The organism is Pseudomonas sp. S09G 359 (assembly GCF_002843605.1).
Taxonomy (GTDB): domain Bacteria; phylum Pseudomonadota; class Gammaproteobacteria; order Pseudomonadales; family Pseudomonadaceae; genus Aquipseudomonas.
In genome coordinates this window covers 6,183,816-6,298,668 of the sequence record NZ_CP025263.1, presented here as the reverse complement: position 1 = coordinate 6,298,668, position 114,853 = coordinate 6,183,816, and the positions used below count along the sequence as shown (strand labels likewise).

The window sequence follows — 114,853 nt, the reverse complement described above, 5'->3', positions numbered from 1 at the left end:
TGTGTCAGCACACCCATGTGCTGGCTGATCCACTGGCATCGGGGGCGAGCCCCCTCCCACATTAAATTCGGTTCCAAAGTGGCATAGGTGGTGGGCCGGACACTGCAATAACGATTCAGCAGGCCAGGCATGCAAAGCCTGACCTGCAATAACTTGAATAGCAGCCGCCGCTACGGCAGGCTTGCACGATTAACGACCCTCGACCGGGAGAGACAACACAATGGCACTTATCAGCATGCGTCAAATGCTGGACCACGCAGCCGAGTTCGGCTACGGCGTCCCAGCCTTTAACGTCAACAACCTTGAGCAGATGCGCGCCATCATGGAAGCCGCTGACAAGACCGACTCCCCAGTGATCGTCCAGGCTTCGGCCGGTGCCCGGAAATACGCCGGTGCGCCGTTCCTGCGTCACCTGATCCTCGCCGCGATCGAAGAATTCCCGCACATCCCGGTGTGCATGCACCAGGACCACGGCACCAGCCCTGACGTGTGCCAGCGTTCCATCCAACTGGGCTTCAGCTCGGTGATGATGGATGGCTCCCTCGGCGAAGACGGCAAGACCCCTACCGACTACGAGTACAACGTACGCGTTACCCAACAAACGGTAGCCATGGCTCATGCCTGTGGCGTTTCGGTTGAAGGCGAGCTGGGCTGCCTGGGTTCCCTGGAAACCGGTATGGCCGGCGAAGAAGACGGCATCGGCGCTGAAGGCGTGCTGGATCACAGCCAGATGCTGACCGACCCGGAAGAGGCCGCGGACTTCGTCAAGAAGACCCAGGTCGACGCCCTGGCCATCGCCATCGGCACCAGCCACGGCGCCTACAAGTTCACCAAGCCGCCTACCGGCGACGTGCTGGCCATCGACCGCATCAAGGAAATCCACAAGCGCATCCCTAACACCCACCTGGTGATGCACGGTTCTTCCTCGGTACCGCAAGAGTGGCTGGCGATCATCAACCAGTACGGCGGCGACATCAAAGAAACCTACGGCGTACCGGTTGAAGAAATCGTCGAAGGCATCAAGTACGGCGTGCGCAAGGTCAACATCGACACCGACCTGCGCCTGGCATCCACCGGTGCGATGCGTCGCCTGATGGCCACCAACCCGAGCGAATTTGACCCACGTAAATTCTTCGGTGCTACCGTGACTGCGATGCGTGACGTATGTATCGCGCGTTACGAAGCCTTCGGTACCGCTGGCAACGCTTCGAAGATCAAGCCGATCTCGTTGGAAGCGATGTACCAGCGTTACTTGAAAGGTGAGTTGAACGCCAAGGTCAACTAAGCCCTACGCGCTAATGAAAAAGCCCGCAGCGATGCGGGCTTTTTTGTGGCTGGAAATGTAGGACCAACACCGAATCCTCAGGCAGCCTAGGAACCAATGTGGGAGGGGGCTTGCCCCCGATTGCGGTGGGTCAGTTAAAGCTGTACTAGCTGACAGTCCACCCTCGGGGACGAGCCACCTCCCAGCATTTAGCAAGCCCTACATAAAACACCGCCACACTCAGTCGTGATCAATATCCAGCTTGGCAAACGTCACCCGCGCGCCTTCCTTGCTGTCGCCACTGTTGTCCTGCACATACGCGCCGGCCTTGAAGTACAGGGGCTTGGCACCCCACGCCGCGCCAATGCGCTCGTTCCACTCACCGTCGGCGGCGTACACGCTGAGCAGGCCGGCCTTATTGAGGTTGATCACGTAGGTAAAGCTCTTCTCCAGCGGCACATTGGCCGCGACGATGATCACCCGGCCTTCGTCTTCATCCGGGCGCATGCGCACTTTGGCGACGATGTTGCCGGTCTGGGTTTTTTCCTTGAACTGGTATTCCAGCTTGATCAACGGTTTCTGGCTGTCGTAGGCGTGAATCTGCCCGATGACGATCTTGCCGCTGGAGGGCACCTGGTTGACGGCCAGGGTGGCGCGCAGGAAGTTGTCGGCGTCGGGGTAGGTCCAGTTGCGCAGGCGGCCGTCAGCGTAGGTTTCGCGCAGTTCGCTGCGCGGGTACACCGCGTTTTCGGTGCGCGTGCCGGTCACCGGTGTCCAGAATTGCACGTTACTGCCTTCGGCCTGGAAGTACTGGTCCTTGAACCCGCTAAGCAGTTTGGGGGTGTCGATGGTCGCGGGGGGCGAGCCGACGGGAATGCTCAGGTTCCAAGTGGAGAGGTCGATCATGGCGTAGGCCTTTTTACAGAGGGGTGTAGGCTATGGCCCTTGGGCCAGACAGGTTCTTTATAGGCGGTAGTCACCCGCTTGTTAATTATTGGATGGCAAATGTTTGGCGCCAAAATAGTGCCAAAAAGCCACATTTCCCATGAAACGTGGCCTGCAGGCACTTACCGTTAGTCGGCTTCCTGAACTTTGGCGCAATGATGGCACTGAGGTTACTTCTGATTTTTCGGAACCGGGGATAGAGTGAGGCCTCAATGTTTGTCCGGGTTTTCTCCCAGAAGTGACCGGAGTGGCTCCTAAGGAAGAGAAGCAGCATGGAATGCGCTCCACACTACGGCGATGGCGGTTCGGTTCTTCTGGTGGTCGATGACTACCCGGAAAACCTGCTCAGCATGCACGCACTTTTGCAGCGCGAAGACTGGCAGGTGATCACCGCTGGCTCCGGCGTGGAAGCCCTCGAATTGTTATTGGTGCACGACGTCGACCTGGTGCTGCTGGACGTGAAGATGCCCGGCATGGACGGCTTCGAAGTGGCCCGCCTGATGCGCGGCAGCCAGCGTACGCGCATGACGCCGATCATCTTCCTGAGTGCCAATGAACAATCCCCAGCCGCCGTGCTGGAAGGCTATGCCAGTGGCGCCATCGACTACCTGTTCAAACCCTTTGACCCGCACATCCTCAAGCCCAAGGTCCAGGCATTGCTGGAGCACCAGCGCAACCGCCGGGCCTTGCAGCGCCTGAGCCATGACCTGGAGTCTGCCCGCGCTTTCAACGCCTCGGTGCTGGATAACGCCGCCGAAGGCATTCTGGTGGTGAGCGAGGACGGTGTGATCGAATACGCCAACCCAGCGATCTCGCGCCTGCTCAATGCCACGATCCAAGAGCTGCAAGGCCAGGAGTTCCTCGGCTTTCTGCAAAAGCCCCATGTGCCGGCCTGGCTGGATTCGCAGATGTACGCGGGTTATCGCAAGGGCGAAACCTGGCGCCTGCATGACGCCCTCTTGCGCACCGGGCGTGGCCAGCAGGTACCGGTGGCCTTGTCGTGCGCGCCGTTGCCGGCCGAGCAGAAGGCCATGGTGGTGACCGTGCTGGACATGTCCGAAGTGCGCCACCTGCATCAACAGCTGGAGTTCCAGGCCGTCACCGACCCGTTGACCGGGCTGCTGAACCGCCGTGGTTTCTACCAGGCGGTTGAGCACACTTTGCTGCGCAGCGAGCGCGGCGACCCGGCTCTGGTATTGCTGTACCTGGACCTGGATGGTTTCAAGCGGGTCAACGATTCACTCGGCCATGATGCCGGCGACCGGGTGCTGCGCTGGGTCTCGGAGCAGTTGCAGGGTTGCCTGGGCTCCGCCGACATTCTCGGGCGCATGGGTGGGGATGAATTTACCGCGCTGCTGGAGGTGGAATTCCCGGAGCAGGCGGCGAAGGTTGCAGAAAAATTGATTGAGCGCGTGTCTGTGTGCCAGCAGGTGGAAGGCCTGGATGTGATGCTCGGCGTCAGCATCGGCATTGCTACTTTCCCCGATTGTGGTTCGGACTTGAATGGCCTGCTGCGTGCCGCCGACATCGCCATGTACGAAGCCAAGCGCGCGGGGCGTCAGCAATATCGCTATTACGACCAGGAAATGAATGGCCGCGCCCGTTCGCGGCTGATGCTGGAAGACAGCGTGCGCACGGCGATTCAAAACAAGGAATTCACCCTGGTGTATCAGCCGCAGGTGGCGCTGGATGACGGACGTCTGCGCGGTGTCGAAGCGCTGCTACGCTGGCAGCACCCCAGTGTTGGCGACGTGCCGCCCGGGTTGTTTTTGCCGTTGCTGGAAGAGGCGCGGCTGATCAGCCAATTGAGCGCGTGGATCTACCAGCAGGTCGCCGCTCAACGCCAGGCCTGGCAAACCACCTTTGATGATGAGTTGGTGTTGAGCGTGAGCCTGAGCAGCAGCCAGTTCAATATGCCCAACCTGGCCAACCAGTTGACCCAGGTGCTTGAACGCCACGGCCTGCAGCCACGCCAGTTGGAAGTGGAAATCGGCGAAGACTGCCTGATGATTAACCTGGACGAGTCGGCCAAGCAGCTCAAGTTGCTGCGTCGGATCGGGGTGCGTATCGCCCTGGATGACTTTGGCATGGGCCAGTGTTCCCTGGCGCATCTGCGTGACTTGGCGTTTGACACGCTCAAGCTTGACCCGCGTTTGGTCGCGCGCCTGCCAGGCTCGGCACGGGATGCGGTCATGGCGCGGAGCATTATCGAGCTGTGCGGGCATTTTGATGTGCTGGTAGTGGCCGAGGGCGTGGAAACCCATGAGCAAGCCCAGTGGCTCAAGGCTAATGGCTGCCCGTTTATCCAGGGTCCTTGGGCGGCCCCGCCATTGATGGCTGAAGCCGTCGCCGATTGGTCACGCGCCCGCGTGCGCTGAATTCGCTACACTGGCGCCTATCCGAACCCTGTTGCAGACCCCATGACCGCGCTGAAATACCTCCAGGCCTACCCCGCAGCCCTTCAAGAGCAAGTGCGCCAGCTGATTGCCAAGGATCAGTTGGGCGCCTACCTGGAACAACGTTACCCCGAGCGCCATGCCGTGCAGAGTGACAAGGCGCTGTACGCCTACGCGCTGGCGTTGAAACAGGAACACCTGCGCAACGCGCCGTCCATCGACAAAGTGCTGTTCGATAACCGCCTGGACCTGACCCACCGCGCCCTGGGCCTGCACACCACGATTTCGCGGGTGCAGGGCGGCAATCTCAAATCCAAAAAGGAGATTCGGATTGCCGCGCTGTTCAAGGAGGCCGCGCCGGAGTTCCTGCGCATGATTGTGGTGCATGAGCTGGCGCACTTCAAGGAATCGGACCACAACAAGGCGTTCTATAAACTCTGCGAATACATGATGCCCGGCTACCATCAGGTGGAATTCGACCTGCGGGTGTACCTCACGTATCGCGACCTGCAGGGCAAGCCCTGACCGCACAAGGCGACCGACCATGGATGTGAGCAAGACCAAGAGCAGCTTCTACCGCCGCCTGTATGTGGCCTACCTGATCGACAGCGGCCAGGCCAGCAGCGTGCCGGCGCTGACCGACGCCACGGGCATGCCCCGGCGCACAGCGCAGGACACCATCGCGGCATTGGCCGACCTGGATATCGTGTGTGAGTTTGAGCAGGAAGACGGTGCGCGTAACCATGCCGGGCGCTATCGGATTCACAGTTGGGGGGCGATTGATCGGCGGTGGATCGAGGCGAATCTGGTGTCGATCAAGCAGGTGTTGGGGTATCCGTAACCCCGTTGTGAGCGAGCTTGTTGTGGCGAGCGGGCTTGCCCGCGTTGGGCGGCGCAGCAGCCCCGAAACCAAGCAACTCAACCCCCCTGACACACCGCGGCGGCCTTAATGGGGCTGCTGCGCAGCCCAACGCGGGCAAGCCCGCTCGCCACAGTAAAGCGGTGCTTCCTAAGCCTTGCGCATGCCGATGTGCCAGGTATTCCTCACCCGCCACCACAAACCCGTACCGCCCATGTGTTGGGGTATCCGTAACCCCGTTGTGAACGAGCTTGTTGTGGCGAGCGGGCTTGCCCGCGTTGGGCGGCGCAGCAGCCCCGAAACCAGGCAACTCAACCCTCCCTGACACACCGCGGCGGCCTTAATGGGGCTGCTGCGCAGCCCAACGCGGGCAAGCCCGCTCGCCACAGTAAAGCGCTGCTTCCTAAGCCTTGCGCATGCCGATGTGCCAGGTATTCCTCACCCGCCACCACAAACCCGTATCGCCCAGGTGTTGGGGTATCCGTAACCCCGTGGTGAGCGAGCTTGTTGTGGCGAGCGGGCTTGCCCGCGTTGGGCGGCGAAGCAGCCCCGAAACCAGGCAACTCAACCCCCCTGACACACCGCGGCGGCCTTAATGGGGCTGCTGCGCAGCCCAACGCGGGCAAGCCCGCTCGCCACAGTAAAGCGCTGCTTCCTAAGCCTTGCGCATGCCGATGTGTGGAATGTCATCCTCCAGGTATTCCTCACCTGCCACCACAAACCCGTACCGCCCGTAATACCCTTGCAGGTGCGCCTGGGCTGACAGGAATATCGGTGTCTGCGGCCAGATGTCGTCAATCTGCTTGAGCGCCTCGCTCATCATCTGGTGCCCCAGCCCGGTGCCGCGCGCGACGGGCGCCACGATTACCCGACCGACCACCACGTCACCGCCCTGGGACTCCGGGTCCAGCAGGCGCAGGTAGGCCACCAACTGGTCGTCCTGCCAGGCCATCAGGTGGTGGGTGTCGCCGTCCAGATCCTGCCCGTCGAGATCCTGATAAACGCATTTCTGCTCGACAACAAACACCTCGTTGCGCAGGCGCAGGATGGCGTACAGCTGCTCCTTGCCGAGGTCATCGTGATGTTTGCAGACCCATTCAACTGTCATGGCGTGTTCTCTTATAAATGTCTGTGCCGGATAGTAAGCGCAGCAGGCGATACTGTCTAAATCAGCTATTTTTGTGAGTGAAATCAATTTGCCATCATTGAGTGCATGCGCCCGCCGTTGGTTTGTGTAATCTGAGCTACTGTTACAGCCTCAGGTACCGCCTGATTTAGTGCCAACGCCTGCCTGCCAAGGACTTTGAGCATGCCGCGATTCTCTCGTGCCGTTGCTTTGATTGGAGTGTTGTTGCTGGCCCAGCCGGCATTCGCACAGCGTCTGCGCCTGGTCGCGGATGCCTGGCCACCCTTTACCGATTCCACCTTGATCAATGGCGGGTTGGCCACCGACATCGTCAGCACGGCCTTGGCCCGTGCGGGTTATGCCAGTGATTTCGAGCAAGTACCCTGGGCCCGGGCGCTGATGGGCGTGGGCGACGGCCGTTATGACGTGCTGGTCAACGCCTGGTACGACGATGCGCGTACGCGGTTGGGCGAGTTCTCCGGCGAATACCTGCTTAACCGCGTGCGTTTCATCAAGCGCCGCGACGATCCCATTGAGTTCCAGAATCTCGAGCAACTGCACGACTACCCCATCGCCGTGGTGCGCGGCTATGCGTATTCGGCGGCGTTCGATGGGGATGCGCAGTTGCAGAAAGTGCCTGTGCATAACTTCGCCATGGCCGTGCGCATGCTGGCGGCGGAGCGCGTGCGGCTGACGGTGGAAGATGAATATGTGGCGCGTTATTACCTGTCGCGCGAATCGGCGCGGGTGCGCAATGCGGTGGAGTTTCTGCCCAAGCCGTTGAGTGAAAACAGCCTGCATATCCTGGTCAGCTTGAAGAACCCTGACCATGCGCAGATCGTGGCCGGGTTTGACCGGGAGATTGCGAAGATGAAGGCGGATGGTAGTTATGCGCGGTTGATGAAGCAGCACGGTATGTGATGCTTTCTGTGGCGAGCGAGCTTGCTCGCGTTGGGGCGCGAAGCGGCCCCAAAACCACGCAACTCAATGTGCCTGAAACACTGTGGTGGTCTTGGTGGGGCTGCTTCGCAGCCCAACGCGAGCAAGCTCGCTCGCCACAATTTTAAGCCGCGCTGGTATCTTTGATCAGATGCGCCGCCAACGTGCGCAACGGCCCCAACTGCCGACAAATCAACGCCAACTGCGTCTGCACCAACCGCTGCCCTTCATCAATCTCATCCGGCATCTGCTCCAGGTCCGCCGCCAGGGCTTCCTCGGCGTCGCTCTGAATCGCAATCGGCTGCTTGTTGGCCAGCCCCGTGGCGATTTCATCGATGCTGGCGGCGAGGGTATTGCCCGCGCCGCCGATCAGGTGTTCGCGCACCTCGGCCGGCAGTTGGGTTTCGCGGTGTGCGCCCAGGCCGGACAAGTAGCTGAGTAACGTATGCGACAGCACCAGGAAGCGAAAGCCCACGTCGGCTTCCTTACGGAAATGCCCCGGTTCCATCAGCATGTTCGCCAGCGTGGTGGACAGCGCCGCGTCGGCGTTGTGGGCATTGCGCCGGGCCAGGCGATACGCCAGGTCGTCGCTCTTGCCGGCGGCGTACTGCTGCATGATCTGGCGCAGGTAGATGCTGTTGCAGGTCAGGGTGTTGGCCAGCACTTTGTTCAGGCGCCGGCCTTGCCAGTCCGGCAGGAACAGGAACACCGCCAGGCCCGCGATCAGGCTGCCGAGCAAGGTATCGAGCAGGCGCGGCAGGAACAGCCCATAGCCATCGCCGACCTGGTTGAAGCAGAACAGCACCATCAGCGTGATGGCCGCTGTGGCCAAGGTGTAGCGGGTGGTGCGGTTGATAAAGAACACCAAGCCGGCGGCGATGGCGAACATCGATTGCACCAGCGGGCTTGGGAACAGGTCGAACAGCGCCCACGCCACGGTCAGGCCGATGGCGGTGCCGATAATCCGCTGGCCGAGTTTGCGCCGGGTGGCGCCGTAGTTCGGCTGGCACACAAAGAGGGTGGTGAGGATGATCCAGTAACCCTGGGACGCGTGGATCGCGTGCAGGGTGCCGTAGCCGATGGTCAGCGCCAGGGCCAGGCGCAGGGCATGGCGGAACAGCAGCGATGTCGGTGTGAGCTGGGTGCGTAGGCGTGTCCACATTTCCCTCAGGTTGCGCGGGGCACGGTCCAGCAGGTTGCTGTCGGTGGCGTCGGCCAGGGCGTCAGGGTTGCTGGCGTCGCCGAGCAAACGGTCGAGGGTCGACAGGTTGGCCGCCAAGGCCCGCAACGAACGCAGCAGGCCGCGCCAGGCCGGGTTGCTCTGGATGCGCAGGTGTTCGAGGGAGGCGTTCAGGTCGCCCAAGGCTTCGGCGAAGCTGTCGTCATAGATGAATGGTTGGCGCAGCTGGATCGATTCGCCCAGGGTCTGGCACGCCTTGCCTTGCTGGCGCAGCAGGCGCTGACAGCGGAACAGTACGTCACTGTGGAAGAACGCGTCGGCCAGGGCGTTGTAGGGGTAATGGGAGGAGCTGGCGCGCTCGTGGATGTCCTGGGCCAGGAAGTACAGCTTCAGGTAGCGGCTGACCTTCGACCCCGGCCGCCCATTGCCCACGCGGTGCAGGATGATTTCCTTCGCCGCATTCAGTGCCGCCACCACCCGGCCATTTTGCTGGGCCAGTTCCAGGCGGCGCGCTTCCACATCCAGCTGGCGGATGGGTTCGAACAGCGATGACTTGAGCTTGAGGTAACGCCCCAATTCGCGGAACAACCGCGCCAGGCTCTGCTGCACCGGCTGGTTGGAAAACAGCGCCTGCCACAGCACCGAGAGCGCGCCATACCAGGCGGCGCCGGCCACCAGCAGCAGCGGTTCGTGCCAGAAATCGGAGACCGCGCCACCGCGCTGGTCCACGCCGATCATGGTGTAGACCGACAGAATCAAGGTCGCCGACGCAATGGCGCCATAACGTTCGCCCAGCGCGCCGAGCATGGTCAGGCAGAAACTGGCCAGGGCCAGGGCGATGGCAAAGATCCAGGGATAAGGGAACAGCAGCTCCACCGACAGCGCGGCGATGCTGAAACACACCAGTGTGACCGCCAGGGCATTCAGGCGGCCTTGCCAGCTGTCATCGGTCTCGGCCAATGCGCTGGCGATAATCCCCAGGAACAGCGGGATCAGCAGTGTCATTTCATCCTGATACCAGCACAGCGCCATGCTGCCGGTGAGGGCGATGAATACCCGTACGCTGTAACTGAATTTATCCAGCGCCCACAGGCGCCGCATGGACTGCTTGAACGAGGTCGATGACATGAAGGCTGGAGTCTTCCGGGACGATGCCGCTAAATTGAGGCATCAATGACGTCACGGCAAGGGTGGTGAGCACATTGGCGGATAAAATTTATTGCAGGCGCGGCAAATCAAATGTGGGAGGGGCGGTGCGACGATTCGACTTGCCCCCGATAGCGGTGTACCAGCAACAGATGCGCTAGCTGAAACACTGCCATCGGGGGCAAGTCGAATCGTCGCACCGCCCCTCCCACATTTTTTACCGTGTTGTGTCAGGCAAATTGCGCGGCGGCGTAGCCCGAAGCCCAGGCCCACTGAAAGTTGAACCCGCCCAAGTGGCCGGTCACATCCAGCACTTCACCGATAAAGTACAGGCCAGGGCTTTTCAGCGATTCCATGGTCTTGGACGACACTTCCCGCGTATCCACGCCGCCCAGCGTCACCTCTGCGGTGCGATAGCCCTCGGTGCCCGCCGGTATCAGCTGCCAGCTGGACAACTTGCCGGCGATGTCGGCGATTTCAGCGTGGGTGTACTGCTTCATCGGCTTGGACACGAACCAGGTTTCCGCCAGCAGGTTGGCCATCTTCTTGGTGAAGATCTCGCCCAGCAGGGTTTTCAACTCGCTGTTGGGACGCTCGACCTGTTGCTCCTGCAGCCAGCTGTGGGCGTCATGGTCGGGCAGCAGGTTGATTTCCACCGTGTCGCCGGATTCCCAGTACGAGGAAATCTGCAGGATCGCCGGCCCGCTGAGGCCGCGATGGGTAAACAAGATGTTCTCGCGAAAGCTCTGGTCATTGCAGCTGACCAGGCAGTCCACCGAAGTGCCCGACAACTCGCCGCACAGCTCCTTGAGCTGGTCGGTGATGGTGAACGGCACCAGTCCTGCGCGAGTCGGCAGCAGTTCATGGCCGAACTGTTTGGCCACTTGGTAACCGAAACCGGTGGCGCCCAGGGTCGGAATCGACAGGCCGCCGGTGGCGATTACCAGCGACTCGCAGCGCAGCTCACCGAGGGTGGTTTGCAACTGATAACCGCTGTCGAGCTTGGCGATTTCCTCGATCGACGTGTCCAGGTGCAGGCTCACGCCAGTCTGGATGCACTCGTCGAGCAGCATGCCGAGGATGTCGCTGGACTTGTTGTCGCAGAACAGTTGGCCGAGCTTCTTCTCGTGATACGGCACGCCGTGCTTGGCCACCAGCGCAATGAAATCCCATTGGGTGTAGCGCGCCAGGGCCGACTTGCAGAAGTGCGCGTTGTGCGAGAGGAAGTTGGCCGGCTCGGTGTACATATTGGTGAAGTTGCAGCGGCCACCGCCGGACATCAGGATCTTTTTGCCGGCCTTGTTCGCGTGGTCGATCAGCATCACCTTGCGCCCACGCCCGGCGGCGGTCAGTGCGCACATCAAGCCTGCGGCGCCGGCGCCAATGATCACAACTTCGGTCGAGCGCACAGCGATGTCCTCATACAAATTCTGAATTGGAATGCAGTTGAATGTGGGAGCGGGCTTGCTCGCGAATGCAGTGTGTCAGCCACCGAATAAGTTGACTGATCCACCGCCTTCGCGAGCAAGCCCGCTCCCACATTTAGATCTCTGTATAGCTTGAGATCTTTACAGGATCCGCACGCGCAACGAGCGGCCTTTGATCTTGCCGTCATTCAAGCGCTGCAAGGCCTGCTTGGCGATCCCGCGTTCCACGGCCACGAAGGCCTGGAAATCAAAGATCGCGATCTTGCCGACCTGGGCACCCGGGATGCCGGCGTCGCCGGTCAGTGCGCCGAGGATGTCGCCCGGGCGAACCTTGTCTTTACGGCCGGCAGCGATGCACAAGGTGCTCATCTGTGGCAGCAGCGGGCCACCGCTTTGCGGCTTGAGGTTGTCCAGTTGGTCCCAGTTCAGCGGCGACTTCTGCAGTTGCTCGATGGCCTGGGCGCGATGCGCTTCGGACGGCGCCACCAGGCTGATCGCGATACCAGTCTCACCGGCACGGCCGGTACGGCCTACACGGTGGATGTGGATTTCCGAATCGCGGGCCAGTTCGACGTTGATCACCATGTCCAGCGAGTCAATGTCCAAACCCCGGGCCGCCACGTCGGTGGCAACCAGCACCGAGGTGCTGCGGTTGGCGAACATCGCCAGTACCTGGTCACGGTCACGCTGTTCCAGGTCGCCATGCAGGCCGACCGCGGAAATGCCCTTGGCGGTCAGGTGATCCACGGTTTCCTGCACTTGCTGCTTGGTAAAGCAGAACGCCACGCAGGAGGCCGGACGGAAGTGCGCGAGCACCTTGGTCACGGCGTCCATGCGTTCTTCCGGGGAAATTTCGAAGAAACGCTGTTCGATCTGGTCGTCGGAGTGGAAGGCCTCGGCTTTAACCTGCTGCGGCGCGCGCATGAACTTGGACGCCAGTTGCTTGATGCTCACCGGGTAGGTGGCCGAGAACAACAGGGTCTGGCGACGGGCCGGGGTCTTGCTGATGATGTCTTCGATCGCGTCGTAGAAGCCCATGTCGAGCATGCGGTCGGCTTCGTCGAGGATCAGCGTGTTCAAGCCATCGAGTACCAGCGAGCCCTTGCGCAGGTGCTGCTGGATACGGCCCGGGGTGCCGACGATGACGTGGGCGCCGTGTTCAAGGGAGGCGATTTGCGGGCCGAGGGACACGCCGCCGCACAGGGTCAGCACCTTGATGTTGTCTTCGGCGCGGGCCAGGCGGCGGATTTCCTTGGCCACCTGGTCGGCCAGTTCGCGCGTTGGGCACATCACCAGGGCCTGGCAGCCGAAGTAGCGCGGGTTGATCGGGTTCAACAGGCCGATACCGAAGGCGGCGGTCTTGCCGCTGCCGGTCTTGGCCTGGGCAATCAGGTCCAGCCCCTTGAGGATCACCGGCAAGCTTTGCGCCTGGATCTGCGTCATCTCGACATAACCCAGCGAGTCGAGGTTAGCCAGCATGGCGGCGGAGAGCGGCAAAGTATTAAAAGCGGTGGCGATGGTAGTCACGGGACTGGCTCTGCAAAACAAAATGTCGCGCAGTGTACCAGCCCTGTGGGAATTTCCCCGCAAGTTCTAGACGAGAAGCCCGTTAATGCTCGATATGTTGCTCCGGGCTGGCCACGCGTTTGCCGTCTTTTGGCGACAATTGCAGGAAGATCGCCGCTGCCAGCATCGCCATGATGCCCACGGTAAGGAAGGTCAGCTGGAACGCGCCGAGCACCGTGCTGACACCGTCGTTGCCGGTTTCTGCGGTAAACCCGCCCAGCAGCGCACCGGCGCAGGCCACCCCCAGGCTCAAGGACAACTGCGCCACCACCGAGAGCAAGCTGTTGCCGCTGCTGGCCTGGGCGTCGTCGAGGTCGATCAGGGTCACGGTGTTCATCGCGGTAAATTGCAGCGAGTTAATTGCGCCGAGCACGGCCAGCATCGCCAGCAGCAGCGGGTAGGGCGTGTGTTCGGTGACCAGGCCCATGCTCGCCAGCATGATCCCCAGCGCCAGGGTGTTGCCGGTGAGCACGATGCGGTAACCCACGCGCTCGATCAGCGGGCGGGCGATGGACTTGGCAAACATTGCCGCCGCCGCCAGCGGCAGCATGCTCATGCCGGCCTCCGACGGCGAATAGCCCAACGCCACCTGCAACAGCAGCGGCACCAGGAACGGCAGCGCGCCGCTGCCCAGGCGCGCAAACAGGTTGCCGAGGATGCCCACGGCGAAGGTGCGCGTCTTGAACAGCACCGGCGAAAACAGCGGGTTATCGATATGCCCGGCTCGCAGCCAGTACGCCGCCAGGCACGCCAGCCCGCCGAACAGCAGCAACATCACCCGCAGGTGCGGCAGGTGCAGTTCGCCCAAGCCTTCCATGGCGATGGTGATCAACACCATCGCCGCGCCAAACAGCAGGAAGCCGATGCCATCAAAGCGCGTGCGTTCGCTGCCCCGCAGGTCGGGGATGAACTTCCACACGGCGTAGCAACCGATCATGCCCACCGGCAGGTTGATCAGGAAGATCCAGTGCCAGGTCAGGTATTGCACCATCCAGCCGCCCATGGTCGGGCCGAGCAGCGGGCCGAGCAGGCCGGGGATGGTGATGAAGCCCATGATCCGCACCAGTTCGGAGCGGGGGTAGGCGCGCAGCACCACCAGGCGGCCAACGGGCAGCATCAGCGCGCCACCCAAGCCCTGGATCACCCGCGCGCCCACCAGCATGCTCAAGCTGCTGGACAAGGCGCACAGCAGCGAGCCGATGCTGAACAGCATGATCGCGCCGAAAAAGATTTTTTTGGTGCCGAAGCGGTCGGCGATCCAGCCCGATGCCGGGATCAGCAAGGCGACGGTGAGCATGTAGGCGATCACCACCCCTTGCATGCGCAATGGGTTTTCCGCCAGGTCCCGGGCCATGGCCGGCAGTGCCGTGTTCAGAATCGTCCCGTCCAGCGACTGCATGAAGAAGGCAATCGCCACCACCCAGGGGAGCCAGCGGGCGGTCTTGGCATCGAGCGGGACACGATTCGGCATGGGGGACCTTTTTGTTAGCAGGCTATGTGTTGGCGATTATGCGCCATTCGTCGCTCCTTTTCCCACAGGCTGTTCGTCTAATTCCGACAGTGTTGCGTGCTCGCCCACCAGGAAATCCAACAGCGCACGGTGCACCGCCAGGGCCGCCTCGCGGGACTCCAGGTCGAGCAAATGGCCGGTGTGTTCGGCGACGGCAAAGCTGCTGCGGCCTACATAGTGCTGGAATAGCCGAGCCTCGGCAGCGGGGGTGTATTCGTCCAGCGTGCCGTTGAGAAAGTGCACCGGCGTTTCAATCTGCCTGAGGGCCGGCAGGTAGTTGCCATCGCCCAGGGCCAGCACCTGGTGGATATGAAAACGCGCCTGGCGGTACTCGGTGGTGGCCATGTTCGACAGGTGGCGATGGTTGTTGCGCTTGAGGCGCGGTGACAGGTATTTGCCGACCGTTTCGTTGAGCAGGTGGCCGACGGCGGATTTGTCATCAGCCTCGATCAGCACGCGCACGCGCTCCACATAGTCGAGCATGGCCTGGTTGAGGTTGGGCGCCAGGGCCATCACCACCGAGCTTTCGATGGTAGGCGGGTTGTGCGCCAGGGTCAGCAGCGTGGAGATGCCACCCCAGGAGGCTGACACCAGGTGGTTGACCTGGAAGCGCTCCACCAGGGCACGCAGGATTTGCACCTCGTCGTCCTTGGTCACCAGGTCCAGGTCGGTGTTGTGTTCACGCGAGTAGCCGGAGAACGGCAGGTCGAACAGCAGCACATTGAAATGCTCGGAAAGGCACTTGCTGGTGCGCGCAAAGGACCGCGTGGTGGACAGGGCCCCGTTGACCATCAGCACGGTTTTCTTGTGCGGGTCGTTACCCAGTTGCTCGACGTGAACGTTGTAGTGTTTGAACAGCTTTTGTAAGACGAAACTTCCATGGTTCATCGCGGGACTTCCTGTGCGGTGGCGGTATGCCACTAACCTTTATAACGAGGTTTTTTACAGGCGACAACAGGCTGCAGGGGGAGAGCGATGAGATGGGATTTGGTGGTAGGAATAGGTGAAACGAAGTATCTGAAATCACCGCAAAGCAATGTGGGAGGGGGCTTGCCCCCGATGACTGTGGTTCAGTTTAAGATATTTCAACTGATACACCGTCATCGGGGGCAAGCCCCCTCCCACATTGGATCTTCGGTGTTTAGAGGGTTAGCGTCAGGCGCTTGACCAGGGCGCCAGGGAGCAGGTTGGACGCGGTATTGCGCTGGCCATACGTACTGGCCGACAGCAGCAATTCCCGCTCCGCGGTCAGGGCTTCCAACTGCGAGCCGAGCAAGCTGTACACACTGTCATCGAAGCGCATGGTACTCACCGGCGCCTTGATCACGCCGTCTTCCACCCAGAACGTGGCGAAGCGCGTCATGCCGGTCAGGCGTGCGGCGGGCAGGTCGGAGTAGTTCAGGTACCACAGGTTGCTGATGTACAGCCCGGTGCCCAGTTGCTTGAGAATGTCGGCCTGGGCCAGGGTGCCCGCCGCCATCTGCAATGCGGTGGGGGATTCGTCGCTGCTGGCGCCGTTGGCGCTGAGGCCGTATTCGGCGGCGCTGCGCGAGTTCACCAGTTGGCCGTCGGCCTTGCCGGCGTTGATCAGCGTGACATCACCGCGCGGGTAGCCCTCGCTGGAGAACGCCTGGCTCAACGAGCCGCTGATCTGTTCGTCGACGCTCACCAGCGGGCTCAAATGCTGCTCGCCGGCGTAGAGCTTTTGCAGCGAGCTGCCTTTGCTGGCGATGGCCTGCGCGGAAAACCCACCCCAGGTGATAAGGCTGATGATTTCTTCCAGCGCTGCCGGGGCCAGGTAGGCACGGTACTCGCCGGGTGCCAGTGAGTGCAGCGGGCGGCCGAGGAATTCCAGCTGCTCACGGGCCAGTTGGAAGCGGCGGGCGAATTCGGCGCTGTCCCATTGGTTGCCGGCGTAGCTGGCTTTCACGGCTTCGCCATTGGCGTGGAACAGGCTGAAATCGAAGTTGAAGCTATTGGCCTGATGCCAGCCAAATGCGCCGTTCGAGCTGGCAAACCCACGGCTGATCGGGCCGGCGGCGTAGATACCCACCAAGTCTGCGCCCTGCGCTGCCTGGCTGATGTCTTCGAGTACCTGGGCCAGGTCCGGCAGGGGTTGGGCCTGTCCGTTATGACTGTGCCAGGCGTCGTGGTTGAGCAGCAGGTACGGGTCCGGCGGCAGCAGCGGCAAGGTCTCGCGCAGCTGTTGCAGGCCGGCGGCCAGGCGCTGGCGGTCCAGTTCGGGTTCACCGGCGAGGGTGATGCTCAAGTCGGCATGGCGCCCGTCATGGATAAGTTTCAGGTTGAGGCTGGCCTGTTGCACCTGCCCGGCCTGGCGTACTTTGGCGTGGTTGAAGCGCACGAACTCGGACGATTCCGCGGCATAACCCAAGTGGAACTGTTCTGTCTCGGTGATGGCCTGCTTGAGCCAGTCGACCAATGCCTTGAAGTTATTCATCAGGCATCCCCCCCGAATACATCAATGTTGCTGAACACGCAGGCCGGCGAAGCATGGCCGACGCGGATCACCTGGTTCGGCTCACCTTTGCCGCAGTTGGGCGTACCCAGGACCCGCGAGGTGCTGGCATCGCCGACGGCGCTGAGGTTGCGCCAGAACTGCGCGGAAATGGCCCGGTAGTTGGGGTTTTTCACCACGCCCTTGAGTTCGCCGTTTTCGATCAATTGGCCCCATTCGCAACCGAACTGGAATTTGTTGCGCGCGTCGTCAATCGACCAGGAACGGTTGGTGGACATCAGGATGCCGTGCTCGATGCCGCCGATCAGCTGCGCCATGCTCTTGTCGCCGGGCTCGATATTGAGGTTGGCCATGCGGTCGATCGGTGCGCGGTTCCAGCTGCTGGCACGGCTGTTGGCCACGCCGCTCATGCCGGAACGAAATTGCGAGAGTGCCCCGCCCAACGGTTTGAGCAGCAACCCTTCGCGGATCAGGAACTGCTTGCTGGCGCGGGTGCCGTCGTCGTCGTGGGCGTAGCTGGCCAGTTGCTCGGGAATCTCCGGGTCGAAGGTCACGTTGAGCAGGTTGGAGCCGTATTGCAGGTGGCCGAAGTCTTCGGCCTTCACAAAACTGGTACCGGCGTAATTGCGCTCATCGCCGAGGATGCGGTCCAGCTCCAGCGGGTGGCCGATGGACTCGTGGATCTGCAGGATCATCTGGTCGGGCATCAGCAACAGGTCGCGCGGCCCGGTAGGGGTGTTGGGCGCCAACAGCAGTTGCAGGGCGCTGTCGGCGACTTTGGGGGCTGCGCCTTGCAGGCCGAAGCGGCTGATCACGTCGAAGCCGCCTTGCTGGCCGAAGTTGGTGCCGCCCAGGGTGCGCGTCTGGCTGTCATTGCCGTCATAGGCCGTGACGCTCACACCCGGGAACACAAAACGTTGCGCCTGGCGCAGTTCGGCGCCGGCGCTGTTGAGGTAGATCTGTTCGACGTGGGTCAGGCCCAGGCTCACTTCCCAGCTCACCAGACGCTCGTCCTGGGGCACGGCGGCGGACTCGTCGCCGAGCAATTGGTAGCAGTCACTCAAGGAGGGGAAGGGCTGGTCGAGGTCTGGCGACAGGTAGTCGGCCACATCACTGGAAACCTGCTGGTCGCGCAGGTCGAGCAGGGCGTGGGGCCGGATCTGCCGGGCTTGCTGTTCGGCACGTTCGAGGGCGGCTTGCAGGCCGGACAGGGAAATGTCATGGGTGGCGGCGTAGGCTTCGACGCCGTTGAGGCGCACGGTGAGCATCGCGCCTTCGTCGTGGCTCAGGCTGGGCGGCTCGGCGACGTTTTTGCGTACCGACAGGTACTGGCCGGATTCGCGTACATAGCGCAGGGAGAAAAATTCAGCGCTGGTGCGCAGGGCACCGAAGTGTTTTTTCAGTGTGGCGTGATGGTCGAACATGGGGCCTTCCTTGTGGGCGGCTCGGCGCGGGCAGGCGAACAGAGTAGGCCTGGGCTGGGAGCTGATCAAGGAAAGTGTAGGCAGGAGGTTTTGGACCGTCTGGTAGGAACTCATCGGGGGCAAGCCCCCTCCCACACTTGATCGGGTTCACACGATCAAAATGTGGGAGGGGGCTTGCCCCCGATGGGCGCGCCGCGGTGTATCAGTTACTGCGCAATCTCACGCAACGGCTTACCACGCACTGGCGCATCGCCGGCCACATAGTAGTCCGCAGTGCTGCGCGGCAGCGGCTGGCGGCCACGGATCTTGTCGGCGATTTTCTCGGCGATCATGATCGTTGGCGCGTTCAGGTTGCCGGTGGTGATGATCGGCATGATCGACGCATCCACCACACGCAGGCCCTGCATGCCATGTACGCGGCCTTCGCCGTCCACTACGGCCATCTCGTCGGTACCCATCTTGCACGAGCAGGACGGGTGGAACGCGGTTTCGGCGTGCTCGCGGATGAACTTGTCGAGTTGCTCATCGGTTTGCACTTCGATACCCGGGCTGATTTCGCGGCCGCGGTATTGGTCCAGCGCCGGCTGCTGCATGATTTCACGGGTCAGGCGGATGCCGTCGCGGAATTCCTGCCAGTCCTGCTCGGTGGCCATGTAGTTGAAGAGGATGCTCGGGTAGTCGCGTGGGTTCTTCGACTTCAGTTGGATGCGACCACGGCTTGGCGAACGCATGGAGCCCATGTGCGCCTGGAAACCGTGCTCTTTCACACCGTTGCTGCCGTTGTAGTTAATCGCAACCGGCAGGAAGTGGTACTGGATGTTCGGCCAATCGAACTCTTCACGGGTGCGGATGAAACCGCCCGCTTCGAACTGGTTGCTGGCGCCGATGCCGGTGCCGTTGAACAGCCACTCGGCACCGATGGCCGGCTGGTTGTACCAGAGCAGCGACGGGTACAGCGACACCGGTTGGGTGCAGGCGTATTGCAGGTACAGCTCAAGGTGGTCCTGCAGGTTTTCGCCGACGCCAGGCAGGTCGTGGACCACCGGGATGTCGAGGCTTTCCAGCAGTTTGGCCGGGCCAACACCGGAGCGTTGCAGCAGTTGCGGCGAAGCGATTGCGCCGCTGCACACCAACACTTCTTTGCGCGCGCGGGCTTCAACGCGCTCTTCGGCGGCGCCGATCAGGTAACGCACGCCAACCGCACGCTTGCCTTCGAACAGCACTTTGTCGGTGAGGGCGTGGGTGACGATGGTCAGTGTTGAACGCTTTTTAGCCGTGTCCAGGTAACCGCGCGCGGTGCTGGCGCGACGGCCATTCGGCGTGACGGTACGGTCCATCGGACCGAAGCCTTCCTGCTGGTAGCCGTTCAAGTCTTCGGTGCGCGGGTAACCGGCCTGCACGCCAGCTTCAACCATGGCGTGGAACAGTGGGTTGTTGCCGGCTTTTGGCGTGGTCACGCTGACCGGGCCATCGCCGCCGTGCCAGTCGTTGGGGCCGATGTCACGGGTTTCGGCTTTGCGGAAATACGGCAGGCAGTCCAGGTACGTCCAGTTTTCCAGGCCTGGAAGTTTTGCCCAGTTGTCGTAGTCCATGGCGTTGCCACGGATGTAGCACATGCCGTTGATCAGCGAGGAACCACCCAGGCCCTTGCCGCGACCGCATTCCATCCGGCGGCCGTCCATGTGTGGCTCAGGATCGGTTTCGTAGGCCCAGTTGTAGCGGCGGCCTTGCAGTGGGAAGGCCAGGGCGGCTGGCATCTGGGTACGGAAATCGAGACGGTAGTCCGGGCCGCCGGCTTCGAGCAGCAGGACGGTGACGCCTTCGTCTTCGGTCAGACGGGTCGCCAGGGTGTTACCGGCGGAGCCGGCACCCACAATGATGTAATCGTATTCTTGGGACATAAATGCACCCTCTTTGAAGTGTGGTCAGGTCGGGCCTCACCGGGGGCAAGCCCCCCCACACTTGATCGGGTTTACACGGTCAAAATGTGGGAGGGGGCTTGTCGAATCGTCGCACCGCCCCGATGGCGGCCTCACAGGCAATACAAGGCCCGGGTTCTTAGAACACCGAGGCGTAGTCGCCCAGCTCAACCTGTACCGATTTGATGCGGGTGAAGTTGTTCAGCGAGCTGATGCCGTTCTCACGGCCCACACCGGATTGCTTGTAGCCACCGACCGGCATCTTCGCGTCGGACTCGCCCCAGGCGTTGATCCAGCAGATACCCGCTTCCAGCTGATGAATCACGCGGTGGGCGCGGTTCAGGTCTTTGGTCACCAGGCCAGCGGCCAGGCCGAAGTCGGTGTCGTTGGCGCGGCGGATCACTTCTTCTTCGGTTTCGTAGGTGAGGATGCTCATCACCGGGCCGAAGATTTCTTCACGGACAATGGTCATTTCGTCGGTGCAGTCGGTGAACACGGTCGGGGCAACAAACGCGCCTTTGGCGAATTCGCCGTCGGTCAGGCGGTCGCCGCCGCACAGTACGCGGGCGCCTTCTTCCTTACCTTTGGCGATGTAGCCGAGCACGCTTTCCATGTGGGCGAAGCTGACCAGCGGGCCGAAGTTGGTGTTGTCATCCTGCGGGCTGCCAACGCGGATGCGTGCAACGCGCTCGACGATCTTGGCCTCGAAGGCCGCTTGCAGGTGCTTGGGTACGAACACGCGAGTGCCGTTGGTGCAGACCTGGCCGGAGCTGTAGAAGTTGGCCATCATCGCGATGTCGGCGGCGCGGTCGAGGTCGGCGTCTTCGAATACGATCAGCGGGGACTTGCCACCCAGTTCCATGGTGACCTCTTTGAGCGAAGAGCTCGAAGCGCTGGCCATGACTTTCTTGCCGGTGTCGGTGCCGCCGGTGAACGAGACTTTCTCGATGCGCGGGTGCTCGGTCAGCCAGGTGCCGACTTCACGGCCGCTGCCGGTCAGGACGTTGAACACGCCAGCCGGAACGCCGGCTTCGGTGTAGATCTCGGCCAGTTTCAGGGTGGTCAGCGAGGTGACTTCGCTGGGTTTGAAGATCATCGCGTTACCGGCGGCCAGGGCCGGTGCGGATTTCCACAGGGCGATCTGGATCGGGTAGTTCCACGCGCCGATACCGGCCACCACACCCAGCGGCTCGCGGCGGGTGTAGACAAAGGACGTGTCGCGCAGCGGGATCTGCTCGCCTTCAATCGCCGGCACCAGGCCTGCGTAGTATTCCAGCACGTCGGCGCCGGTGACGATGTCGACGTACTTGGTTTCGGAGAACGCTTTACCGGTGTCCAGGGTTTCCAGGGCGGCCAGCTCGTCGTTGCGCTCGCGCAGAATGTCGACGGCACGACGCAGGATGCGCGAACGCTCCATGGCCGTCATGGCGGCCCAGATTTTCTGGCCTTTTTCGGCGCTGACCACGGCACGTTCAACGTCGTCTTTGGTAGCGCGTTGCACTTGGGCGAGAACTTCACCGTTAGCCGGGTTGATGGCTTCGAAGGTGGCATCGCTGCCAGCGTCGCTGTAGCCGCCGTCAATGTAGAGTTTTTGCAGGTCGAAACGGGCCATAAAGTCCTCGCAAGTGCATAAGTGGTTGGCGTTACCCGCCGCAAAGTGGGCCATAAGGGTGTGGCAACACAGAGCGGCAGACGTTCAGGGGTTGAGCGGTTTATAGGTGCTCTAACTCACCTGCTTGGCCAATTGGAAATCCATGTATTCGTAAGCGATCCGTTGCGCCTGCTCCGTGTCGAAAGCGTCTCCCGACAGGGCGCCGCGCAACCACAAACCGTCGATCAGGGCCGCCAGGCCTCGGGCTGCGCTGCGTGCTTCAGGCAGCGGCAGCACACGGCGGAACTGACAGCACAGGTTGGAATACAGACGGTGATCGTTGATCCGCTGCAGCCTGTGCAAAGCCGGGTGGTGCATGCTGGTGGCCCAGAAGGCCAACCAGGTTTTCATTGCCGGGCCATTGACCTGGCTGGCGTCGAAGTTGCCGCCGATGATCACCTGCAGGTGGGCACGGGGGCTGTCGTCCTTCAACGCTTGCCTGCGTTCGTGGACGTTCTCGATCAGCACATTCATCAGGTAGCGCATCGTCGCGGCGATCAGGCCGTTCTTGTCCTGAAAGTAGTGACTGATGATGCCGTTCGAGACGCCGGCCAAACGGGCGATCAGCGCAATGCTGGCATCTCCCATTCCGACCTGATCGATGGCCGTGAGCGTGGCTTCGATCAACTGCTGGCGGCGTATGGGTTGCATACCGACCTTGGGCATGTTGCACCTCTCCTTAGGCCTGCCGATGGGCGATAAACGTCCGTCGGCTTGAGGGCCAGTCTATTTTGTTTTGATTGAACGTTCAATCAACAAAGAATAAGATCTGCGACAAATGGTCGCTGCCTACAGGTTTTTCCTACCTGGGAGCTGCGACATCTGACACCTGCAAAAACCCTTGAAACAGGCCGTATCAGGGCCTGGGCACTGCTTCGGTGGGGCTCAAGAATTTTCGGGGTGTCTTTATAACACCCGTCCGTCGACTGCCGATAAATCGATGTCCCGGGATAACCGTTGCCTTGTGTTTCTCTCTCGCACTGCCCGGAGCATCTGCGCCATGAGTTCTGCCTCTCTTATAAAGACCCCGCCGGAAAAGGTTCGGGTCAACGGTTGGGTGTTCTACACCTCCACCGCGCTGATTCTGTTGTTGACTGCCATCCTGATCATCGCCCCGCAGGAGGCCGGGCGCATGCTTGGTATTGCCCAGGCGTGGCTTTCGAAAAGCTTCGGCTGGTACTACATGGTGGTCATCGCCGCTTACCTGGTGTTCGTGGTCGGCCTGGCGTTTTCGTCCTACGGCAAGTTGAAACTGGGTAGCAAGGACGACACCCCGGACTTCAGCTACGGCGCCTGGGCCGGCATGCTGTTCTCGTCGGGTATCGGCATCTCGCTGCTGTACTTCGGTGCCTCGGAGCCGCTGGACCACTACTTCAACCCGCCCGAAGGCGCCGCCGCCAGCAATGGCGCGGCACGCCAGGCGTTGCAACTGACCTTCCTGCACTGGGGCCTGCATGGCTGGGCGATTTATGCACTGGTCGGCCTGGCCGTGGCGTACTTTGCGTACCGTCACAACCAGCCGCTGGCCTTGCGTTCGGCGCTGTACCCGCTGGTGGGCGAGCGTTGGGTGAAGGGTGCGGCCGGCCATGCGGTGGACGGCTTCGGCATGTTCGTGACCCTGCTCGGCCTGGTGACCAACCTGGGGATTGGTTCGATGCAAGTGTCGTCCGGGTTGGAAAACCTGTTCGGCATGCAGCACAGCAACACCAACCTGCTGATCGTGATCATTGTGATGAGCACCGTGGCGACCATCGCCGCCGTGTCGGGCGTGGAGAACGGCATTCGCCGCCTGTCCAACCTCAACATTGTGCTGTTCAGCGGCTTGCTGATCTTTGTGCTGCTGTTTGGCCCGACCTTGCACCTGCTCAACGGCCTGGTGCAGAACACCGGTGACTACCTCAACGGCATCATCCTGAAAACCTTCGACTTGTACGTGTATGAAGGCGACGCCGACAAGACCGAGCGCTGGATGGGCCTGTGGACCCTGTTCTACTGGGCCTGGTGGATTTCCTGGGCGCCATTCGTGGGTATGTTCATCGCACGTATTTCCCGTGGTCGCACGGTGCGTGAGCTGGTGGCTGGCGTGTTGCTGATCCCGCTGGGCTTTACCCTGGCATGGTTGTCGATCTTTGGTAACTCGGCCCTGGACCTGGTGCTGAACCACGGGGCGGTGGAGTTGGGCAAGACCGCGCTGGAACAGCCATCCATGGCCATCTACCAGCTGCTGGAGCATTACCCGGCGTCGAAAATCGTCATCGGTGTGTCGATCTTTGTAGGCTTCGTGCTGTTCCTGACCCCGGCGGACTCCGGCGCGGTGATGATGGCGAATCTTTCCTGCAAGGGCGGCAACGTGGATGAAGATGCGCCGCACTGGCTGCGGATCTTCTGGTCGGCGGTGATCACCCTGGTGACCATCGGCCTGCTGTTTGCGGGTAACTTCGAAGCCATGCAAACCATGGTGGTGCTGGCGGGGCTGCCGTTCTCGGTGGTGCTGATTTTCTTCATGTTCGGTTTGCACAAGGCGATGCGCCAGGATGTGGCCATCGAACAAGAGCAGGCGCAATTGGCCGAGCGTGGCCGTCGTGGTTTCAGCGAGCGGTTGACGGCGTTGGACCTGCAACCAAGCCAGGCCACCGTGCAGCGTTTTATGGACAAGCACGTAACGCCGGCGTTGGAAGAAGCCGCGAGCGCGTTGCGTGACCAAGGGCTGGAAGTGCAGACACTGTTGGGCAAATCCAAGCGCTGCATCGGTGTGCGTATCGAGATGGAAGAGGGCAACCCGTTTGTCTACGAGGTGAGCCTGGATGCTTACTCGGCGGCGCCGAACGACTTGCCTGAAGAAGAACGCACCCGCTATTACCGTGCCGAGGTGTACCTGCACAACGGGCCTCAGGAGTACGACCTGATGGGCTTCGCCCAGGAACAGATCACCCGGGACGTGCTTGATCAGTTTGAAAGCCATCGGCAGCTCCTTGGCCGTGTCTATAGCTGATAGGTGAGCGGAGCGGCGCCTTCACTGGTGCCGCTTTTTTATGTGTAAGCAGTTCAAAATGTGGGAGCGGGCTTGCTCGCGAATGCGGTGTGTCAGTCGGTACTTCTGTTACTGATGCACCGCATTCGCGAGCAAGCCCGCTCCCACATTTATTTTGCGGTGCCGCTTAAACTGCTGGGTCCAACTGGGTGGAGGGGGCAAGCCCCCTCCCACATTTGAACCCAGTTTCTACAGTGGGTTTTGCAGTGTTTGTCAGCCGAGGTTCTTGCCCAAGAGGGCATGGTAAAGCTCACTGTCGCCCAGGATCCCCACGACTTTGTTGTTGTCATGCAACACCAGCTTGTTACCGGTGTGATAACGAATCTGCAGCGCATCGCGCATGCCGATATTCGAATCCACCAGCGTCGGCAGGCGGCCCAAACCTTCTACCGCTTGCCCCGGTGCCCAGTTCTGCAGGTTCATCACCACGCCATTCTGACGGGCGCCCTGGATGGTGTTGCCTTCGGCCAGGTCCAGCCATGAGTCGCCGCCCGGGTCCAGGCAGACCGAACCGTTCACCCGTGTGCAGTTGTCCAGCGTGCGCATCAGGCTGCGGCCGCACAGCACGTTCAGCGGGTTGGTATGCGCGACGAAAGTACGCACATAGTCGTCCGCCGGGTTCAGCACGATTTCTTCCGGCACGCTGTACTGGATGATCTTGCCGTCTTTCATGATCGCGATGCGGCTCCCGAGTTTCAGCGCCTCATCGAGGTCGTGGCTCACGAACACAATGGTCTTGCTCAGCTTGCGTTGCAGTTCCAGCAGCTCGTCCTGCAAGCCTTGGCGGATCAAGGGGTCGAGGGCGGAGAAGGGTTCGTCCATCAGCAGGATATCGGCGTCCATCGCCAACGCACGGGCCAGGCCGACGCGCTGCTGCATGCCGCCGGACAGCTCGTCCGGCTTCTTGTTGCGCCATTGGGTCAGGCCCACCAGCTCAAGTTTTTCGTCCACCAGTTTGCGTCGGTCTTTCTCCGGGCGGCCCTGCATTTCGAGGCCGAAGCTGATGTTTTCGCGCACCGTCAGCCAAGGCATCAGGGCGAATTTCTGGAACACCATGGCGATGCGCTTGGTGCGCATCATTTTCAGCTCGGCCGGGGTGCAGGAGGCGATGTCGATCTGGCGCCCTTCGTGCTCCACGAACAGCTGGCCACGGCTCACGGTGTTGAGGCCGTTGATGCAGCGCAGCAGGCTCGATTTGCCGGAGCCCGACAAGCCCATCAACACGCAGATTTCGCCTTTCTCGATGTCCAGGCTGGCTTTTTCAACGCCGACAATCTGCCCGGTCTTTTTCAGGATTTCGTTGCGGTGCATACCCTGGTCGAGCAGCTTGAGGGCTTCGCGCGGGTCTTTGGAGAAGATCACATCGACATTGTCGAATCGGATAATGCTCATGCATCACCCCCTACTTTGGCGTCGGGTTGTTTGCAGATGCGGTCGAGCATGATGGCCAGCAATACGATCGCCAGGCCGGCTTCGAAGCCCAGGGCGATATCCGCGGTGTTCAGCGCGTTGACCACTGGCTTGCCGAGGCCGTCGGCGCCCACCAGGGCCGCGATGACCACCATCGACAACGACAGCATGATGCATTGGGTAATGCCGGCGGCGATGCTCGGCATGGCGTGGGGCAGTTCAATGCGCGAGAGCAACTGACGGCGCGAGCAGCCAAAGGCTTTGCCGGCGTCGAGCAACTCTTGCGGTACGTCACGGATACCCAGGTAGGTCAGGCGGATCGGCGCGGCAATCGCGAACACCACCGTGGAAATCAACCCAGGCACCACACCCAGCCCGAAGAGGGTCAGGGTAGGGATGAGGTAGACGAAGGTCGGTACGGTCTGCATCAGATCGAGTACCGGCCGCATCATGGTGTAGAACAGCGGTTTGTGCGCGGCAACAATGCCCAGCGGCACACCGATGACCACGCAGACCAGGGTGGCGAACAGTACCTGCGCCAGGGTCTCCATGGTTTCCTGCCAGTACCCCAGGTTGAGGATCAGCAGGAAGGAGGCAATGACAAATACCGTCAGGCCCCATTTACGTTGGATAAAGTGAGCCAGCAGCGCAATCAGACCGATCAATGCCAGCGGATTGAACCAGGTCAGCGCGAACGTCACGCCGTGGATCATCGTTTCCAGTGTCGATGCGATTGCGTCGAAGTAGTTGGCGCCGTGTTGGGTCAACCATTCGACGAAGGCAGCGATGTACTGGCCTAGTGGGATTTTCTGTTCAGTCAGCATGGTAGTGAATGTCCACATGCGAAGGGGAAAACATCCCGGGCCAGCGCACCAGCCCGGGGTCAGCAGGAATTACTTGGCGAGGTAAGCTTTGACTGCGTCGAGACCAGGTTTGCCATCAACGGTGGTGACACCGGCCAGCCAGGTGTCGAGCACTTGCGGGTTGGCTTTCAGCCAGGCCTTGGCCGCGGCATCGGGTTTCATTTTGTCGTCCAGGACGTTACCCATCAGGGTGCTTTCCATGTTCAGGGTGAACGACAGGTTTTTCAGCAACTGGCCCACGTTGCTGCACTCTTGGGTATAGCCCTTGCGTACGTTGGTGTAGATAGTGGCCTGGCCGTAGTTGGGGCCGAATGAATCATCACCCCCGGTCAGGTACTTCATCTTGAAGCGGGTGTTCATCGGGTGTGGTTCCCAGCCAAGGAACACAATGGCCTGGCCACGCTTGGAAGCGCGTTCCACTTGCGAGAGCATCCCGGCTTCGCTGGACTCGACAACTTTGAAGCCGGCGGTTTTCAGGCCGAAGGCGTCCTTGTCGATGAGGGTCTGGATGGTGCGGTTGCCGTCGTTGCCAGGCTCGATCCCGTAGATCTTGCCACCTAGCTCATCCTTGAATTTAGCGATATCGGCGAAGTCTTTAAGGCCCTTGTCATACAGCGCCTCGGGGACCGCCAGGGTGTACTTGGCGTTCTCCAGGTTGGCGCGTACGGTTTCCACGGTGCCGGCATCACGGTACTGCTTGATGTCGTTTTCCATGGTCGGCATCCAGTTGCCGAGGAAGATGTCCATGTTCTTGCCGTCGGCCAGGGACTTGTAGGTCACTGGTACCGAAATCATCGTGGTGCGTGGCTTGTAGCCAAGGCCCTTGAGGACTTCGCTGGTGGTCGCGGTGGTGACGGTGATGTCGGTCCAGCCGACATCGGAGAAGTTGACGGTCTTGCACTGTTCCGGTTCTGCAGCGTTTGCCATCACTGGCAGACTCAGCATGGCGGCCAACAACAACGAGGGTGAACCTTTCATCTGGGTAGACTCCTGTGTTTTTTCTGGCGGCATTCGCCGCGCTTTATAAGTGTTGCGGTTGGAGTGTGCGGTGACAGCTCTGGCACGGTGCCTTGCAAACGAGTCGAGACTGATCATGTACCAGTGAAAATCTGACGCCTACAGGGGGCGTCGTATCCAGTACAGGGATGGTCGTATCCAGTGTCGGTGACGTCGCTTACAGATTTTTCCAAAGGCAAAACTGCTGTTTTTACCGATCTGCACCGCTAAAAACGGCCAAAACGCCTGATCGCACAAGGGCGGCGTTGGTGAGCATGGTTACGTCGGTGTGAGACGCCGTGATGACAGATAAAAGCCTGATGATGCCGCAATCTGGGCAGGCAGCTCGCATGACCGTTTCTTGAGCCTTAGTTCGGCGCCAGTTGCCCATATCCTGCGTTGCTGCTCCTTGCCATAGCGGAGCTATGACTCGTCACAGCGCCTTGGCTATGGACACCTGGCATCCGAACTAGGGCTCGATAAACGGTCACGCGAGCTACGAGCGTAGCAGCTTGTTCATGTCTGGCCTGCTCACTGAGGAGTTTCACGGCAATGGCTATCAGCGTTTTCGACCTGTTCAAGATCGGCATCGGGCCTTCGAGTTCTCACACCGTCGGCCCCATGCGCGCCGCGGCGTTGTTCGTTCAAGCACTGCGTGAACGTGAACTGTTGGAACAAGTCAGGCGCGTCGAAGTTCAGCTCTACGGCTCGTTATCGGCCACCGGCATCGGCCACGGCAGCGACACTGCGACCATCATGGGCCTGATGGGCGAGTGGCCGGACGCGATCGATCCGTCGCAGATCGGCGTGCGTATCCACACCCTGCGCGAAACCGACACCCTGCTGCTGGATGGGCGTTTGCCGGTGCCGTTTGTATGGGCACGGGACATGCGCCTGCTTGACGAAAACCTGCCGTTCCACCCCAACGCCATGACCCTGGTGGTGTGCGGCGATGACGGCGAGTTGCACCGCGATACCTACTACTCCGTGGGTGGCGGTTTTGTGGTGGATGAAGCCCAGGCGCAAAGCGGCGTGGCGGATATGGATCGCACTGTATTGCCCTACGATTTTTCCAGCGCGGTGGAGCTGTTGCAGCTGTGCAAGACCCACAACCTGCGCGTCGCCGAGTTGATGATGGCCAACGAAAAGGTCTGGCGCTCCGAAGAAGAAATCCGCAGTGGCCTGATGAAACTCTGGCGCGCCATGCAGGACTGCGTGGAGCAGGGCCTCAAGCACGAAGGCATCCTGCCCGGCGGCCTCAACGTGCGGCGCCGCGCGGCCAAGCTGCATCGCAGCCTGCAGGAGTTGGGCAAGCCCAATGTGATCGGCTCGACCTTGAGCGCCATGGAGTGGGTCAACTTGTTTGCCCTGGCGGTCAACGAAGAAAACGCCGCGGGTGGGCGCATGGTGACCGCGCCTACCAATGGCGCGGCGGGGATTATTCCGGCGGTGCTGCACTACTTCATGAAGTTCAGCGAAGAAGTAACCGAAGCCAACGTGGTCGACTACCTGCTGGGCGCGGCGGCGGTGGGCATTCTGTGCAAGAAGAACGCCTCGATTTCCGGTGCCGAAGTCGGTTGCCAGGGCGAGGTGGGTTCCGCCTGCGCCATGGCGGCGGCGGGGCTGGCGGAGATCCTCGGCGCCACGCCGGAGCAATTGTGCAACGCCGCCGAAATCGGCTTGGAACACAACCTCGGCCTCACTTGCGACCCGGTGGGCGGGCTGGTGCAAGTGCCGTGCATCGAGCGCAATGCGATTGCGGCGGTCAAGGCGATCAACGCGGCGCAGATGGCGTTGCGTGGCGACGGCCAGCACTTCATCTCCCTGGACCGGGTCATCCGCACCATGCGCGATACCGGGGCGGACATGCATGACAAGTACAAAGAGACTTCGCGGGGTGGGTTGGCGGTCAGCGCGGTGGAGTGCTGAGATCGAGTTGCTGCTAATCGGGGGCAAGCCCCCTCCCACCCTTTGAATTGTGAATACATTCAAGTGTGGGAGGGGGCTTGCCCCCGATAGCGGTAGTCCGCCCAAGACTGCTCATAAAGTGAACACCCAAACCAAAAGCGCCACCTTTTAGCGCGTCGCAAACAGATAAGTAGCCTGCAAACGATTTCCCGCCTGACCACCCGTCACCCGTGCCTGCGGTGACAGACTTTTCCTACGCCCTCAAAGCGCCTTCCCACAAGTGCTACCGATCTGCTCACACACGTTGAGTGGGCTCACTCCTACACCCTTTTCGAGTCATATCCCGCACTTCCCGCGCGGGCTTATATAGACGCATCAACAGGTCGTTTTCAGGAGTTATTGAATAGCCATTCAAATTTAGGCATGGCATTTGCTCTATCAATTCAAAAGCCTCTCTCTTTGCAGGAGATGAGCGCAATAACAAGAGCCTCGCCTGAGGCCATCACCCGCTTTGTGTGAGGAGATACCGCGATGACGTCGTTCAACTCCGGGGCCCAACCCCAGAACCGTGCGCCTCAATCCATCGGCTTTTTGCTGCTGGACAATTTCACGCTGATTTCCCTGGCGTCGGCCGTGGAACCGCTGCGCATGGCCAACCAATTGTCCGGCCGCGAGCTGTATCGCTGGACAACCCTGAGTGTCGACGGCAACCAGGTCTGGGCCAGCGACGGTCTGCAAATCACTCCCGATGCCTCCATGCACAAAGCCCCGGCCCTGGACACGGTGATCGTGTGTGGCGGCGTGGGTATCCAGCGTACTGTCACCCGTGAGCATGTGTCGTGGCTGCAAAGCCAGGCGCGTCAGTCGCGCCGTCTCGGTGCGGTGTGCACCGGCAGTTGGGCCCTGGCCTGCGCCGGTTTGCTCGATGGCTTTGATTGCAGCGTGCACTGGGAATGCCTGGCGTCGATGCAGGAAGCCTTCCCGCGCGTGGCGATGAGCACACGCCTGTTCACCCTCGACCGCAACCGTTTCACCAGTTCGGGCGGCACCGCTCCGCTGGACATGATGCTGCACCTGATCAGCCGCGATCACGGCCGTGAGCTGTCGGCGGCGATCTCTGAGATGTTCGTGTACGAACGCATCCGCAACGAACAGGATCACCAGCGTGTGCCGCTCAAGCACATGCTCGGCACCAACCAGCCGAAGCTGCAGGAAATCGTCGCGCTGATGGAAGCCAACCTGGAAGAACCAATCGACCTGGATGAACTGGCGGTTTACGTCGCGGTTTCGCGGCGGCAGCTGGAGCGGTTGTTCCAGAAATACCTGCACTGCTCGCCGTCGCGTTATTACCTGAAGCTGCGCCTGATCCGTGCGCGGCAGTTGCTCAAGCAAACGCCGATGTCGATCATCGAAGTGGCGTCGGTGTGCGGGTTTGTGTCCACGCCGCACTTCTCCAAGTGCTACCGCGAATACTTCGGCATTCCGCCACGCGATGAGCGCGTAGGCTCCAACACCACCCAGCAAGTGGCGATGATGCCGATTCCACAGGCGCTGGTGTTGTCACCGCTGTCGGGGCCGATGTCGGCGTTGAGCCAGGCTCGCAATGAGTCGACTTTCGCGAGTGTAAGGCTCTAGACCGAGTTGACTGCATTCGCGAGCAAGCCCGCTCCCACATTCGACTGCATTTCAAAGATGGAACTCGGTCAAATGTGGGAGCGGGCTTGCTCGCGAAAGCGATCTATCAGGCGCCAGAATTCTGTTTGAACTGCACCAAAGCCGGCAACAACTGCTTATCAATCGCCTGCCTTACCGCCGGCAAAATCGTCGCGCTACCGGTGTACATCTGCTCAACCATGCCCTTAAGCGCCTTGGCGCGCGCTTCGCTCAAGCCGCGCACGGCGCATTCGCAAGCCTGCTCGGCGGTGGCGCCGCTGGACACTTCAAAACCCAGTGAGCGCAGTTGGCCCAGCAGGTCATCCTGGTCAATCAAATCCGCATGCATCATGGCGTTTATCCTGGTGAGGGGAGCGGGGTCTGAGCTGGATTCTGGTAGCCGCTCAAGCGGTCGGCAAGGGCTGAATACGCGAATGGCTCAGATGGCTATGAGCATGTCGTTTTCGGGCCATTTGCCGACAGCACTAATGGGCACACTGGTGACCAAGCAAGCAGCTTGAAGGTTTGGTCACCCTCGGGATGCACGGCTCTCACAAGGCTCTCTTCCCCGTTCCAGTCACGGCTGCAACGGGTTTTTTTTGCGCGTCTATTTTTTTGCGGGCAAACCAATCACGCGGCCGAGCAGGGCGGGGCGTGGCAGGTCGGTCTGTTCGGCGCTGATGGCGGCAAGTCGTGCCAGTGTCGCCGCGGTAAACGGTGCCGAATGCGGCCCAGTCAAGTCGACGTGCAACAGCATCTGCTCGTTGCCAGCCAGTTCCTTTTCATCACCTACCCAGTGCAGGCTGTGATAGAGGTGCAGGCGCTTGGCGTCGTGGGCAATCAGTTGCGTATGCACTTCAACCTCGGCGCCGAGTTTTACTTCGTGCAGGTAGTTCAGGTGCAGCTCCAGGGTGAACAGCGAGTGGCCGCTGGCTTCGCGGTTCTGGCTGTCCAGGCCCAGGGTGTCCATCAGCGCGTCGGTGGCGTAGCTGAAGATCAGCAAATAGAACGCGTCGCGCAGATGGCCGTTGTAGTCCACCCAGTCCGGTTGGACTTGGGTGGTGTAGGTCGTCAGTGCAGGCATGGTGGGGGTCCCGTTATTCGGCGAAAGTCATGCCATGTTTGGCCTTGGTGGTTTTGACCGCCTCCAGCACTGCCAACAGGCAATCATCACGATAGCGCTCCAGCGCTGAAATGCTGTGGGTGCCGAGTTGATCGCTGGTGCCCTCCACCACGTCGTCGATCAATTTCTCGGTCAGTTCTGGGGCCGGCAGATAGGTCCATGGCAGTTGTAGGGCCGGGCCGAACTGCGCCATGAAGTGGCGCATGCCAGCGTCGCCGCCAGCCAGGGTGTAAGTGAGGAAGGTGCCCATGAACGACCAGCGCAAGCCGGCGCCAAAACGGATGGCATCGTCGATTTCACCGGTGGTCGCCACGCCGTCATTCACCAAGTGCAGTGCCTCACGCCACAGTGCTTCGAGCAAACGGTCGGCGATAAACCCGGGGACTTCCTTGCGTACATGCAGCGGGCGCATGCCGAGGGCTTCGTACACCTGGATCGCCGCCTGGATCGCCTCTGGCGCGGTATTTTTGCCACCGACCACTTCCACCAGTGGCAGCAGGTATACCGGGTTGAACGGGTGGCCGACCACGCAGCGTTCCGGGTGCGTGGAACCCTCGTAGAACTCACTCGGCAGCAGGCCCGAGGTGCTGGAGCCGATCAATGCATCTGGCTTGGCCGCTGCGCTGATTTTGCTGTGCAAGTCGAGTTTCAGCTCCAGGCGTTCCGGGGCGCTTTCCTGGATGAAGTCGGCGTCTTTCACGCACTCTTCAATCGTCGCCACAAAGCGCAGGCGGTCCTGGGATGCACCCGGCGCCAGGCCTTGTTTTTCCAGGGCTCCCCAGGCATTGGCGACACGTTTGCGCAGGGCCGCTTCCGCACCGGGCGCCGGGTCCCAGGCGACCACATCCAGGCCATGGGCCAGGGCGCGGGATACCCAGCCGCTGCCGATAACACCGCTGCCGAGGGCGGCGAAGGTTTTGATTTCTGTGATAAAGCGCATGGCAACGATCCCGAGTAATGTGAAGAACCCTTGTGGGAGGGGGCTTGCCCCCGATGGCTGTGGATCAGCACCGAATGCATCGACTGACACGCCGCTATCGGGGACAAGCCCCCTCCCACATGTTTAACCGCGTTTGGTGAGGCCCATTTTGGCGCGGCCTTCGGCGGGGGTGAGGACCCGCGCGCCCAGGCGGCTGAGGATCTCGCTGGCGCGTTCTACCAGTTGGCCATTGGTAGCAAGCACGCCCTTGTCCAGCCACAGGTTGTCTTCCAGCCCAACCCGCACGTTGCCACCCAGCAACACTGCCTGCGCCGCCATCGGCATTTGCATGCGGCCGATGCCAAAGCCGGCCCACACCGCGTCGGCGGGCAAGTTGTCGACCATGGCTTTCATGGTGGTGGTGTCGGCCGGTGCGCCCCACGGGATGCCCAGGCACAGTTGGAACAGCGGGTTATCCAGCAGGCCTTCCTTGATCATCTGCTTGGCGAACCACAGGTGGCCGGTGTCGAAAATTTCCAGCTCGGCCTTAACGCCCAGTTCCTGGATGCGTTTGGCGCCGGCCCGCAATTGCGCAGGGGTGGATACGTAAATGGTGTCGCCATCGCCGAAGTTCAGCGTGCCGCAGTCCAGGGTGCAGATTTCCGGCAGCAGCTCTTCCACATGGGCGAGGCGGGTCAGCGGGCCGACCAGGTCGGTGTTGGGGCCGAACTCCATCGGGTTCTCGCCGCCGCCGATCTCCAGGTCGCCGCCCATGCCGGCGGTGAGGTTGACGATGATGTCGATGTCGGCCTCGCGGATACGCTCCATCACTTCGCGGTACAGGGCCACATCGCGGCTGAACTTGCCGGTTTGCGGGTCGCGCACGTGGCAGTGCACAACCGTGGCGCCGGCCTTGGCAGCTTCTACCGCAGCGGCAGCGATTTGTTTGGGGGTGACCGGCACGTGCGGGCTTCTGCTGGTCGTGTCGCCAGCACCGGTGAGTGCGCAGGTGATGATGACGTCGTGGTTCATGAGGCGGTTCCTTACAGGCGTGGTGGCGCCGTTCGCGGTCGGAAATGACCGCGAAACGGTGATTTGAAAATGGTTACTTGCTGGTCAGTTGCAGGTTGGCCGCAGCCGGTTTGCCGTCGAAAGTGGTCACGCCCTCAAGCCAGCGGGCCTGGTCTTGCGGGTGATCCTTGAGCCATTGCTTGGCGGATTCGAGGGCGTCCTTATGATCCAGCAGTGGCTGCATCATCCGGCTCTCGTCGGCGGCGGTGAAGGTCAGGTTGGTCAGCAACTTGTGTACGTTGGGGCACTGCTCGGCGTAGGTCGGCGCGGTGACGCTCCATACCGTGGCCATGCCTTCGTTCGGGCCAAGGGCGTCGTCGCTGCCGGTGAGGTAAGTCATGGCCACGTTGACGTTCATCGGGTGCGGCGCCCAGCCGAAGAACACCACGGCTTCCTTGCGGCGCACGGCGCGGTCGACGGCGGCGAGCATGCCGGCTTCGCTGGACTCCACCAGTTGGAACTTGCCCAGGCCGAACTGGTTCTTGGCGATCATCGCCTTGATCTGCGTATTGGCACCCGAACCGGGCTCGATGCCGTAGATCTTGCCGCCCAGTTCTTTATCGAATTTGGCAATATCAGCGAAGGTTTTCAGGCCTTTGTCGGCCAGGTAAGTCGGTACGGCGAGGGTGGCGCGGGCGTCTTCCAGGCTGGGTTTGTCGAGGACTTTGACTTGCTTGGCGTCGACGAACGGCGTGATGGTCTGGGTCATCAGTGGGTTCCAGTAGCCGAGGAACAAGTCCAGGCGCTGGTCACGAATGCCGGCGAAGATGATTTGCTGGGAGGCGCTGGTCTGTTTGGTCTTGTAGCCGAGGCCGTCGAGCAACACTTGGGTCATGGCGCTGGTGGCGATTACGTCGGTCCAGTTCACCACGCCCATGCGCACGTTCTGGCAGGATGCCGCGTCGGCAGCCAGTACGTTCGTGCTCAAGATGGCGCTGGCGCTGAGTGCGAGCACACAGCGGCTGATCAGTCGATTCATGGTGGGTCCCTCGGCAGGTCGTTATTGTGGGGGCCGGCGTCTTTGTGCGCCGTGGGATCAAGTTACGCAGCTTGGCGCCCGACAAAACGCACGGCGGCGACCAGCTCTTGCACTGCAGCGACCTGTGCTCTTGAATGGCCCGTTGAACTGGCGTATCACAGTGAGCACGCTGCCCGTCCTACGAGAGCGCCACCATGTCCCAGGATTTCTACTTCTTGCTGATGCCGGGTTTCTCGGCCATCGGCTTTATCTCCGCACTGGAGCCGCTGCGGGTGGCCAACCGCTTTCGTGGCGAGTTGTACCGCTGGCATGTTCTGAGTGCCGATGGCGGCGCGGTGTTGGCGAGCAATGGCATGTCGGTGAACGCCGACGCCGCCCTGGAACCGCTGAAAAAAGGCGCGACGCTATTGGTGGTGGCCGGCTTCGAACCGCTGCAGTTCGCCACCCCAGCCCTGGAACACTGGTTGCGTCGCCTCGACCACGACGGCGTGACCCTCGGCGCCATCGACACCGGCGCCTGCGTATTGGCTGAAGCCGGCCTGCTCGACGGCCACCGCCTGACCCTGCACTGGGAAGCCATCGATGCGTTCAAGGAATCCTATCCACAGCTCACGGTGACCCAGGAACTGTTCGAGATCGACCGCCGCCGCATCACCTGCGCCGGCGGCACCGCCTCCATCGACCTGATGCTCGACCTGATCGCCCAGGCCCACGGCCCGGACCTGGCGATCCAGGTGTCCGAACAATTCGTGCTCGGTCGCATCCGCCCACGCAAAGACCACCAGCGCATGCAGATCGCCACGCGCTACGGCATCAACAACAAAAAACTGGTGCAGGTGATCGGCGAAATGGAGCAACACACCGAACCGCCCTTGAGCACCTTGGCCCTGGCCGAAGCGATCAAAGTCACCCGACGCCAGCTTGAGCGGTTGTTTCGTCTGCACCTGAACGACACCCCGAGCAACTTCTACCTCGGCCTGCGCCTGGAAAAAGCCCGACAGCTGCTGCGCCAGAGCGACATGAGCGTGCTGGAGGTGAGTATTGCCTGCGGGTTTGAGTCGCCGTCGTATTTCACCCGGAGTTATCGGGCGCGGTTTGCGAAATGTCCGCGAGAGGATCGGCGACGGGAGGTTGTGTGAAGAGCAATTATAGTAAATTATACTCGTTACTATAATTTATAGTCGTTTCCATAATTGAGTATAAACCATGTCCAAGCCCAGCGGCTTTGTGTTTCGTCGCCCCGCCCTGGCGAGCAGTATTGCCGATGGCCTGGTGGGGGCGGGTATCCAGGATTTCACTTCCGGCCTGTTTCTCGCGGCGCCGCGTCGCACGGGCAAGAGTACTTTTTTGCGTGAAGATCTGATCCCGGAGTGTCAGCTCCGTGGCTGGCTTGCCGTGTATGTCGATCTGTGGGCGGACAAAGAGAAAGATCCGGCGGAGTTGATCGCCAGCGCTATTGCCGCAGCGCTGGTGCCCTATGAAAAGGGTATTCGCAAGCTGGCCAAGAACATTGGAATCGAGAAACTGAGCTTTCTGCGGACCCTGTCCTGGGATTTCAGCAAGCCTCAATTGCCGGTGGGCGCGACCCTGACCCAGGCTTTGGAGTTACTGCACAGTGCTGCGGAAAAACCCGTCGTGCTGGTGATTGACGAAGCACAGCACGCCCTGACCAGCGATTCAGGTATCAATGCGATGTTCGCGCTGAAGGCCGCGCGGGATCAGCTCAACCAGGGGCGTGACGAGGATGGCAGTGGTTTGCATCTGGTGTTCACCGGTTCCAATCGCGACAAGCTGGCCCATTTGGTATTGGGTAAAAGCCAGCCATTCTTCGGCTCCAGCATCACGCCGTTCCCCTTGCTCGGCAAAGAATTCACCCAGGCTTACACCCTGCACCTCAACGCGCATTTGGCTAAAACCAACCAATTCAACGCTGCCGATATCGATGAAGCCTTCGAGCTGGTAGGGCGTCGCCCCGAGATGCTGCGCACCATCATCGGTGAGGTGGCGCTGGAGTTGGGTGAGGCCAGCAACCTGGGTCAATTGCTGCACAGCCGCGCTGAACTGTTACGCGCTGGCGTGTGGACCGAATTCGAAAGCGCCTGGAACGCCCTGACCATCCCACAGCGTGCGGTGCTGGAAGTGATGGTAGAGCGTTCGCAACACAACGAGCCCTTCGCGCCGTTCACCGACAGTACCCTTACGGCGGTGGGCAAAGCGCTGGAAGACATGGGCAGTGACTTGGTGCCGGGCACCCAGACCATCCAGGCCTGTATCGATGCCCTGCGCGACAAGGAGCTGGTGTGGAAGTCGGGCCGGGGTGGTTATGCGTTGGAAGACAAGTCGTTCGGTGACTGGCTACAGCATAAAAGCCGTATCACCCACTAAGGTGGGAGGTCAGCTGTGGCGCAGCATGTTCTTGTAAGAAACATCACGGAAGGTGTGGGAAACTTCTTGTTTTCTATTGTGGGTAACGACTAATAGAAACGAGCTGCTAACGTCATATGGGTCTCAAAGTTATTCTTGGCCAAGTGCTCTGGAAATGAAAGTACGTACGCCAGGAACATCACTACGTAATCCTATGAGGTTTGCATGCTGAAGAAATTACTTGCTGTGATTGCGCTCGGTACCACCCCAGTCTGGGCAGCCCAGGCGCCTGTACCTTTTACTGGGGCCGGTTACAGTGGGCGTTATGAATGTGCCGGCCAGGATAAGCATATTGGCAACTTCAAGGGTATTGTCGACATGAAACTCGACGCCAAGCAAAGCACTGGCAAGTACGCCGCCTACACCTTCACCTTAACCCTGGAAGACAAGTCCCGCTATGACGGGATGGCGGCCGGGACTGCGGATACGCTGGGCATCTACTTCGCCCATACCGACCCCGCCTTGAAAGACTTTGGCGTCGCGGTCGCCCAAGTGACACCAACCCCGGAAGGCAAAGTGTCCTTTGTTAAATATTATTACGGCCCGCAATACGAAGGCGGTGGGCACGGGATGGAATACTGCGTCAAAAGTTGATATGCGGTTATTTCTTAATCAAGCATGAGCAGGCTGTTTTATACGCTTCGTGCTGATACTTATTAAGTGTCGCCGGCAGATCAAAATTGTGCTTTTTGTTCTGCGCATTAATGGTCTGCGGCGACAGCAAAGTTACCTCAACCCCCTCCAGCAACTGCAACACCCCTTCAATCTTGAAGGTGGTTGGCCCTCCGGCGAATTCGCCTTTCTTGCTGCGCTTCTTGATCGCGATACGGCTGATGGCGTTGGCCTGCACAAACGCCTTCACTTGGGCTGCAAAGGCTTTGACGTTGGCCGCCTCATCGTCGTCTTCCAGCGCGATTTTCTTGGTCGCCAGGGCGACATGGGTCAGCGCCTGGTTGTCCAGGGAGGCGACGGCGATAATGGCTTCGCTGCCTTTGATTTCGATGCCGCAGATAGTCATGAATGGCCTTGGTTCAGGTTAAAAGTGGCGGGGATTGTCGCTTATTCCTGCCCGATCGACTCCAAAAACTCCGACCGCTCATCACTCATTCGCGCCAGGCAATCATTCTGCGCAATGGCATAGGCCTTGGTGCCGGTCACGGCCGGGAAGGTGTCTACCGCGCAATCGGCGTCGCGCAGTTTTTCCCATTTCTGCTGGGCATCCTTCAGACGAGCGGTAATGTCGGCCAGCTTGGTCTTGTCGCTGCCATAGGTCGAACCCATGCGTTCCAGCAGGCCCTGATAGTTATCCTTGAGCAATTGCTCAGCGGTGGTTTTGTTGTAGGTGGCGCATTCCAGGGTTTGCTTGTCGTTTTCGATGCCATCGCACGGCGTGCTGTCGGTGTCTTCGGCCGCGTGGACGCCCGTTGCGATGAGTGCCAAAGCCAGGAAAATCGATTTCATTGCGCCGTCTCATATCAGGTGATGCGGAATTCTGGCTCAAGCGTAAGACAAAGAACAGTCGCCCGTCAGGCATGTCTACGCAGCCTTTGTCGCGGATTGACGCTTTCGGCAATTCCCCTGTCGTTTTTGCACCCGGTCCGTTCAGCCCCTGGGCATATGCTGGCCCCAAAGCGCCGGCAGACGATTCGGCGCATGAATCGCCAATAAGGGGACGCCTGATGAGCCCAGCCGAATTGCACGCCGACAGCATCGTTATCGACGGGCTGATTATTGCCAAGTGGAACCGCGACCTGTTCGAGGACATGCGCAAAGGTGGCCTCACCGCCGCCAACTGCACCGTGTCGGTGTGGGAAGGCTTCCAGGCCACCATTAACAATATTGTGGCCAGCCAGACCTTGATCCGTGAGAACAGCGACCTGGTTATCCCGGTGAAAACCACCGCAGATATCCGCAAAGCCAAGGAACAAGGCAAGACCGGCATCATCTTCGGCTTCCAGAACGCCCATGCCTTTGAAGACCAGCTCGGTTATGTCGAGATCTTCAAGCAGCTCGGCGTCGGTGTGGTGCAGATGTGCTACAACACCCAGAACCTCGTCGGTACCGGTTGCTACGAGCGCGACGGCGGCCTGTCGGGCTTTGGCCGTGAGGTTGTAGGAGAAATGAACCGTGTCGGCATCATGTGCGACCTGTCCCACGTCGGCTCCAAGACCAGCGAAGAAGTCATCCTCGAATCGAAAAAACCGGTGTGCTACTCCCACTGCCTGCCGTCCGGGCTCAAAGAGCACCCGCGCAACAAGTCCGATGAAGAGCTGAAGTTCATCGCCGACCACGGCGGCTTTGTCGGCGTGACCATGTTTGCGCCGTTCCTGGCCAAGGGCATCGATTCGACCATCGACGACTACGCCGAAGCCATCGAATACACCATGAACATCGTTGGCGAAGACGCCATCGGCATCGGCACCGACTTTACCCAGGGCCATGGCCAGGATTTCTTCGAAATGCTGACCCATGACAAGGGCTACGCCCGCCGCCTGACCAGCTTCGGCAAGATCATCAACCCGCTGGGCATCCGCACCGTGGGCGAGTTTCCCAACCTCACCGAGACCCTGCTCAAACGCGGCCACAGCGAGCGCGTGGTGCGCAAGATCATGGGCGAGAACTGGGTCAACGTCTTGAAAGACGTTTGGGGCGAGTAAGCCACCGCACGACTGCGGAACATCATCACAACGAATTTTCTGGAGTTAAGTTTCCATGGCCAAGATCGCCCCGCAATTACCCATCGAAGTCGACAGCGAAACCGGTGTCTGGACCTCCGACGCCCTGCCGATGCTGTACGTGCCGCGCCATTTCTTCGTCAACAACCACATGGGTATCGAAGAAGTATTGGGCGCTGACGCCTACGCCGAAATCCTCTACAAGGCCGGCTACAAATCCGCCTGGCACTGGTGTGAAAAAGAAGCCGAATGTCACGGCCTGGAAGGTGTCGCGGTATTCGAACACTACATGAAGCGCCTGTCGCAACGCGGCTGGGGCCTGTTCAAGATCCAGGACATCGACCTCGACAAAGGCACCGCCAGCGTCAAGCTCGAACACTCGGCCTTTGTCTATGTGTACGGCAAGGTCGGGCGCAAAGTGGACTACATGTTCACCGGCTGGTTTGCCGGCGCGATGGATCAGATTCTGCAAGCCCGCGGCAGCAACCTCCGCACCGTAGCCGAGCAAGTGTACGGAGGCTCCGAAGAGGGCCACGACGACGGCCTGTTCACCGTCAAGCCGTTGTAAGTCGAGGAACCGTGCCATGGCATTCGAAGCAATGTTTGCGCCGATCCAGATCGGCAAACTGACCATCCGCAATCGCGTGCTCAGTACCGCCCACGCCGAGGTGTATGCCACCGACGGCGGCATGACCACCGACCGTTATGTGAAGTATTACGAAGAGAAGGCCAAGGGCGGTATCGGCCTGGCGATCTGTGGCGGCTCGTCGGTGGTGGCCATCGACAGCCCGCAGGAGTGGTGGAGTTCGGTCAACCTGTCCACCGACCGCATCATCCCGCACTTCCAGAACCTGGCCGATGCCATGCACAAGCATGGCGCCAAGATCATGATCCAGATTACCCATATGGGCCGTCGCTCGCGTTGGGACGGCTTCAACTGGCCGACCCTGATGTCACCGTCCGGTGTGCGTGAGCCGGTGCACCGCGCCACTTGCAAGACCATCGAGCCGGAAGAAATCTGGCGGGTGATCGGCAACTACGCCAGCGCCGCCAAACGCGCCAAGGCCGGTGGCCTGGACGGTGTGGAATTGTCCGCCGTGCACCAGCACATGATCGACCAGTTCTGGAGCCCACGGGTCAACAAGCGTACTGACGAATGGGGTGGCACCTTCGAAGGCCGCATGAAGTTCGGCCTGGAAGTGTTGAAGGCCGTGCGCGCCGAGGTCGGTGACGACTTCTGCGTGGGCATGCGCCTGTGCGGCGACGAGTTCCACCCGGACGGCCTGTCCCACGAGGATATGAAGCAGATCGCCAAGTATTACGACGACACCGGCATGCTGGATTTTATCGGTGTGGTGGGCTCGGGTTGTGACACCCACAACACCCTGGCCAACGTTATCCCCAACATGAGTTATCCACCGGAGCCGTTCCTGCATTTGGCGGCCGGTATCAAGGAAGTGGTCAAGGTCCCGGTGCTGCACGCGCAGAACATCAAGGACCCGAACCAGGCCACGCGCATTCTGGAAGGTGGCTACGTGGACATGGTCGGCATGACCCGTGCACACATTGCCGACCCGCACCTGATCGCCAAGATCAAGATGGGCCAGATCGACCAGATCAAACAGTGCGTCGGCGCCAACTACTGCATCGACCGTCAGTATCAAGGGCTGGACGTGCTGTGCATCCAGAACGCCGCGACCTCGCGTGAATACATGGGCGTGCCGCACATCATCGAGAAGTCCACCGGGCCCAAGCGCAAAGTCGTGGTGGTGGGTGCCGGCCCGGCCGGGATGGAGGCCGCACGTGTAGCGGCCGAACGTGGCCACGACGTGACCCTGTTCGAGAAAAAGGAATTTATCGGCGGGCAGATCACCACGGCGTCGAAAGCCCCGCAGCGTGACCAGATCGCCGGTATTACCCGCTGGTTCCAGCTGGAACTGGCGCGCTTGAAAGTCGACCTGCGCCTGGGCGTGGCCGCCGATGCCGACACCATCCTGGACCTGCGTCCGGACGTCGTCGTGCTGGCGGTGGGCGGGCACCCGAACGTCGAGCAGAACGAACATTGGGGCGCCGCTGAAGGCCTGGTGGTGAGTAGCTGGGACGTGCTTGACGGCAAAGTCGCGCCGGGCAAGAACGTGCTGGTGTACGACACCATCTGTGAGTTCACCGGCATGTCGGTGGCGGATTTCCTCGCGGACAAGGGCAGCCAGGTGGAAATCGTCACCGACGATATCAAGCCGGGCGTGGCCATCGGCGGTACGTCGTTCCCGACCTACTACCGCAGCATGTACCCCAAGGAAGTGATCATGACCGGCGACATGATGCTGGAAAAGGTCTACCGCGAAGGCGACAAGCTGGTGGCGGTGCTGGAGAACGAATACACCGGCGCCAAAGAGGAGCGGGTAGTGGACCAGGTGGTCGTGGAGAACGGCGTGCGCCCGGACGAAGCCATCTACTACGCCCTCAAGGAAGGTTCGCGCAACAAGGGCCAGATCGACGTCGAAGCGCTGTTCGCGATCAAGCCGCAACCGTGCTTGAGCGAGGCGGGTGACGGGTACTTGCTGTTCCGCATCGGCGACTGTGTGGCGCAGCGCAATACCCACGCCGCGATCTATGACGCCCTGCGCCTTTGCAAGGATTTCTGACCCGCGCATGGCCAAAAATGTGGGAGGGGGCTTGCCCCCGATAGCGGTGAGTCAGCCAAAGCTGTATCAACTGACACTCCCTCATCGGGGGCAAGCCCCCTCCCACATTTCAGGGCCAGTTTCACTTTAGATTTGTGTGGTCTGTGGGAGCTTCACCATGTTGAACACCTTGCTGCCTATTCTCTTGTTTGCCGCCCTGGGCCTCGCCGTCCTCGGCGCCCTGCGCCGGGTGAACATGTGGCGCCGTGGCCGCGCGTCCAAGGTCGACCTGCTGGGCGGCCTGCTGGCCATGCCCAAGCGCTACATGGTCGACTTGCACCACGTGGTCGCCCGCGACAAATACATCGCCAACACCCACGTCGCCACCGCCCTGGGCTTTGTACTGTCGGCGCTGCTGGCGATCCTGGTACACGGCTTCGGCCTGCATAACCGCATCCTCGGCTACGCCTTGTTGCTGGCCTCGGTGCTGATGTTTGTCGGCGCCACATTCGTCTACCTGCGTCGGCGTAACCCACCAGCGCGCCTGTCAAAAGGCCCGTGGATGCGCCTGCCGAAAAGCCTCATGGCGTTCTCGGTGAGCTTCTTCCTGGTGACCTTGCCGGTGGCCGGGATTCTGCCTGCCGACTTCGGTGGCTGGCTGCTGGCTGCGCTGCTGAGTGTGGGCGTGGCGTGGGGCGTGTCCGAGATGTTCTTCGGCATGACCTGGGGCGGCCCGATGAAACACGCCTTCGCCGGTGCTTTGCACCTGGCCTGGCACCGCCGCGCCGAACGCTTTGGGGGAGGGCGTTCCACCGGGTTGAAACCGTTGGACCTGAACGATAAAACCGCGCCATTGGGCGTGGAAAAACCCAAGGATTTCACCTGGAACCAACTGCTCGGCTTCGACGCCTGCGTGCAGTGCGGCAAGTGCGAGGCCGCGTGCCCGGCCTTCGCTGCCGGCCAGCCGCTGAACCCGAAAAAATTGATTCAGGACATGGTGGTCGGCCTGGCCGGCGGCACCGATGCCAAGTTCGCCGGCAGCCCCTATCCTGGCAAGCCAATCGGCGAACACAGCGGCAACCCACACCAACCGATCGTCAACGGCCTGGTCGACGCCGAGACCCTGTGGTCGTGCACCACCTGCCGCGCCTGCGTGGAAGAGTGCCCGATGATGATCGAGCACGTGGACGCCATCGTCGACATGCGCCGCCACCTCACCCTGGAAAAAGGCGCCACGCCGAACAAGGGTGCCGAAGTCCTGGAAAACCTGATCGCCACCGACAACCCCGGCGGCTTCGCCCCGGGCGGTCGCTTGAACTGGGCGGCGGACTTGAACCTGCCATTGCTCAGCGACACAGGCCGCTGCGACGTGCTGTTCTGGGTCGGCGACGGCGCCTTCGACATGCGCAACCAGCGCACCCTGCGCGCCTTCGTCAAAGTGCTCAAGGCGGCCAAGGTCGACTTTGCCGTGCTTGGCCTGGAAGAACGCGACAGCGGCGATGTGGCACGACGCCTGGGCGATGAAGCCACCTTCCAGCTGCTGGCCACGCGCAATATCCAGACTCTGGCCAAGTACAGCTTCACGCGCATCGTCACGTGCGACCCGCACAGTTTCCATGTGCTGAAAAACGAATACGGCGCCTTCAACGGCGACTATGTGGTGCAGCACCACAGCACCTTCATGGCCGAGTTGATCGGTGACGGCGCGCTGCACCTGGGCCAGCACAAGGGCAACAGCGTGACCTATCACGATCCTTGTTATCTGGGCCGCTACAACGGCGAATACGAGGCGCCGCGCCAGGTGCTGCGCGCGCTGGGTATCGAGGTCAAGGAGATGCAACGCTCGGGCTTCCGCTCACGCTGCTGCGGCGGCGGTGGCGGCGCGCCGATCACTGACATTCCCGGTAAGCAACGTATCCCCGATATGCGCATGGAAGACATCCGCGAAACCGGCGCCGAACTGGTGGCCGTGGGTTGCCCGCAATGCACCGCGATGCTCGAAGGCGTGGTCGAACCGCGCCCGCTGATCAAGGACATCGCCGAACTGGTGGCCGACGCGTTGCTCGAAGACGCTGCGCCGGTTAAAGCCCCTCTAAAACTTGAGCCTGCGGAGGTGCACTGATGAGCGACATTATCCGCCGCGATCCACGCGCCGAATGGATCGCCCGCAACCGCCTGCACCCGCTGCACGCGGCAATGCAGCCGGTGCAACACAGCTGGATGGGGCCCAACGGGGTTATCCGCAAGAACGTCCACGGTGTGGGTTTTATCGGCCCCAACGGTATCAAGCGCATCGACCGCAGCGGCGCCCAGCAGGGTGGCGCGGCCAAACGCACGGCAGCGGTGGAAGTGCAGTTGCCGCTGCACCAGATCGCAGCACCGGCGTTTTACATCAACGTGGTGCCGGACATGGTCGGTGGCCGCCTGAGCAGCCACGACCGCGACCTGCTTGGCCTCGCCCGGCAACTCGCCGGCAGCGACGGCGCAGTACTGGCGGTGGTGTTTGGTGAACATAAGGAAAGCGCGTTCGCCACGGCGGGCGTTGATCGCCTGCTGGTACTGGAAGGTCATGAGTTCGAAGGTTATGCACCGGAGCAACGCGTGCAAGGCCTGCGGGCTGTGGATAACCAGTTCAACCCGCGCCACTGGTTGCTGCCCGACAGCCGCAGTGGTGGTGGCGAACTGGGCCGGCGTTTTGCCGCCAGCCTCAAGGAGCGCCCGGCTACCCGGGTGTGGCAGATCAAGGGCGAGGAATGCATCGGCCGCGCCGGTGCGGGTCGGGAGGATTTGGCGCGGCCGCTGCCACGCCTGATCCTGGCCGCCGTCGAATGTGCCGAACCGGTCAGCGAAACGCGTCACGAAGTATTGCCCGTGGAGTTATCCACAAGCCTGGCGCGCAGCCTGCCGCGTATCGAAGACCTTGGCGCGGTGGCGGTGGACCCAGGGGCGATTCCCATGGCCGAGGCCGAATTCATTTTCTCCGGTGGCAATGGGGTCAAGGACTGGGCGCTGTTCCACCAGGCCGCCGCCGCCCTTGGCGCCACCGAAGGCGCGTCGCGGGTGGCGGTGGACGATGGCTTTATGGCGCGTGATCGCCAGGTCGGCGCCAGCGGCACCTGGGTCACAGCGCGGGTTTACGTAGCGGTAGGTATCTCCGGGGCGATCCAGCACCTGCAAGGCATCGGTGCCTGCGACAAGGTGGTGGCGATCAACCTCGACCCGGGCTGCGACATGATCAAGCGAGCCGACCTGTCGGTGATCGGCGACAGCGCCGCGATCCTGCAGGCCTTGATCGCGGCGGTCGACACCTACCGCAACGGCGCCAAGCGCGATGCAGCTTAAGGATATGGTCATGACCACGAATGTAATCAGCCTGGTATCCATCGGCGCCCACCCGACCTCCGGCCGTCCACGCCGCGCCGAGCAGGACGCGCGCGCCGTCGAGTTGGGTCTGCAAATGGCTGGGGATAAGTTGCAGGTGCTGCACGCTGGCAATATCCACGAACCGACCTTGCGCAGCTACCTGGGCATGGGCTTGCCACAGTTGCAGGTGCTGGAGCAGCCCGCCGGCGCCGACGCGCTGCCGGTGCTCAGTGACTATTTGCGTGACGCGGGTGCCCAGGTGGTGCTCACCGGCAGCCAGGCGGAAACCGGCGAAGGTTCGGGCATGCTGCCGTTCCTGCTGGCCGAGCAATTGGGCTGGCCGCTGATTGTGGGCCTGGCGCAGGTAGAGTCCATCGACGGCGGCGTGGCCCATGTCCTGCAAGCCTTGCCCCGTGGCCAGCGGCGGCGCTTGAAAGTGCGCCTGCCGTTTCTGGCCACTGTGGATAACGCCGCACCCAAGCCTCGGCAAAGCGCCTATGGCCCGGCGCAACGCGGCGAGCTGGCGGCCCATGAGGTCGAGGTTGAGGAAGACGAGTTATTCACAGGCGCAGTGCTGCAGCCGGCCAAGCCGCGGCCCAAGCGGCTCAAGGTGATCAAGGCCAAGAGCGGCGCGGACCGTATGAAGGCGGCTACGGCCAAGGCTAGTGGGGGGGGCGGGCAGGTGCTTAAGGGCCTAAGCCCGGAAGCCGGCGCGGACGCTATTCTCAAGCTGCTCATCGAAGAAGGCGTCGTACGCTAAACAAATGTGGGAGGGGGCTTGCCCCCGATAGCGGTGGGTCAGTCAAGGCTGTATCAACTGACACTCCCTAATCGGGGGCAAGCCCCCTCCCACATTGTTTTGTAGTGCTGCCGGTTTACCCACAATGCCTGTTAGCCTGCGTGTGGATAAGATGTTTGCTATCTGCTGCAAGCCACGTAGTTAAAGGCGTGTAGAGTTCTGTTTAAAAAATGATCAATCCTGGCTTTTCCCCTCCAAATCCCTCTGAAACCCCCAGTTTCACTAACCTGCACGCAGTTTTCCACAGACACCCCAAAGTTGCCCCCAAAGTCTGTTGGCGCTTCTGTGGATAAGGTGTTTGCGTTCCTCTACAGCCCATACAAAACGTGGCCTACAGACTTTAGATCAAAAAACAACCAATAGAGGATAAAACCCCTGGCTTTGAATAAGTCACGGATTTTCTTCGGTTTATTTTGGGAAAAAGCATCAGTTGCCCACAATTGCTGTGGGTGGCTCTGTGGATAAGTTGTTGGGCAATGGCTGGAAGGCAGGGCAGATGGGGGTTGTCAGGGTTCTGGCTGTTTTTTGTACAGTCCGGAACCCTGACAATCAGAGCATTACTCGTGTGCCGCCACACCCTTGAGGTAAGGCGCGGGTGCCGCGCCCAGGTTGTTCAACAGACGCTCGCTGTACCAATCCACAAAGTTAACCACACCAAACTCATAAGTCTTGGAGTACGGGCCGGGTTGGTAGGCGGTGGAGTTGATGCCGCGCTGGTTTTCTTCGGCCAGGCGACGGTCCTGGTCGTTGGTGGCGTCCCACACCTGGCGCATGCGCTCCACGTCGTAGTCCACGCCTTCCACGGCGTCCTTGTGCACCAGCCACTTGGTGGTGACCATGGTTTCCTGGGCGCTGATCGGCCACACGGTGAACACGATGATGTGGTCGCCCATGCAGTGGTTCCACGAGTGCGGCAGGTGCAGGATGCGCATCGAGCCCAGGTCCGGGTTCTTGATGCGGCCCATCAGCTTGGCGCAGCCCTGTTTGCCATCCAGGGTCATCGACACGGTGCCCTTGAGCAGCGGCATGCGCACGATGCGGTTACGCAGGCCGAAGCTGGCGTGGGCGTAAGGGATCTTCTCGGCATCCCAGGCGGCGGCGGAGGCGGCCACGTGGTCCTTGAAGGCCTGGTCGGCGCGCGGGTCGGTCACGTCGTCCCATTCCAGCAGGGTTTTCAACAGTTCCGGGTGCGACGCGTTGCAGTGGTAGCACTCGCGGTTGTTTTCCAGCACCAGCTTCCAGTTGGCTTTTTCCATCAAGGTGGTGGTAATCGCCACCTTGGTGTTCTCCATGTCGTAGGGTTCCATGTAGTGGTTCAGCGTCGACAGGAAGTCATCGATGGCCGGCGGGTTCTCGGCCAGGCTGATGAAGATATAGCCGCCAGCTGTTTTCACGTTCACGGGTTTGAGGCCGTATTGCTTCATGTCGAAGTCGGCGCCCATCTCGGTGCCGGCGAACAGCAGGCGGCCGTCCAGTTCGTAGGTCCACTGGTGGTAGTGGCAGACCAGTTTGGCGACCTTGCCTTTGTCGCTGGTGCACAAGCGCGAACCACGGTGCCGGCACACGTTGTGGAACGCATGCACCACGCCCTCGGCGCCGCGGATCACGATGATCGGGTTCTTGCCGATTTGCAGGGTCAGGTAGTTGCCCTTGGCCGGGATTTCGCAGGTCATGCCGGCAATCAACCACTCTTTCTGGAAGATCTCCTGCATGTCGATATCAAACAACCGCTCATCAGAGTAGAACGGCTGCGGCAGCGAAAAGGTGCGCTCGCGTTCTTGCAGCATTTGCGCGGTGGCCTTGCGTGCGGGTTCCAGCGGATCGCCCAAGCTTAAGGTTGCGGTGACGTCCATCGTGTGTGTCCTCATGGCCATTCTGTGTGGCCGGCGAATAGTGGCTACGGTTGATGCTATGCAAGGCGTAAAGAAAGCGTTGTTGTTGGAAGCGAGTGTGGGGCCGGCGTTGCGTCGAACCTTATCCATTAGCGACATGGCCCACTCTGATCCCGACGCGCAACCCTAGGTGCCTGGGGGCTGGTCGCGATAAGTATGTGAATGTCGCAGATAGGTAAATGGGCGGTTCCGGCGTTACGCAGAATCGCCACCATAAAGCCGAACATCGGCAGTGGAGAGTCAGCATGTCCAACAGCTTCCTGAACCCGGTAACCACCCAGACCTGGGCCAATGGTCGGCACATTGTCCGTTGCGTCAAAGTCATCCAGGAAACCTGGGACGTGCGCACCTTTTGCTTCATGGCCGACCAGCCGATCCTGTTCTTTTTCAAGCCGGGGCAATTCGTCACCCTGGAGCTGGAGATCGAAGGGCAGCCGATCATGCGCTCCTACACGATTTCCAGTTCACCGTCGGTGCCGTACAGCTTTTCGGTGACCATCAAGCGCGTGCCGGGCGGCAAGGTTTCCAACTGGTTGCACGATACCTTGCACGAGGGCCAGGAGCTGGCGGTGCACGGGCCGGTCGGGCTGTTCAATGCCATCGACTTCCCCAGCCCAAAAGTGCTGTACCTCAGCGGCGGCGTGGGGATTACGCCGGTGATGTCCATGGCGCGCTGGTTCTACGACACCAACGCCAATGTCGACATGACGTTTATCCACAGCGCCCGCTCGCCCAAAGACATCATCTACCACCGCGAGCTGGAGCACATGGCGTCGCGGATCGACAACTTCAGCCTGCACCTGATCTGTGAGAAGCATGGCCTGGGTGAACCCTGGGCCGGTTATCGCGGCTACTTGAACCACAAGATGCTGGAATTGATGGTGCCTGACTTCCTTGAGCGCGAAGTGTTTTGCTGCGGCCCTACGCCGTACATGAATGCCGTCAAGCGCCTGCTGGAAGTGGCCGGTTTCGACATGTCGCGGTACCACGAAGAATCCTTCGGCGCCACGCCGCCGGAAGCCCGTGCCGATGCGGTGGAACAGGCAGAAATCGCAGCGGATGCGCCGGAAGTCGATCTGGCGGACCTGCATCAAGTCGAATTTATCTCGTCCGGCAAAAGCATTCGTGTGGCCCCGGGTGAAACCGTGCACGCGGCGGCGGCCAAGCTTGGTTTGCTGATTCCCAAGGCGTGCGGCATGGGCATTTGCGGGACGTGCAAGGTGTTGAAGCTGGGCGGGGAAGTCGAGATGGACCACAACGGCGGGATTACCGAGGACGACGAGGCCGAGGGTTATATCTTGTCGTGCTGCAGTGTGCCAAAGGGTGATGTGCGGATTGAGTTTTGAATCGATCCCGCGTCGAAGGTCATGAAGCTTCGACGCGGGCCTTAGGGGTTAACGGTTACTGGGCGTAGACGTGCACCACAAAGTGCTGGCCGGAGCCTGTCAGTTCATAGACTTTGTCGGTGACCCTCAGGGTCCGCGTTTGCTCTTGGATAGTGTCGCCGACGTTGACGCACTTCCTGAACTCATCCCAGTCAATGACCGTGGTGGTGATGGCGCCTTCGCCGTGCGAGTGGTTGAGGTAGAGTTGGTTTTCCATGGTGTAGCCCTCTGCTGGATTTCCGTTTCCGGCCGAATGTTCGGCAGGCAGGTAGTCCCGGAAGGTGGCCGATGTATCGGCGCTTTCCTTCCGGGTTCCAAGAGGCTAGTCAAAGAAATTCAGGTGCGACACTGTCAGAAATATCAAAAAACAGTCTCGGCATTTGGCCATCGCACGGGGGCCGAATGACTACATTAAGCGTTCATCACTTCCCGTATATCTGCGGCTAATTCTCTTACGCGCTCTTCCTCGGTATCCCACGCACACATGAAGCGCGCGCCACCCTTGCCGATGAAGGTGTAGAACCGCCAGCCCTTGGCTGTCAGTGCGGCAATTGCCGGCTCCGAGAGTTGCAGGAACACGCCGTTGGCCTGCACCGGGAACATCAGCTCCACGCCAGGAATATCCGCCACCAGGCTGCTGAGCAATTGCGCGCAGCTGTTGGCGTGGCGGGCGTGTTTGAGCCAGGCGTCGTTTTCCAACAGGCCTACCCACGGTGCGGATAGGAAGCGCATCTTCGAGGCCAGTTGCCCGGCCTGTTTGCAGCGGTAGTCGAAGTCTTCGGCCAGCTTGTGGTTGAAGAACAGGATCGCCTCACCCACGGCCATGCCGTTCTTGGTGCCGCCAAAGCACAGCACATCCACGCCGGCTTTCCAGGTCAGGTCGGCCGGCGAGCAGCCGAGGAATGCGCAGGCGTTGGAGAAGCGCGCGCCGTCCATGTGCAGGTTCAGCCCCAGTTCCTTGCAGGTGACGCTGATGGCGCGGATTTCTTCCGGGGTGTACACGCTGCCGACTTCGGTGGCCTGGGTCAGGGTCACCACGCGCGGCTTTGGATAGTGTATGTCCTGGCGCTTGAGGGCGATCTCGCGGATCGACTCTGGGGTCAGCTTGCCGTTTTCGGTGCGCGCGGTGAGCAGTTTGGAGCCGTTGGAGAAAAACTCCGGCGCGCCGCATTCGTCGGTTTCGACGTGGGCGGTTTCCGAGCAAATCACGCTATGGTAGCTCTGGCACAGCGAGGACAGCGCCAGGGAGTTGGCGGCCGTACCGTTGAAGGCGAAGAACACTTCGCAGTCGGTTTCGAACAAGTTGCGGAAACCGTCGGCGGCGCGGTGGGTCCATTCATCATCGCCGTAAGCGCGTTGATGGCCCTGGTTGGCTTGTTCCATGGCGGCCCAGGCTTCCGGGCAGATGCCGGAATAGTTGTCACTGGCGAATTGTTGGCTCTTGTCGGTCATGGCCCATTCCTGTGGTCGATGTTGGTGCGCACTGTAACCAAGATTGTCGCGGGTGCGCACGCTCTGTAAACGCAAAGTCACTGGGGAATTATGCACGGTACTCAAACCACGCCTGTAAGACGCGTCCGTGATGGCGCCTTGGATCTGCTCAAGTGGCTGGCCCTGCTGAGCATGGTGCTGGATCACCTGCGTTATGTGGGCTTGAGTCTGGATGGTCTGTACGTGCCGGGGCGCCTGGCGTTCCCGTGGTTTTGCCTGGCGATTGCGGCGAACCTGCATCGGGTGCGAAAAGCCCCGGTAACCGGCCAATGGCGCTACCTGGGCTGGCTGCTGCTGTTCAGTGTGATCAGCGAAGTGCCGTATCGGCTGTTTATCGAGGATGCCGATACGTTGAACGTGTTGCCGACCTTGGCGCTGGGTCTGCTGGTTGTCCGAGGATGGCAGCAGAAGGCGGTTATTGATCGAGGATTGGCGCTGATCGCCCTCGGCGTAGCGGCGGTGTTTTCCACACAGCTCATGTTTGGTTTTTTTGGTGTATTGCTGCCGTTGGCGCTGCTGCTGGTGTTCCGTCGGCCATGGTATTTCAGCGTGTTGCCGGGGTTGGTCTGCGTGGCGGCGAATCAATGGCAGATTTTGCTCAACAGCGGCTCAACCGTGGCACTGACCGGGTTGGCCGCCTGCCTGATCGCGCCTTTGGCCGGCTTGGTCTTATTGCGACATGCTCAAAACGTCTCGCCGCCCGCCATGCGTCGCTGGGCGTATGTACTCTATCCCCTGCATTTCCTGCTGCTCCTACTCGTCCGTCAGATCATCGCCTAACCCTTGTGGGAGGGGCGGTGCGACGGTTCGACTTGCCCCCGATTGCGGAGTGTCAGCCAGCCTAGGTGCAAGCTGATCCACCGCTATCGGGGGCGAGCCCCCTCCCACATTTAATCGGTGTAGTTGCCGTCATGTCGTAAACGCACCTTTGCGTGGCGTCCGTAGGCATTTGACCTGCTGGCGCCAGCCCTACCATCGCATCAAAGGGCTCTGCACGGGCCTTAACAATACGAAAGGCTGGGAGAGACGCGATGTTCAGCAAACAAGACCAGATTCAGGGATATGACGACGCACTGCTGGCGGCCATGAATGCCGAGGAGCAGCGTCAGGAAGATCATATCGAGCTGATCGCGTCAGAGAACTACACCAGCAAGCGCGTGATGGAAGCCCAAGGCAGCGGCCTCACCAACAAATACGCCGAAGGCTACCCGGGCAAGCGCTACTACGGCGGCTGCGAGCACGTGGATAAGGTCGAGGCGCTGGCCATCGAACGCGCCAAGCAACTGTTCGGCGCCGATTACGCCAACGTGCAGCCACACTCCGGTTCCTCCGCCAACAGCGCCGTGTACCTGGCCCTGCTGCAAGCCGGCGACACCATCCTGGGCATGAGTCTGGCCCACGGCGGCCACCTGACCCACGGCGCCAAAGTGTCGTCTTCGGGCAAGCTGTACAACGCCGTACAGTACGGCATCAACACCGACACCGGCCTGATCGACTACGACGAAGTCGAGCGCCTGGCCGTGGAACACCAGCCGAAAATGGTCGTGGCCGGTTTTTCTGCCTACTCCAAGACCCTGGATTTCCCACGTTTCCGTGCGATCGCCGACAAGGTGGGCGCGCTGCTGTTCGTCGACATGGCCCACGTCGCCGGCCTGGTTGCCGCCGGCCTGTACCCGAACCCGCTGCCTTACGCCGATGTGGTCACCACCACCACCCACAAGACCCTGCGCGGTCCACGTGGCGGCCTGATCCTGGCCAAGTCCAACGAAGAAATTGAAAAGAAACTCAACGCAGCGGTATTCCCCGGCGCCCAGGGCGGCCCGCTGATGCACGTCATCGCCGGCAAGGCCGTGTGCTTCAAGGAAGCCCAGGAGCCTGGCTTCAAGGTCTACCAGCAACAGGTGATCGACAACGCCCAGGCCATGGCCAGCGTGTTTATCAAGCGCGGCTACGATGTAGTGTCCGGCGGCACTGATAACCACCTGTTCCTGGTCAGCCTGATCCGTCAGGGCCTCACCGGCAAAGAGGCGGACGCCGCCCTCGGTCGCGCCCACATCACCGTCAACAAGAACGCTGTGCCGAATGACCCGCAGTCGCCGTTCGTGACCTCGGGCCTGCGCATCGGCACCCCGGCGGTGACCACGCGTGGTTTCAAAGTGGCGCAGTGCGTCGAGTTGGCCGGCTGGATCTGCGACATCCTCGACAACCTCGGCGATGCCGACGTCGAGGCCAACGTGGCCAAACACGTATCTGCCCTGTGCGCTGATTTCCCGGTTTATCGCTGAGCGCGGTTTTGGAGTAATGACTATGCAACGCTACTCGGGCTTCGGCCTCTTCAAGCACTCCCTCAGCCATCACGAAAACTGGCAGAAGATGTGGCGCACGCCGACCCCGAAAAAGGTCTACGACGTGGTCATCGTCGGCGGCGGCGGGCATGGTCTGGCGACCGCTTACTACCTGGCCAAGGAGCACGGCATCACCAACGTGGCCGTGGTCGAGAAGGGCTGGCTGGGCGGCGGTAACACCGCGCGCAACACCACCATCGTGCGTTCCAACTACCTGTGGGATGAGTCGGCGCACCTGTATGAACACGCGATGAAACTGTGGGAAGGCCTGTCCCAGGACCTCAACTACAACGTGATGTTCTCCCAGCGTGGCGTCTACAACCTGTGCCACACCCTGCAAGACATCCGTGATTCTGAACGCCGTGTGAGCGCCAACCGCCTCAACGGCGTGGACGGCGAACTGCTCAACGCCAAACAGGTTGCGGACGAGATCCCGTACCTGGATTGCTCGAAAAACACCCGCTACCCGGTACTCGGTGCCACCGTGCAACGGCGTGGCGGCGTGGCCCGTCACGATGCCGTAGCCTGGGGTTTCGCCCGCGCGGCTGACGCCCTCGGCGTGGACTTGATCCAGCAGACCGAAGTGATCGGCTTCCGCAAGGAAAACGGCGTGTGCATCGGTGTTGAAACCAACAAGGGCTTTATCGGCGCCAAGCGCGTCGGTGTGGTGACTGCCGGTAACTCGGGGCACATGGCCTCGCTGGCGGGCTTTCGCCTGCCGATCGAATCCCACCCGCTGCAAGCGTTGGTGTCGGAGCCGATCAAGCCGATTATCGACAGCGTGATCATGTCCAACGCCGTGCACGGTTACATCAGCCAGTCCGACAAGGGCGACCTGGTGATCGGCGCCGGTATCGACGGTTACAACGGCTACGGCCAGCGCGGCTCGTACCCGGTGATCGAACACACCATCCAGGCCATCGTCGAGATGTTCCCGGTGCTGTCGCGCGTGCGCATGAACCGTCAGTGGGGCGGCATCGTCGACACCACGCCGGATGCGTGCCCGATCATCTCCAAGACCCCGGTACCGAACATGTTCTTCAACTGCGGTTGGGGCACCGGTGGCTTCAAGGCCACCCCAGGCTCAGGCAACGTGTTTGCCGCCAGCCTGGCCAAGGGTGAAATGCACCCATTGGCCGCGCCATTCTCCATCGACCGTTTCCACAACGGTGCACTCATCGACGAACACGGCGCTGCAGCCGTCGCCCACTAACAGGAGAAATTTCCTATGTTGCATATCTTCTGTCCTCACTGTGGCGAACTGCGCTCCGAAGAGGAATTCCACGCGTCCGGCCAAGCGCACATCCCGCGCCCGCTGGACCCGAACACCTGCACGGACGAGCAGTGGGGCGACTACATGTTCTTCCGCGACAACCCCCGTGGCCTGCACCACGAGCTGTGGATTCACGCCGCTGGTTGCCGTCAGTACTTCAACGCCACCCGCGACACCCTGACCTACGAAATTCTTGAAACCTACAAGATCGGTACCAAGCCGCAATTCACCGCCAAGGCTGCTGGAGAGAAGGTATGAGCCAGATCAATCGCCTGTCCAACGGTGGCCGCATCGACCGTAACAAGGTCCTGACCTTCAGCTTCAACGGCCAGAGCTACAGAGGCTTTGAAGGCGACACCCTGGCCGCAGCCCTGCTGGCCAACGGCGTCGACATCATCGGCCGCAGCTTCAAGTACTCGCGCCCACGCGGCATCTTTGCCGCCGGCGCCGAAGAGCCGAACGCGGTGCTGCAGATCGGCGCCACCGAAGCCACCCAGATTCCCAACGTGCGCGCCACCCAACAGGCGCTGTACCAGGGCTTGGTCGCCACCAGCACCAACGGCTGGCCGAACGTCAACAATGACGTGATGGGCATCCTTGGCAAGGTCGGCGGCAAGCTGATGCCGCCGGGTTTCTACTACAAAACCTTCATGTACCCGCAATCGTTCTGGATGACGTACGAGAAGTACATCCGTAAGGCCGCTGGCCTTGGCCGCTCGCCGACCGAGAACGACCCGGACACCTACGACAACTTCAACCGCCACTGCGACGTGTTGGTGGTGGGCGCAGGCCCTGCCGGCTTGGCCGCTGCACTGGCTGCTGCGCGCAGCGGTGCCCGCGTGATCATCGCCGACGAACAGGAAGAGTTCGGCGGCTCCTTGCTGGACTCGCGTGAGAGCCTCGACGGCAAGCCGGCCACCGAATGGGTTGCCAGCGTGATCGCCGAACTCAAGGCCCTGCCGGACGTGGTGCTGCTGCCCCGCGCCACCGTCAACGGCTACCACGACCATAACTTCCTGACCATTCACGAACGCCTCACCGACCACCTCGGTGACCGCGCGCCGATTGGGGTGGTGCGTCAGCGTATCCACCGTGTACGCGCCAAGCGTGTGGTGCTGGCCACCGGTGCGTGCGAGCGTCCGCTGGTGTACGGCAACAACGACGTGCCGGGCAATATGCTGGCCGGTGCCGTCTCCACCTACGTGCGCCGCTATGGAGTGGCTCCGGGTAAAAAACTGGTGCTGTCGACCAACAACGACCACGCCTACCGCGTTGCGCTGGACTGGCTCGACGCCGGCCTTGCAGTGGTTGCCGTGGCCGATGTGCGCCACAACCCACGCGGCGCGTTGGTGGAAGAAGCGCGCGCCAAAGGCATTCGCATCCTCACCGGCAGCGCCGTGATCGAAGCGCGTGGCAGCAAGCACGTGACCGCCGCCCGTGTGTCCGCGATTGATCTGAAAGCGCACAAAGTCACCAGCCCTGGCGAATGGCTCGACTGCGACCTGGTCGCCAGCTCCGGCGGCTATAGCCCCGTGGTTCACTTGGCCTCGCACCTGGGCGGCAAGCCGACCTGGCGTGAAGATATCCTCGGTTTTGTACCGGGTGAAGCCCCGCAAAAACGCGTGTGCGTCGGTGGCATCAATGGCGTCTACGGCCTCGGCGATTCCCTGGCGGATGGTTTTGAAGGCGGCGTGCGCGCTGCCAGCGAAGCCGGTTTCGCCCCGGTGGAAGGCACCCTGCCAAAAGCCTTGAGTCGTCTGGAAGAGCCGACCCTGGCCGTGTACCAGGTGCCCCACGATAAACCCACTGCACGGGCGCCGAAGCAATTCGTCGACCTGCAGAACGACGTGACCGCCGCCGCCATCGAACTGGCGACCCGCGAAGGTTTCGAGTCGGTCGAACACGTCAAACGCTACACCGCGCTGGGCTTCGGCACTGACCAGGGCAAGCTGGGTAACGTCAACGGCCTGGCCATTGCCGCGCGCTCGCTGAACGTGACTATTCCGCAGATGGGCACCACCATGTTCCGTCCCAACTACACGCCGGTCACCTTCGGCGCCGTTGCGGGGCGCCACTGTGGGCACATCTTCGAGCCGGTGCGCTACACCGCGCTGCAAGCCTGGCACGTGAAGAACGGCGCCGAGTTTGAAGACGTCGGCCAATGGAAACGCCCATGGTACTTCCCGCGTAACGGCGAAGACCTGCACGCCGCCGTCAAACGCGAATGCCTGGCCGTGCGCGACAGCGTCGGCCTGCTGGATGCATCCACCCTCGGCAAGATCGACATCCAGGGCCCGGATGCCCGTGAGTTCCTCAACCGCATCTACACCAACGCCTGGACCAAGCTCGACGTGGGCAAGGCGCGCTATGGCCTGATGTGCAAGGAAGACGGCATGGTCTTCGACGACGGCGTAACTGCCTGCCTCGCCGACAACCACTTCCTGATGACCACCACCACCGGCGGCGCGGCCCGCGTGCTGCAGTGGCTGGAAATCTACCAACAGACCGAATGGCCAGACCTCAAGGTGTACTTCACCTCGGTCACCGACCATTGGGCGACCATGACCCTGTCCGGCCCCAACAGCCGCAAGCTGTTGAGCGAAGTCACCGACATCGACCTGGACAAGGACGGCTTCCCGTTCATGACCTGGAAAGAAGGTTTGGTCGGCGGCGTGCCGGCACGGGTATTCCGTATTTCGTTTACCGGTGAGCTGTCGTACGAAGTCAACGTGCAGGCCGACTACGCCATGGGCGTGCTGGAAAAAATCGTCGAGGCCGGCAAGCAGTACAACCTGACCCCGTACGGCACCGAAACCATGCACGTACTGCGCGCTGAGAAGGGCTTCATCATTGTCGGCCAGGACACTGACGGCTCGATGACCCCGGACGACCTGAATATGGGCTGGTGTGTGGGCCGTACCAAGCCGTTCTCGTGGATCGGCTGGCGCGGGATGAACCGTGAAGACTGCGTGCGCGAAGAGCGCAAGCAACTGGTGGGCTTGAAGCCGATTGATCCGACTGTATGGCTGCCGGAAGGCGCGCAGCTGGTGTTCGACGCCAAGCAGTCGATCCCGATGAAGATGGTTGGCCACGTGACTTCCAGCTATGCGCATAACTCGCTGGGTTATTCGTTTGCGATGGCGGTGGTGAAGGGCGGCTTGAAGCGCATCGGCGAGCGGGTTTTTTCGCCGCAAGCGGATGGCAGCGTGATCGAGGCGGAGATTGTGTCTTCGGTGTTCTTTGATCCCAAGGGCGAACGGCAGAACATTTGAGTCGCCTGCATCGGGGGCAAGCCCCCTCCCACATTTTGAAATGCATTCCCCTGTGGGAGGGGGCCTTGCCCCCGATGAGGCCATCAGCCTCACAACAGAATTCAAAACAGGTGCTTTATGACAGCAGCCAACGTTTACCAACAACGCCCCACCACCGGCGCCAAAGCCGAATCCTCGCTGCACCATGCCGACCTCGCCAGCCTGGTCGGCAAGGGCCGCAAGAACGCCGGCGTGACCGTGCGGGAAAAGAAACTCCTCGGCCACCTGACCATTCGTGGTGACGGCCACGATGCAGCCTTCGCTGCCGGCGTGCACAAGGCCCTGGGCATCGAACTGCCTGGCGCCTTGCAAGTCATCGTCAAAGGTGAAACCAGCCTGCAATGGCTTGGCCCGGATGAGTGGCTGTTGATCGTGCCGAGCGGTGAAGAGTTCGCCGCCGAGCAAAACCTGCGTGCCGCGTTGGGCGAGCTGCATATCCAGATCGTCAATGTCAGCGGCGGTCAGCAGATCCTCGAGCTCAGCGGCCCGAACGTGCGCGACGTGCTGATGAAATCCACCAGCTATGACGTACACCCCAACAACTTCCCGGTGGGCAAGGCGGTGGGCACGGTGTTCGCCAAGTCGCAACTGGTGATCCGCCATACCGCTGAAGACACGTGGGAACTGCTGATCCGTCGCAGCTTCTCGGATTACTGGTGGTTGTGGCTGCAGGATGCTTCTGCTGAATTCGGCCTGAGCGTTCAAGCCTGACCCCGCATGTGGGATCAGAGGGCTGTTGTGGCGAGGGGGCTTGCCCCCGTTGGACCGCGCAGCGGTCCCAATAAGGTCAGCGTATTTCTCCTGAAAGAACCGCTTGGCTGATTTCAGGGCTGCCTCGCAGCTCAACGGGGGTAAGCCCCCTCGCCAAAAAGGCATGAGGATTCAATTATGAGCCGCGCACCCGATACATGGATTTTGACCGCCGACTGCCCCAGTGTGCTCGGCACGGTGGACGCGGTTACCCGCTACCTGTTCGAGCAGGGTTGCTACGTCACCGAGCACCATTCGTTCGATGACCGCCTCTCGGGCCGGTTTTTTATTCGTGTCGAATTTCGTCAGCCCGACGGCTTCGACGAGCAGGCGTTCCGCGATGGCCTGGCCACGCGCGGCGAAGCCTTTGGCATGATCTTCGAGCTGACGGCGCCGAACTACCGGCCAAAAGTGGTGATCATGGTCTCCAAGGCTGATCACTGCCTGAACGATTTGCTCTACCGCCAGCGCATTGGCCAACTGTCGATGGATGTGGTCGCGGTGGTGTCCAACCACCCCGATCTGCAACCTTTGGCCGACTGGCACCAGATTCCCTACTACCATTTCCCCCTCGACCCCAACGACAAACCGTCCCAGGAGCGTCAAGTGTGGCAAGTGGTGGAAGACACCGGCGCGGAACTGGTGATCCTTGCGCGCTACATGCAAGTGCTGTCGCCGGAGCTGTGCCGCAAACTGGATGGCAAGGCGATCAACATCCACCACTCGTTGCTGCCGGGGTTCAAGGGCGCCAAGCCGTATCACCAGGCGTACAACAAGGGCGTGAAGCTGGTGGGCGCTACGGCGCATTACATCAACAACGATTTGGACGAAGGCCCGATCATCGCCCAGGGCGTGGAAGTGGTGGATCACAGCCACTATCCCGAGGATCTGATTGCCAAGGGGCGGGATATTGAAGGGCTGACGTTGGCCCGGGCAGTGGGGTATCACATTGAGCGGCGGGTGTTTCTCAATGCCAATAGGACGGTGGTGCTCTGACTGACGCCATCGGGGGCAAGCCCCCTCCCACATTCGACCGCATTTCAAGGTTGGAACCCGATCAAATGTGGGAGGGGGCTTGCCCCCGATGAGGCCCCAACAAACAACACAAGAAACAGCATCTGTACCCGAGCACTTAAACGCGCTGCCCACCCAAAGGGGCAACGCGGTTCCATAAAAACAACAGCGAGGTGAAAGCATGTCTGGTAATCGTGGTGTCGTGTATCTCGGCAACGGCAAGGTCGAAGTACAGAAAATCGACTATCCCAAAATGCAGGACCCCCGTGGCAGGAAGATTGAGCACGGCGTCATCCTGCGCGTGGTCTCCACCAATATCTGCGGCTCCGACCAACACATGGTGCGCGGCCGCACCACTGCCCAGACCGGCCTGGTGCTCGGTCACGAGATCACCGGTGAAGTGATCGAGAAGGGCAGCGATGTCGAAAACCTGAAAATCGGCGATCTGGTCTCCGTCCCCTTTAACGTCGCCTGCGGTCGCTGCCGCTCCTGCAAAGAACAACACACCGGCGTGTGCCTCACCGTCAACCCGGCCCGTGCCGGTGGCGCCTACGGCTATGTCGACATGGGCGATTGGACCGGCGGCCAGGCCGAGTACGTGCTGGTGCCGTACGCCGACTTCAACCTGCTGAAACTGCCGGACCGCGACAAGGCCATGGAGAAAATCCGCGACCTGACCTGCCTCTCCGACATTCTGCCGACCGGCTACCACGGCGCCGTCACCGCCGGCGTTGGCCCAGGCAGCACGGTGTACATCGCCGGTGCCGGCCCGGTCGGCCTGGCCGCTGCCGCATCCGCACGCCTGCTGGGCGCGGCGGTGGTGATCATTGGCGACGTCAACTCGATCCGCCTGGCCCACGCCAAGGCCCAGGGGTTTGAAATTGTCGACCTCTCCACCGACACCCCACTGCACGAACAGATCGCCGCGCTGCTCGGTGAGCCAGAAGTGGACTGCGCCGTCGACTGCGTAGGCTTCGAAGCTCGCGGCCACGGCCACGACGGCGTCAAGGCCGAAGCCCCGGCCACTGTGCTCAACTCGCTGATGGGCGTGGTACGCGTGGCGGGCAAGATCGGCATTCCTGGCCTGTACGTCACCGAAGACCCAGGCGCCGTCGACGCCGCCGCGAAGATGGGCAGCCTGAGCATTCGCTTCGGTTTGGGCTGGGCCAAATCCCACAGCTTCCACACCGGGCAAACCCCGGTGATGAAGTACAACCGCCAGCTGATGCAGGCGATCATGTGGGACCGCATCAATATTGCTGAAATCGTCGGTGTGCAGGTGATCAGCCTGGATGATGCACCGCGTGGCTATGGCGAGTTTGATGCGGGTGTGCCGAAGAAGTTTGTGATTGATCCGCATAAGTTGTTCAGCGCGGCGTAAGCGCCGGGCAAATGAAAAGGGCGACCTGCGGGTCGCCCTTTTTGTGTCTGCAGGTTAAGCCTGGAGCCGCCGGCTGATGACATCCAGCAAATCACAGCCATCGCGCAACGGGATGGCGCAGAGCAGGGCAAAGTCCTGGAGGACGACGTTGTCGGTGTGCAGGCCTTCGCGAAAGGCCAGGTTTTCCATGACTTGGGTGACGGCGCGGATACGGTAGAGCGCCGCGTCGTGGAGCACGTCCAGCGGGACTTGGGTGTCGATGAGCAGGGAAGGGGTGGTGCTGTCGTGGCCGGTGAGTGGCATGTATCGGTTCATGTTTTAACCTTTATTTCAGAGAGTGAGGCCACCACTCACACGTCGCCAAACGAATGGGTGGCAGCTGTACGCAGGTTGGCGAACCGGTGAAATAAAGCAAAGCCGGCAGACCCGAAGGTCTCCCGCGCACAGCCGCCATAAAGCAGCTTTACGCGTGCAAAAAAACCTGCAAAGAAGCAGGTGCTTTTGCATGCATTATTTCAATCGGGTCGCCAAACCCGTGTCGCCATATGGACGACGGCCGAACTATAAGCGCCATCCTCCGGCTTGAGCAAGTCACCGAGCCAATGCGGTTCAAATGTGGGAGGGGCGGTGCGACGATTCGACTTGCCCCCGATAGCGGTGTGTCAGTAAGCATATTTGTAGCTGACCCACCGTCATCGGGGGCAAGTCGAATCGTCGCACCGCCCCTCCCACATGTTTTTGCTGTGCTCATTAGATTGAGTCAGCGGGTATAGCCAGTGCACCCTGGTAAACGGTCGGGCCTGTCGGCCCTCCTCCGCCGTGAGCAAGTCACCCAGCCGATGAGGTTCAAATGTTGGAAGGGGCCCCCTCCCACATGAGTTCTGCTGTGCTCAGTAGATTGAGTCAGCGGGTAGCCAGTGCACCCTGATACACCGTCGGGCCTGTTGGCTGCTTGCTCACCGAGCCGCCTTTGGTTTCTGAACTCACCATCAACTCCACCGGCTGGCTGATGCTTTGTTGCTGGCGCGGGTTGAGGCCGATAATGCCTTGGCCATCTTCCGGCAACAGCCCCAGTGAAACCGGCTTGCCGCCCTCGGGCATGGCCCACAGTTCCAGGCTTTGATCGGGCGCCGGTGCCGTGGTGGCGATGGGTTCGATTTCGAGGTAATCCTTGTGCGCCCTGATCTGCGCGGCCGGCTGCTGGGTGGTGGTCACCAGGGTGGCCGCCGACTTCACGTTGTCCTGGGTGTAGAGCGCGCCGCCGAGGCCGCTGAGGATGGCCACGCACACGCCGATAAACACGCGTGGGCGGCTCCAGAAAGGGGGCTTGGGCTCAATGACTTTGGGGCGGGTCGCGCTCATTGGGATATTCCTGACAGGGCTTTCAGACCTGTCATGGACCCCGATAGGCGCGATGGGTTCCTGACCCCGTTTCAGCTCAAAGTGATGCCAATTGGCCCTGATACAGCACCGGCCCGGTCGGTTGGCCGGTCGGCGAACCGCCGCGCGGTTCCAGGCTCACGGCCAGGGTCAGTGGCACAGAGAGCAACGCCTGCTGCGCCGTGCTCAGCTCGATCCGGCCCTTGCCGGCAGCCGGCACCAGCCCTAGGGAGATCGGCTTGCCACCGGCTGGAATGACCCACAGTTCCAGGTCCCGCGTCGGCTCTACCGCAGCCAATGCCAGCGGTTCGATTTGCAGGTGGTCGGCAAACGCCTTGATCTGCAACGCCGGCTGCTGGTTGGCGGCGACCAGGGTGGCGTTGTATTCCACGCCCAGGTCGCGCTGGTACAGCACGCCCACCAGCAACGCGATCACAACCCCGAACGCCGCCGCCCACAGCCGCAGGTTCAGCCATAACGGTTTTTTAGCCGGCATATGCAGCACCTGCGGCTCTATCCGTGCCTGGATGCCTTGCCACACATGCTCGGGCACCGCGCGTTCGGGCACGCTGCCGGTGAGGCTGGCGAGGGCGGCCTGCCAATGGCCGAGTTCCACGCGCAGCGCTGCGTCGTCCAGCAACAGGGCATCGAAGCGCCGACGGGCGGTGGCGGGCATCAGCCCGATGGCGTAGTCGGCGGCCAGGGCGCGGCGCAAGGCGGTGGTTTGGTAGTTCATGATTCAAGGCACCTGCGCAGGCGTTCCATGCCTCGGCGAATCCAGGATTTGACCGAGCCCAGGGGCGCCGCCAAGTGGTCGGCCAACTCCGAGCACGACAGGCCCTGGAAGTAAGCCACAGTGATCGACTGGCGTTGCCGGCCGTCGAGGGTGTCGAGGCAACGGTTGAGGGCGCGGGTTTCACGTTCGTTGTGGAGTTGCTCGTGGGCGCTGGGGGCGTCGTCGAGCAGGGCTTCCTGCTGGCCGTCGGCCAAGGGCTGTTCGCGGTGCTTGCGCAGTTGGTCGATGGCCAGGTTGCGCGTGATGTTCACCATCCAGGTCATCGGCGCCGCCAGGTGCGGCTCGTAGCGCGAGGCGTTGTACCAGATACGCACGAAGGCCTCCTGCAGCACTTCTTCGGCGAGGTCCGAGCGCCCCATAAAGCGGTAGGCCACGCCGTGCAGGCGCGGCGAAACACTGCGATAGAGGGTTTCAAACGCCTGGCGGTTGCCCAGGGCGCATTGGGCCAATAAGGGCCGCAACGGATCGTCGTGGATGGAAATAGGACTTCTCCAGGCTCTCGAACGAGGGCGACGGGACTGCGCGCGGTAGGCAGAGGGTAGTCCAGCTTGGGCATTCATTCCATCAGACTCCGAGCGGCATATAAGCAATATACGCAGGGCCGTGGGATTCGGATGCAGTGCATGTGCTCAGGGGAACAAGCCCCGTAATCGCCAGTCCAACGCCTGCTTTCACCCCTACACCCAGAGGTTGTTTCGATGAAGATTTCACGCGGTTTCGCCCTTTCCTGCCTGATGACCCTGGCGGCCGGCCCGGTGCTCGCCGCAGGCTTCAGCCTTGGCGACGCGGCCAATGCGATTTCCGGCATGCAGGGTGGCAACAACAAGGCCGCTGCCGCTGCCCCGTCGTCCGAGACGGCCGGCTTGCTAAGCGCCCTGACCTCGCAACTGAACATCACCCCCGAACAAGCGGTCGGCGGTACGGGCGCCATGCTTGGCCTGGCCAAGAACAAACTGAGCGGCAACGACTATTCGCAACTGGGCAACAGCGTGCCGGGCCTGGATCAATTGTCGGGGAGCAACTCCCTGGGCAGCCTCGGCGCCTTGAGCGGGATGCTCGGCCAGACCGGCGGCAGCAAGACCAGCGGCCTCGACGGCCTGTTGGGTAACGTGAAAAACACCAACGACCTCAACACCGCCTTCAGCGCCCTGGGCATGGACAGCGGCATGATCGGCCAGTTTGCCCCGGTGATCCTGCAATACCTGGGCGGCCAGGGCGCCAGCAGCTCGGTGCTGGGCAAGCTGGCCCAGGCCTGGGGCACTGGCAGCTAAGGCTGCCCCGCGCGCAGTTGGTCGATGCGCGCATCCTTCTCCTTCCAGAGCTGGTTGACCCAGTTCTGGACGGCCTGGCGAAACACCGGGTCGTTCTCGTAATCGCCTTGCCACAACGCCGGGTCCAGCTCGCGGGTCTGGATATCGATGATCACCTTCGGCACCGCGCCGCTGATCAAATCCCAGAACCCCGGAATGCGGTCTTGGGGATAAACCACGGTGACATCAAGCACCGCATCCAGTTGCTCACCCATCGCCGCCAGCACAAACGCCACGCCGCCCGCCTTGGGCTTGAGCAGCCGGGTAAACGGTGAATCCTGCTGCTTGCGCTTGGCCTCGTTGAACCGCGTGCCTTCCAGATAGTTGACCACCGTCACCGGCTGGCGCTTGAACAGCTCGCAGGCCTGCTGGGTGATCTTCAGATCCAGCCCCGCCAACTCCGGGTGCTTGGCCAGGAACGCCTTGGTGTAGCGCTTCATGAAGGGGTAATCCAGCGCCCACCAGGCCAGGCCGAGGAAGGGCACCCAGATCAGTTCTTTTTTCAGGAAGAATTTGAAGAACGGCGTGCGGCGGTTAAGGGCCTGGATCAGCGCAGGGATATCGACCCAGGACTGGTGGTTGCTGATCACCAGGTAACTGGTGTCGCCACGCAGGTCGTCGCCGCCGCGAATGTCCCATTGGGTGGGGATGCACAGCGAGAAAATCAGCTTGTCGATCTCGGCCCAGGTCTCGGCGATCCACATCACCACCCATGACATGTAGTCACGCGAGCGACCTGGCGCCACCAGCTTGAGCAGCGCGAACACCATCAACGGGCCGATCAGGATCAGCGTATTGAGCAATAGCAGCAGTGAAACAAAACAGCCGGTGAGCAGGCGGCGCATAAGCAACTCTTGGGATCTTGTGGGCGTGCCATCATAAGCAAGCTGAGTCTAGAGGCCAAATCGCAAAGCGCGGCACGAATGTTTCACAATGTGGCTGGTAGGGTTGAGAACTAACTAACGACGGCTTTTGCGGTCTAGAATCCGCCTACTTCTTTCCGAGGAAATCACTTCGTGAAACTGCTCCTTGCTTCCCTCGCACTCGTTGCGCTGCCGGTCATGGCCGCCGAACCGACCCTTTACGGGCGCTACGAATACATCCAGTTGCCGGAGATCGGCGAAACCTTCAAGGCCAAGATGGACACCGGCGCGCTGACCGCCTCACTGTCGGCTCGTGACATCGAAACCTTCACCCGTGACGGCGACGACTGGGTGCGCTTCCGTCTCGGCGGCAAGGACGCGTCAGACAAGGTCTACGAACACAAGGTGGCGCGCATCAGCAAAATCAAAAGCCGCGCCGACGAAGACGAGGACAAGGACGAAGCCAGCGTGGCCAAGCGCCCGGTGATCGACCTGGAAATGTGCCTGGGCGACGTCAAGCGCACCGTCGAGGTCAACCTCACCGACCGCAGCAGCTTCAACTACCCGTTGCTGATCGGCGCCAAGGCCCTGCGTGAATTCGGCGCAGCGGTAAACCCGGCACGTCGCTACACTGCCGACAAACCGGACTGCTGACGGACCCACATGCCCCACATCCTGATTGTCGAAGACGAAGCGGCGATAGCCGACACGCTGATATTCGCCCTGCAAGGCGAGGGTTTTACCACCACCTGGCTGAGCCTCGGCCAGGAGGCGCTGGCCCATCAGCGCGCGACCCCGGCCGACCTGATCATCCTCGACATCGGCCTGCCGGACATCAGCGGCTTTGAAACCTGCAAGCAACTGCGCCGGTTCAGTGAAGTGCCGGTGATGTTCCTCAGTGCCAGGGACGGCGAAATCGACCGTGTGGTGGGGCTGGAGATCGGCGCCGACGATTATGTGGTCAAGCCGTTCAGCCCTCGGGAGGTGGCGGCCAGGGTGCGGGCGATCCTCAAACGAGTCGGGCCGGGTGCGGCGCCCGCCGTATTCCAGGTGGACCTGGAGCGCATGCAAATCAACTATCGCGGCCAGCCCTTGAGCCTCACTCGCCACGAATTCCGCCTGCTGCAAAGCCTGCTGGAACAACCCGAGCGGGTGTTCAGCCGCGAGCAATTGCTGGACGCGGTGGGCGTGGCGGCCGATGCTGGCTACGAGCGCAATATCGACAGCCATATCAAAAGCCTGCGCAGCAAATTGCGCAGCGTGGCCGCCGACGCAGAACCGATCCAGACCCATCGCGGCCTCGGCTACAGCTACAGCCCGAGCAACAGCTGATGCGCCTGGGGCTGCGGATTTTCCTGGTGTACGCGCTGTTTATCGGCCTCACTGGCTACTTTGTGCTCAGCACCGTGATGAAGGAAATCCGCCCCGGCGTGCGCCAGTCCACCGAAGAAACCCTGGTGGACACCGCCAACCTGCTGGCCGAGATCCTGCGCGACGATGTGAAAAACGCCACCCTCGGCCAAAGCCACTGGCCGGAGCTGCTCAAGGCCTATGGCAATCGCCAGCCGGGCGCGAGCATCTGGGGGTTGCCGAAAAACCAGGTCAACCACCGTATCTATGTGACCGACGCCAAAGGCACTGTGCTGCTCGACTCCACGGGCGAAGCGGTGGGCCAGGACTACTCCAAGTGGAACGACGTGTACCTGACCCTGCGCGGCGAATACGGCGCGCGCTCCACCCGCAGCGAGCTGGACGACCCCACCTCGTCGGTGATGCACGTGGGCGCGCCGATTCGCGACAACGGCCAGATCATCGGCGTGGTCACCGTGGCCAAGCCCAACAGCTCGTTGCAGCCGTATGTGGACCGTACTGAACGCCGCCTGCTGTGGTACGGCGCCGGTTTGGTGATCCTCGGCCTGTTGCTTGGCGCGCTGCTGTCGTGGTGGTTGAGCGTTGCGCTAAGGCGATTGACCGCGTATGCCGAAGCCGTCAGCGAGGGCCGCCGCGCTGAGTTGCCGCACTACCGCGGCGGTGAGCTCAAGCAGTTGTCCACCGCCGTGGAGCACATGCGCACGCAGTTGGAAGGCAAGGCTTACGTCGAGCATTACGTGCACACCCTGACCCATGAATTGAAGAGCCCGCTGGCGGCAATTCGCGGCGCGGCGGAGCTGTTGCAGGGCGACATGACCCGCGAGCAGCAGCAGCGCTTCGTCGGCAATATCGACAGCGAAAGCGCGCGCCTGCAGCAGTTGATCGAACGTTTGCTGAACCTGGCGCAGGTGGAGCAGCGCCAGGGGTTGGACGAACAAACCAGCATGCCCTTGGCCGCCCTCGTCGATGATGTACTCAAGGCCCAATGCGCGCGCATCGAAGGCGCCGGCTTGCAGGTCGAGCAGGCGATCGGCAATGACGTGAAGGTGTTCGGTGAGCCCTTCCTGCTGCGCCAGGCCCTGGGCAACCTGCTGGAGAATGCGCTGGATTTCACCCCGCCCGGTGGCGTGCTGCGCTTCAGTGTGCAGATGTGGCACAACGATGTGCAGGTCAGCCTGTTCAACCAGGCCGCGCCGATTCCGGACTACGCGTTGCCGCGCCTGAGTGAGCGTTTTTATTCGCTGCCACGCCCGGCCAGCGGGCGCAAAAGCACCGGCCTGGGCCTCAACTTTGTCGAGGAAGTAATGAAGCTGCATGGCGGCGCGTTGCAGATCGGCAATGTGCCCGGCGGCGTGCAAGTGGTGCTGCATCTCCACACAGTCTCCACATTGCCCACATAAAACCCCCACACGGGCTGGCCAGACTCTCCCCATCAAAACAGGGAGAGACCCATGAACCGCAGCCTGCTTTTCAAACTTGGCGCGATTGCGCTGCTGATCCTTTTGTTGCTGATTCCGTTGCTGATGATCAACGGGATCATTGCCGACCGTCAGCTCACCCGCGACGCGGTACTGGAAGACATCGCCCGCAGTTCCAGCTTCAGCCAGCGCCTCACCGGCCCGGTGATGGTGGTGCCGTACCGCAAGACCGTGCGCGAGTGGAAACTCAATGAAAAGCTCAACAAACGCTACGAGGAAACCCGCGAAGAGCGTGGTCGTCTGTATTTCCTGCCGGACCGTTTTGAACTCGATGGCAAGGTGCAAACCGAACTGCGTGCACGGGGCATCTACCAGGCGCGGCTGTTCCATGCCGACAACCGCATCAGTGGGCGTTTCGAGGTGCCTGCGCAGCTGGGTATCACCGAGAACTTTGCCGATTACCGTTTTGAGCCGGCGTTTCTGGCGGTGGGTATCAGCGATATCCGTGGCATTGAAAACGCGCTGAGCCTGGAGCTGGGCAGCCAGCGCCTGGAGTTCGCACCGGGCTCCCAGGTGGACTGGCTGGGTGAGGGCGTGCATGTGGCGCTGCCGGAGCAAGACAGCAAAAAACCTTACGTGGTGGATTTTGCCTTCGACCTGCGCCTGCAAGGCACTGAGCAACTGCAAGTGGTGCCCGTGGGCAAGACCAGCCAGGTCTCGCTGGCGTCCAACTGGCCACACCCCAGCTTTATCGGCAACTTCCTGCCGGCCCAGCGTGAAATCACCGATACCGGCTTCACGGCCACCTGGCAGACCACGTTCTTTTCCACCAACCTCGAACAGGCCTTGCAAACCTGCCTGGACGGCCAGGGCTGCAAAGACTTCAACGGCCGCAGCTTTGGCGTGAACTTCATCGACCCGGTGGACCAGTACCTCAAGAGCGACCGTGCGATCAAATATGCACTGCTGTTTATCGCCCTGACCTTTGCCGGCTTCTTCCTCTTTGAAGTGCTCAAGAGCCTGGCGGTGCACCCGATCCAGTACGCGCTGGTGGGCTTTGCCCTGGCGTTCTTCTACCTGCTGCTGTTGTCGTTGTCCGAGCACCTGGGCTTTGCACTGGCTTACCTGATTTCGGCGAGTGCCTGTGTGTTGCTGATCGGTTTTTACGTGTGCCACGTGCTGCGCAGCATCACCCATGGCCTGGGCTTTTCGGCGGGGTTGGCGGCGTTGTATGGCTTGTTGTACGGGCTGTTGAGTGCCGAGGACTACGCGCTGTTGATGGGCTCGCTGTTGTTGTTCGGCCTGCTGGGCACGGTGATGGTGCTGACCCGTAAGCTGGATTGGTATGGCATAGGCAAGCGCAAGGCGGTTGAACCGCTGCAGTTTGACCTGGAGGGGGTGCAATGATCGGGTTGCGCGAGGATCAACAAATAAGGGACAGGCTGGTCAACTTCCTCAACAACGCCACCGCACAGTGTGGGAGCGGGCTTGCTCGCGAATGCGGTATGTCAGTCAGAGATGTTTCAACTGAACCAGCGCATTCGCGAGCAAGCCCGCTCCCACAGGGGATTGGTTTGGTCAGTTATACCGGCGGCTGGGTCTGCAGCATCGAAGGCCGCTGGCTGATCTCGGCGTACCAGGCGGCGAGCTGGGGAGTGTCTGCGCGCCATTGCATGTCGGGGTGGCGGAAGTCGAGGTAACCCAGGGCGCAGGCCACACTGATAGCGGCGACATCGAAGTGGCTGGCCAACTCGGCAATGGCGTCCTGTTCCAGCTCGGCGAGGGTGCGACGGATCTTGTTGCGCTGTTCATCGAGCCAGGGGGCCCAGTGTTTTTCCGGTGGGCGCAGGGCCGACTCATAACGCACCAGCACGGCGGCGTCCATGATGCCGTCGGCCATCGAGGCCAGGGTCAGGCGCCGCCAGCGGGCCGAGCCGTCGCGGGGGATCAGCGGGTTACCGACGTGCTGGTGGTCGACGTAATCGAGGATTACCCGGCTGTCGTGCAGCACCGAACCGTCGGCCAGGCGCAGGGCGGGGATCTTGCCCACAGGGTTGCCTTGCACCACTTCGGCGTCCGGGTTGACCGGGGTTGGCATGCAGCTTTGCAGGGCCACGCGGTCCTGCTGACCGGTCTCGATCAGCAGCACGCGGACTTTGCGAACGAAGGGTGAAGCGGGGTTGTGGAACAAGGTCATGCTGGGAGCGGACATGGGCATTCCTCTGAATAGGCTGCGGCTAGCCTAGAGGGTTGTGCAATGGCTGGCGAGTTTTTCAGGGCGCCATCGGGGGCAAGCCCCCTCCCACACTTGAATGTGTTCACAAATCAAAATGTGGGAGGGGGCTTGCCCCCGATGAGGCCCTCAGCCGCGCGGCTTAAACAAGGACCAAACCCCAATTGCGGCAGGTATGCCCAGCCCCACCCAACTCAACGAATCCCACCACCCATCCCCCAGCAACGCCGCAAACAACCCAGTCGCACTGAGCAGACCAATCCCCAGCGGAATCCCAAACACCTTCCAGAAATTCGACTGACGCGGCTTCATGGCGTGCCCGCCTTGCGCCGTACGATCCACAGGTAAATCCCGCTGATCAGCACAATGATGGTCAGCACATCCAGCACCGCCCATAGGATCTTCATCGGCATGCCGCCATAGTCGCCAAAGTGCAGCGGCTGGGACATGCCCATGGCGTCCATGTACCACGGCCGTTCGGCGATGGCCGTCACGGCCAGGGTGCTGGCGTCGATCAATACCGGTGTGAGCAGGTGCGAGGTCAGGTGGGTGCTGCCCTTCATGAACACGGCGTAATGGTGCTCGCTGGAAAACCGCGTGCCGGGGAAGGCGATAAAGTCCGGCTCCATACCCGGCGCAGCCTTGGCGGCGATGGTCAGCAGTTCGGTGGCCGGTGCGCGCAGGGTCAGCGGCGGCGCATTTTTGTACGGCTCGATCATCGCGCTGAGGCTGTCAGTGCGCCAGGCGGCGATGATCAGGTCGGCGCAGGCGCTGATCACGCCGGTCACGCCCACCACCAGCGCCCAGGTCAGGGTGACAACGCCGATCAGGTTGTGCAGGTCGAGCCAGCGCAGGCGGGTGGATTTGTCCTGGCGTACGGTGGCGAATTTCAACCGGCGCATAAACGGCAGGTACAGCACCGTGCCCGAGATGATTGCGACCACAAACAAAATGCCCATGAACGCCAGCAGCAACTTGCCCGGCAGCCCGGCGAACATATCCACATGCAGGCGCAGCAGGAACAGCGTGAAACCGCCATTCGCCGAGGGCATTTCCACCGATTCGCCGGTGCGCGCATCCAGCATGAAGGTGTGAGAGGAATTGGGCTCAGTACCGGCCGTGGCGGCCATGATCGCGATCACGCCATTCTTGTCGTCCTCGTCCCACGCCAGGTATTGCATGGCTTCACCGGGGCGATGGGCCTGGGCCTTGGCCACCAGTTGCTCCAGGTTGAGCTGCGGCGTGTCGGCGGGCATCTGCGCCAGCTCAGGCTCGTTGCCGAGCAGGTGGTCGATCTCATGGTGAAATACCAACGGCAGGCCAGTGAGGGCGAGCAGCAGCAGGAATACCGTGCAGATCAGGCTGGTCCAGGTGTGGACGAAGGACCAGCGGCGGATGGTTTTGCTTTTCATCACGGCTCCAAAGGCAAAAGGGCCGCGGTTCAGGCGGCCCTTCGTAAGCGGTTTTACCGTCTTAGAATTTGTAGTTCACGCTGGCAACCACGTTACGCTGGTCGCCGTAGTAGCAGTAGAAACCGTCACAGGTGGACAGGTAGTCCTTGTTGAAGATGTTCTTGGCGTCGACGGCCACGGTCACACCCTTCATGGAACTGTTCACGCGGCCAAGATCGTAGTGCACCGAGGCATCGTAAACGGTGTAGGAACCTACATGACCCAGGTCAGTGTTGGTGGCGTTACCGTAGGTGTCGCCGACGTAGCGTACGCCCGCGCCTACGCCGAAACCGTCCAGCAGGCCACTGCGCCAGGTGTAGTCGGCCCAGCCTGTAGCTTGGTTGCGTGGCAGCTGATTCATACGGTTACCTTCTTCACCGGTTGCGCCCTTGGTGATTTCGCTGTCGTTGTAGGTATAGGAGCCTACAAGCTTCAGGCTTTCGGTAACGTCGGCGCTGGCTTCCAGTTCCAGGCCGCGAACGCGCACTTCACCGACTTGCCGGGTGATGCTGCCTTCGGTCACCGTGGAGTTCTGTTGCGTCAGGTCGAATACAGCCGCCGTGAATAGGGCTTTGGTGCCCGGCGGCTGATACTTGATTCCCGCCTCATACTGTTTGCCTTCTGTCGGCTTGAATGCCCCGGTGGTTCCCACTTGGGTGCCGGAGCCTGCCTGGAATGATTCGGCATAGGACAAGTAGGGTGTGATGCCGTTGTCGAACACATAGCTGAGTGCGGCGTTGCCACTGAAGTGTTTGTCGCGCTGGGTGTTAGTGGCGTCATTCGCGTTGTGGAAAGTGGTGCCGGTATGCACCCAGTCTTCACGCCCGCCGAGGGTCAGGCGCCAGTTGTCGAGGGCCATCTGGTCCTGGACGTAAAGGCCGGTCTGCTGGGTCTTCTGGGTGTAGTCGTACATGGTGAAATACTGGACGTTGGAGAAGTCCTGCCCATATACCGGTCGGTTAAAGTTGATGGTCGGCACACCCGCCGAACCCCACAACCAGCGCGCATCGCTGGTGGAGCGCTGGTGGTCGAGGCCCAGTAATAGCGTGTGGCTCACAGCACCCGTCTGGAAGTCGGCCTGGAAGTTGTTGTCGACGGCGAATTGGCCGATGTTTTCATCCACCTTACCGGCAGAACGGCTGACGTTGCCATCGGCGTCCACCGCGACCTCAGGACCATTCGGAAAGAACGCACCACCGGCGGTGATGCCTTGAAACGACAGATCGTTCTTGGTGTAACGCAGGTTCTGATGGTACTGCCAGGTATCGTTCAGGCGCGTTTCAAAGGCGTAGCCCAGCGCGTAATAGGTGCGATCGTAAAATTCCCAGTCCGGATCACCCAAGTTCTTGTGGTGGGAAATCTTGCCGGCCGGCGAGCTCAGTTTGGTGCCTTGGAGCGGCAGGAACTGCCCGGTGATGCCGGTATCGTCGCGGGTGAACTGGGTCAGCAGCGTGAGCTTGGTGTCATCGTTGATATTCCAGGTCAGGCTCGGGGCAACGTTGTAGCGCTTGTCCGGAATGTGATCCACGGGCGTATTGCTGTCACGCACCACGCCGCTGACGCGATAGAGGAATTGGCCTTCGTCGTCGATCTTGCCGGTGCTGTCGAAGTTGATCTGCTTGTGATTGTTGCTACCGGCCTGCACCTCAATTTCGTTCGAGCGTTCAGCCTGAGGACGACGGCTGACCATATCCAGCAAGCCGCCGGGTGGGGTTTGCCCGTACACAGACGACGCCGGGCCGCGCAGCACAGCAATACGCTCCAGGTTCCAGGTGTCGATCTTCGGTGTCGCGTAGTTGCCTTTGGGCAGTGGCAGGCCATCGAGGAATTGCGTTGGGACAAAACCGCGTACCAGCAGCCAGTCACTGCGCGAATCGGAGCCATAACCAGAGCTTTGCACGCCAGCGGTGTAGCGCAGCGCATCGTTGAGGTTAAGAACGGAGCGGTCTTCCATTTGTTTACGCGTGATCACCGTGACCGAACGAGGGAGTTCGGCAATCGGCGTATCAGTCTTGGTGCCGGCGGCTGTGCGGGTTGCTACATAACCGTCCACCGGGCCCCATGCGCTTTCATAACTGCCCTGACCGGTGATATTGGTCACCGGCAGCGCCATCACGCCTTCTGGAACCGCTACCAGGCTGTAAGTCCCCGCGCTGCTCTGCTCCAGTTGCAAGCCGGTGCCACGCAGTGCCTCACGCAGCGCGCCCGGCGCATCGAACTGGCCCTGCACCGGTGCCGAGGTCTTGCCCGATGCCAGCGCCGGGTTGAGGGTCAGCGCCAGGCCGGCCTGGCTGGCGATCTGGTTCAGGGTGCTGGCCAACGGGGCGGCCGGCAGGTTGTAGGCGCGCACGCTGGAGGCTTGTTCGGCGGCGTACAGCGAGGTGCTGGCCAGCGGGGCGCTGAGGGCAATGGCCACGGCTAACAGGCTGGGGCGCAACAAGGTGTCTAGCGTGCGGGACATAGGGCGGCTCCTGAATGGAAATAATTCGCAATTGCCTATGTGCCGAATGAGAATTGAAAAGTGATAGGGCAAGGTGAAAATATTTTTTTGTGGTGTGTTTGAGGGCCTCATCGGGGGCAAGCCCCCTCCCACCTTTGAACTACGCCGCGGTCGAAATGTGGGAGGGCGCTTGCCCCCGATAGCTATAGGCCTGGCCCCCCCGAACCTAAGGCTTCCCCTTGACCGTCACCCACCACGGCGTGTGCTGCTCAATCTGCACCGGCAACGTCGGCAGCAGGGCGTTCAGCGCCAACGTGGTGTCATGCAACGGGAAGCTACCGGTGATGCGCAAATCGGCCACGTCGTTATCCACACCCAAGTACCCGGTGCGATAGCGGCTGAGTTCCTGCACCACATCCCCCAGGCGGGCGTTGTCCACCACCAGCATGCCGCGCGTCCAGGCGTCGGTGGCGGGGGTTACGGCCAGCAGCGGGCCGAGGCCGTCGCTGCGCATCAGCACTTGCTGGCCTTCCTTGAAGATCTGCTCCTGCTGCAGCGACTCGGGCTGGGCGCCCACCGCCGATTGCAGCACGCTCAAGCGCGTGGCGTCGTCTTCGCGCTTGACGATAAACCGTGTGCCCAGCGCACGCAGGTTGCCGTCGCGGGTTTGCACATAGAACGGGCGCGCATCGTTGTGGCCGGTTTCGACGAGGATTTCGCCTTCCTGCAACACGATCAGCCGGCGCTTTTCATCGAAACGCACGTCGATGGCGCTGTGGGTATTGAGGTTGATCACCGTGCCGTCCGCCAGTTTCAGCGTGCGCTGTTCGCCGGTGGCGGTGCGCTGGTCGGCCAGCCAATAGTGGATCGGCACATAGCGCTCGCCAGCGAACAACGCCAGGCCGCATACCAGCGCGATGCTCGCCAGGCCACTGCCCAGCTTGCGCACGCGCTGGCGAACCGCTTCGCGCGACTGCAACAACGCCACCCGCGCCGGGCCCGAGGCGATGCTGAAGCGCTGGTCGAGCATGCCCAACTGGCGCCACGCGCGGGCGTGTTCTTCATGGCTGGCCAGCCATTTGCTGAATTCTTCGCGTTCTATCGCGCTGCCGTCGCCCGAATCGAGGGACAGTTGCCAGGCAATCGCCGCATCCAGCACACGCGCCGACACCGGTTTGGAACCGATCACGCTCACGACGGCTCGCCATACAGTGCGATGTAGCACTGGCGGATACCTTGGGCGAGGTACTGGCGCACACGCGGCACGGACACGCCCAGGCGCTGGGCGATCTCCGCGTGGCCCAGGCCGTCGAGGCGGTTATAGAGGAACGCCGCGCGGGCCTTGCTCGACAGCTTGCCGAGCAGGCGGTCGATGGCCTTGAGGTCTTCGAGGATCAGTTGCTGTGCTTCCGGCGAGGGGTGTTCGCTTTCGGGGATCAGCATCAGTTCGGTGAGGTAGGCCTGTTCCAGCGCGGCGCGGCGGAAGTAGTCGAACAGCAAGCCCTTGGCGATGGCCACCAGAAACGCGCGTGGCTCGCGGGGTTCGCGCAGCTCGTCACGGCCGAGCAGGCGCATGAACGTGTCCTGGCTCAGGTCTTCGGCGCGGCTCGGGCAGGCCACATTGCGCCGCAGCCAGGCCAACAGCCAGCCACGATGGTCGCGATACAACGCGCCAACAAGCTCACTGTGTGGGTTCTGGACCGACGACAAGGCATCACCGAATAAACAAGAGATTTAAACTAACGAGAATTATTCGCGATTGTGTCAGAGGCAGGGAATGGGCGCAATTGGCGTCTGTCGGGAGATGACATTAAAACGATGGCGCTTGTTTACGCCGTTTCCATTGGCTAAAACGCTCTTGCAGCGCCTGAGGCGTATCGATGTGCTGCCGGCGCGCGCGGCTGAACAGGATCAGCATCAGCTCCGCCGTGGCCAGGGCATCGGCGCTGGCGTGATGGCGCTCGCCCACCTGCAGGTTGAAATGGTGGATCCAGTCGTCCAGCCCGGCTTCGCGGATGTGCGCCTCGGGGCACAGCAGCGGGGCGATCTCGGCAACATCCAGAAAAGTATGCGTCAGGCGGTAGCCCAGGCTGTCCTTGAGCGCACGGCCGAGCATGTGTTGATCGAACGGCGCATGGAACGCGAGCAGCGGGCTGTCGCCGACAAATGCCATAAAATCCAGCAGCGCCTCCACCGGGTCGCTGCCGGCGGCGATGGCGCTGGGTCCCAGGCCGTGGATCAGCACGCTGGGGCTGAGCTTGGTGTCGGTGCGGTGCAGGGTGCGCTCGAACAACTGGGAAAAATCCACCGCGCCGTCTTCGATCACCACCGCGCCGATGGACAGCACCTGGTCGCGGTTGAGGTTCAGGCCGCTGGTTTCCAGGTCCACCACCACCCAGCGCTGGTTGTGCAGGGGGCCATCACCCAGCACGGCAGGCTTGGGCAATTGCGCCAGGCGCTGTTGTTGGCCGGCGTCGAGCCCGGGCTTTTTCGTACGCAGCCAACTGAACAAACTCACAGTTGGTACCGAAAGGTCAGGCTGCTTTGCAGGCGCTGGGCCTGGCGCAAGGATTCACGCAGGATGCGTCGGTCCAGGTGGTTGAGGCTGTCGGGGTCGACGCGGTTGGAATACGGCTGATTTTCCCGGGTCTGCAACTGGTGCTGCTGCATGCGGGTTTGCTGAATAAAGTGATAAGCCTCTTCATAGGCGGCGCCATCCAGTGGCTCGATGACTTCCTTGACCACCAACTGGCGCAGGCGCTCCAGGGTGTTGTTGGCGTGGATGCCATTGGCCAGGGCCAGCAACCGCGCGCCGTCGACAAACGGCGTAAGGCCCTGCACCTTGAGGTCGAGGGTGGCCTTTTCGCTACCTTTACGCGTGAGCACGAATTCGCGGAAGCGTCCTACGGGCGGGCGCTGGCGCAAAGCGTTCTCGGCCATCATGCGCTGGAACAGGCGATTGTCCGCCACCTGGTCGAGGATGCCCTGGCGCAGTTGCTCGCAGCCACGCTCGTCGCCCCACACCACGCGCAGGTCGAAATAGATGCTCGAACTCAGCAGATTCTCCGGCGTGGCCTCGCGGATAAACGCGCCGAAGCGCCGCGCCCACTCGGCCCGCGACAGGCATAGCTCAGGGTTGCCGGCCATGATATTGCCCTTGCATAGGCTGAAACCGCACAGCGCCAGGCTCTGGTTGATCTGCTGCGCCAGGGGCAGCAGGCGGCCACGGATCATTGCGGCGTCGACGGCGTCCTTGGCGTCGAACAGAATGCCGTTGTCCTGGTCGGTGTACAGCGTCTGCTCGCGCCGGCCTTCGCTGCCGAAACACAACCAGCTGAACGGCACCCCCGGGTCGCCTTTTTCAGCCAGGGTCAGCTCGATCACCCGGCACACGGTGTGATCGTTGAGCAAGGTAATAATGTGGGTGATCTGGGTCGAGGACGCGCCATGGGCGAGCATGCGCTCAACCAGTTGGCCGATCTCGCCGCGAATCGCCACCAGGTTATCCACTCGGGGCGCATTGCGGATGGTACGGGCCAGGTGCACCAGGTCCACCCGCTGCAGGGAAAACAGGTCGCGCTCGGACACCACGCCACACAGGCGCTGGTCTTTCACCAGGCACACGTGGGCGATATGCCGCTCGGTCATGGCGATGGCCGCGTCGAAGGCGCTGTGGTCCGGGGTTAGAAAGAACGGCGCCTGGGTCATATGGGCGTCGATGCCCTGGCTGAAATCGCTGGTGCCGTCCGCCACTACCTGGCGCAGGTCGCGCAGGGTGAAAATCCCCAGGGGCGCCTTGTGTTCGTCGACGATCACGATGCTGCCCACTTGCTGCTCGTGCATCAGCGTGACCGCCTCGCGCAGTGGGGTCTGGGGGCTGCAGGTCACCGGGTGGCGCATGGCCAATTCGCCCAAGCGGGTGTTCAGGGAATATTGAGTGCCCAGGGTTTCCACGGCTTTTTGCTGCACCTGCTGGTTGACCTGATCCAGCAGGCTGCTGACACACCGCAGGGCAAATTCACGAAACGGGCTCGACAGTGCGAACAACTTTATAAACGCCGGCTTGTTCAGCTGCAGGCAGAAGGTGTCTTCGGCGGCTTTGTGCTCGGTGCGCGTGGCCCGTTCACCGAGCAGCGCCGCCAGGGGGAAGCACTCGCCGGTGGTGATTTCGAAGGTTGGCTCGGTGGAGTCCGGCCGTTCGCCCACGACGCGGCCCTGCTTGATGATGTAGAAATGCTCCACCGGCCCGCCCGACGGCTTGAGAATGCTATCGCCGGGGCCAAAAAAACGCAGTTGGCACTGCTCGACCAGAAACGCCAGGTGCGCCTGTTCCATCTGGTTGAACGGCGGGAAGCGTTGCAGGAACTGCAGGGTGCCGTGGATGTTCTGCAATACAGCAGTTTTCCCCGCCTCGGCGAAGGCATCAGCTTTACTCATAAACATGACCGCATTTTTTTGTCGTTATCGTCCTGCATGGTCGACTCCCGCGCGGCGGGTGCCCATTGGACGTAAGTCTAGGTCTATGAAATCGTCACAAAACTAAGGAAAAACCTTACATGACTATCGTCCAAACCCCGTAGAACACCCACTAGTCAAACTTTCCGACGAAGTGCACATTGATCGCCCTTCCGCAGATGTCTGACGAGTGTGCTGGGAGATTGAATAGAACTGCTGAGAACCGTATGTCCGACCACGATATTTTGAGCGATGCCGAGCGCGAGGCGCTGAGCGCCGTGATGCTGGAGCCTGATTTACCACCGCAACGCGTGTTGATTGTTGACGACGACAAGGACGCGCGTGAGCTGCTGGCGGAAATCCTGGGCCTGGACGGTATTCGCTGCATGACCGCCGACAGTGGCAAGACAGCGTGGGAGTTGTTGAGCTCCAGCAGTGCCATCGGTTTGCTGATCACCGACCTGCGCATGGCGCCGAGCAATGGCCTTGAATTGATCCGCAAAGTACGCAGTTCTACCCGGGCGGCGCTGCCGATCATTATCATGTCGGGGGATGCCGAGGCGCCGGATGTGATTGATGCGATGCATTTGAGTGTGGTGGACTTTTTGCTCAAGCCGATTGATAGCGTGAAGTTGGCAAAGATGGTGAAGCGGGAATTGGGCATGGCTTCCTGATTTTGTGGTGAATGTGCTGGCCTCATCGGGGGCAAGCCCCCTCCCACAGGGGAATGCATTTCAAATGTGGGAGGGGCGGTGCGACGATTCGACTTGCCCCCGATGAGGCCAGCCCAGCCACCACACCCCCAAAGAAAAAGCCCTGATCTCTCGATCAGGGCTTTTTCATTTACAGGCCGTTTTTAGCCTTGAACTCCCGACGCCGGCGATGCAACACCGGCTCGGTGTAGCCATTCGGCTGCTTGGTCCCTTCAATCACCAGCTCCACCGCTGCCTGGAACGCGATGTTGCTGTCGAAATCCGGGGCCAGTGGGCGGTACAGCGCATCCCCGGCGTTTTGACGGTCCACCACCGGCGCCATGCGCTTGAGGCTTTCCAGCACCTGGGCTTCGTTGACGATGCCATGGCGCAGCCAGTTGGCGATGTGCTGGCTGGAAATACGCAGGGTGGCGCGGTCTTCCATCAGGCCCACATCGTTGATGTCCGGCACCTTGGAGCAGCCGACGCCCTGGTCGATCCAGCGGACTACATAGCCGAGGATGCCCTGGGCGTTGTTGTCCAGTTCGTTACGGATTTCTTCGTCAGACCAATCGGTGTTGCTGGCCAGAGGAATCGTCAGGATGTCGTCCACCGACGCCCGTTCGCGTTTGGCCAGTTCGGCCTGGCGGGCGAACACGTCGACCTTGTGATAGTGCAGCGCATGCAACGCAGCCGCCGTCGGCGACGGTACCCAGGCGGTGTTGGCGCCGGCCAGTGGGTGGGCGATTTTCTGCTCGAGCATCGCCGCCATCAGGTCGGGCATTGCCCACATGCCTTTACCGATCTGCGCACGACCTTGCAGGCCGGTGCTCAAGCCGATATCGACGTTCCAGTTTTCGTACGCGCCAATCCATTTTTCGGCCTTCATGGCGGCCTTGCGCACCATCGCGCCGGCTTCCATGGAGGTGTGGATCTCGTCGCCGGTGCGGTCGAGGAAGCCGGTGTTGATAAACACCACACGCTCGCTGGCCGCCTTGATGCAGGCCTTGAGGTTCACCGTGGTGCGGCGCTCCTCGTCCATGATCCCGACTTTCAGGGTGTTGCGCGGCAGGTTCAGTACGTCTTCGATGCGGCCGAACAGCTCGTTGGTGAACGCGGCTTCTTCCGGGCCATGCATCTTCGGCTTCACGATGTACACGGAACCGGTGCGGCTGTTCTTGCGGCTGCTGGTGCCGTTGAGGCTGTGGATCGCCGCCAGGCTGGTGAGCAGGCCGTCGAGGATGCCTTCCGGCACTTCGTTGCCGTCTTTGTCGAGGATCGCGTCGATGGTCATCAGGTGTCCAACGTTGCGCACGAACAGCAGCGAACGACCGTGCAGGGTCACGTCCTGGCCATCCACGCCGGTATACACGCGGTCGGCGTTCATGGTGCGGGTGAAGGTTTTGCCGCCCTTGGCCACTTCTTCGGCGAGGTCGCCTTTCATCAGGCCGAGCCAGTTGCGGTAGATCACCACTTTGTCATCGGCATCGACGGCGGCAACGGAGTCTTCGCAGTCCATGATGGTGGTCAGCGCAGCTTCCATCAGCACGTCTTTGACGCCGGCGGCGTCGGTCTGGCCGACCGGGGTGCTGGCGTCGATCTGGATTTCGAAGTGCAGGCCGTTGTGTTTCAGCAGGATCGCAATCGGCTCGGCCGCTGGGCCCTGGAAACCAATCAGTTGCGCATCGTCGCGCAGGCCGCTGTTGCTGCCGCCCTTGAGGCTGACGATCAGCATGCCGTCGACAATCTTGTAGCCGGTGGAGTCGGCGTGGCTGCCGGCGCTGAGCGGCGCGGCTTCGTCGAGGAAGGCGCGGGCGAAGGCAATCACCTTGTCACCGCGTACCTTGTTGTAGCCCTTGCCCTTTTCGGCGCCGTCGGCTTCGCTGATGGCATCGGTGCCATACAGCGCGTCGTACAGCGAGCCCCAGCGCGCATTGGAGGCGTTGAGGGCGAAGCGCGCGTTCATCACCGGCACGACCAGCTGTGGGCCGGCCATGCGGGCAATTTCGTCGTCGACGTTTTGGGTCGAGGCCTGGAAGTCTGCGGCTTCTGGCAGCAGGTATCCGATGTCTTGCAGGAAGGCTTTGTAGGCCACCGGGTCGTGGGCCTGGCCGGCATGGGTCTGGTGCCAGGTGTCGATCCGCGCCTGGAAATCGTCGCGTTTGGCGAGTAGGGCTTTGTTCTTCGGTGCCAGGTCGTGGATGACCTTGTCGGCGCCGGCCCAGAACTGATCGGCAGTAATGCCGGTACCGGGAATGGCTTCGTTGTTCACGAAGTCGAACAGGACTTTGGCGACCTGCAGGCCACCGACTTGAACGTGTTCAGTCATTGCTTGCCTCACTCTGCGGAGCTTATGCGCTGTTTCAGATTTTCATTATGTAGTGCACGGTTGGGCATACTACATGATGACTTGCGGTTGTGAAAATTAGACTAAATACGTCGTTTAGCGACCCACTTTGGTCGTACGGTCACAGCGGAGAACCGGATGTTCTCAAAAAACTATTGGATTGTTCCAGATAAATATAAAAATGGTACACGATTTGTTTTCGAGGGCCCCCGGGTCCACCTTGTAGATTGAATTCAGAGGGCTTCGCCATGGACCATCTTGTACTCACTATTATCGCCGCCGACAAACCCGGCCTGGTTGAACGCATTGCGCAGAACATTGCGGCCCATGGCGGCAACTGGCTGGAAAGCCGCATGGCGCATATGGCCGGGCAGTTTGCCGGGATTCTGCGCGTCAGTGTGCCGGCCGAACAGCGCCAGGCGCTGGTCGGCGCGCTGGAGGACTTATCCACACACGGCATTCGCGTGCTGGTGGGCGAGGGCAGTGCCGGGCAGGCCTCGGCCTCCAAATCGATCATGATGACGCTGGTGGGCAACGACCGCGCGGGCATCGTGCGCGAAATAACCTCGCTCTTGAGCAAGCAAGGCGTGAACCTGGAAAGCCTGAGCACGGATGTGCGCCCGGCGCCGATGAGCGGTGATCCATTATTTACCGCCGAGGCGCTGTTGCAGGTGCCGACGGCTTTGGCCCTGGATACCTTGCAGCTGTCTCTCGAAACCCTGGCGGATGATTTGATGGTGGAACTGCACCACGAGGAATAATCGGGCCACAAGGTTATGCATGGAAATCTTGCATGGGCCTGTGGATAACCTGTAGAGACCCGGCGCCAGGCCACGCCGGCCGGGCTTCTTCGCGATCTGAGCAAAAAACGAGCAGTTTCAACGGCTTGTGCACAAATGGCGGGGATCAGGTTGTGGATAACCTTGGGGTGGATCGCTGCAAGCCACGTTAACTGTGGCTTGCAGAGGTTTGTACGTTATTTGATCAGCGTTTGCGCACGCTCAGCCAGGCATCCAGGCTGTACACCACCAGCCCGGCCCAGATAAACGCGAAGGCGATCAGTGTGCTGGTCGCCAGGTGTTCACCAAACAGCAACACGGCTTCCAGTAGCACCAGGGTCGGCGCCACATACTGTAAAAAGCCCAATGCGGTGTAGGGCAAATGCCGTGCGGCGGCGTTGAAGCACACCAGCGGGATCAGCGTCACCGGGCCGGCTGCCACCAGCCACCAGGCTTCGGAGGTGCTCCAGAACGCCAGCTGCGCACTGTGGGCCGACGGGTTGAACAGCAACCACGCCACGGCAATCGGTACCAGCATCCAGGTTTCCACCACCAGCCCCGGCAAGGCCTTGACGGGCGCCTGCTTGCGGATAAGCCCGTAGAACCCGAAAGTCAGTGCCAATACCAGTGACACCCACGGCAAACTGCCCACTTGCCACACCTGTTGCGCCACACCCACCGCCGCCAGCCCGACGGCCACCCACTGCAACCGGCGCAGGCGTTCGCCGAGGAGCAGCATGCCGAGCAGCACATTCACCAGCGGGTTGATGTAGTAACCCAGGCTGGCTTCGAGCATGCGCCCGCTGTTTACCGACCACACATAGGTCAGCCAGTTACCCGCAATCAACGAACCGCTCAGGGCCAGGATCGCCAGGCGCTTGGGGTTGTCACGCAGTTCGCGGAACCAGCCCGGGTGCTTCCACACCATCAGCAGCAAACCGCCGAACAACGCCGACCACAACACGCGGTGCACGATGATTTCGGCGGCGGGTACGCTGGCAATGGCTTTGAAGTAGAGCGGGAACAGGCCCCAGATGACGTAGGCGCTCAGGCCCAGGATGTACCCCTTGCGGGGGTTGGCGGCGTGCATTGCAGAATCCTTGCTTAGGCAGCTAACAAAGCGCGATTGTAAGGATATTTGTCAGGCAATGGGACTTGCTTAGTAATGAGGTTGGCTTTGTGTGGGAGGGGGGCAAGCCTCTCCCACATTTAAGGCAAAAGCAGTCAGAAGAGTTTCAACGGTTCTTCGTTGAGCGCCGAGAGCTGCTCACGCAACGCCAGTACCTGATCGCCCCAATACCGCTCGCTACCGAACCACGGGAAGCTGTGGGGGAATGCCGGGTCGTCCCAGCGCCGCGCGAGCCAGGCGCTGTAGTGCATCAGGCGCAACGCGCGCAGCGGTTCGATCAACGCCAGTTCGCGCGGGTCGAAGTCGTGGAACTCCTGGTAGCCGTCCATCAATTCCGACAGCTGGCCGAGACATTCCTGACGATCTCCGGCGAGCATCATCCACAGGTCCTGCACCGCCGGGCCCATGCGGCAGTCGTCGAGGTCGACGATATGGAACATCTCATCGCGGCACATCATGTTGCCGGGGTGGCAATCGCCATGCATGCGGATGTTCTTGTGCGGCGTGGCCTTGTACACCTCTTCGACACGTTTGAGCAGGTCGCGGGCCACTGACTCATAGGCCGGCAGCAGGCTCTTGGGGATGAAATTGCCTTCGAGCAAGGTGTTGAGCGAATCGTGACCGAAGTTCTTCACGCCCAGTGCTTCGCGGTGTTCGAACGGGCGGGTGGAACCCACGGCGTGCAAACGACCGAGCAATTGCCCAAGGCGATAGAGTTGATCGAGGTTGCCTGGCTCCGGCGCACGGCCGCCACGGCGGGGGAACAGGGTGAAGCGGAACCCGGCGTGCTCGAACAGGCTTTCGCCGTTGTGGATCAGCGGCGCCACCACCGGTACTTCGCACTCGGCCAGTTCGAAAGTGAAACGGTGTTCTTCAAGGATCGCTTCGTTGGTCCAGCGCTGTGGGCGGTAAAACTTGGCGATCAGCGGTTCGGAGTCTTCGATGCCCACCTGATACACGCGGTTTTCGTAGCTGTTGAGCGCAAGAACGCGAGCATCGCTGAGAAAACCGATGCTTTCGACGGCGTCGAGTACGAGGTCGGGGGTGAGTGTTTCAAACGGATGGGCCATGCGAACTCCTGCGCGCAGCAGGGCGCCGCGTCCGGCTCGGTATGGTAACGCACACGGCGGTAGATAGGTGGTGTCTGTACTGGCCTCATCGGGGGCAAGCCCCCTCCCACAGGAGACCGCGTTTAACCTGTAGGAACGCGGTCAAGTGTGGGAGGGGGCTTGCCCCCGATTGGGGCCTGTCAGGCGCCGACAATCCCACCATCATCGCGCCGAATCGCCATCACCGACGACCGTGGCTTGCCATTCGGCAGATGCTCCGGCCAGGTCGAACCGCCGGTTTCACCCGGATGCTGAATCCCCACAAACAGGGTTTTCTGATCCGGCGAAAAGCTGATCCCGGTCACCTCGCATGCCACCGGCCCCACCATGAACCGGCGAATCTCCCCGGTGCTCGGGTCGGCACACAGCATCTGGTTATTGCCCATGCCGGCAAAGTCACCCGCGTTGCTGTAGTCGCCGTCGGTAAGGATCCACAGGCGCCCAGCCTTGTCGAAGCCCAGGCCATCGGGGCTGTTGAACATGTTCTGCGGGTTGATGTTCGACGAGCCGCCCTTCGGCGTACCGGCATGCACGCCTGGGTTGCCGGCCACTACAAACAGGTCCCAGGTGAACTGCAGCGCGCCGTGGTTATCGGCGTCGGCCTTCCAGCGCAGGATCTGGCCGTAGACGTTTTTCTCGCGCGGGTTGGGGCCGCCTACCGGCTGGCCGTCTTCGCCGCGCTTGGCGTTGTTGGTAAGGGTGCAATAAACCTGGCCGTCCGTGGGGCTGACCACGATCCACTCCGGGCGGTCCATGCGCGTGGCTTTCACCACGCTGGCGGCCAGGCGCGCGTGGATCAGCACCTCGGCCTGGCTGGCAAAACCGCTGCTGGCGTCGATGCCGTTTTTGCCATGGGTCAACTCGACCCACTGGCCCTTGCCCTTGGGGTGGTCGGCGTTGCCGTCGCCGGCGTCGAAGATGGCCACGTACAAGGTGCCATGGTCGAGCAGGTCTTTGTTGGCCTTGGGGTTCTTGTGGTTGATCTTGTCGCGGCTGACGAACTTGTAGATGAACTCGCCGCGTTCGTCATCGCCCATGTACACCACGGCGCGGCCGTCGCGGGTTTCTGCCAGGGCCGCGTTCTCGTGCTTGAAACGGCCCAGTGCGGTGCGCTTGGCCGGAGTGGATTGGGGGGCGAACGGGTCGATTTCCACCACCCATCCGTGGCGATTCAGCTCGTTGGGGTTCTTGGCGATGTCGAAGCGCGGGTCGTGCAGGTGCCAGTTGATCTCTTTGCTGGCAGCCACCACGCCGTAGCGTTTTTGCCCGGCGTCGAAGGTTTGTTGTGGGTTGCTGCTGCCGAAGCAGTCGGTGAAGTTCTCTTCACACGTCAGATAAGTGCCCCAAGGGGTTTTGCCGTTGGCGCAGTTCTGAAAGGTGCCGAGGGCTTTTTTGCCGGACTTGTCGGCGCTGGTTTTCAGCCAGTCGTGGCCGGCGGCGGGGCCGCTGAGGCGGATTGGTGAATTGCCGTGGATACGTCGGTTGTAGCGCGAGTCCTGGACGAACTGCCACGTGTCGCCCTTGCGCCGCACTTCGATCACCGACACGCCTTCGCTGGCTTGGGCCTTGTGCACGTCTTCGGCCGATTGCGGCGCGCCGCCGTGGGCATAGAGGTAGCGGTAGTTGGTGTATTCGTTGTTGATCGCCATCAGCGCGCGGTTGTCGTCGCCGGGGAAGGCGAACAGGCTCATGCCGTCGTTGTTGTCGCCGAACTGCTGCTCCTGGGCTTTGGCGGTGCCGTTGCCCGACGGGTCAAACGCCGGAGCGCTCTTGCTCAGCGGCTGGCCCCAGCTGATCAGCACCGAGGCGCTGTAGCCTGGCGGCAAGGTGATGGCGTCGCTGGTGGCGGCGGCGATGCTGGTGAACCCCAGCAACGGGCTGGCGGAGGCGGCGTTGACGGCCAGGGCGCTGCGGGTCAGCAGGTTGCCGCCCAGGAACATCGCGGCACCACACAGCGCGCCAGCGCCGATAAAGCGGCGGCGGGTGAGGCCGACCATCTGCTCAAGGTCGGTGGCTTGGTTTTCTTCTAATAGGCTCATCTCAGGCTCCCTGCGGTTTTTGCAGACACCATAAGGAGCGGGCGTGACGAAATTGTTGCAGTTTGAAGCGGGTTGCCGTTTAGACCGGCGTGCCCAGCAGCACATTGCTCGGCGCGAATTGCACTTGGATCGCGTCGCCTTCGGTCGCGCCCAGGGCCTTGAGTGCCCCCGGCTGCGCCAGGGCGCATAAAACCAAGCCGTTGGGCAGGGCGATGCGCACTTCGCTGGGGCCGTCGTCGGCGGCGAGAATCGCCTCGACGCTGCCGCTGATGCAATTGTGTCCAGGTGTTGCGGGCGCTCCGGATGCCAGCAACTCCAGCCAACCCGCCTTGATCAGGGCGACCACTTCCACGCCAATCTCGAGTTCCAGCCGCTGCGTGCTGTCGTGGGTGATTTGCGCGTCCAGGCTCAGCCCACCGGCCAATTGCAGGCGGATCACATCATTGCGGCCATGGTTGTCGATGCCGATAACCTGGCCATGCAACTGGTTACGTGCGCTGGTGCGCAACATCAAGCGGCCCAACAGGTTGAAGTCGCTGGCGGCTTCATCCGAGCCCAGCACTTCAGCTTGCAGCGCTTGCAGGCGCTGGTAGAGGCGCAGCACGCGCTCACCTTCGGCCGTCAGTTTGGCGCCGCCGCCGCCCTTGCCGCCCACGCTGCGTTCCACCAGCGGCTTTTGCGCCAGATTGTTCAGTTCATCGATGGCGTCCCAGGCGGCTTTGTAACTCAGGCCGGCCGCCTTGGCGGCGCGGGTGATGGAACCTTGCTCGGCGATATGCCCCAGCAGGGCGATGCGCTGCGGGCGTCGGATGATGTGTTGGCTGAGGGAGGTGGGCAGGGACATGGGCATACGCTTGGATAAGATGCGCCGACGTTGCCGCCCTGGGGCGTGGGAGTCAAGTCAGGCGCCTGGTTTGGGCGTGCGCGCCAGGCAGTACACATCCACCTGCCGCGCGCCGGCGCCCATCAGCAGGCGTGCCAGGCTGTGGGCGGTGGCGCCGGTGGTGAGCACATCATCCACCAACGCGAAGTGCCGGCCTTGCACCTGGGCGCCGGGTGCCAGGGCGAAGGCGTTGCGCAGGTTGCGTTGGCGGGTCTTGGCGTCGAGGGCCTGTTGCGCGACGGTTTCGTAGGGGCGTAACAACAGATGTTCTTCTACGGTGATGCCCAGGTCGTCGCTGAGCCAGCGCGCCAGCATCTGGGCCTGGTTGTAGCCGCGCTCGCGCAGACGTTTGGCGGCCATGGGCACCGGCAGCAGGCAGTCGGGGCGCGTGAGTTCGGCATTTTCGAAGCGATGGCGCAGGTAGTGGCCGAGCAAACGACCGAGCAGATGCCCCAGTGGCCAGCGCGCTTGATGCTTGAAGCGGGTGATCAGCGTGTCGACCGGAAAGCTGAAGGTCCACGGGGCGATCACCTGTTTAAACGCCGGTGGGTGTTTCTGGCATTGGCCGCAGATCAAACCCTCCATGGGCAAGGGCAGGGCGCAGACCTCGCAATGCTCGAGCAGCCAGGGCAACTCGGTTTCGCAGGCGTTGCACACACAATCGGGACTTTGCGCCGGGTCATCACAGATTAAACAGGTATGGTTGTTTTTTAACCAGATGTAAACCTTGTGTTTGTATCCAGGTTGACAGTGCATGAATCTTCCTTAAATATGCCGAGCATCCGTGTCGTGTCTGTGGGTATTGCCCTTCCCGCAGCGTTTGCCCAAGCATAATCAAGGAATCGCCCATGAGCGCCAGCACCACCGCCACTTTGCGTCACGATTGGTCCTTAGCCGAAGTCAAAGCGCTGTTCGTGCAGCCGTTCAACGACCTGTTGTTCCAGGCGCAGACCGTGCACCGCGCGCATTTCGACGCCAACCGCGTGCAGGTGTCGACGTTGCTGTCGATCAAGACCGGCGCTTGCCCGGAAGATTGCAAATATTGTCCGCAGTCGGGCCACTACAACACCGGCCTGGAAAAAGAAAAGCTGATGGAAGTGCAGAAGGTCCTTGAAGAGGCCGCCCGCGCCAAAGCCATCGGCTCGACGCGCTTCTGCATGGGCGCCGCCTGGAAGCACCCGTCGGCCAAAGACATGCCCTACGTGCTGCAGATGGTCAAAGGGGTGAAGGCCATGGGCCTGGAAACCTGCATGACCCTCGGCCGTCTCGACCAGGACCAGACCGAAGCCCTGGCCCAGGCCGGCCTCGACTACTACAACCACAACCTCGACACGTCGCCGGAGTTCTACGGCAGCATCATCACCACCCGCACTTACAGCGAGCGGCTGCAAACCCTGGCCTATGTGCGTGACTCGGGGATGAAGATCTGCTCCGGTGGCATCCTCGGCATGGGCGAGTCCCTCGACGACCGCGCCAACCTGCTGATCCAACTGGCCAACCTGCCGGAGCATCCGGAGTCGGTGCCGATCAACATGCTGGTGAAGGTGGCCGGTACTCCGCTGGAAAACGCCGAAGATATCGACCCGTTCGACTTCATCCGCATGCTGGCGGTGGCGCGCATCCTGATGCCGCAATCCCATGTGCGCCTGTCGGCCGGCCGTGAAGCCATGAACGAGCAGATGCAGGCCCTGGCGTTTTTCGCCGGCGCCAACTCGATTTTCTACGGCGACAAACTGCTGACTACCGCCAACCCGCAGGCCGACAAGGACATGCAACTGTTCTCGCGCCTGGGCATCCTGCCGGAAGCTCGCGAAGAACACGCCGACGAAGTGCACCAGGCGGCGATCGAACAGGCGCTGGTGGAGCAGAAGAGCAGCGAGCAGTTCTATAACGCCGTCGTCTGATTGAAATGCACTGCAAATGTGGGAGGGGGCAAGCCGCTCCCACATTTTTTGACCGAGTTGAACCTGTTTAATCGAGGCCTGCATGTCTTTCGATCTCGCCGCGCGCCTCGCTGCCCGCCGTGCCGAACACCTTTATCGCCAACGCCCCTTGCTGCAGAGTCCCCAGGGCCCGGAAGTGGTGGTCGATGGCCAACCCTTGCTCGCCTTCTGCAACAACGACTACCTGGGCCTGGCCAACCACCCGCAAGTGATCGAAGCCTGGCGCGCCGGTGCGGCCCGTTGGGGCGTGGGCGGTGGCGCTTCGCACTTGGTGGTCGGGCATGCCACGCCGCACCATGAGTTGGAAGAAGCCCTGGCCGACCTTACCGGTCGCCCGCGCGCGCTGCTGTTTACCACCGGCTACATGGCCAACCTTGGCGCGGTCACCGCGCTGGTGGGGCAGGGCGACACGGTACTGGAGGATCGCCTCAACCATGCGTCGTTGCTGGATGCAGGCTTGCTCTCCGGCGCCCGCTTCAATCGTTACCTGCACAACGACCCCGCCAGCCTGGCCAAGCGCCTGGAGAAAGCCACCGGCAATACCCTGGTGGTCACCGATGGCGTGTTCAGCATGGACGGCGACCTCGCAGACCTGCCCGCGCTGGCCCGCGAAGCCAAGGCCAAAGGCGCCTGGCTGATGGTCGACGACGCCCACGGCTTCGGCCCGTTGGGCGCGAATGGCGGTGGGATCGTCGAGCATTTCGGCTTGAGCCAGGACGACGTGCCGGTGCTGGTCGGTACCCTGGGCAAAGCCTTCGGCACCGCCGGCGCGTTTGTGGCCGGCAGCGAAGAGCTGATTGAAAGCCTGATCCAGTTCGCCCGGCCCTACATCTACACCACCAGCCAACCGCCGGCGCTGGCCTGCGCCACCCTGAAAAGCCTGGAGTTGTTACGCACCGAACATTGGCGGCGCGAGCACCTCAACGGCCTGATCCGCCAGTTCCGCCAGGGCGCCGAGCAGCTTGGCCTGGACCTGATGGACAGCTTTACGCCGATCCAGCCGATCCTGATTGGCGACAGCGCCAAAGCGGTACGCCTGTCGCAGCGGCTGCGCGAGCGGGGCCTGATGGTCACTGCAATTCGCCCGCCCACCGTGCCGGCCGGCAGCGCGCGTTTGCGCGTGACGTTGACGGCGGCCCACAGCGCGGCGCAGGTGCAGCTATTGTTAAACGCATTGGAAGACTGTTTCCGCCTGGAGCCCGACCATGCGTGATCGACTGATCTTACTGCCCGGCTGGGGCCTCGGCGTCTCGCCCCTGGAGCCTTTGGCCGCCGCCCTGCAGGGCCTCGACGCGCACCTGCAGGTGCAGATCGAACCCTTGCCGGTGCTGGCTTCCAGCGATCTGAATGAATGGCTCGACGAACTCGACGCCACGCTGCCCGACAACGCCTGGCTGGGCGGCTGGTCCCTGGGCGGCATGCTCGCTTCCGAGCTCGCGGCGCGGCGCGGCGAACGCTGCTGCGGCCTGCTGACCCTGGCCAGCAACCCGTGTTTTGTCGCCCACGACGGCTGGCCCAGCGCGATGCCCGCCGAGACCTTCGATGCGTTTCTGGCCGGTTGCCATGCCGATTCCCAAGTCACCCTCAAACGCTTCGGCCTGCTCTGTGCCAAGGGCGCAGAGGACCCACGTGGGTTGGCGCGGCTGTTGGTCAGCGGGGCGCCGAATACGCCTTCCAGCCTGTTGATGAGCGGCCTTGAATTGCTCGCCCAGCTGGATACCCGCGACGCCTTGCTGGCTTATCGTGGCCCGCAGTTGCATCTGTTCGCCGGGATGGACGGGCTGGTGCCAGCGGAGGCGGCGAGCGATCTGCTGAGTTTGCTGCCCGATGTCGAAATCGGCCTGATTGAACAGGCCGGCCACGCGTTTCTTCTGGAAGACCCCCACGGTGTGGCGGGGGCCATCCAGGCTTTTTTGCATGAGTGTGTCGATGACTGATTTATCCCATCCAGCCCTGCCAGGCGGCTTGCCGGACAAGCGCCAGGTGGCGGCGTCCTTTTCCCGTGCGGCGGCCAGCTACGACAGCGTCGCCGAGTTGCAGCGGGCGGTGGGGCATGCACTGCTGTCGCGCCTGCCGTCAGCAACCGCGCCCCAACGCTGGCTGGATATGGGCTGCGGCACCGGCTATTTCAGCCGTGCGCTGGGCGAGTCGCTGCCGGCCAGCCAGGGTGTGGCGCTGGATATTGCCGAGGGCATGCTCAACCACGCGCGGCCATTGGGCGGCGCCGACTATTTCATTGCGGGCGATGCCGAGCGCCTGCCGCTTGCCGATGCGAGTTGCGGGCTGATCTTCTCCAGCCTGGCGGTGCAGTGGTGCGCGAATTTCGACGCGGTGCTCAGTGAGGCCTATCGCGTGCTGCAGCCGGGCGGGATATTGGCGTTTGCGAGCCTGTGCGTGGGCACCCTGGATGAGCTGCGCGAAAGCTGGCGCGCGGTAGATGGCCTGGTGCATGTCAACCGCTTCCGCACCTTCGAGGCGTATCAACAGCTGTGTGCCGCCAGCGGCCTGCGCGTGGTGAGCCTGGAGCGCCAGCCCCACGTGCTGCATTACCCGGATGTGCGCAGCCTGACCCACGAATTGAAGGCATTGGGTGCGCATAACCTCAACCCCGGTCGCCCGGGAGGCTTGACGGGGCGCGCGCGGATTGTTGCACTGGTACACGCTTACGAGCAGTTCCGTCAGGCCCAGGGCCTGCCCGCCACGTATCAAGTGGTGTATGCCGTACTGGAGAAACCTCTATGAGCGCCGCCTATTTCATCACCGGCACCGACACCGATGTGGGCAAGACCACCATCGCCGCCGGCCTGCTGCATGCCGCGCGCCACGCCGGCAAAAGCACCGCCGCCGGCAAGCCTGTGGCCTCCGGCTGCCAGGTAACGCCCAAGGGGTTGCGCAACGCGGATGCCCTGGCGTTGTTGGCCGAATGCTCATTGCCGCTGACCTATGCCGAGGTCAACCCGGTGGCGTTCGAGCCGGCCATCGCCCCCCATCTGGCGGCGCGGGAGGCCGGTGTGGCGTTGACGGTGCAGTCGTTGCTCAAGCCGATGCAGCAGATCCTCGCGCGGCAAGCCGATTTCACCTTGATCGAAGGCGCGGGCGGCTGGCGCGTGCCCTTGGCCGACCAGGCCAACCTCTCGGACCTGGCCATGGCGCTGCAACTGCCGGTGATCCTGGTGGTCGGCGTGCGCCTGGGCTGTATCAGCCATGCCTTGCTCACCGCCGAAGCCATCGCCCGGGACGGTCTGCCGCTGGCGGGCTGGGTGGCGAATATCATCGACCCGAAGACCTCGCGCCTGGAAGAAAACCTCGCCACCCTGGCCGAGCGCTTGCCTGCTCCGTGCCTGGGTCGGGTACCGAAACTCAAGCACGCCGGGGCCGAGGCTGTGGCGCAATACCTGCAACTGGACCTGCTTGACTGATTTTGGCTATCGCTAAGGCATTATGCCATTAGTGTTTTTGACGGGTGTTTTGCGAGTATCTCTGCTTCAATCAGCGTTCACGATTCTCTAAAGGCAGGCTTAGCCATGGAAATCTCTGGAAGCAGCGCGTTTTATTCGGGCCTGAATACCATTCAGTCCGGGCAAAGCCGTGTCGACCAGGCCGCCGGCAAAATCGCCAGTGCCGCCACCAGCCAACCTTCCGACGCCCAGAATGATCGCTTGCAGGCGGTCAACCGTGGTCAGCCGACCAACTCTGCGAGCAATATGGTGGAACTGGCCGAGGGCAAGTTTCAGGTCGAGCTGGGCGTGAAAGTCGCCAAGGCTTCGGATGAAATGCTCGGTACGTTGATCGATACCTACGCTTAACCCCTCTCTCTATTTACCCCGGCTCTCCTGTGGGAGCGGGCTTGCTCGCGAACGCGGTGGGTCAGTCAACTCAAGTGTTGGCTGACCCACCGCGTTCGCGAGCAAGCCCGCTCCCACATTTGCCCTGTTTTATCCTGATCCATCTCTACACTCATTTGATGTGGCAACCCGTCGCAGGCTTTGTCGTGCCTGAGGATGACGTGTGTCATGACAAACGGCATCCGACCGACGCTTGACATCCCCAGGTCGTAAACGTATGTTTCAAACACCTGTTTGACCGCAACAACAAATCCACGCGGTTGTTCATTCCAGATACATCAGCAGAGGTTTATCGCTATGCCTGACTACAAGGCCCCCTTGCGTGATATTCGCTTCGTTCGTGACGAACTGCTCGGCTATGAAGCGCACTATCAGAGCCTGCCGGCTTGCCAGGACGCTACTCCGGACATGGTTGACGCCATCCTTGAAGAAGGCGCCAAGTTCTGTGAGCAAGTGCTGGCACCGTTGAACCGCGTGGGCGACATCGAAGGGTGTACCTGGAGCGAGTCAGGCGTTAAGACCCCTACTGGTTTCAAAGAAGCCTACAAACAATTCGTCGAAGGTGGCTGGCCAAGCCTGGCCCACGACGTGGAACACGGCGGCCAAGGCCTGCCGGAGTCCCTGGGCCTGGCGGTAAGCGAAATGGTTGGCGCCGCCAACTGGTCGTGGGGCATGTACCCGGGCCTGTCCCACGGTGCGATGAACACCATCTCCGAGCACGGTACTCCTGAACAGCAGAACGCCTACCTGACCAAGCTGGTGTCGGGCGAGTGGACCGGCACCATGTGCCTCACCGAGCCGCATTGCGGCACCGATCTGGGCATGCTGCGGACCAAGGCCGAGCCTCAGGCCGACGGTTCCTACAAAGTCTCCGGCACCAAGATCTTCATCTCGGCCGGTGAACACGACATGGCCGACAACATCGTCCATATCGTACTGGCGCGCCTGCCGGACGCACCGGCCGGCACCAAAGGCATCTCGCTGTTTATCGTGCCCAAGTTCCTGCCGAACGCAGACGGCTCGATTGGTGAGCGCAACGCAGTGAGCTGCGGTTCCCTCGAGCACAAGATGGGTATCCACGGCAACGCCACCTGCGTGATGAACTTCGACGCGGCCACCGGCTTCCTGATCGGCCCGGCGAACAAAGGCCTGAACTGCATGTTCACCTTTATGAACACCGCTCGCCTGGGCACCGCGCTGCAAGGCCTGTCCCACGCCGAGATCGGCTTCCAGGGCGGCCTGAAATATGCGCGTGATCGCCTGCAAATGCGCTCCCTGACCGGCCCGAAAGCCCCGGACAAAGCCGCTGACCCGATCATCGTGCACCCCGACGTGCGCCGCATGCTGCTGACCATGAAAGCCTTCGCCGAAGGCAACCGTGCGATGGTGTACTTCACCGCCAAGCAAGTGGACATCGTCAAGTACGGCACCGACGACGAAGCCAAGAAACAGGCCGACGGCTTGCTGGCCTTCATGACCCCGATCGCCAAGGCGTTCATGACCGAAGTCGGTTTTGAATCGGCCAACCACGGCGTGCAGATCTACGGCGGCCATGGCTTCATCGCCGAGTGGGGCATGGAGCAGAACGTTCGCGACAGCCGCATCTCGATGCTGTACGAAGGCACCACCGGTATCCAGGCACTCGACCTGCTCGGCCGCAAAGTGCTGATGACCCAAGGCGAAGCGCTCAAGGGCTTCACCAAGATCGTGCACAAGTTCTGCCAGGCCAACGAAGGTGTCGAGGCGGTCCAGGAGTTCGTGACGCCGCTGGCTGCGCTGAACAAAGAGTGGGGCGAGTTGACCATGAAGGTCGGCATGGCCGCGATGAAAGACCGTGAAGAAGTCGGTGCCGCCTCGGTGGATTACCTGATGTACTCCGGTTACGCCTGCCTGGCTTACTTCTGGGCTGACATGGCACGCCTGGCCGCCGAGAAACTGGCAGCCGGCACCACCGAAGAAGCCTTCTACACTGCCAAGCTGCAAACCGCGCGCTTCTACTTCCAGCGCATCCTGCCACGTACCCGTACCCACGTGGCCACCATGCTGTCGGGCGCCAACAACCTGATGGACATGAAAGAAGAGAACTTCGACCTGGGCTACTAAGCCACAGCCGGTTCTGTTGAAAACCGCCGCGCCCCTCGGGACGCGGCGGTTTTTTTATGTGCGATAAAAAACCACAGTACAGCGCTCAGGGATTGCCGCCGGCTGCCGTTACAGTGATGGCAATGTGATACATGACGGGCAGGTTGTGCTTAACTGTTCGCATAAAGGCACAGTGCCACTATTTTTTGCGGGTCGGAGTTTTACCCTTGTCACGCGTGTCCGCTGTACGTTTCAGTCATTTTCTCCCTTCGTTGCTGCTCCTGCTGGCCGGGCTTTCGGCTGCCTACGTCAAGGATCTCAACGTCTTCTTCACCTCGCTGTTCAATGTGTTGCCGACCCTGGTGCTGTTGCTCGGCGGTTCGTATTGCGCGGTGTATCGGCGCCAGCGTGAGCTGTTCCTGATGATCACGGTGTACATCGCCTACTTCCTGCTCGATACCCAGACCGACTTCTATCGCGACAATGGTCGTGTACGCGAAGATGCCGCCGTGGTGTTTCACCTGTGTTGCCTGTTGCTGCCGCTGCTGTTCAGCATCTACGCGCTGTGGCAGGAGAAAACCCACCTGTTCCGCGACTTTGTCGCACGCGGCGCGGTATTGCTGGCGGTAGGCAGTGTGGCGTTGGCGCTGGAGCAAAGTTACCCGGTGGCGGTGTTGAACTGGCTGGCGGAGATCCGCTGGCCGGCGCTGCATGGCACCTGGATGAGCCTGATCCAGCTGTCGTATCCCATGTTCCTGATCGGCTTCCTGACCCTGGCCGCCCAATACTGGTACCAGCCGCGCCCGCTGCATGCGGCGCAACTGGTGGGGCTGTTGGGGCTGTTCTGGATGTTGCCGCAAACCTTCATCCTGCCCTTTACGCTGAACATCATGTGCAGCCAGGTGATGCTGATGATCGCCGCCGGCGTGGCCCACGAGGCCTATCAAATGGCCTTCCGTGATGAACTGACCGGCCTCCCGGGGCGCCGCGCCCTGAACGAGCGCATGCAGCGGCTGGGGCGCAACTATGTGCTGGCCATGAGCGACGTCGACCACTTCAAGCGCTTCAACGATACCCATGGCCACGACGTCGGTGACCAGGTGCTGCGCCTGGTGGCGAGCAAGTTGTCGAAGGTCAACGGCGGCGGGCGTGCCTACCGTTATGGCGGTGAGGAATTCGCCGTGGTGTTCGCCGGCAAGACCCTGGAAGAGTGCATGCCGCACCTGGAGGAAATCCGCGAGATCATCGCCGATTACGACATCAAGCTGCGCAACTCGGACCGCCCGCAGGACGATCAGCAAGGCCGTCAGCGCCGCGCCGGCAGCGGGGCGTCGAGTGTTTCGGTGACCATCAGCATTGGCGTGGCCGAGCGCCAGGTCGAGCAGCGCACCCCCGAAGAAGTGCTCAAGACCGCCGACCAGGCGCTGTACGCCGCCAAGGGCGCGGGGCGCAACTGTGTGGTCGCGGCCGGGCAAACCCGGCGTGGCGCGGTGCGCATGGAAAGCGCTGCCGGTTGAGTGATGGTGGTGTATTCAGCGGTTCTACAGTGATTGTCCACGGCGGCCGCCGGCAGTAGGTTGAAACCATCTGCTGCCGGAGAAACTGTCATGCCTGAATACAAAGCTCCCCTGCGCGACATGCGCTTTCTGATCGACAACGTGTTTGATTTCCACGGCCACTACGCGGCCCTGGGCGCAACGGACGCCAGCCCGGACATGGTGGCGGCGATCCTCGAAGAAGGCGCCAAATTCTGCGAAAACGTGCTCTCGCCGCTCAACCATAGTGGCGACGAAGAGGGCTGCCATTTCGACAGTGGTGTCGTCACCACGCCCAAGGGTTTCAAGGAAGCCTTCGCCCAGTACGTGGAAGGCGGCTGGCACGGCGTGGCGGCGGACCCGGCCTACGGCGGCCAGGGCCTGCCGCACTCCCTGGGCCTGGTGCTCAGCGAGATGATCGGCTCCAGCAACACTTCCTGGGGCATGTACCCAGGCTTGACCCACGGCGCGATGTCGGCGATCCACGCCCACGGCACCGCGGAGCAGAAAGCCACTTATTTGAGCAAACTCACCGCCGGCGAGTGGACTGGCACCATGTGCCTCACCGAAGCCCACTGCGGCACCGACCTTGGCCTGATCAAGACCCGCGCCGTGCCCCAGGCCGACGGCAGCTACGCGGTCACCGGCAGCAAGATCTTCATCTCGGCCGGCGAGCACGACATGAGCGCCAATATCATCCACCTGGTGCTGGCCAAGCTGCCGGATGCGCCGGCGGGCACCAAAGGCATCTCATTGTTTATCGTGCCCAAGTTCCATGCCGACTCGGGCGAGCGCAACGCGGTGCACTGCGGCTCCATCGAACACAAGATGGGCATCAAGGGCTCGGCCACCTGTGTGCTCAACTTCGACGGCGCCCAGGGCTTTTTGATTGGCGAGGCGAACAAAGGCCTCAACTGCATGTTCACCATGATGAACCACGCGCGCCTGGGCACGGGCATGCAGGGCCTGTGCAATGGCGAGGCGAGCTTCCAGGGCGCGATCAAATACGCCAACGATCGCTTGCAGATGCGTTCGCTCACCGGCGCCAAGGCCCCCGAAAAAGCTGCCGACCCGATCATCGTGCACCCCGACGTGCGGCGCATGTTGCTGACCATGAAAGCCTTCAACGAAGGCAACCGCGCGCTGACCTACTTCACCGCGCAACTGCTCGACACCGCGCACCTGAGCAGCGACGCCGGCCAGCGCCAGGAGGCCGAAGACCTGTTGGCGTTCCTGACGCCGATCTGCAAAGCCTTTATGACCGACACCGGCCTGGAGGTGACCAACCACGGCATGCAGGTATTCGGCGGGCATGGCTACATTCGTGAATGGGGCATGGAGCAACTGGCGCGTGACGCGCGGATTGCGCCGATCTACGAAGGCACCAACGGCATCCAGGCCCTCGACCTGTTGGGGCGTAAGGTGCTCGGCAGCCAGGGCAAATTGCTGCGCGGGTTTACCAAGATTGTGCATAAGTTCTGCGCGGCGAATGCCGAGCATGCACAGCTCAAGGGTTATGTGGCACAGCTCAACACGCTGAACCAGGAGTGGGGCGAACTGACGACCAAGGTCGGCATGGCCGCGATGAAAAACCCTGACGAAGTAGGCGCCGCCGCCGTGGATTACCTGATGTACAGCGGCTACGTCATCCTCGCCTACCTGTGGCTGCGCATGGCCATTGCGGCGCAAAGTCATGACGATGCCGAGTTTGCCAAGGCCAAGCTGGCCACCTGCGAGTTCTACTTCAAGCGCCTGCTGCCGCGTACGGCAACCCATCGTGCCAGCGTCGAAGCGGGCAGCGAATGCTTGATGAGCCTGCCTGCTCAGTTGTTTGCCCTGTAGCAGTTGACTCTCCACTGTTTCAGAGTGGGAGCGGGCTTGCTCGCGAAGGCGTAGTGTCAGTCATCGGATTTGGGACTGACACGACGCCTTCGCGAGCAAGCCCGCTGCCACATTGGATCTGTGTGTGACTTATAAATACTTGTTGGTCACGAACGGACCCTATGTGTCTGAAAAGTTGTTCGGGTACACTCGAAGCCTGTAAAACCGATCCTACCGACTTACTTTTCACGTTCTCACGAGGTTTGCCATGGCTGATTACAAAGCGCCGCTGCGTGATATGCGCTTCGTCCTCAACGAAGTTTTTGAGGTCGCCACCACTTGGGCCCAATTGCCGGCGTTGGCAGACACCGTTGACGCCGAAACTGTAGAGGCAATCCTCGAAGAAGCCGGCAAAGTCACTGCCAAATCCATCGCCCCACTGAGCCGTGGCGGCGATGAGCAAGGTTGCCGTTGGGACAACACGGCGGTGTTCACGCCGGATGGTTATCCACAAGCCTACAAAACCTACGCCGAAGGCGGCTGGGTGGGTGTAGGCGGGGACCCGATTTTCGGCGGCATGGGCATGCCCAAGGCGGTGTCGGCCCAGGTTGAAGAGATGATCAACTCGTCGAGCCTGGCGTTTGGCCTGTACCCGATGTTGACCTCCGGCGCCTGCGTGTCGATCAACACCCACGCCAGCGAAGAGTTGAAAGCCACCTACCTGCCGAAGATGTATTCCGGCGAGTGGGCAGGTTCCATGTGCCTGACCGAGGCGCATGCCGGCACCGACCTGGGGATTATCCGCACCAAGGCCGAGCCTCAGGCTGATGGGTCCTACACCATCAGCGGCACCAAAATCTTCATCACCGGTGGCGAACACGACCTCACCGAAAACATCATTCACCTGGTGCTGGCCAAGCTGCCGGACGCACCGGCGGGGCCGAAGGGCATCTCGCTGTTCCTGGTGCCGAAGTTCATGGTCAATGCCGACGGCAGCCTTGGCGCGCGTAACCTGGTGAGCTGTGGCTCCATCGAACACAAGATGGGTATCCAGGCCTCCGCCACCTGCGTGATGAACTTCGACGCCGCCGTGGGTTATCTGGTGGGCGAGCCCAACCGGGGTCTGGCGGCGATGTTTACCATGATGAACTACGAGCGTCTGGGGGTGGGTATCCAGGGCCTGGCGTCCGGCGAGCGCTCTTACCAGAACGCCATTGAATACGCCCGCGACCGCCTGCAAAGCCGTGCGCCGACCGGGGCCCAGTCCAAGGACAAAGTCGCCGACCCGATCATCGTGCACCCCGACGTGCGCCGCATGCTGCTGACTATGAAAGCCGCCAACGAAGGCGGCCGCGCGTTCTCCACCTACGTGGCGACGCAACTGGACATCGCCAAGTTCAGCGAAGACCCGGCGGCCCGCGAGCGCGCCGATAACCTGGTGGCGTTGCTGACGCCGGTGGCCAAGGCCTTCCTCAGCGACCTCGGGCTGGAAACCACCGTGCTCGGCCAGCAAGTGTTTGGCGGCCACGGCTACATCCGCGAGTGGGGCCAGGAGCAACTGGTGCGTGATGTGCGCATCACGCAGATCTACGAAGGCACCAACGGCATCCAGGCACTGGATTTGATGGGGCGCAAGATTGTCGGCAGCGGCGGCGCGTTCTACACGCTGTTCGCCGACGAGATCCGCCAGTTCATCGCCTCGGCGGGTGCTGAGTTGGCCGAATTCACCCGGCCGCTCGGCGCGGCAGTGGATAACCTGGACGAATTGACCGCCTGGGTGCTGGATCGCGCCAAGACCAACCCGAATGAAATCGGCGCGGCGTCGGTGGAGTACCTGCACGCCTTTGGCTACATGGCCTACGCCTATATGTGGGCGCGCATGGCCAAGGCTGCGTTGGGCAAAGAGGCTGAGGAAGACTTCTACGCCAGCAAGCTGGGCACCGCGCGGTTCTACTTTGCGCGCCTGCTGCCGCGTATTCATTCGCTGAGTGCGTCGGTAAAAGCCGGTAGCGAATCGCTGTTTTTGCTGGATGAAGCACTGTTCTAAGGGCTTGGAGGTCGTGTAAGCATTCTCTTACATGACGTGCTGCTATTCGTCCTCTATCGCCAAATTGGATCCACGGATAATCTACTTCACATGGACGTCGCGCAGGAAGCGCAAAGCAACAACACGGACACGTAGGATTCTGCCAGGATGGCGGAGTGAAATGGATGTCAGGGAAACAGTCTGCAAAGCCCCGCTTCGGCGGGGTTTTCTTTTGCCCGCGAAAAAGTCAGGCGCTTGCCTGCGGTGCATTCATCACGTCTTCGAGCAAGGTGCGCAACAGCGCCACCGTTGCCTGCTGGCGCTGCACGTCGCGGCACACCAACCCCACTTTCAGCGGCACCCTGGGTTCACTCAAGGGTTTCCACAGCAACGCCTTGCTGTTGTGTTCGTCCTGGGAGCGCCCCGGTAGCACGGTGGCGAGTTTGGTGTGGGGCAGGCTGTCGAGAATCCCCACCATGGTGTTCAGTTCGGCCTGCACTTGTGGTCGGCGGCCGAGGTTGGACAACTGGCCCTGCCAGATCTGGCGCACCTGAAACTCTTCCCCCAGCAGCAACATCGGCAACTCGGCCGCCTGTTTCAGCGAGACTTTCTTGAATTCCCGCAGGGGATGGTCCTCGGGGATGACTACCTTCAACTCATCTTCATATAGCAGCACGCCAGTTAGCCCCGGCTGGCGTGGCGGCAGGTAGCTGATGCCGATGTCCAGCGAGCCATTGAGCAGCCGCCGTTCAATTTCCAATCCGGTCAATTCGTAGATCTGCACCACCAGGTGCGGCTGCGCCTTGCGCACGCGCTCAAGCATTTGCGGCACCAGGCTGGTGTGCACGGTTTGCAGCACGCCAATGGCCAAGGTGCGCATGGCCTGGCCCTTGAAGTTACGCAGGGCTTCGACGGCCTGCTGCATGCCATCGATCAGCGGCAAAGCGTGGTTGTACAGCGTGTGGGCGGCCAGGGTCGGCAACAGGCGTTTACTGCTGCGCTCGAACAGGCTGACATCCAGGTTCTGCTCCAGCTGGCGGATCTGCTGCGACAAGGCCGGTTGGGAGATCGAAAGGCGCTCCGCCGCACGGCCTACGTGACCCTCTTCATACACCGCGACGAAATAACGCAGTTGCTTGAAATCCATAAGGCTTACTTATCGAAAAAGCTGGAAAATCGAAATGGCCGTTGGCCCCCGAGACGCCTAGTCTAGCGCCTATTCGCAGGGCTTACAGGGCCGGATCGGGCAATGAACAGCGTTTATGTTGATAGGATTTACATAGGCAAGGCAAAAAACCTCAAGGCACTGTGTGCGGTGGGGGCCTACCAAGGTCCGCTTGCCATCGGGGGTCGCCTGTGAACCTGTTCCGTCGGCCGGCGCCGAGCCTTGACGATCTGATCCTGGAGACGCCCCAGGGTGATCCCTCCAGCGAATCCCTGATGCCAACCGTGGCCAAGCCTGCCCAGGTCTTCGTGCGCGGCCAGGGCTCATGGCTGTGGGACAGCGACGACCGCGCCTACCTGGATTTCAGCCAGGGCAACGCCGCCAATAGCCTCGGCCACAGCCCGCAGGTGCTGATCAATGCCCTGGGTGCCCAGACGCAGGCACTGATCAACCCCGGCGTGGGCCTGCATAACCGCAGCCAACTCAACCTTGTCGAACGTCTGTGCCATCGCACCGGCAGCGACCAGGCCTACCTGCTCAACAGCGGCGCCGAAGCCTGCGAGGCGGCGATCAAGCTGGCGCGCAAATGGGGCCAACGGCATCGCGGCGGTGCCTACCGCATCATCAGCGCCAGCAGTGGCTGCCACGGGCGCAGTTTCGCCGCCATGGCCGCCTCGGCGAGTACGCGCTTTGAGCCGCAACTGCCAGGCTTCAGCCATGTGCCCTTCAACGACCTGCCGGCCCTGCACGCGGCCGTCGATGCACAGACGGTCGCCATCCTGCTGGAACCGATCCAGAGCGAAGCCGGCGTGATCGCCGCGACCGAGCATTACCTCAAGGGAGTCGAGCGGTTGTGTCGCGAGCTGGGGATCCTGCTGATCCTCGATGAAGTACAAACCGGCCTGGGCCGCTGCGGCACGCTGCTTGCCGAACAACAGTACGGCGTGCGGGCCGACATCCTCACCCTCGGCAAAGGCCTGGGCGGCGGCGTGCCGCTGGCAGCGCTGCTGGCGCGGGGCAAAGCCTGCTGCTTTGAAGTCGGCGACCTGGAAGGTACTCACCATGGCAACGCGCTGATGGCCTCGGCCGGCTTGGCGGTGCTCGACACGGTGCTGGAACACGGCTTCCTTGACCAGGTACGTGAGTCCGGCCTTTACCTGGGCGAAGGCCTCGCCCGCCTGGCCTACCGCTACGACCACGGCCAACTGCGTGGCAACGGCCTGATGTGGGGCCTCACGTTGTCGGATGATTCTGCAGATGCGGTGGTAAAAGCTGCGCTTCTCGAAGGCCTGATCCTCAACGCCCCGCAACCAGACTGCCTGCGCTTCACCCCGGCCCTGACGGTCAGCAAAAGCAACATCGACGAAATGCTTTTACGCCTGGCTCGCGCCTTCTCCCGCGTGCGCACCGCCCAACTGCAATGCCGCAAGGGCATCGCCGTTTAACCCCGAATTCCTGAACCGTCTCGCGGCATACGCGGCGCCTCCAGCCTGATTCTTTTGGCTGGGGGCGTTTTTTTGTCCGTGTAATTTTTGGATTGAAAAGGTTGATTGATCGTCTGTGAAAACAATGGCTTTTTAGCGAGCGTCGGCAAGGACTGCCGAAAGGGTGTGAAGAACTTTTTTGCGCGCCATTTCTAATCTGTACCACTGGGTGGTATGTTTTATGGGAAGGGATATCCATGAGGTTAAGGTTGTTCAAAACCCGCAATTTTGCTCATGCGGCCAGTAAGGCTTGGATTTGTGATTCGGAGTTGAGCGAGGCATTTAGCGAAATGCTGAGAGGACAAGCTGACAGTTTGGGCGGCGGGGTTTGGAAGAAGCGTCTGAATCAAAATCGTCATCGCGCTATTGTCTTGGCCAAGGGCAGGCATTTTTGGGTTTATCAGCTTTTGTTTGCCAAGAAGGATCAAAGCAGTATCAGTCATAGCGAGCTCACTTGGTTCCGGTCGCTGGCTAAGACTTATGAACATTTCAACGAAGCACAGATTCAGCAGATGTTGGATCTCAGGGAGTTTGTGGAGATAGATCATGACTAAGAAATATAAAAGTGAGGCGTTTGAGTCCATTCATCAATCCGCCTTAGCACTTTATTCAATTGGCGCCATCAACAAAACCACCCTCCGTGAATACGACGAAGCATGCTTATCTGCCGTCCCGGAGCAGATTCCGGCCGAACAGATCAAGCAACTGCGCGAAAACAGTCATGTCAGCCAGCCTGTATTTGCCCGTTACCTGAACACCAGCGCCTCCACGGTGAAGAAATGGGAGTCCGGTGAAAAACAACCCAGCGGCATGGCCCTCAAGTTGCTGAGCATCGTGCAAAAGCACGGCTTGGAGATTCTCGCCTGAGGATGGCCCAGTGCCAGATTCCACTGAACCCTCACGAACGGCCAAGGTCGATTAGCTACACGGCTCACACGAGCCGATTTTTTGGAGCTGACCCATGGATATCATTCGTATCATCATCGCCATTTTGCTGCCGCCACTGGGTGTGTTCCTGCAAGTGGGTTTTGCCGGCGCGTTCTGGCTGAATATTCTGCTGACCCTGTGCGGTTATTTCCCCGGCATCATCCATGCGGTGTACATCATCGCCAAGCGCTGAGGCCGTCAATGTGGGAGGGGGCAAGCCCCCTCTCACATTTCAGACCTTGTTCAGCGTATGCCCTTCAGCCTTTTGCGATGAGCCGTGAGTTGCGCTCATTGCGAAAGGCCAGTTGTTCGATGGTCTGGGTGGCGTGCTCGGCTTCTTCCCGTGCTTGAAGAATGATGCCGTGCTGCTCGGACTTGCTGCACACCGGGTCGGCATTGCTCGCATCCCCCGTGAGCATGAAGGCCTGGCAGCGGCAGCCGCCGAAGTCCTTTTCTTTTTCGTCGCAGGAACGGCACGGCTCGGGCATCCAGTCGTAGCCGCGAAAACGGTTGAAGCCGAACGAGTCGTACCAGATGTGCTGCATGCTGTGGTCACGCACATTCGGAAATTGCACCGGCATCTGTCGGGCGCCGTGGCAGGGTAGGGCTGTACCATCCGGTGTCACTGTAAGAAAGATGCTGCCCCAGCCGTTCATGCAGGCTTTTGGGCGTTCCTCATAGTAATCCGGTGTGACGAATATCAGCTTGCACGGGTGGCCTTCGGCTTCGAGCTTGGCCCTGTATTCGTTGGTGATGCGTTCGGCACGTACCAACTGTTCTTTGGTCGGCAACAACCCCACACGATTGAGCTGCGCCCAGCCGTAGAACTGGCAGGTGGCGAGTTCGACAAAGTCTGCCTCCAACGCGATGCACAGCTCGATGATGCGGTCGATCTTGTCGATATTGTGCCGATGGGTGACGAAGTTCAGCACCATCGGGTAGCCATGGGCTTTAACTGCGCGGGCCATTTCCAACTTTTGTGCGAAGGCTTTTTTCGAGCCGGCCAACAGGTTGTTCACCTGCTCGTCGCTGGCTTGGAAGCTGATCTGGATATGGTCCAGGCCGGCCTTCTTGAAGTCGCTGATCTTCTGCTCGGTCAGGCCGATGCCAGAGGTGATCAGGTTGGTATAGAAGCCCAATTTACGCGCCTCGGCGATCAGCGCCGCGAGGTCCTGACGCACCAGTGGCTCACCGCCGGAAAACCCCAACTGCGCGGCACCCATTTCGCGGGCTTCGCGAAATACCTTGATCCACTGTTCGGTACTCAGCTCCTTGCCCTGCTCGGCAAAATCTAGCGGGTTGGAGCAGTACGGGCACTGCAACGGGCAGCGGTAGGTCAGCTCGGCCAGCAGCCACAGCGGCAGGCCAATGGCCGGCTTTTCAGGCAAGGGTGATCCAGTGCTCAGCACGGGCGACCTCCATGAATTGCTCGATGTCATCACCCAGCTCAGGCACGCCTGGGAATTGCTTATCCAGCTCGGCGATGATGGCCGCCACGTCACGCTCGCCGTCGATCAAGCCGCCGATCAGCGCGGCGCTGTCATTGAGCTTGATCATGCCCTCGGGGTAGAGCAACACATGGCCTTTTTGCGCGGGCTCGTACTGGTAGCGATAGCCCGGGCGCCAGGTCGGTGTTCTGCTGCGATCAAAGCTCATAGGGTGATCCCCTTATGCCACACCCGCTGGTCGGTCACGCTGTGATACGGCGGGCGCTTGAGTTCGTAGGCCATGCTCATGGCATCCAGCATGCTCCACAGGATGTCGAGTTTGAACTGCAGGATTTCCAGCATGCGCTCCTGGCCCTCACGGGTGGTGTAGTGCTGCAGCGTGATTGCCAGCCCATGTTCCACATCGCGGCGAGCCTGGCCCAGGCGCGTACGGAAATATTCGTAGCCGGCCGGGTCGATCCAGGGGTAATGCTGCGGCCAGCTGTCGAGGCGCGACTGGTGGATCTGCGGCGCGAACAGCTCGGTCAGCGAACTGCTGGCGGCTTCCTGCCAGCTGGCGCGACGGGCGAAGTTGACGTAGGCGTCCACCGCAAAACGCACGCCGGGCAGCACCAGTTCCTGGGAGCGCAGTTGGTCCGGGTCGAGGCCGACCGCCTGGCCCAGGCGCAGCCAGGCTTCGATGCCGCCGTCTTCACCGGGCGCGCCATCGTGGTCGAGCAGGCGCTGGATCCACTCGCGGCGGATTTCGCGGTCCGGGCAGTTGGCCAGGATCGCGGCGTCTTTCAGCGGGATGTTCACCTGATAGTAGAAGCGGTTGGCGACCCAGCCCTGGATCTGCTCGCGGCTGGCGCGGCCTTCGTACATCGCCACGTGATATGGGTGATGGATATGGTAGAAGGCGCCCTTGGCGCGCAACGCGGCTTCGAATTCGGCAGTGGTGAATGGCGTGTCAGTCATGTCGGTAGCTCCTACAGTTCAATGCTCATGCCGTCGTAAGCTACTTCGACATTGCGCCGCACCAGCTCCGCTCGCTCGGGAGAGTCTTCATCGAGGATCGGGTTGGTGTTGTTGATGTGGATAAGCACCTTGCGTTGCTCGGGCAACTGTTCCAGCACTTCGAGCATGCCGCCGGGGCCGTTCTGCGCCAGGTGGCCCATTTCGCGGCCGGTGCGGGTGCCGACGCCACGGCGCTGCATTTCATCGTCATCCCACATCGTGCCGTCCACCAGCAGGCAGTCGCTGCCGGCCATGATCTCCAGCAACGGCGCGTCGACCTTGCCCAGGCCGGGGGCGTAGAACAGTTTGCCGCCGGTGCGCAGGTCTTCGACGATCAGGCCGATGTTGTCGCCCGGGTGCGGGTCGAAGCGGTGTGGCGAGTAGGGCGGCGCCGCGCTGCGCAGGGGCAGCGGGGTGAAGCGCAGGTTGGGGCAGGCCGGGATGCTGAAGCTGGCGTCCAGCTCGATGCGGTTCCAGGCCAGGCCACCGTTCCAGTGGGTGAGCATGGTGAACAGCGGGAAGCCGGTGCTCAAGTCCTCGTGGACCATGTCGGTGCACCACACCTGGTGCGGGCAGCCCTCGCGCAGGCTCAGCAGGCCGGTGGTGTGGTCGATCTGGCTGTCCATCAGGATGATCGCGCTGATGCCAGTGTCACGCAGGGCGCGCCCGGGTTGCATCGGTGCGAAGCCTTGGAGTTGCGCGCGGATATCCGGCGAGGCATTGCACAGCACCCAATTCACGCCGTCGTCGGAAATCGCGATGGACGATTGCGTACGTGCCTGCGCCCGCAGGCTGCCGTCACGAAAACCCGTGCAGTTCACGCAGTTGCAGTTCCACTGCGGGAAACCACCGCCGGCGGCGGAACCTAGAATCTGGACAAACATGGCCGCTCCATCAAGCAAAGCTCAAAACAAAAACGCCCCGGGCGAACCGAGGCGTTGTATTACCCAGCGGATTAACGGCTGGCGAAGTACATGGTGACTTCGAAACCAATGCGCAGATCAGTGTAAGCAGGTTTGGACCAGGTCATATTCTTACTCCTACCAAGGGATGGGACGTTCACTACCAAGTAATACATATAGTCCACCTCCAGTCGGAGATGTTCAGAGGTGTGCGTGGGAATGTTACGCAATTCTTTTCAAGTTAGCGCTGTCTTGATGGAAAAAGCCTTTTGCAGGGGCGGCAATGATCAGCCTGCCGCCTGCCAGGAATCGTTGATGCGCGGGCCGTTGGCGAGGCAGCGCCAGCCACCTGTGGCGTCGTTCAACTGTTGCGCTGCGTGCTGCACCTTATCCCGCGTACAGGCCTGGATAGCTTGTTGCAGCTGCACCAGGTAATCCGACGGATGGCCTGCCAGGTGCGCCTGCCACAGCAGCTCGGCGGCTTGGGCGATGGGTAAGGCGTGTGTTGCGAACTGTTGCGCGAGGGCCTGGTTGCCCAACTCTTCGCTGCCGTCGATCAGCGCTGGCAGTTGCTTCAGGAAGGTTTGCAGGTGATCGATGATCCCTTCCAGGGAGATATCAGGCGATTGCACGCCAAGCAACAGGCCGGTTTGCCCGTGGATTTGTCGGACGCCGCTGAACACCGCGTAGCCCAATTGCAACTCGACGCGCAGGCGTTGGTAGAACGGCCCTTGGAGCACATGCCCGAGCAGTCGCCAGGCGCCTTCATCCGCCAGGGATTGGCTCGGCGTCGGGCAGAACAGCAGTAAGGCGGCTTCGCTGGAGCCTGTCTTCAGCGTGTGCCAGAGACGTTGCCCGCCAAGGCTTGGGCATTCGGGCTGAAGGCTGGCGGGTTGCCCAGGCAGACGTGCGGCGGCGGTTTTGATCGCGGCTTCAATCGCAGGGGAGAAACCGACCCCCAGCCCTTGCCAGCGTGCAGTGGCCCACGCTGCTGGTGTGTCGCCGGAGTCGGCAATAACCCCGGCGCAGCAGGTGGGCAAGGCCTTGAGCAGTTCTCGGATGGCGATCATCGGTGTCTGGGTGAGGGGCGCCGCGTGCACTTGATTCAAGCTGAGCGCCAGCGCTTCCAGCACCATCGGCATGGGTTCTTGCAGCCCGAGCATTTTCACCAGGCGGTCGTTGCCGGTTGCCTCGAAAGACAATTCGACCCCGGCCTGATGGGCCTGCTCGCGCAACGGCTGCAATTGGCTGTCCAGCCCGGCGGGTGCGGCAGCATCAAAGCGCCATTGCAGGGACAGCGCGCCTTCGTCGGTGTCATCCGCCAAGGCCTGGCTGAAGGTCAGCGCGGGCAGCTCCCGGCGGCCCCGTGAGCGATCCTGGGCAAACGTGCGCAAACCGCGATGGGCGCTGGTTTGGCCGCGAATCAGGCCGGCGCGTTCTTCCTTGGCGGGTGGGCGCAGGAACGGGTTGGGCGAGGGCAGCTGCCACGCGTGCTGGGAGGGTGGCAGTTGCAGCGCATCCAGCGTGGCCTTGAGGGCGATGACAGCTTGTTCGGAGAGGTCTTCGGTGTCGTTTCGAGCCAAGGCCAAAGCGCCCTGGACCTGCTGCTGGCGAGCGTGCAGCAAGGCGAACTCTTCGCGCAGAGGAGTCCAATCGCTATGTGCGAAAAAGCTCAACCAGTCGTGCAGCAACGCTTCGATCTGTGTCGCCGAATCACCTTGGGCGTCGAGGGAAAAATCGATATCCAGCAGCGATTGTCCGGCAAAGTGATACAGCACGTTTGCCTGCACGGCAGTGGCGAGCTTCTGCGTTTTCAGTGCTGCCAGCAGCCCGCCCGGCGCGGAGCTGTTGAGCCAGGTGCAAAGGAATTCCAATGCGTTGCGGGGTGCTTCACAGCTGATGACTTGGTGCAGGTGGTTATTGGCGCTGTGTTGATAGCGCTGCGCAGGGGCAAGCATCAGGGGCGGTGGGGCAGCTTGTGGACGGTAAGGGCCTGAGGCCAGTGCTTCGCTGAAGTGCTGCGCCAGGGCTTCCAGTGCTTCCAGTGGCTGCGGACCGGTGAGGCTCAAGGTCATCTGCCCGCTTTGATAAAAGCGCGTATGGAAATCCTGCAACGCTTGCTGAAAATCCTCACGCTCCACCGCCAAGCTGTCGCGATTACCGGCATGAAAACCGCGCAGTGGATGATCGGCCGCCAACCCTTCCAACAAGGCGACGTGCTGTTGCGCCTTGGCATCCTGGGACCAGGCGACAAACTCCGCCTGCAATACTTCGCGCTCGCGCAGTTGATCTTCCAGCGTCAGGCGCGGATGGGTCAGCATGTCTGCCAGCCGCTCCAGCCCATCGGTAAACGTCGGCACGGGCAGCTCAAAGAAGAACTCTGTGGTGCGCTCACCGGTGCTGGCATTCACTTGGCCGCCGTGGCGTTGCACGTAGGCCATTAGCCCGTCGCCCGTAGGAAAGCGCTCGGTGCGCAAAAACAGTAGATGCTCAAGAAAATGCGCCAGGCCCGGCCAGGCCAGCGGTACATCATGGCTGCCAGCAGCCACGCGCAACACCGCTGCACTGCGTTTCAACCGCGGCGCATGGCGTAGAGACACTCGCAGGCCATTGGCCAGGGTGAGATGAAGGTGATGAGGGTGGGCCGGCGCAGGCATGGGCACTTCCGAAACGTAGGAAGCGGCCATGTTAGCAAACCGGCTGGATCAGGGCTTGTGCAGCATCCCGTACAGCTCGGGGCGCCGGTCTTCCAGGTAGTGGTTGGCCGCGCGGGCATCGAGGATCGATTGGCGCTCCAGCGTACCGACGATCAAGGCTTCATCCAGGCCGGCCTGGGCGATGCGCTGGCCGTTCGGCGCGGCGATGCTGCTTTGCCCGCAGTACTGGATCTCGCCTTCGTGGCCACAATAATTGGCGTAGGCGACGTAGCACTGGTTCTCAAACGCCCGCGCACGCACGGTCAAGTCGGCGACAAAGTCGAACGGCACCATATTGGCCGTAGGCACCAGAATCAGCTCGGCACCGGCCAAGGCCAGGCGCCGGGTGTTTTCCGGGAACTCCAAGTCGTAGCAGATCAGCAATCCGAGTTTCCAGCCATTGAGTTCTACCAGCGGGAAATCATCGCCCCCGGCACTGAACATCAAGTGGTCCAGGTCCCCAAACAGATGGGTCTTGCGGTAGTTGCACAGGGGCTGGCCCTGGGCGTCAATCAACTGCACGGCGTTGTAGATCTGGCCGTCTTCAGCGCGCTCCGGGTAACCATACAGAATCGCCAGGCCGGCGCTTTTTGCCAGCTCGGCAATTGCCTGCGCCGACTCCCCATCCTGCGCCTCGGCCAGGGCGCCCACCGCCTCGGCGCCGATGTTGTAGCCGCTGAGGAACATCTCCGGCAGCACCAGCACGTCGGCGGAGCCTGACGCCTCGTGCGCCAGTTGGTGCAGACGCTTGAGGTTGCCGGCCACATCCAGCGGCAGCGGCGGGCATTGGTACAAGGCGACGCGCATGGGTAACTCCTTAATCGGCCAGGGCGATCGGGCCAATTTCGTCAAATACATCACCCGGCCCCGGGTTCTCGGGGTGAGTGCTGCCACCGAAGTGGGTCATGATGCCCCACACCGCATTCAGCGAGGTTTGCACCGCGCCTTCCACCCACGCAGGGGTCCAGGACACGTCATCGCCGGCGATAAAAATCCCACGTTGTTCGGCGGGCATGTCCTTCTGCATAAAGTGCGCATACATACGCTGGTTGTAGCGATAGTGCCCAGGCAGCGCGCCCTTGAAGGCGCCGAGGAAGTGCGGGTCGGCTTCCCACGACACGGTGATCGGGTCGCCGATGATGCGTGCCTTGATGTCGACTTTCGGGTAGATCTTTTTCAGCGCGTCGAGGGCCAGCTTCACGCGTTTGTCGATGGGCTGCGGGAGCATTTTCAGCGCGTCGCTCATCCACGAATACGACAGGCAGATCACGCCCGGCTTGTCGTCGCCGTTATCGAACAGATAAGTGCCACGGGTCAGGCGGTCGGTGAGGGTCATGCTCATCAGGTCGCGGCCGGTTTCCGGGTCTTTATCTTTCCAGAACGGGCGGTCGACCATCACGAAGGTTTTCGACGATTGCATGTAGCGCGTACGGTCCAGGGCCATCCACATCTTTTGCGAGAACAGTGTTTCGTCGCACTCGATCTGGGTGGTCAGCAGCCAGCTTTGGCAGGTGGTGAGCACGGCGGCGTATTCGCGGGTGTCGCCATAGTTGTCGGTGACGGCGAAACGGCCATCGGCCGCGTGGGCAATAGCCTTGACCCCGGCGCGTGGCGCACCGCGGTGCAACGAGCTCAGGCTGGTCCCCGCCGGCCAGTGAGCGCAACGCTCCGGCACATGGCGCCAGATGCCCATGGGCACCTGGGCTACGCCGCCGACCACCAGATGCTGGTGGTCGTCACAGTTGGTCATCACCACGCGGAAGATTTCCAGCATCGAGTTGGGGAAGTCCGAGTCCCAGCCGCCGGTACCGAAACCCACCTGGCCAAACACTTCACGGTGCAGGAACGAGAGCTTGGCGAAGGCCTTGGAGGTGGCGACAAAGTCGTAGAAAGTGCGGTCATCCCACAAGGGCACCAGCTTATTCCACAGCTCCTTGAGGCGCGGTACGTCGCGGTCGCGGATGGCTTGCTGGATATCGCCGAACTGCGAACCGGCCTCCAGCGCGTCGGCCCAGGCGTCGGCGACTTCCTGGAACAGCACCGGCAAGTCGGAGAGTTTTTGTGCGTAGTGGGTCTGGCCTTCGAGGTCGATCACCGTGCTGCCGGACGCCGGGGTCAGCGGGTTGGGGAAGGGCTTGGTTTCCAGGCCCAGTTTGTCCACGTAGTGATAGAACGCCGTGGACGACACCGGGAAGCGCATGCCGCCCAGCTCGGCGATGATGCCCTCGGCGCCTTCAAAGGCCTGGGACCGCAAGCGCCCGCCCATCTTCGAGGCTTCATACACCACCGGTTTGAGGCCCAGCTTCATCAGCTCGTAGGCGGCCACCAGGCCAGCAATCCCGGCGCCGACGATCGCCACTTCAGCACCATGGTTGGCCGCGGGGATACTGCCCAGGCCAGCGGGGTGCTCGATCCAGTCATCAAAGGCAAACGGGAAATCCGGGCCGAAGACAGTGATGGGTTTCTTGCCGTCTGCCGGATGGCGATTGGTCTTGCTGAGGGTGCTGGACGGAATGCTCATGGCTGACCTTACTGACGACTCGGCGGGAAGTGACCCACTGAGTATAGGAAAAGATGGCAGCCAGTTTAGGGAGCGTTGCGCTCGTTAATAAGACGCAATGTGTCGTCGAATTGAATTGTTTTTAGTCAATATGACGAAGCGGTCAGTCAGATTGGTTGCCCGCGATCCAATTTGTTACTGAGGATGATTGATGTAGTGGTTTTTTCCACACCATCGACGCTGCCGATCTGATCCAGCAACTGATCCAGCTGCTCCGGCG

At 61.5% G+C, this 114,853-nt stretch carries 101 protein-coding genes (1 of these 101 running past the window's edge); 47 read left to right on the top strand and 54 right to left on the bottom strand.

The window, feature by feature from the left end:
* Positions 1-220: 220 nt before the first annotated feature.
* Positions 221-1,285, top strand: a complete 1,065-nt coding sequence (gene fba / locus CXQ82_RS28995; protein ID WP_003177554.1) for a class II fructose-bisphosphate aldolase — start codon at positions 221-223, stop codon at positions 1,283-1,285.
* Between the two features lie 219 nt (positions 1,286-1,504).
* On the opposite strand, the gene CXQ82_RS28990 is transcribed toward fba, so the two are convergent.
* On the bottom strand, positions 1,505-2,170 hold the full coding sequence (locus CXQ82_RS28990) for a polysaccharide lyase family 7 protein (RefSeq protein ID WP_101273359.1): 666 nt from the start codon (positions 2,168-2,170) through the stop codon (positions 1,505-1,507).
* Positions 2,171-2,481: 311 nt separating this feature from the next.
* Here CXQ82_RS28990 and CXQ82_RS28980 point away from each other — a divergent pair, with 311 nt between their 5' ends.
* Genes CXQ82_RS28980 through CXQ82_RS28970 form a run of 3 tightly spaced genes read left to right on the top strand, consistent with a single transcriptional unit; the run spans position 2,482 to position 5,446 of the window.
* Positions 2,482-4,587, top strand: coding sequence for a bifunctional diguanylate cyclase/phosphodiesterase (locus tag CXQ82_RS28980; RefSeq protein ID WP_101273357.1), 2,106 nt, complete (start codon positions 2,482-2,484; stop codon positions 4,585-4,587).
* A 42-nt stretch (positions 4,588-4,629) separates the two neighbouring features.
* The gene (locus CXQ82_RS28975; protein WP_101273356.1) at positions 4,630-5,130 is read left to right on the top strand and encodes a M48 family metallopeptidase; all 501 of its coding nucleotides are present in this window, start codon (positions 4,630-4,632) and stop codon (positions 5,128-5,130) included.
* A 19-nt stretch (positions 5,131-5,149) separates the two neighbouring features.
* A complete protein-coding gene (locus CXQ82_RS28970) occupies positions 5,150-5,446 on the top strand; it encodes a helix-turn-helix domain-containing protein (protein ID WP_101273355.1) in 297 nt (98 codons plus the stop codon).
* A 673-nt stretch (positions 5,447-6,119) separates the two neighbouring features.
* On the opposite strand, the gene CXQ82_RS28965 is transcribed toward CXQ82_RS28970, so the two are convergent.
* The gene (locus CXQ82_RS28965) at positions 6,120-6,572 is read right to left on the bottom strand and encodes a GNAT family N-acetyltransferase (RefSeq protein WP_101273354.1); all 453 of its coding nucleotides are present in this window, start codon (positions 6,570-6,572) and stop codon (positions 6,120-6,122) included.
* 201 nt (positions 6,573-6,773) lie between these two features.
* On the opposite strand from CXQ82_RS28965, the gene CXQ82_RS28960 reads away from it, so the two are divergent.
* The gene (locus CXQ82_RS28960) at positions 6,774-7,511 is read left to right on the top strand and encodes an ABC transporter substrate-binding protein (protein WP_101273353.1); all 738 of its coding nucleotides are present in this window, start codon (positions 6,774-6,776) and stop codon (positions 7,509-7,511) included.
* A gap of 142 nt (positions 7,512-7,653) precedes the next feature.
* On the opposite strand, the gene yccS is transcribed toward CXQ82_RS28960, so the two are convergent.
* From yccS to betI, 10 genes are all read right to left on the bottom strand, one after another.
* On the bottom strand, positions 7,654-9,837 hold the full coding sequence (gene yccS, locus CXQ82_RS28955; protein WP_101273352.1) for a YccS family putative transporter: 2,184 nt from the start codon (positions 9,835-9,837) through the stop codon (positions 7,654-7,656).
* A gap of 248 nt (positions 9,838-10,085) precedes the next feature.
* Positions 10,086-11,264 (bottom strand): NAD(P)/FAD-dependent oxidoreductase, encoded by a 1,179-nt coding sequence (locus CXQ82_RS28950; RefSeq protein WP_101273351.1) that lies wholly within the window; start codon positions 11,262-11,264, stop codon positions 10,086-10,088.
* Positions 11,265-11,423: 159 nt separating this feature from the next.
* Positions 11,424-12,761 (bottom strand): ATP-dependent RNA helicase DbpA, encoded by a 1,338-nt coding sequence (dbpA, locus tag CXQ82_RS28945; protein ID WP_241150965.1) that lies wholly within the window; start codon positions 12,759-12,761, stop codon positions 11,424-11,426.
* 130 nt (positions 12,762-12,891) lie between these two features.
* On the bottom strand, positions 12,892-14,319 hold the full coding sequence (mdtD, locus tag CXQ82_RS28940) for a multidrug transporter subunit MdtD (protein ID WP_101273349.1): 1,428 nt from the start codon (positions 14,317-14,319) through the stop codon (positions 12,892-12,894).
* Positions 14,320-14,355: 36 nt separating this feature from the next.
* Complete coding sequence (locus CXQ82_RS28935) at positions 14,356-15,246, bottom strand: alpha/beta fold hydrolase (protein WP_101273348.1); 891 nt, start codon at positions 15,244-15,246, stop codon at positions 14,356-14,358.
* Between the two features lie 253 nt (positions 15,247-15,499).
* Positions 15,500-16,816, bottom strand: coding sequence for a TldD/PmbA family protein (locus CXQ82_RS28930; protein WP_101273347.1), 1,317 nt, complete (start codon positions 16,814-16,816; stop codon positions 15,500-15,502).
* Positions 16,816-18,258, bottom strand: a complete 1,443-nt coding sequence (locus tag CXQ82_RS28925; RefSeq protein WP_101273346.1) for a TldD/PmbA family protein — start codon at positions 18,256-18,258, stop codon at positions 16,816-16,818. The genes CXQ82_RS28930 and CXQ82_RS28925 overlap by 1 nt, the downstream gene beginning before the upstream one ends.
* A gap of 206 nt (positions 18,259-18,464) precedes the next feature.
* Positions 18,465-20,159: a choline dehydrogenase gene (betA, locus tag CXQ82_RS28920; protein WP_101273345.1), complete on the bottom strand. Its 1,695-nt coding sequence runs from the start codon at positions 20,157-20,159 to the stop codon at positions 18,465-18,467.
* Positions 20,160-20,316: 157 nt separating this feature from the next.
* A complete protein-coding gene (gene betB / locus CXQ82_RS28915) occupies positions 20,317-21,789 on the bottom strand; it encodes a betaine-aldehyde dehydrogenase (RefSeq protein ID WP_101273344.1) in 1,473 nt (490 codons plus the stop codon).
* Between the two features lie 111 nt (positions 21,790-21,900).
* The gene (gene betI, locus CXQ82_RS28910) at positions 21,901-22,494 is read right to left on the bottom strand and encodes a transcriptional regulator BetI (protein WP_101273343.1); all 594 of its coding nucleotides are present in this window, start codon (positions 22,492-22,494) and stop codon (positions 21,901-21,903) included.
* A 391-nt stretch (positions 22,495-22,885) separates the two neighbouring features.
* On the opposite strand from betI, the gene CXQ82_RS28905 reads away from it, so the two are divergent.
* On the top strand, positions 22,886-24,820 hold the full coding sequence (locus tag CXQ82_RS28905; protein WP_241088986.1) for a BCCT family transporter: 1,935 nt from the start codon (positions 22,886-22,888) through the stop codon (positions 24,818-24,820).
* Positions 24,821-25,072: 252 nt separating this feature from the next.
* Here CXQ82_RS28905 and choV read toward each other — a convergent pair whose 3' ends face one another.
* From choV to CXQ82_RS28890, 3 genes are all read right to left on the bottom strand, one after another.
* The gene (gene choV, locus CXQ82_RS28900; RefSeq protein ID WP_101273341.1) at positions 25,073-26,251 is read right to left on the bottom strand and encodes a choline ABC transporter ATP-binding protein; all 1,179 of its coding nucleotides are present in this window, start codon (positions 26,249-26,251) and stop codon (positions 25,073-25,075) included.
* Positions 26,248-27,093 carry a choline ABC transporter permease subunit gene (gene choW, locus CXQ82_RS28895; protein WP_017735985.1) on the bottom strand — a complete coding sequence of 282 codons (846 nt, stop codon included), beginning with the start codon at positions 27,091-27,093 and terminating at the stop codon, positions 26,248-26,250. Before choW ends, choV begins: the two co-directional genes overlap by 4 nt.
* Positions 27,094-27,162: 69 nt before the next feature.
* The gene (locus tag CXQ82_RS28890) at positions 27,163-28,110 is read right to left on the bottom strand and encodes a choline ABC transporter substrate-binding protein (RefSeq protein ID WP_101273340.1); all 948 of its coding nucleotides are present in this window, start codon (positions 28,108-28,110) and stop codon (positions 27,163-27,165) included.
* Between the two features lie 570 nt (positions 28,111-28,680).
* Here CXQ82_RS28890 and CXQ82_RS28885 point away from each other — a divergent pair.
* Both CXQ82_RS28885 and CXQ82_RS28880 read left to right on the top strand, forming a co-directional pair.
* Positions 28,681-30,057: an L-serine ammonia-lyase gene (locus tag CXQ82_RS28885; RefSeq protein WP_101273339.1), complete on the top strand. Its 1,377-nt coding sequence runs from the start codon at positions 28,681-28,683 to the stop codon at positions 30,055-30,057.
* A 510-nt stretch (positions 30,058-30,567) separates the two neighbouring features.
* On the top strand, positions 30,568-31,671 hold the full coding sequence (locus CXQ82_RS28880; protein WP_005792167.1) for a GlxA family transcriptional regulator: 1,104 nt from the start codon (positions 30,568-30,570) through the stop codon (positions 31,669-31,671).
* A gap of 106 nt (positions 31,672-31,777) precedes the next feature.
* On the opposite strand, the gene CXQ82_RS28875 is transcribed toward CXQ82_RS28880, so the two are convergent.
* From CXQ82_RS28875 to CXQ82_RS28855, 5 genes are all read right to left on the bottom strand, one after another.
* Positions 31,778-32,041, bottom strand: coding sequence for a hypothetical protein (locus tag CXQ82_RS28875; RefSeq protein WP_010207120.1), 264 nt, complete (start codon positions 32,039-32,041; stop codon positions 31,778-31,780).
* A 255-nt stretch (positions 32,042-32,296) separates the two neighbouring features.
* A complete protein-coding gene (locus tag CXQ82_RS28870; RefSeq protein ID WP_101273338.1) occupies positions 32,297-32,773 on the bottom strand; it encodes a thioesterase family protein in 477 nt (158 codons plus the stop codon).
* A 13-nt stretch (positions 32,774-32,786) separates the two neighbouring features.
* Positions 32,787-33,752 (bottom strand): L-carnitine dehydrogenase, encoded by a 966-nt coding sequence (locus CXQ82_RS28865; RefSeq protein ID WP_101273337.1) that lies wholly within the window; start codon positions 33,750-33,752, stop codon positions 32,787-32,789.
* Positions 33,753-33,875: 123 nt separating this feature from the next.
* Positions 33,876-34,763: a 3-keto-5-aminohexanoate cleavage protein gene (locus tag CXQ82_RS28860; RefSeq protein WP_101273336.1), complete on the bottom strand. Its 888-nt coding sequence runs from the start codon at positions 34,761-34,763 to the stop codon at positions 33,876-33,878.
* Positions 34,764-34,836: 73 nt separating this feature from the next.
* Positions 34,837-35,781 carry a choline ABC transporter substrate-binding protein gene (locus CXQ82_RS28855; RefSeq protein WP_101273335.1) on the bottom strand — a complete coding sequence of 315 codons (945 nt, stop codon included), beginning with the start codon at positions 35,779-35,781 and terminating at the stop codon, positions 34,837-34,839.
* 194 nt (positions 35,782-35,975) lie between these two features.
* On the opposite strand from CXQ82_RS28855, the gene CXQ82_RS28850 reads away from it, so the two are divergent.
* The 3 genes from CXQ82_RS28850 to CXQ82_RS28840 all read left to right on the top strand — a co-directional run bounded on the left by CXQ82_RS28850 (position 35,976) and on the right by CXQ82_RS28840 (position 38,799).
* Positions 35,976-36,920: a GlxA family transcriptional regulator gene (locus CXQ82_RS28850; protein WP_101273334.1), complete on the top strand. Its 945-nt coding sequence runs from the start codon at positions 35,976-35,978 to the stop codon at positions 36,918-36,920.
* A 67-nt stretch (positions 36,921-36,987) separates the two neighbouring features.
* The gene (locus CXQ82_RS28845; protein WP_101273333.1) at positions 36,988-38,166 is read left to right on the top strand and encodes an AAA family ATPase; all 1,179 of its coding nucleotides are present in this window, start codon (positions 36,988-36,990) and stop codon (positions 38,164-38,166) included.
* Between the two features lie 204 nt (positions 38,167-38,370).
* Positions 38,371-38,799, top strand: a complete 429-nt coding sequence (locus CXQ82_RS28840) for a hypothetical protein (RefSeq protein WP_101273332.1) — start codon at positions 38,371-38,373, stop codon at positions 38,797-38,799.
* A 7-nt stretch (positions 38,800-38,806) separates the two neighbouring features.
* On the opposite strand, the gene CXQ82_RS28835 is transcribed toward CXQ82_RS28840, so the two are convergent.
* Both CXQ82_RS28835 and CXQ82_RS28830 read right to left on the bottom strand, forming a co-directional pair.
* Complete coding sequence (locus CXQ82_RS28835) at positions 38,807-39,223, bottom strand: DUF3010 family protein (protein ID WP_101273331.1); 417 nt, start codon at positions 39,221-39,223, stop codon at positions 38,807-38,809.
* Positions 39,224-39,264: 41 nt separating this feature from the next.
* Entirely contained in the window at positions 39,265-39,666 is a 402-nt protein-coding gene (locus CXQ82_RS28830; protein ID WP_032884009.1) for a lysozyme inhibitor LprI family protein, read from the bottom strand.
* Positions 39,667-39,884: 218 nt separating this feature from the next.
* On the opposite strand from CXQ82_RS28830, the gene CXQ82_RS28825 reads away from it, so the two are divergent.
* The 6 genes from CXQ82_RS28825 (at position 39,885) to CXQ82_RS28800 (ending at position 47,627) form a co-directional block, all read left to right on the top strand.
* A complete protein-coding gene (locus tag CXQ82_RS28825) occupies positions 39,885-40,862 on the top strand; it encodes a dipeptidase (protein WP_016972866.1) in 978 nt (325 codons plus the stop codon).
* A gap of 55 nt (positions 40,863-40,917) precedes the next feature.
* Entirely contained in the window at positions 40,918-41,448 is a 531-nt protein-coding gene (locus tag CXQ82_RS28820; RefSeq protein WP_101273330.1) for a DUF5943 domain-containing protein, read from the top strand.
* A gap of 16 nt (positions 41,449-41,464) precedes the next feature.
* Positions 41,465-43,525 carry a dimethylglycine demethylation protein DgcA gene (dgcA, locus tag CXQ82_RS28815; protein ID WP_101273329.1) on the top strand — a complete coding sequence of 687 codons (2,061 nt, stop codon included), beginning with the start codon at positions 41,465-41,467 and terminating at the stop codon, positions 43,523-43,525.
* Positions 43,526-43,682: 157 nt separating this feature from the next.
* Positions 43,683-45,626: a dimethylglycine demethylation protein DgcB gene (gene dgcB / locus CXQ82_RS28810; RefSeq protein ID WP_101273328.1), complete on the top strand. Its 1,944-nt coding sequence runs from the start codon at positions 43,683-43,685 to the stop codon at positions 45,624-45,626.
* Positions 45,626-46,846: an electron transfer flavoprotein subunit alpha/FixB family protein gene (locus CXQ82_RS28805; RefSeq protein WP_101273327.1), complete on the top strand. Its 1,221-nt coding sequence runs from the start codon at positions 45,626-45,628 to the stop codon at positions 46,844-46,846. Before dgcB ends, CXQ82_RS28805 begins: the two co-directional genes overlap by 1 nt.
* Before the next feature lie 10 nt (positions 46,847-46,856).
* Positions 46,857-47,627 carry an electron transfer flavoprotein subunit beta gene (locus CXQ82_RS28800; protein WP_101273326.1) on the top strand — a complete coding sequence of 257 codons (771 nt, stop codon included), beginning with the start codon at positions 46,857-46,859 and terminating at the stop codon, positions 47,625-47,627.
* A gap of 596 nt (positions 47,628-48,223) precedes the next feature.
* Here CXQ82_RS28800 and gbcA read toward each other — a convergent pair.
* Positions 48,224-49,519, bottom strand: a complete 1,296-nt coding sequence (gbcA, locus tag CXQ82_RS28795; protein WP_101273325.1) for a glycine-betaine demethylase subunit GbcA — start codon at positions 49,517-49,519, stop codon at positions 48,224-48,226.
* A 284-nt stretch (positions 49,520-49,803) separates the two neighbouring features.
* On the opposite strand from gbcA, the gene gbcB reads away from it, so the two are divergent.
* The gene (gbcB, locus tag CXQ82_RS28785; RefSeq protein WP_101273324.1) at positions 49,804-50,904 is read left to right on the top strand and encodes a glycine-betaine demethylase subunit GbcB; all 1,101 of its coding nucleotides are present in this window, start codon (positions 49,804-49,806) and stop codon (positions 50,902-50,904) included.
* A 55-nt stretch (positions 50,905-50,959) separates the two neighbouring features.
* On the opposite strand, the gene CXQ82_RS28780 is transcribed toward gbcB, so the two are convergent.
* On the bottom strand, positions 50,960-51,160 hold the full coding sequence (locus CXQ82_RS28780; RefSeq protein ID WP_101273323.1) for a hypothetical protein: 201 nt from the start codon (positions 51,158-51,160) through the stop codon (positions 50,960-50,962).
* 194 nt (positions 51,161-51,354) lie between these two features.
* Entirely contained in the window at positions 51,355-52,395 is a 1,041-nt protein-coding gene (locus CXQ82_RS28775; protein ID WP_101273322.1) for a low specificity L-threonine aldolase, read from the bottom strand.
* A gap of 90 nt (positions 52,396-52,485) precedes the next feature.
* Between CXQ82_RS28775 and CXQ82_RS28770 the strand changes: the two genes are divergently transcribed.
* From CXQ82_RS28770 to fdhA, 8 genes are all read left to right on the top strand, one after another.
* A complete protein-coding gene (locus CXQ82_RS28770) occupies positions 52,486-53,214 on the top strand; it encodes a TraX family protein (RefSeq protein ID WP_101273321.1) in 729 nt (242 codons plus the stop codon).
* A 251-nt stretch (positions 53,215-53,465) separates the two neighbouring features.
* Entirely contained in the window at positions 53,466-54,719 is a 1,254-nt protein-coding gene (gene glyA, locus CXQ82_RS28765; protein ID WP_101273320.1) for a serine hydroxymethyltransferase, read from the top strand.
* A 22-nt stretch (positions 54,720-54,741) separates the two neighbouring features.
* Positions 54,742-55,992, top strand: coding sequence for a sarcosine oxidase subunit beta (locus CXQ82_RS28760; RefSeq protein WP_010207084.1), 1,251 nt, complete (start codon positions 54,742-54,744; stop codon positions 55,990-55,992).
* A 15-nt stretch (positions 55,993-56,007) separates the two neighbouring features.
* Positions 56,008-56,310 (top strand): sarcosine oxidase subunit delta, encoded by a 303-nt coding sequence (locus CXQ82_RS28755; RefSeq protein WP_101273319.1) that lies wholly within the window; start codon positions 56,008-56,010, stop codon positions 56,308-56,310.
* Positions 56,307-59,324: a sarcosine oxidase subunit alpha gene (locus CXQ82_RS28750; RefSeq protein ID WP_101273318.1), complete on the top strand. Its 3,018-nt coding sequence runs from the start codon at positions 56,307-56,309 to the stop codon at positions 59,322-59,324. Before CXQ82_RS28755 ends, CXQ82_RS28750 begins: the two co-directional genes overlap by 4 nt.
* Before the next feature lie 117 nt (positions 59,325-59,441).
* Complete coding sequence (locus CXQ82_RS28745; RefSeq protein ID WP_101273317.1) at positions 59,442-60,074, top strand: sarcosine oxidase subunit gamma; 633 nt, start codon at positions 59,442-59,444, stop codon at positions 60,072-60,074.
* Positions 60,075-60,251: 177 nt separating this feature from the next.
* Positions 60,252-61,109 (top strand): formyltetrahydrofolate deformylase, encoded by an 858-nt coding sequence (gene purU, locus CXQ82_RS28740; RefSeq protein ID WP_076953247.1) that lies wholly within the window; start codon positions 60,252-60,254, stop codon positions 61,107-61,109.
* 199 nt (positions 61,110-61,308) lie between these two features.
* Positions 61,309-62,508, top strand: coding sequence for a formaldehyde dehydrogenase, glutathione-independent (gene fdhA / locus CXQ82_RS28735; protein ID WP_005792122.1), 1,200 nt, complete (start codon positions 61,309-61,311; stop codon positions 62,506-62,508).
* 54 nt (positions 62,509-62,562) lie between these two features.
* Here fdhA and CXQ82_RS28730 read toward each other — a convergent pair whose 3' ends face one another.
* From CXQ82_RS28730 to CXQ82_RS28715, 4 genes are all read right to left on the bottom strand, one after another.
* Positions 62,563-62,823: a hypothetical protein gene (locus CXQ82_RS28730; RefSeq protein WP_241150960.1), complete on the bottom strand. Its 261-nt coding sequence runs from the start codon at positions 62,821-62,823 to the stop codon at positions 62,563-62,565.
* A gap of 588 nt (positions 62,824-63,411) precedes the next feature.
* The gene (locus CXQ82_RS28725; protein ID WP_101273315.1) at positions 63,412-63,870 is read right to left on the bottom strand and encodes an anti-sigma factor domain-containing protein; all 459 of its coding nucleotides are present in this window, start codon (positions 63,868-63,870) and stop codon (positions 63,412-63,414) included.
* Between the two features lie 76 nt (positions 63,871-63,946).
* Entirely contained in the window at positions 63,947-64,624 is a 678-nt protein-coding gene (locus CXQ82_RS28720) for an anti-sigma factor domain-containing protein (protein WP_101273314.1), read from the bottom strand.
* Positions 64,621-65,244 carry an RNA polymerase sigma factor gene (locus CXQ82_RS28715; RefSeq protein ID WP_101273313.1) on the bottom strand — a complete coding sequence of 208 codons (624 nt, stop codon included), beginning with the start codon at positions 65,242-65,244 and terminating at the stop codon, positions 64,621-64,623. Before CXQ82_RS28715 ends, CXQ82_RS28720 begins: the two co-directional genes overlap by 4 nt.
* Positions 65,245-65,382: 138 nt before the next feature.
* On the opposite strand from CXQ82_RS28715, the gene CXQ82_RS28710 reads away from it, so the two are divergent.
* A complete protein-coding gene (locus CXQ82_RS28710) occupies positions 65,383-65,955 on the top strand; it encodes a DUF2780 domain-containing protein (protein WP_101273312.1) in 573 nt (190 codons plus the stop codon).
* Here CXQ82_RS28710 and CXQ82_RS28705 read toward each other — a convergent pair.
* The gene (locus CXQ82_RS28705; RefSeq protein ID WP_101273311.1) at positions 65,952-66,839 is read right to left on the bottom strand and encodes an acyltransferase; all 888 of its coding nucleotides are present in this window, start codon (positions 66,837-66,839) and stop codon (positions 65,952-65,954) included. The two genes, CXQ82_RS28710 and CXQ82_RS28705, sit on opposite strands and share 4 nt — an antisense overlap.
* Positions 66,840-67,010: 171 nt before the next feature.
* Between CXQ82_RS28705 and CXQ82_RS28700 the strand changes: the two genes are divergently transcribed.
* From CXQ82_RS28700 to creD, 4 genes are read left to right on the top strand one after another with little or no spacing between them, the layout of a single operon-like run.
* On the top strand, positions 67,011-67,511 hold the full coding sequence (locus CXQ82_RS28700; RefSeq protein WP_101273310.1) for an ATP-dependent zinc protease: 501 nt from the start codon (positions 67,011-67,013) through the stop codon (positions 67,509-67,511).
* 9 nt (positions 67,512-67,520) lie between these two features.
* Complete coding sequence (gene creB, locus CXQ82_RS28695) at positions 67,521-68,189, top strand: two-component system response regulator CreB (RefSeq protein WP_101273309.1); 669 nt, start codon at positions 67,521-67,523, stop codon at positions 68,187-68,189.
* Positions 68,189-69,628, top strand: a complete 1,440-nt coding sequence (gene creC, locus CXQ82_RS28690) for a two-component system sensor histidine kinase CreC (RefSeq protein ID WP_101273308.1) — start codon at positions 68,189-68,191, stop codon at positions 69,626-69,628. Before creB ends, creC begins: the two co-directional genes overlap by 1 nt.
* 51 nt (positions 69,629-69,679) lie before the next feature.
* Positions 69,680-71,053 carry a cell envelope integrity protein CreD gene (gene creD / locus CXQ82_RS28685; RefSeq protein WP_101273307.1) on the top strand — a complete coding sequence of 458 codons (1,374 nt, stop codon included), beginning with the start codon at positions 69,680-69,682 and terminating at the stop codon, positions 71,051-71,053.
* Between the two features lie 175 nt (positions 71,054-71,228).
* Here creD and CXQ82_RS28680 read toward each other — a convergent pair whose 3' ends face one another.
* The 8 genes from CXQ82_RS28680 to CXQ82_RS28645 form a co-directional block, all read right to left on the bottom strand.
* Positions 71,229-71,858 carry a glutathione S-transferase family protein gene (locus CXQ82_RS28680; protein WP_101273306.1) on the bottom strand — a complete coding sequence of 210 codons (630 nt, stop codon included), beginning with the start codon at positions 71,856-71,858 and terminating at the stop codon, positions 71,229-71,231.
* Between the two features lie 150 nt (positions 71,859-72,008).
* A complete protein-coding gene (locus CXQ82_RS28675; protein ID WP_101273305.1) occupies positions 72,009-72,191 on the bottom strand; it encodes a hypothetical protein in 183 nt (60 codons plus the stop codon).
* Complete coding sequence (locus tag CXQ82_RS28670) at positions 72,188-73,291, bottom strand: PepSY domain-containing protein (RefSeq protein ID WP_101273304.1); 1,104 nt, start codon at positions 73,289-73,291, stop codon at positions 72,188-72,190. Before CXQ82_RS28670 ends, CXQ82_RS28675 begins: the two co-directional genes overlap by 4 nt.
* Positions 73,292-73,352: 61 nt before the next feature.
* Positions 73,353-75,791 carry a TonB-dependent siderophore receptor gene (locus tag CXQ82_RS28665; RefSeq protein WP_101273303.1) on the bottom strand — a complete coding sequence of 813 codons (2,439 nt, stop codon included), beginning with the start codon at positions 75,789-75,791 and terminating at the stop codon, positions 73,353-73,355.
* Positions 75,792-75,996: 205 nt separating this feature from the next.
* Positions 75,997-76,965 (bottom strand): FecR domain-containing protein, encoded by a 969-nt coding sequence (locus tag CXQ82_RS28660; protein ID WP_101273302.1) that lies wholly within the window; start codon positions 76,963-76,965, stop codon positions 75,997-75,999.
* On the bottom strand, positions 76,962-77,480 hold the full coding sequence (locus tag CXQ82_RS28655; protein WP_101273301.1) for an RNA polymerase sigma factor: 519 nt from the start codon (positions 77,478-77,480) through the stop codon (positions 76,962-76,964). The genes CXQ82_RS28660 and CXQ82_RS28655 overlap by 4 nt, the downstream gene beginning before the upstream one ends.
* A 100-nt stretch (positions 77,481-77,580) precedes the next feature.
* Entirely contained in the window at positions 77,581-78,288 is a 708-nt protein-coding gene (locus CXQ82_RS28650) for a PolC-type DNA polymerase III (protein ID WP_101273300.1), read from the bottom strand.
* Positions 78,285-80,207, bottom strand: coding sequence for a putative nucleotidyltransferase substrate binding domain-containing protein (locus CXQ82_RS28645; protein WP_101273882.1), 1,923 nt, complete (start codon positions 80,205-80,207; stop codon positions 78,285-78,287). Before CXQ82_RS28645 ends, CXQ82_RS28650 begins: the two co-directional genes overlap by 4 nt.
* Before the next feature lie 245 nt (positions 80,208-80,452).
* Between CXQ82_RS28645 and CXQ82_RS28640 the strand changes: the two genes are divergently transcribed.
* Positions 80,453-80,899 carry a response regulator gene (locus CXQ82_RS28640; protein WP_101273299.1) on the top strand — a complete coding sequence of 149 codons (447 nt, stop codon included), beginning with the start codon at positions 80,453-80,455 and terminating at the stop codon, positions 80,897-80,899.
* A gap of 169 nt (positions 80,900-81,068) precedes the next feature.
* On the opposite strand, the gene CXQ82_RS28635 is transcribed toward CXQ82_RS28640, so the two are convergent.
* Positions 81,069-83,246 carry a malate synthase G gene (locus CXQ82_RS28635; protein WP_101273298.1) on the bottom strand — a complete coding sequence of 726 codons (2,178 nt, stop codon included), beginning with the start codon at positions 83,244-83,246 and terminating at the stop codon, positions 81,069-81,071.
* 266 nt (positions 83,247-83,512) lie between these two features.
* Here CXQ82_RS28635 and CXQ82_RS28630 point away from each other — a divergent pair, with 266 nt between their 5' ends.
* Complete coding sequence (locus CXQ82_RS28630; protein WP_101273297.1) at positions 83,513-84,025, top strand: glycine cleavage system protein R; 513 nt, start codon at positions 83,513-83,515, stop codon at positions 84,023-84,025.
* A 223-nt stretch (positions 84,026-84,248) separates the two neighbouring features.
* On the opposite strand, the gene rarD is transcribed toward CXQ82_RS28630, so the two are convergent.
* From rarD to CXQ82_RS28605, 5 genes are all read right to left on the bottom strand, one after another.
* Positions 84,249-85,133 carry an EamA family transporter RarD gene (rarD, locus tag CXQ82_RS28625; protein ID WP_101273296.1) on the bottom strand — a complete coding sequence of 295 codons (885 nt, stop codon included), beginning with the start codon at positions 85,131-85,133 and terminating at the stop codon, positions 84,249-84,251.
* 134 nt (positions 85,134-85,267) lie between these two features.
* On the bottom strand, positions 85,268-86,242 hold the full coding sequence (locus tag CXQ82_RS28620; protein ID WP_101273295.1) for a serine/threonine protein kinase: 975 nt from the start codon (positions 86,240-86,242) through the stop codon (positions 85,268-85,270).
* 179 nt (positions 86,243-86,421) lie between these two features.
* A complete protein-coding gene (locus CXQ82_RS28615; RefSeq protein WP_101273294.1) occupies positions 86,422-88,320 on the bottom strand; it encodes a PhoX family phosphatase in 1,899 nt (632 codons plus the stop codon).
* A gap of 79 nt (positions 88,321-88,399) precedes the next feature.
* Positions 88,400-89,164 carry a TOBE domain-containing protein gene (locus tag CXQ82_RS28610; protein ID WP_101273293.1) on the bottom strand — a complete coding sequence of 255 codons (765 nt, stop codon included), beginning with the start codon at positions 89,162-89,164 and terminating at the stop codon, positions 88,400-88,402.
* A gap of 57 nt (positions 89,165-89,221) precedes the next feature.
* Entirely contained in the window at positions 89,222-89,959 is a 738-nt protein-coding gene (locus CXQ82_RS28605) for a ComF family protein (RefSeq protein ID WP_101273292.1), read from the bottom strand.
* A 92-nt stretch (positions 89,960-90,051) separates the two neighbouring features.
* On the opposite strand from CXQ82_RS28605, the gene bioB reads away from it, so the two are divergent.
* From bioB to CXQ82_RS28555, 10 genes are all read left to right on the top strand, one after another.
* Complete coding sequence (gene bioB, locus CXQ82_RS28600; protein WP_016977842.1) at positions 90,052-91,107, top strand: biotin synthase BioB; 1,056 nt, start codon at positions 90,052-90,054, stop codon at positions 91,105-91,107.
* A gap of 82 nt (positions 91,108-91,189) precedes the next feature.
* Positions 91,190-92,359 carry an 8-amino-7-oxononanoate synthase gene (gene bioF / locus CXQ82_RS28595; RefSeq protein ID WP_101273291.1) on the top strand — a complete coding sequence of 390 codons (1,170 nt, stop codon included), beginning with the start codon at positions 91,190-91,192 and terminating at the stop codon, positions 92,357-92,359.
* Complete coding sequence (locus CXQ82_RS28590) at positions 92,352-93,083, top strand: alpha/beta fold hydrolase (protein WP_101273290.1); 732 nt, start codon at positions 92,352-92,354, stop codon at positions 93,081-93,083. The genes bioF and CXQ82_RS28590 overlap by 8 nt, the downstream gene beginning before the upstream one ends.
* Entirely contained in the window at positions 93,076-93,888 is an 813-nt protein-coding gene (bioC, locus tag CXQ82_RS28585; protein ID WP_101273289.1) for a malonyl-ACP O-methyltransferase BioC, read from the top strand. Before CXQ82_RS28590 ends, bioC begins: the two co-directional genes overlap by 8 nt.
* The gene (gene bioD / locus CXQ82_RS28580; protein WP_101273288.1) at positions 93,885-94,565 is read left to right on the top strand and encodes a dethiobiotin synthase; all 681 of its coding nucleotides are present in this window, start codon (positions 93,885-93,887) and stop codon (positions 94,563-94,565) included. The genes bioC and bioD overlap by 4 nt, the downstream gene beginning before the upstream one ends.
* Positions 94,566-94,670: 105 nt before the next feature.
* Complete coding sequence (locus CXQ82_RS28575; protein WP_099585700.1) at positions 94,671-94,952, top strand: pyrroloquinoline quinone biosynthesis protein PqqE; 282 nt, start codon at positions 94,671-94,673, stop codon at positions 94,950-94,952.
* A gap of 336 nt (positions 94,953-95,288) precedes the next feature.
* Positions 95,289-97,094, top strand: coding sequence for a phenylacyl-CoA dehydrogenase (locus tag CXQ82_RS28570; RefSeq protein WP_101273287.1), 1,806 nt, complete (start codon positions 95,289-95,291; stop codon positions 97,092-97,094).
* 206 nt (positions 97,095-97,300) lie between these two features.
* Positions 97,301-98,590, top strand: coding sequence for a diguanylate cyclase (locus CXQ82_RS28565; protein WP_101273286.1), 1,290 nt, complete (start codon positions 97,301-97,303; stop codon positions 98,588-98,590).
* Between the two features lie 90 nt (positions 98,591-98,680).
* The gene (locus CXQ82_RS28560; RefSeq protein WP_101273285.1) at positions 98,681-100,450 is read left to right on the top strand and encodes an acyl-CoA dehydrogenase C-terminal domain-containing protein; all 1,770 of its coding nucleotides are present in this window, start codon (positions 98,681-98,683) and stop codon (positions 100,448-100,450) included.
* A gap of 247 nt (positions 100,451-100,697) precedes the next feature.
* Entirely contained in the window at positions 100,698-102,476 is a 1,779-nt protein-coding gene (locus CXQ82_RS28555) for an acyl-CoA dehydrogenase C-terminal domain-containing protein (protein WP_101273284.1), read from the top strand.
* 226 nt (positions 102,477-102,702) lie between these two features.
* Here the strand turns inward: CXQ82_RS28555 and CXQ82_RS28550 are convergent, their stop codons facing one another.
* A complete protein-coding gene (locus CXQ82_RS28550; RefSeq protein WP_101273283.1) occupies positions 102,703-103,602 on the bottom strand; it encodes a LysR family transcriptional regulator in 900 nt (299 codons plus the stop codon).
* Positions 103,603-103,811: 209 nt separating this feature from the next.
* On the opposite strand from CXQ82_RS28550, the gene CXQ82_RS28545 reads away from it, so the two are divergent.
* From CXQ82_RS28545 to CXQ82_RS28530, 4 genes are all read left to right on the top strand, one after another.
* Positions 103,812-105,065: an aspartate aminotransferase family protein gene (locus CXQ82_RS28545; protein WP_101273282.1), complete on the top strand. Its 1,254-nt coding sequence runs from the start codon at positions 103,812-103,814 to the stop codon at positions 105,063-105,065.
* 236 nt (positions 105,066-105,301) lie between these two features.
* The gene (locus CXQ82_RS28540; RefSeq protein WP_101273281.1) at positions 105,302-105,658 is read left to right on the top strand and encodes a type II toxin-antitoxin system RelE/ParE family toxin; all 357 of its coding nucleotides are present in this window, start codon (positions 105,302-105,304) and stop codon (positions 105,656-105,658) included.
* Positions 105,651-105,971: a DNA-binding transcriptional regulator gene (locus CXQ82_RS28535; protein WP_101273280.1), complete on the top strand. Its 321-nt coding sequence runs from the start codon at positions 105,651-105,653 to the stop codon at positions 105,969-105,971. Before CXQ82_RS28540 ends, CXQ82_RS28535 begins: the two co-directional genes overlap by 8 nt.
* A 94-nt stretch (positions 105,972-106,065) precedes the next feature.
* Positions 106,066-106,224 carry a YqaE/Pmp3 family membrane protein gene (locus CXQ82_RS28530; protein ID WP_010207008.1) on the top strand — a complete coding sequence of 53 codons (159 nt, stop codon included), beginning with the start codon at positions 106,066-106,068 and terminating at the stop codon, positions 106,222-106,224.
* Positions 106,225-106,288: 64 nt separating this feature from the next.
* Here CXQ82_RS28530 and pqqE read toward each other — a convergent pair whose 3' ends face one another.
* From pqqE to CXQ82_RS28485, 9 genes are all read right to left on the bottom strand, one after another.
* A complete protein-coding gene (gene pqqE, locus CXQ82_RS28525; RefSeq protein ID WP_101273279.1) occupies positions 106,289-107,470 on the bottom strand; it encodes a pyrroloquinoline quinone biosynthesis protein PqqE in 1,182 nt (393 codons plus the stop codon).
* Positions 107,412-107,687, bottom strand: a complete 276-nt coding sequence (pqqD, locus tag CXQ82_RS28520) for a pyrroloquinoline quinone biosynthesis peptide chaperone PqqD (RefSeq protein WP_101273278.1) — start codon at positions 107,685-107,687, stop codon at positions 107,412-107,414. Before pqqD ends, pqqE begins: the two co-directional genes overlap by 59 nt.
* Positions 107,684-108,436, bottom strand: coding sequence for a pyrroloquinoline-quinone synthase PqqC (gene pqqC, locus CXQ82_RS28515; protein WP_101273277.1), 753 nt, complete (start codon positions 108,434-108,436; stop codon positions 107,684-107,686). The genes pqqD and pqqC overlap by 4 nt, the downstream gene beginning before the upstream one ends.
* Before the next feature lie 11 nt (positions 108,437-108,447).
* Positions 108,448-109,359, bottom strand: coding sequence for a pyrroloquinoline quinone biosynthesis protein PqqB (gene pqqB, locus CXQ82_RS28510; RefSeq protein WP_101273276.1), 912 nt, complete (start codon positions 109,357-109,359; stop codon positions 108,448-108,450).
* A gap of 71 nt (positions 109,360-109,430) precedes the next feature.
* Complete coding sequence (pqqA, locus tag CXQ82_RS28505) at positions 109,431-109,505, bottom strand: pyrroloquinoline quinone precursor peptide PqqA (RefSeq protein WP_003194766.1); 75 nt, start codon at positions 109,503-109,505, stop codon at positions 109,431-109,433.
* A 159-nt stretch (positions 109,506-109,664) separates the two neighbouring features.
* Positions 109,665-112,034, bottom strand: coding sequence for a pyrroloquinoline quinone biosynthesis protein PqqF (pqqF, locus tag CXQ82_RS28500; protein WP_101273275.1), 2,370 nt, complete (start codon positions 112,032-112,034; stop codon positions 109,665-109,667).
* Positions 112,035-112,082: 48 nt separating this feature from the next.
* Positions 112,083-112,880 carry a carbon-nitrogen hydrolase family protein gene (locus CXQ82_RS28495; RefSeq protein ID WP_101273274.1) on the bottom strand — a complete coding sequence of 266 codons (798 nt, stop codon included), beginning with the start codon at positions 112,878-112,880 and terminating at the stop codon, positions 112,083-112,085.
* A 10-nt stretch (positions 112,881-112,890) separates the two neighbouring features.
* Positions 112,891-114,594, bottom strand: a complete 1,704-nt coding sequence (locus tag CXQ82_RS28490; protein ID WP_101273273.1) for an NAD(P)/FAD-dependent oxidoreductase — start codon at positions 114,592-114,594, stop codon at positions 112,891-112,893.
* A gap of 146 nt (positions 114,595-114,740) precedes the next feature.
* Positions 114,741-114,853, bottom strand: partial view of an Lrp/AsnC family transcriptional regulator gene (locus CXQ82_RS28485; protein ID WP_101273272.1) — the 3' portion only. It continues 334 nt past the right edge of the window; only the last 113 of its 447 coding nucleotides appear in the window; its start codon lies beyond the right edge, outside the window; the stop codon is at positions 114,741-114,743.

Coding starts and splice junctions, on each gene's coding strand:
- CXQ82_RS28875 (WP_010207120.1), bottom strand. CDS start 32,041: ATGATGCATGCGGATTTGATTGACCAGGATGACCTGCTGGGCCAACTG.
- dgcB (WP_101273328.1), top strand. CDS start 43,683: ATGTTGAACACCTTGCTGCCTATTCTCTTGTTTGCCGCCCTGGGCCTC.
- bioD (WP_101273288.1), top strand. CDS start 93,885: ATGAGCGCCGCCTATTTCATCACCGGCACCGACACCGATGTGGGCAAG.
- bioC (WP_101273289.1), top strand. CDS start 93,076: ATGACTGATTTATCCCATCCAGCCCTGCCAGGCGGCTTGCCGGACAAG.
- CXQ82_RS28590 (WP_101273290.1), top strand. CDS start 92,352: ATGCGTGATCGACTGATCTTACTGCCCGGCTGGGGCCTCGGCGTCTCG.
- CXQ82_RS28670 (WP_101273304.1), bottom strand. CDS start 73,291: ATGAAAAGCAAAACCATCCGCCGCTGGTCCTTCGTCCACACCTGGACC.
- CXQ82_RS28780 (WP_101273323.1), bottom strand. CDS start 51,160: ATGGAAAACCAACTCTACCTCAACCACTCGCACGGCGAAGGCGCCATC.
- CXQ82_RS28840 (WP_101273332.1), top strand. CDS start 38,371: ATGCTGAAGAAATTACTTGCTGTGATTGCGCTCGGTACCACCCCAGTC.
- CXQ82_RS28535 (WP_101273280.1), top strand. CDS start 105,651: ATGACTAAGAAATATAAAAGTGAGGCGTTTGAGTCCATTCATCAATCC.
- CXQ82_RS28855 (WP_101273335.1), bottom strand. CDS start 35,781: ATGAATCGACTGATCAGCCGCTGTGTGCTCGCACTCAGCGCCAGCGCC.
- CXQ82_RS28970 (WP_101273355.1), top strand. CDS start 5,150: ATGGATGTGAGCAAGACCAAGAGCAGCTTCTACCGCCGCCTGTATGTG.
- CXQ82_RS28495 (WP_101273274.1), bottom strand. CDS start 112,880: ATGCGCGTCGCCTTGTACCAATGCCCGCCGCTGCCGCTGGATGTGGCC.
- CXQ82_RS28935 (WP_101273348.1), bottom strand. CDS start 15,246: ATGAACCATGGAAGTTTCGTCTTACAAAAGCTGTTCAAACACTACAAC.
- pqqB (WP_101273276.1), bottom strand. CDS start 109,359: ATGTTTGTCCAGATTCTAGGTTCCGCCGCCGGCGGTGGTTTCCCGCAG.
- CXQ82_RS28675 (WP_101273305.1), bottom strand. CDS start 72,191: ATGAAGCCGCGTCAGTCGAATTTCTGGAAGGTGTTTGGGATTCCGCTG.
- CXQ82_RS28965 (WP_101273354.1), bottom strand. CDS start 6,572: ATGACAGTTGAATGGGTCTGCAAACATCACGATGACCTCGGCAAGGAG.
- CXQ82_RS28800 (WP_101273326.1), top strand. CDS start 46,857: ATGACCACGAATGTAATCAGCCTGGTATCCATCGGCGCCCACCCGACC.
- CXQ82_RS28885 (WP_101273339.1), top strand. CDS start 28,681: ATGGCTATCAGCGTTTTCGACCTGTTCAAGATCGGCATCGGGCCTTCG.
- pqqE (WP_101273279.1), bottom strand. CDS start 107,470: ATGACATCGAGCAATTCATGGAGGTCGCCCGTGCTGAGCACTGGATCA.
- CXQ82_RS28640 (WP_101273299.1), top strand. CDS start 80,453: ATGTCCGACCACGATATTTTGAGCGATGCCGAGCGCGAGGCGCTGAGC.
- CXQ82_RS28665 (WP_101273303.1), bottom strand. CDS start 75,791: ATGTCCCGCACGCTAGACACCTTGTTGCGCCCCAGCCTGTTAGCCGTG.
- CXQ82_RS28610 (WP_101273293.1), bottom strand. CDS start 89,164: ATGTCCCTGCCCACCTCCCTCAGCCAACACATCATCCGACGCCCGCAG.
- CXQ82_RS28835 (WP_101273331.1), bottom strand. CDS start 39,223: ATGACTATCTGCGGCATCGAAATCAAAGGCAGCGAAGCCATTATCGCC.
- bioF (WP_101273291.1), top strand. CDS start 91,190: ATGTCTTTCGATCTCGCCGCGCGCCTCGCTGCCCGCCGTGCCGAACAC.
- betI (WP_101273343.1), bottom strand. CDS start 22,494: ATGCCCAAGGTCGGTATGCAACCCATACGCCGCCAGCAGTTGATCGAA.
- CXQ82_RS28805 (WP_101273327.1), top strand. CDS start 45,626: ATGAGCGACATTATCCGCCGCGATCCACGCGCCGAATGGATCGCCCGC.
- CXQ82_RS28550 (WP_101273283.1), bottom strand. CDS start 103,602: ATGGATTTCAAGCAACTGCGTTATTTCGTCGCGGTGTATGAAGAGGGT.
- CXQ82_RS28890 (WP_101273340.1), bottom strand. CDS start 28,110: ATGAAAGGTTCACCCTCGTTGTTGTTGGCCGCCATGCTGAGTCTGCCA.
- gbcB (WP_101273324.1), top strand. CDS start 49,804: ATGTCCAACAGCTTCCTGAACCCGGTAACCACCCAGACCTGGGCCAAT.
- pqqC (WP_101273277.1), bottom strand. CDS start 108,436: ATGACTGACACGCCATTCACCACTGCCGAATTCGAAGCCGCGTTGCGC.
- CXQ82_RS28960 (WP_101273353.1), top strand. CDS start 6,774: ATGCCGCGATTCTCTCGTGCCGTTGCTTTGATTGGAGTGTTGTTGCTG.
- CXQ82_RS28725 (WP_101273315.1), bottom strand. CDS start 63,870: ATGAGCGCGACCCGCCCCAAAGTCATTGAGCCCAAGCCCCCTTTCTGG.
- CXQ82_RS28775 (WP_101273322.1), bottom strand. CDS start 52,395: ATGACCGACAAGAGCCAACAATTCGCCAGTGACAACTATTCCGGCATC.
- CXQ82_RS28845 (WP_101273333.1), top strand. CDS start 36,988: ATGTCCAAGCCCAGCGGCTTTGTGTTTCGTCGCCCCGCCCTGGCGAGC.
- CXQ82_RS28880 (WP_005792167.1), top strand. CDS start 30,568: ATGACGTCGTTCAACTCCGGGGCCCAACCCCAGAACCGTGCGCCTCAA.
- CXQ82_RS28630 (WP_101273297.1), top strand. CDS start 83,513: ATGGACCATCTTGTACTCACTATTATCGCCGCCGACAAACCCGGCCTG.
- CXQ82_RS28770 (WP_101273321.1), top strand. CDS start 52,486: ATGCACGGTACTCAAACCACGCCTGTAAGACGCGTCCGTGATGGCGCC.
- CXQ82_RS28605 (WP_101273292.1), bottom strand. CDS start 89,959: ATGCACTGTCAACCTGGATACAAACACAAGGTTTACATCTGGTTAAAA.
- CXQ82_RS28490 (WP_101273273.1), bottom strand. CDS start 114,594: ATGAGCATTCCGTCCAGCACCCTCAGCAAGACCAATCGCCATCCGGCA.
- CXQ82_RS28570 (WP_101273287.1), top strand. CDS start 95,289: ATGCCTGACTACAAGGCCCCCTTGCGTGATATTCGCTTCGTTCGTGAC.
- CXQ82_RS28540 (WP_101273281.1), top strand. CDS start 105,302: ATGAGGTTAAGGTTGTTCAAAACCCGCAATTTTGCTCATGCGGCCAGT.
- dgcA (WP_101273329.1), top strand. CDS start 41,465: ATGGCATTCGAAGCAATGTTTGCGCCGATCCAGATCGGCAAACTGACC.
- CXQ82_RS28975 (WP_101273356.1), top strand. CDS start 4,630: ATGACCGCGCTGAAATACCTCCAGGCCTACCCCGCAGCCCTTCAAGAG.
- CXQ82_RS28930 (WP_101273347.1), bottom strand. CDS start 16,816: ATGAATAACTTCAAGGCATTGGTCGACTGGCTCAAGCAGGCCATCACC.
- creB (WP_101273309.1), top strand. CDS start 67,521: ATGCCCCACATCCTGATTGTCGAAGACGAAGCGGCGATAGCCGACACG.
- betA (WP_101273345.1), bottom strand. CDS start 20,159: ATGTCCCAAGAATACGATTACATCATTGTGGGTGCCGGCTCCGCCGGT.
- glyA (WP_101273320.1), top strand. CDS start 53,466: ATGTTCAGCAAACAAGACCAGATTCAGGGATATGACGACGCACTGCTG.
- CXQ82_RS28705 (WP_101273311.1), bottom strand. CDS start 66,839: ATGCGCCGCCTGCTCACCGGCTGTTTTGTTTCACTGCTGCTATTGCTC.
- CXQ82_RS28720 (WP_101273314.1), bottom strand. CDS start 64,624: ATGAACTACCAAACCACCGCCTTGCGCCGCGCCCTGGCCGCCGACTAC.
- CXQ82_RS28980 (WP_101273357.1), top strand. CDS start 2,482: ATGGAATGCGCTCCACACTACGGCGATGGCGGTTCGGTTCTTCTGGTG.
- yccS (WP_101273352.1), bottom strand. CDS start 9,837: ATGTCATCGACCTCGTTCAAGCAGTCCATGCGGCGCCTGTGGGCGCTG.
- pqqF (WP_101273275.1), bottom strand. CDS start 112,034: ATGCCTGCGCCGGCCCACCCTCATCACCTTCATCTCACCCTGGCCAAT.
- gbcA (WP_101273325.1), bottom strand. CDS start 49,519: ATGGACGTCACCGCAACCTTAAGCTTGGGCGATCCGCTGGAACCCGCA.
- CXQ82_RS28710 (WP_101273312.1), top strand. CDS start 65,383: ATGAAGATTTCACGCGGTTTCGCCCTTTCCTGCCTGATGACCCTGGCG.
- CXQ82_RS28990 (WP_101273359.1), bottom strand. CDS start 2,170: ATGATCGACCTCTCCACTTGGAACCTGAGCATTCCCGTCGGCTCGCCC.
- CXQ82_RS28750 (WP_101273318.1), top strand. CDS start 56,307: ATGAGCCAGATCAATCGCCTGTCCAACGGTGGCCGCATCGACCGTAAC.
- CXQ82_RS28870 (WP_101273338.1), bottom strand. CDS start 32,773: ATGCCTGCACTGACGACCTACACCACCCAAGTCCAACCGGACTGGGTG.
- CXQ82_RS28615 (WP_101273294.1), bottom strand. CDS start 88,320: ATGAGCCTATTAGAAGAAAACCAAGCCACCGACCTTGAGCAGATGGTC.
- CXQ82_RS28830 (WP_032884009.1), bottom strand. CDS start 39,666: ATGAAATCGATTTTCCTGGCTTTGGCACTCATCGCAACGGGCGTCCAC.
- creD (WP_101273307.1), top strand. CDS start 69,680: ATGAACCGCAGCCTGCTTTTCAAACTTGGCGCGATTGCGCTGCTGATC.
- CXQ82_RS28925 (WP_101273346.1), bottom strand. CDS start 18,258: ATGTTCGACCATCACGCCACACTGAAAAAACACTTCGGTGCCCTGCGC.
- fba (WP_003177554.1), top strand. CDS start 221: ATGGCACTTATCAGCATGCGTCAAATGCTGGACCACGCAGCCGAGTTC.
- CXQ82_RS28620 (WP_101273295.1), bottom strand. CDS start 86,242: ATGGCCCATCCGTTTGAAACACTCACCCCCGACCTCGTACTCGACGCC.
- CXQ82_RS28680 (WP_101273306.1), bottom strand. CDS start 71,858: ATGTCCGCTCCCAGCATGACCTTGTTCCACAACCCCGCTTCACCCTTC.
- betB (WP_101273344.1), bottom strand. CDS start 21,789: ATGGCCCGTTTCGACCTGCAAAAACTCTACATTGACGGCGGCTACAGC.
- CXQ82_RS28530 (WP_010207008.1), top strand. CDS start 106,066: ATGGATATCATTCGTATCATCATCGCCATTTTGCTGCCGCCACTGGGT.
- dbpA (WP_241150965.1), bottom strand. CDS start 12,761: ATGCTGGCTAACCTCGACTCGCTGGGTTATGTCGAGATGACGCAGATC.
- CXQ82_RS28825 (WP_016972866.1), top strand. CDS start 39,885: ATGAGCCCAGCCGAATTGCACGCCGACAGCATCGTTATCGACGGGCTG.
- CXQ82_RS28865 (WP_101273337.1), bottom strand. CDS start 33,752: ATGCGCTTTATCACAGAAATCAAAACCTTCGCCGCCCTCGGCAGCGGT.
- CXQ82_RS28755 (WP_101273319.1), top strand. CDS start 56,008: ATGTTGCATATCTTCTGTCCTCACTGTGGCGAACTGCGCTCCGAAGAG.
- CXQ82_RS28575 (WP_099585700.1), top strand. CDS start 94,671: ATGGAAATCTCTGGAAGCAGCGCGTTTTATTCGGGCCTGAATACCATT.
- purU (WP_076953247.1), top strand. CDS start 60,252: ATGAGCCGCGCACCCGATACATGGATTTTGACCGCCGACTGCCCCAGT.
- pqqD (WP_101273278.1), bottom strand. CDS start 107,687: ATGAGCTTTGATCGCAGCAGAACACCGACCTGGCGCCCGGGCTATCGC.
- CXQ82_RS28730 (WP_241150960.1), bottom strand. CDS start 62,823: ATGAACCGATACATGCCACTCACCGGCCACGACAGCACCACCCCTTCC.
- CXQ82_RS28850 (WP_101273334.1), top strand. CDS start 35,976: ATGTCCCAGGATTTCTACTTCTTGCTGATGCCGGGTTTCTCGGCCATC.
- CXQ82_RS28635 (WP_101273298.1), bottom strand. CDS start 83,246: ATGACTGAACACGTTCAAGTCGGTGGCCTGCAGGTCGCCAAAGTCCTG.
- bioB (WP_016977842.1), top strand. CDS start 90,052: ATGAGCGCCAGCACCACCGCCACTTTGCGTCACGATTGGTCCTTAGCC.
- CXQ82_RS28745 (WP_101273317.1), top strand. CDS start 59,442: ATGACAGCAGCCAACGTTTACCAACAACGCCCCACCACCGGCGCCAAA.
- CXQ82_RS28820 (WP_101273330.1), top strand. CDS start 40,918: ATGGCCAAGATCGCCCCGCAATTACCCATCGAAGTCGACAGCGAAACC.
- rarD (WP_101273296.1), bottom strand. CDS start 85,133: ATGCACGCCGCCAACCCCCGCAAGGGGTACATCCTGGGCCTGAGCGCC.
- fdhA (WP_005792122.1), top strand. CDS start 61,309: ATGTCTGGTAATCGTGGTGTCGTGTATCTCGGCAACGGCAAGGTCGAA.
- creC (WP_101273308.1), top strand. CDS start 68,189: ATGCGCCTGGGGCTGCGGATTTTCCTGGTGTACGCGCTGTTTATCGGC.
- choV (WP_101273341.1), bottom strand. CDS start 26,251: ATGAGCATTATCCGATTCGACAATGTCGATGTGATCTTCTCCAAAGAC.
- choW (WP_017735985.1), bottom strand. CDS start 27,093: ATGCTGACTGAACAGAAAATCCCACTAGGCCAGTACATCGCTGCCTTC.
- CXQ82_RS28645 (WP_101273882.1), bottom strand. CDS start 80,207: ATGAGTAAAGCTGATGCCTTCGCCGAGGCGGGGAAAACTGCTGTATTG.
- CXQ82_RS28560 (WP_101273285.1), top strand. CDS start 98,681: ATGCCTGAATACAAAGCTCCCCTGCGCGACATGCGCTTTCTGATCGAC.
- CXQ82_RS28860 (WP_101273336.1), bottom strand. CDS start 34,763: ATGAACCACGACGTCATCATCACCTGCGCACTCACCGGTGCTGGCGAC.
- mdtD (WP_101273349.1), bottom strand. CDS start 14,319: ATGCCGAATCGTGTCCCGCTCGATGCCAAGACCGCCCGCTGGCTCCCC.
- CXQ82_RS28715 (WP_101273313.1), bottom strand. CDS start 65,244: ATGAATGCCCAAGCTGGACTACCCTCTGCCTACCGCGCGCAGTCCCGT.
- CXQ82_RS28555 (WP_101273284.1), top strand. CDS start 100,698: ATGGCTGATTACAAAGCGCCGCTGCGTGATATGCGCTTCGTCCTCAAC.
- CXQ82_RS28760 (WP_010207084.1), top strand. CDS start 54,742: ATGCAACGCTACTCGGGCTTCGGCCTCTTCAAGCACTCCCTCAGCCAT.